The 115,343-nt window shown below is 40.1% G+C and carries 109 protein-coding genes, 4 tRNA genes, 2 pseudogenes, 1 riboswitch and 1 other annotated feature (1 of these 117 running past the window's edge); of the genes and pseudogenes, 69 read left to right on the top strand and 46 right to left on the bottom strand.

Translation table 11 applies throughout. The features are described 5' to 3' along the window. Positions 1-581, bottom strand: the start of a protein-coding gene (gene dnaA, locus NE558_RS03155) for a chromosomal replication initiator protein DnaA (RefSeq protein WP_312059555.1). It extends 751 nt beyond the left edge of the window; only the first 581 of its 1,332 coding nucleotides appear in the window; its start codon is at positions 579-581; the stop codon falls past the left edge of the window. An 886-nt stretch (positions 582-1,467) separates the two neighbouring features. Between dnaA and rpmH the strand changes: the two genes are divergently transcribed. The 10 genes from rpmH (at position 1,468) to noc (ending at position 10,417) form a co-directional block, all read left to right on the top strand. Further along, a complete protein-coding gene (gene rpmH / locus NE558_RS03150; RefSeq protein ID WP_066053539.1) occupies positions 1,468-1,602 on the top strand; it encodes a 50S ribosomal protein L34 in 135 nt (44 codons plus the stop codon). 92 nt (positions 1,603-1,694) lie between these two features. Beyond that, positions 1,695-2,078, top strand: a complete 384-nt coding sequence (gene rnpA, locus NE558_RS03145; protein WP_256148456.1) for a ribonuclease P protein component — start codon at positions 1,695-1,697, stop codon at positions 2,076-2,078. A gap of 5 nt (positions 2,079-2,083) precedes the next feature. Then, positions 2,084-2,296, top strand: a complete 213-nt coding sequence (yidD, locus tag NE558_RS03140) for a membrane protein insertion efficiency factor YidD (RefSeq protein WP_256148455.1) — start codon at positions 2,084-2,086, stop codon at positions 2,294-2,296. A gap of 71 nt (positions 2,297-2,367) precedes the next feature. Further along, positions 2,368-3,429 (top strand): YidC/Oxa1 family membrane protein insertase, encoded by a 1,062-nt coding sequence (locus NE558_RS03135; RefSeq protein WP_256148454.1) that lies wholly within the window; start codon positions 2,368-2,370, stop codon positions 3,427-3,429. Beyond that, the gene (gene jag, locus NE558_RS03130; RefSeq protein WP_066053534.1) at positions 3,422-4,039 is read left to right on the top strand and encodes an RNA-binding cell elongation regulator Jag/EloR; all 618 of its coding nucleotides are present in this window, start codon (positions 3,422-3,424) and stop codon (positions 4,037-4,039) included. The genes NE558_RS03135 and jag overlap by 8 nt, the downstream gene beginning before the upstream one ends. 346 nt (positions 4,040-4,385) lie before the next feature. Continuing rightward, positions 4,386-5,771 (top strand): tRNA uridine-5-carboxymethylaminomethyl(34) synthesis GTPase MnmE, encoded by a 1,386-nt coding sequence (gene mnmE / locus NE558_RS03125; protein WP_256148453.1) that lies wholly within the window; start codon positions 4,386-4,388, stop codon positions 5,769-5,771. Positions 5,772-5,929: 158 nt separating this feature from the next. Further along, positions 5,930-7,825, top strand: a complete 1,896-nt coding sequence (gene mnmG / locus NE558_RS03120) for a tRNA uridine-5-carboxymethylaminomethyl(34) synthesis enzyme MnmG (protein WP_256148452.1) — start codon at positions 5,930-5,932, stop codon at positions 7,823-7,825. A gap of 111 nt (positions 7,826-7,936) precedes the next feature. Beyond that, complete coding sequence (locus NE558_RS03115) at positions 7,937-8,371, top strand: hypothetical protein (protein ID WP_256148451.1); 435 nt, start codon at positions 7,937-7,939, stop codon at positions 8,369-8,371. Between the two features lie 3 nt (positions 8,372-8,374). After that, entirely contained in the window at positions 8,375-9,094 is a 720-nt protein-coding gene (gene rsmG, locus NE558_RS03110) for a 16S rRNA (guanine(527)-N(7))-methyltransferase RsmG (protein ID WP_256148450.1), read from the top strand. 483 nt (positions 9,095-9,577) lie between these two features. Further along, positions 9,578-10,417 (top strand): nucleoid occlusion protein, encoded by an 840-nt coding sequence (gene noc / locus NE558_RS03105; RefSeq protein ID WP_256148449.1) that lies wholly within the window; start codon positions 9,578-9,580, stop codon positions 10,415-10,417. A gap of 397 nt (positions 10,418-10,814) precedes the next feature. Here noc and NE558_RS03100 read toward each other — a convergent pair whose 3' ends face one another. Genes NE558_RS03100 through NE558_RS03090 form a run of 3 tightly spaced genes read right to left on the bottom strand, consistent with a single transcriptional unit; the run spans position 10,815 to position 12,776 of the window. Beyond that, the gene (locus NE558_RS03100; protein WP_256148448.1) at positions 10,815-11,315 is read right to left on the bottom strand and encodes a PaaI family thioesterase; all 501 of its coding nucleotides are present in this window, start codon (positions 11,313-11,315) and stop codon (positions 10,815-10,817) included. A gap of 16 nt (positions 11,316-11,331) precedes the next feature. Then, on the bottom strand, positions 11,332-11,817 hold the full coding sequence (locus tag NE558_RS03095; protein WP_256148447.1) for a PaaI family thioesterase: 486 nt from the start codon (positions 11,815-11,817) through the stop codon (positions 11,332-11,334). A 14-nt stretch (positions 11,818-11,831) separates the two neighbouring features. After that, on the bottom strand, positions 11,832-12,776 hold the full coding sequence (locus tag NE558_RS03090) for an alpha/beta fold hydrolase (RefSeq protein ID WP_256148446.1): 945 nt from the start codon (positions 12,774-12,776) through the stop codon (positions 11,832-11,834). 99 nt (positions 12,777-12,875) lie between these two features. Here NE558_RS03090 and NE558_RS03085 point away from each other — a divergent pair, with 99 nt between their 5' ends. From NE558_RS03085 to NE558_RS03045, 9 genes are all read left to right on the top strand, one after another. After that, positions 12,876-13,082, top strand: a complete 207-nt coding sequence (locus tag NE558_RS03085; RefSeq protein WP_066053514.1) for a hypothetical protein — start codon at positions 12,876-12,878, stop codon at positions 13,080-13,082. A gap of 105 nt (positions 13,083-13,187) precedes the next feature. Further along, a tRNA-Thr gene (locus NE558_RS03080) sits at positions 13,188-13,260 on the top strand. A 9-nt stretch (positions 13,261-13,269) separates the two neighbouring features. Next, positions 13,270-13,350, top strand: a tRNA-Tyr gene (locus NE558_RS03075). Between the two features lie 30 nt (positions 13,351-13,380). Further along, positions 13,381-13,454: transfer RNA gene (locus NE558_RS03070), tRNA-Met, on the top strand. 325 nt (positions 13,455-13,779) lie between these two features. Then, positions 13,780-14,499: a polyphosphate polymerase domain-containing protein gene (locus NE558_RS03065; RefSeq protein WP_256148445.1), complete on the top strand. Its 720-nt coding sequence runs from the start codon at positions 13,780-13,782 to the stop codon at positions 14,497-14,499. Beyond that, the gene (locus NE558_RS03060; RefSeq protein WP_256148444.1) at positions 14,492-15,184 is read left to right on the top strand and encodes a DUF4956 domain-containing protein; all 693 of its coding nucleotides are present in this window, start codon (positions 14,492-14,494) and stop codon (positions 15,182-15,184) included. Before NE558_RS03065 ends, NE558_RS03060 begins: the two co-directional genes overlap by 8 nt. Before the next feature lie 15 nt (positions 15,185-15,199). Continuing rightward, on the top strand, positions 15,200-17,173 hold the full coding sequence (locus NE558_RS03055; RefSeq protein WP_256148443.1) for a carbohydrate-binding domain-containing protein: 1,974 nt from the start codon (positions 15,200-15,202) through the stop codon (positions 17,171-17,173). A 471-nt stretch (positions 17,174-17,644) separates the two neighbouring features. Next, positions 17,645-18,319, top strand: a complete 675-nt coding sequence (locus NE558_RS03050; protein ID WP_256148442.1) for a response regulator transcription factor — start codon at positions 17,645-17,647, stop codon at positions 18,317-18,319. After that, positions 18,316-19,596, top strand: coding sequence for a sensor histidine kinase (locus NE558_RS03045; RefSeq protein ID WP_256148441.1), 1,281 nt, complete (start codon positions 18,316-18,318; stop codon positions 19,594-19,596). Before NE558_RS03050 ends, NE558_RS03045 begins: the two co-directional genes overlap by 4 nt. Positions 19,597-19,863: 267 nt before the next feature. On the opposite strand, the gene NE558_RS03040 is transcribed toward NE558_RS03045, so the two are convergent. Next, a complete protein-coding gene (locus tag NE558_RS03040; RefSeq protein WP_256148440.1) occupies positions 19,864-20,232 on the bottom strand; it encodes a hypothetical protein in 369 nt (122 codons plus the stop codon). A gap of 135 nt (positions 20,233-20,367) precedes the next feature. On the opposite strand from NE558_RS03040, the gene NE558_RS03035 reads away from it, so the two are divergent. Beyond that, positions 20,368-21,030 carry a Crp/Fnr family transcriptional regulator gene (locus NE558_RS03035; RefSeq protein WP_256148439.1) on the top strand — a complete coding sequence of 221 codons (663 nt, stop codon included), beginning with the start codon at positions 20,368-20,370 and terminating at the stop codon, positions 21,028-21,030. A 73-nt stretch (positions 21,031-21,103) separates the two neighbouring features. Here NE558_RS03035 and NE558_RS03030 read toward each other — a convergent pair whose 3' ends face one another. From NE558_RS03030 to NE558_RS03020, 3 genes are read right to left on the bottom strand one after another with little or no spacing between them, the layout of a single operon-like run. Beyond that, entirely contained in the window at positions 21,104-21,676 is a 573-nt protein-coding gene (locus NE558_RS03030) for a 4Fe-4S binding protein (protein ID WP_256148438.1), read from the bottom strand. Next, positions 21,669-21,869, bottom strand: a complete 201-nt coding sequence (locus NE558_RS03025; protein WP_256148437.1) for a 4Fe-4S binding protein — start codon at positions 21,867-21,869, stop codon at positions 21,669-21,671. The genes NE558_RS03030 and NE558_RS03025 overlap by 8 nt, the downstream gene beginning before the upstream one ends. A 1-nt stretch (position 21,870) precedes the next feature. Further along, a complete protein-coding gene (locus tag NE558_RS03020) occupies positions 21,871-22,071 on the bottom strand; it encodes a 4Fe-4S binding protein (RefSeq protein WP_256148436.1) in 201 nt (66 codons plus the stop codon). 148 nt (positions 22,072-22,219) lie between these two features. Between NE558_RS03020 and NE558_RS03015 the strand changes: the two genes are divergently transcribed. Together NE558_RS03015 and NE558_RS03010 are read left to right on the top strand one after the other, a co-directional pair. Continuing rightward, positions 22,220-22,738, top strand: coding sequence for a C-GCAxxG-C-C family protein (locus tag NE558_RS03015; protein WP_256148435.1), 519 nt, complete (start codon positions 22,220-22,222; stop codon positions 22,736-22,738). A gap of 16 nt (positions 22,739-22,754) precedes the next feature. Beyond that, complete coding sequence (locus tag NE558_RS03010; RefSeq protein WP_256148434.1) at positions 22,755-23,795, top strand: stalk domain-containing protein; 1,041 nt, start codon at positions 22,755-22,757, stop codon at positions 23,793-23,795. Between the two features lie 240 nt (positions 23,796-24,035). Here the strand turns inward: NE558_RS03010 and NE558_RS03005 are convergent, their stop codons facing one another. The 5 genes from NE558_RS03005 to NE558_RS02985 form a co-directional block, all read right to left on the bottom strand. After that, positions 24,036-24,758: an MBL fold metallo-hydrolase gene (locus tag NE558_RS03005; protein ID WP_256148433.1), complete on the bottom strand. Its 723-nt coding sequence runs from the start codon at positions 24,756-24,758 to the stop codon at positions 24,036-24,038. A gap of 187 nt (positions 24,759-24,945) precedes the next feature. Further along, entirely contained in the window at positions 24,946-28,074 is a 3,129-nt protein-coding gene (locus NE558_RS03000; protein WP_256148432.1) for an efflux RND transporter permease subunit, read from the bottom strand. 3 nt (positions 28,075-28,077) lie between these two features. Then, positions 28,078-29,208, bottom strand: a complete 1,131-nt coding sequence (locus NE558_RS02995) for an efflux RND transporter periplasmic adaptor subunit (protein WP_256148431.1) — start codon at positions 29,206-29,208, stop codon at positions 28,078-28,080. After that, positions 29,205-29,684, bottom strand: coding sequence for a MarR family winged helix-turn-helix transcriptional regulator (locus NE558_RS02990; RefSeq protein ID WP_256148430.1), 480 nt, complete (start codon positions 29,682-29,684; stop codon positions 29,205-29,207). Before NE558_RS02990 ends, NE558_RS02995 begins: the two co-directional genes overlap by 4 nt. Before the next feature lie 337 nt (positions 29,685-30,021). Beyond that, positions 30,022-31,170, bottom strand: coding sequence for a M20 metallopeptidase family protein (locus tag NE558_RS02985; RefSeq protein ID WP_256148429.1), 1,149 nt, complete (start codon positions 31,168-31,170; stop codon positions 30,022-30,024). A 184-nt stretch (positions 31,171-31,354) separates the two neighbouring features. Here NE558_RS02985 and dapD point away from each other — a divergent pair, with 184 nt between their 5' ends. From dapD to NE558_RS02945, 8 genes are all read left to right on the top strand, one after another. Then, the gene (dapD, locus tag NE558_RS02980) at positions 31,355-32,065 is read left to right on the top strand and encodes a 2,3,4,5-tetrahydropyridine-2,6-dicarboxylate N-acetyltransferase (protein WP_256148428.1); all 711 of its coding nucleotides are present in this window, start codon (positions 31,355-31,357) and stop codon (positions 32,063-32,065) included. A gap of 91 nt (positions 32,066-32,156) precedes the next feature. Continuing rightward, complete coding sequence (locus tag NE558_RS02975) at positions 32,157-32,585, top strand: immunoglobulin-like domain-containing protein (RefSeq protein WP_256148427.1); 429 nt, start codon at positions 32,157-32,159, stop codon at positions 32,583-32,585. 323 nt (positions 32,586-32,908) lie between these two features. Beyond that, entirely contained in the window at positions 32,909-33,148 is a 240-nt protein-coding gene (locus tag NE558_RS02970; RefSeq protein ID WP_256148426.1) for a DUF2508 family protein, read from the top strand. Positions 33,149-33,175: 27 nt separating this feature from the next. Beyond that, the gene (locus tag NE558_RS02965) at positions 33,176-33,418 is read left to right on the top strand and encodes a pro-sigmaK processing inhibitor BofA family protein (RefSeq protein ID WP_066053458.1); all 243 of its coding nucleotides are present in this window, start codon (positions 33,176-33,178) and stop codon (positions 33,416-33,418) included. A gap of 226 nt (positions 33,419-33,644) precedes the next feature. Next, positions 33,645-34,673, top strand: coding sequence for a rhomboid family intramembrane serine protease (locus NE558_RS14550; protein WP_256148425.1), 1,029 nt, complete (start codon positions 33,645-33,647; stop codon positions 34,671-34,673). Between the two features lie 214 nt (positions 34,674-34,887). Further along, positions 34,888-35,469: a uracil-DNA glycosylase gene (locus NE558_RS02955; protein WP_256148424.1), complete on the top strand. Its 582-nt coding sequence runs from the start codon at positions 34,888-34,890 to the stop codon at positions 35,467-35,469. Positions 35,470-35,527: 58 nt separating this feature from the next. Then, complete coding sequence (locus NE558_RS02950; RefSeq protein ID WP_256148423.1) at positions 35,528-36,058, top strand: flavodoxin domain-containing protein; 531 nt, start codon at positions 35,528-35,530, stop codon at positions 36,056-36,058. A gap of 4 nt (positions 36,059-36,062) precedes the next feature. Further along, entirely contained in the window at positions 36,063-36,770 is a 708-nt protein-coding gene (locus tag NE558_RS02945; RefSeq protein ID WP_256148422.1) for an SDR family oxidoreductase, read from the top strand. A 147-nt stretch (positions 36,771-36,917) separates the two neighbouring features. On the opposite strand, the gene NE558_RS02940 is transcribed toward NE558_RS02945, so the two are convergent. After that, positions 36,918-37,277, bottom strand: a complete 360-nt coding sequence (locus NE558_RS02940; protein ID WP_256148421.1) for an arsenate reductase family protein — start codon at positions 37,275-37,277, stop codon at positions 36,918-36,920. Between the two features lie 154 nt (positions 37,278-37,431). Here NE558_RS02940 and proC point away from each other — a divergent pair, with 154 nt between their 5' ends. Together proC and NE558_RS02930 are read left to right on the top strand one after the other, a co-directional pair. Next, positions 37,432-38,244 (top strand): pyrroline-5-carboxylate reductase, encoded by an 813-nt coding sequence (gene proC / locus NE558_RS02935; protein ID WP_256148420.1) that lies wholly within the window; start codon positions 37,432-37,434, stop codon positions 38,242-38,244. Positions 38,245-38,484: 240 nt separating this feature from the next. After that, positions 38,485-38,898 (top strand): cupin domain-containing protein, encoded by a 414-nt coding sequence (locus NE558_RS02930; RefSeq protein ID WP_420314582.1) that lies wholly within the window; start codon positions 38,485-38,487, stop codon positions 38,896-38,898. 124 nt (positions 38,899-39,022) lie between these two features. Here the strand turns inward: NE558_RS02930 and NE558_RS02925 are convergent, their stop codons facing one another. Next, positions 39,023-39,676, bottom strand: a complete 654-nt coding sequence (locus NE558_RS02925; protein ID WP_256148419.1) for an IseA DL-endopeptidase inhibitor family protein — start codon at positions 39,674-39,676, stop codon at positions 39,023-39,025. A 448-nt stretch (positions 39,677-40,124) separates the two neighbouring features. Here NE558_RS02925 and NE558_RS02920 point away from each other — a divergent pair, with 448 nt between their 5' ends. Further along, positions 40,125-41,249 carry a GGDEF domain-containing protein gene (locus NE558_RS02920; protein ID WP_256148418.1) on the top strand — a complete coding sequence of 375 codons (1,125 nt, stop codon included), beginning with the start codon at positions 40,125-40,127 and terminating at the stop codon, positions 41,247-41,249. A gap of 156 nt (positions 41,250-41,405) precedes the next feature. Here the strand turns inward: NE558_RS02920 and nifJ are convergent, their stop codons facing one another. Continuing rightward, on the bottom strand, positions 41,406-44,939 hold the full coding sequence (nifJ, locus tag NE558_RS02915; RefSeq protein ID WP_256148417.1) for a pyruvate:ferredoxin (flavodoxin) oxidoreductase: 3,534 nt from the start codon (positions 44,937-44,939) through the stop codon (positions 41,406-41,408). A gap of 440 nt (positions 44,940-45,379) precedes the next feature. Between nifJ and NE558_RS02910 the strand changes: the two genes are divergently transcribed. From NE558_RS02910 to NE558_RS02875, 8 genes and pseudogenes are all read left to right on the top strand, one after another. Then, positions 45,380-46,333, top strand: a complete 954-nt coding sequence (locus NE558_RS02910; RefSeq protein WP_256148416.1) for a hypothetical protein — start codon at positions 45,380-45,382, stop codon at positions 46,331-46,333. Positions 46,334-46,475: 142 nt separating this feature from the next. After that, on the top strand, positions 46,476-46,952 hold the full coding sequence (gene greA, locus NE558_RS02905) for a transcription elongation factor GreA (RefSeq protein WP_256148415.1): 477 nt from the start codon (positions 46,476-46,478) through the stop codon (positions 46,950-46,952). A gap of 103 nt (positions 46,953-47,055) precedes the next feature. Then, positions 47,056-48,498: pseudogene (gene lysS / locus NE558_RS02900) on the top strand (lysine--tRNA ligase); the annotation flags it as partial. Positions 48,499-49,102: 604 nt separating this feature from the next. Further along, complete coding sequence (cdaA, locus tag NE558_RS02895) at positions 49,103-49,957, top strand: diadenylate cyclase CdaA (RefSeq protein ID WP_256148413.1); 855 nt, start codon at positions 49,103-49,105, stop codon at positions 49,955-49,957. After that, on the top strand, positions 49,954-51,225 hold the full coding sequence (locus NE558_RS02890) for a YbbR-like domain-containing protein (protein ID WP_256148412.1): 1,272 nt from the start codon (positions 49,954-49,956) through the stop codon (positions 51,223-51,225). The genes cdaA and NE558_RS02890 overlap by 4 nt, the downstream gene beginning before the upstream one ends. A gap of 21 nt (positions 51,226-51,246) precedes the next feature. Then, positions 51,247-52,596: a phosphoglucosamine mutase gene (gene glmM / locus NE558_RS02885; RefSeq protein WP_256148411.1), complete on the top strand. Its 1,350-nt coding sequence runs from the start codon at positions 51,247-51,249 to the stop codon at positions 52,594-52,596. A gap of 104 nt (positions 52,597-52,700) precedes the next feature. Beyond that, positions 52,701-52,774: transfer RNA gene (locus NE558_RS02880), tRNA-Arg, on the top strand. A gap of 395 nt (positions 52,775-53,169) precedes the next feature. After that, positions 53,170-53,565, top strand: a complete 396-nt coding sequence (locus NE558_RS02875; protein WP_256148410.1) for a RidA family protein — start codon at positions 53,170-53,172, stop codon at positions 53,563-53,565. A gap of 86 nt (positions 53,566-53,651) precedes the next feature. Here NE558_RS02875 and NE558_RS02870 read toward each other — a convergent pair whose 3' ends face one another. Further along, a complete protein-coding gene (locus NE558_RS02870; RefSeq protein ID WP_256148409.1) occupies positions 53,652-54,632 on the bottom strand; it encodes a YeiH family protein in 981 nt (326 codons plus the stop codon). 121 nt (positions 54,633-54,753) lie between these two features. On the opposite strand from NE558_RS02870, the gene NE558_RS02865 reads away from it, so the two are divergent. The 4 genes from NE558_RS02865 (at position 54,754) to NE558_RS02850 (ending at position 57,969) form a co-directional block, all read left to right on the top strand. Beyond that, a complete protein-coding gene (locus tag NE558_RS02865) occupies positions 54,754-55,629 on the top strand; it encodes a LysR family transcriptional regulator (protein ID WP_256148408.1) in 876 nt (291 codons plus the stop codon). A 205-nt stretch (positions 55,630-55,834) separates the two neighbouring features. Beyond that, on the top strand, positions 55,835-56,449 hold the full coding sequence (locus NE558_RS02860; RefSeq protein ID WP_256148407.1) for a TetR/AcrR family transcriptional regulator: 615 nt from the start codon (positions 55,835-55,837) through the stop codon (positions 56,447-56,449). A 38-nt stretch (positions 56,450-56,487) separates the two neighbouring features. Beyond that, complete coding sequence (locus NE558_RS02855; protein ID WP_256148799.1) at positions 56,488-57,252, top strand: ZIP family metal transporter; 765 nt, start codon at positions 56,488-56,490, stop codon at positions 57,250-57,252. Between the two features lie 30 nt (positions 57,253-57,282). Beyond that, positions 57,283-57,969, top strand: a complete 687-nt coding sequence (locus NE558_RS02850; protein ID WP_256148406.1) for a class I SAM-dependent methyltransferase — start codon at positions 57,283-57,285, stop codon at positions 57,967-57,969. An 87-nt stretch (positions 57,970-58,056) separates the two neighbouring features. On the opposite strand, the gene NE558_RS02845 is transcribed toward NE558_RS02850, so the two are convergent. The 5 genes from NE558_RS02845 to NE558_RS02825 form a co-directional block, all read right to left on the bottom strand. Beyond that, a complete protein-coding gene (locus tag NE558_RS02845) occupies positions 58,057-58,950 on the bottom strand; it encodes a glycine betaine ABC transporter substrate-binding protein (RefSeq protein WP_256148405.1) in 894 nt (297 codons plus the stop codon). 21 nt (positions 58,951-58,971) lie between these two features. After that, positions 58,972-59,571 carry an ABC transporter permease gene (locus tag NE558_RS02840; protein ID WP_256148404.1) on the bottom strand — a complete coding sequence of 200 codons (600 nt, stop codon included), beginning with the start codon at positions 59,569-59,571 and terminating at the stop codon, positions 58,972-58,974. 4 nt (positions 59,572-59,575) lie between these two features. Beyond that, positions 59,576-60,217, bottom strand: a complete 642-nt coding sequence (locus NE558_RS02835; RefSeq protein WP_256148403.1) for an ABC transporter permease — start codon at positions 60,215-60,217, stop codon at positions 59,576-59,578. After that, on the bottom strand, positions 60,214-61,341 hold the full coding sequence (locus NE558_RS02830; RefSeq protein ID WP_256148402.1) for an ABC transporter ATP-binding protein: 1,128 nt from the start codon (positions 61,339-61,341) through the stop codon (positions 60,214-60,216). Before NE558_RS02830 ends, NE558_RS02835 begins: the two co-directional genes overlap by 4 nt. 350 nt (positions 61,342-61,691) lie before the next feature. Further along, entirely contained in the window at positions 61,692-62,330 is a 639-nt protein-coding gene (locus tag NE558_RS02825) for a TrkA C-terminal domain-containing protein (RefSeq protein WP_066053388.1), read from the bottom strand. A 412-nt stretch (positions 62,331-62,742) separates the two neighbouring features. Between NE558_RS02825 and scfA the strand changes: the two genes are divergently transcribed. The 4 genes from scfA (at position 62,743) to NE558_RS02805 (ending at position 66,563) form a co-directional block, all read left to right on the top strand. Beyond that, positions 62,743-62,889: a six-cysteine ranthipeptide SCIFF gene (gene scfA, locus NE558_RS02820; protein WP_066053385.1), complete on the top strand. Its 147-nt coding sequence runs from the start codon at positions 62,743-62,745 to the stop codon at positions 62,887-62,889. Positions 62,890-63,002: 113 nt separating this feature from the next. Beyond that, positions 63,003-64,379 carry a thioether cross-link-forming SCIFF peptide maturase gene (gene scfB / locus NE558_RS02815; RefSeq protein ID WP_256148401.1) on the top strand — a complete coding sequence of 459 codons (1,377 nt, stop codon included), beginning with the start codon at positions 63,003-63,005 and terminating at the stop codon, positions 64,377-64,379. A gap of 5 nt (positions 64,380-64,384) precedes the next feature. Then, complete coding sequence (locus NE558_RS02810) at positions 64,385-65,719, top strand: amino acid decarboxylase (protein WP_256148400.1); 1,335 nt, start codon at positions 64,385-64,387, stop codon at positions 65,717-65,719. A gap of 64 nt (positions 65,720-65,783) precedes the next feature. Further along, the gene (locus NE558_RS02805) at positions 65,784-66,563 is read left to right on the top strand and encodes a sulfite exporter TauE/SafE family protein (protein WP_256148399.1); all 780 of its coding nucleotides are present in this window, start codon (positions 65,784-65,786) and stop codon (positions 66,561-66,563) included. A gap of 45 nt (positions 66,564-66,608) precedes the next feature. Here the strand turns inward: NE558_RS02805 and NE558_RS02800 are convergent, their stop codons facing one another. The 4 genes from NE558_RS02800 to NE558_RS02785 form a co-directional block, all read right to left on the bottom strand. Then, positions 66,609-67,103 carry a GNAT family N-acetyltransferase gene (locus NE558_RS02800; protein WP_256148398.1) on the bottom strand — a complete coding sequence of 165 codons (495 nt, stop codon included), beginning with the start codon at positions 67,101-67,103 and terminating at the stop codon, positions 66,609-66,611. A gap of 104 nt (positions 67,104-67,207) precedes the next feature. Further along, the gene (locus tag NE558_RS02795; RefSeq protein WP_256148397.1) at positions 67,208-68,746 is read right to left on the bottom strand and encodes an ATP-binding protein; all 1,539 of its coding nucleotides are present in this window, start codon (positions 68,744-68,746) and stop codon (positions 67,208-67,210) included. Positions 68,747-68,748: 2 nt separating this feature from the next. Then, positions 68,749-70,131, bottom strand: coding sequence for a VWA-like domain-containing protein (locus NE558_RS02790; protein WP_256148396.1), 1,383 nt, complete (start codon positions 70,129-70,131; stop codon positions 68,749-68,751). A gap of 10 nt (positions 70,132-70,141) precedes the next feature. Beyond that, positions 70,142-71,359 carry a leucine-rich repeat domain-containing protein gene (locus tag NE558_RS02785; RefSeq protein ID WP_256148395.1) on the bottom strand — a complete coding sequence of 406 codons (1,218 nt, stop codon included), beginning with the start codon at positions 71,357-71,359 and terminating at the stop codon, positions 70,142-70,144. A gap of 311 nt (positions 71,360-71,670) precedes the next feature. On the opposite strand from NE558_RS02785, the gene NE558_RS02780 reads away from it, so the two are divergent. After that, the gene (locus NE558_RS02780; protein WP_256148394.1) at positions 71,671-71,904 is read left to right on the top strand and encodes a hypothetical protein; all 234 of its coding nucleotides are present in this window, start codon (positions 71,671-71,673) and stop codon (positions 71,902-71,904) included. A 65-nt stretch (positions 71,905-71,969) separates the two neighbouring features. Here the strand turns inward: NE558_RS02780 and NE558_RS02775 are convergent, their stop codons facing one another. From NE558_RS02775 to NE558_RS02755, 5 genes and pseudogenes are all read right to left on the bottom strand, one after another. Beyond that, positions 71,970-73,046, bottom strand: a complete 1,077-nt coding sequence (locus tag NE558_RS02775) for an ABC transporter substrate-binding protein (protein WP_256148393.1) — start codon at positions 73,044-73,046, stop codon at positions 71,970-71,972. Next, the gene (locus tag NE558_RS02770; protein ID WP_256148392.1) at positions 73,043-73,840 is read right to left on the bottom strand and encodes an ABC transporter permease; all 798 of its coding nucleotides are present in this window, start codon (positions 73,838-73,840) and stop codon (positions 73,043-73,045) included. The genes NE558_RS02775 and NE558_RS02770 overlap by 4 nt, the downstream gene beginning before the upstream one ends. Beyond that, positions 73,841-74,683 carry an ABC transporter permease gene (locus tag NE558_RS02765; protein WP_256148391.1) on the bottom strand — a complete coding sequence of 281 codons (843 nt, stop codon included), beginning with the start codon at positions 74,681-74,683 and terminating at the stop codon, positions 73,841-73,843. A gap of 578 nt (positions 74,684-75,261) precedes the next feature. Next, positions 75,262-76,266 (bottom strand): annotated as a pseudogene (locus NE558_RS14730) (ABC transporter ATP-binding protein); the annotation flags it as partial. Between the two features lie 15 nt (positions 76,267-76,281). Then, positions 76,282-76,815, bottom strand: coding sequence for a helix-turn-helix domain-containing protein (locus NE558_RS02755; RefSeq protein WP_256148389.1), 534 nt, complete (start codon positions 76,813-76,815; stop codon positions 76,282-76,284). A gap of 609 nt (positions 76,816-77,424) precedes the next feature. On the opposite strand from NE558_RS02755, the gene NE558_RS02750 reads away from it, so the two are divergent. The 4 genes from NE558_RS02750 (at position 77,425) to NE558_RS02735 (ending at position 82,754) form a co-directional block, all read left to right on the top strand. Beyond that, on the top strand, positions 77,425-78,609 hold the full coding sequence (locus NE558_RS02750) for a PLP-dependent aminotransferase family protein (RefSeq protein ID WP_256148388.1): 1,185 nt from the start codon (positions 77,425-77,427) through the stop codon (positions 78,607-78,609). Positions 78,610-79,147: 538 nt separating this feature from the next. After that, on the top strand, positions 79,148-80,332 hold the full coding sequence (locus tag NE558_RS02745) for a PLP-dependent aminotransferase family protein (protein ID WP_256148387.1): 1,185 nt from the start codon (positions 79,148-79,150) through the stop codon (positions 80,330-80,332). A 353-nt stretch (positions 80,333-80,685) separates the two neighbouring features. Continuing rightward, on the top strand, positions 80,686-81,759 hold the full coding sequence (gene spoIIP, locus NE558_RS02740; RefSeq protein ID WP_256148386.1) for a stage II sporulation protein P: 1,074 nt from the start codon (positions 80,686-80,688) through the stop codon (positions 81,757-81,759). Between the two features lie 344 nt (positions 81,760-82,103). After that, positions 82,104-82,754, top strand: coding sequence for an HAD hydrolase-like protein (locus NE558_RS02735; RefSeq protein WP_256148385.1), 651 nt, complete (start codon positions 82,104-82,106; stop codon positions 82,752-82,754). A gap of 142 nt (positions 82,755-82,896) precedes the next feature. Here NE558_RS02735 and NE558_RS02730 read toward each other — a convergent pair whose 3' ends face one another. Beyond that, positions 82,897-83,367, bottom strand: a complete 471-nt coding sequence (locus tag NE558_RS02730; protein WP_256148384.1) for an SLOG family protein — start codon at positions 83,365-83,367, stop codon at positions 82,897-82,899. A gap of 99 nt (positions 83,368-83,466) precedes the next feature. Between NE558_RS02730 and NE558_RS02725 the strand changes: the two genes are divergently transcribed. Continuing rightward, a complete protein-coding gene (locus NE558_RS02725; RefSeq protein ID WP_256148383.1) occupies positions 83,467-83,625 on the top strand; it encodes a DUF6364 family protein in 159 nt (52 codons plus the stop codon). Between the two features lie 127 nt (positions 83,626-83,752). Here the strand turns inward: NE558_RS02725 and argH are convergent, their stop codons facing one another. Then, positions 83,753-85,132, bottom strand: coding sequence for an argininosuccinate lyase (gene argH / locus NE558_RS02720; RefSeq protein ID WP_256148382.1), 1,380 nt, complete (start codon positions 85,130-85,132; stop codon positions 83,753-83,755). A gap of 119 nt (positions 85,133-85,251) precedes the next feature. Beyond that, positions 85,252-86,469 (bottom strand): argininosuccinate synthase, encoded by a 1,218-nt coding sequence (locus NE558_RS02715; RefSeq protein WP_256148381.1) that lies wholly within the window; start codon positions 86,467-86,469, stop codon positions 85,252-85,254. Between the two features lie 496 nt (positions 86,470-86,965). Here NE558_RS02715 and NE558_RS02710 point away from each other — a divergent pair, with 496 nt between their 5' ends. Together NE558_RS02710 and wecB are read left to right on the top strand one after the other, a co-directional pair. Continuing rightward, positions 86,966-87,844 carry a fumarylacetoacetate hydrolase family protein gene (locus NE558_RS02710; protein ID WP_256148380.1) on the top strand — a complete coding sequence of 293 codons (879 nt, stop codon included), beginning with the start codon at positions 86,966-86,968 and terminating at the stop codon, positions 87,842-87,844. Between the two features lie 40 nt (positions 87,845-87,884). Next, positions 87,885-89,744: a non-hydrolyzing UDP-N-acetylglucosamine 2-epimerase gene (gene wecB, locus NE558_RS14725; RefSeq protein ID WP_330643374.1), complete on the top strand. Its 1,860-nt coding sequence runs from the start codon at positions 87,885-87,887 to the stop codon at positions 89,742-89,744. A 291-nt stretch (positions 89,745-90,035) separates the two neighbouring features. Here wecB and NE558_RS02700 read toward each other — a convergent pair whose 3' ends face one another. The 4 genes from NE558_RS02700 to serC all read right to left on the bottom strand — a co-directional run bounded on the left by NE558_RS02700 (position 90,036) and on the right by serC (position 93,902). Further along, positions 90,036-90,212, bottom strand: coding sequence for a hypothetical protein (locus NE558_RS02700; RefSeq protein WP_157881692.1), 177 nt, complete (start codon positions 90,210-90,212; stop codon positions 90,036-90,038). A 161-nt stretch (positions 90,213-90,373) separates the two neighbouring features. Beyond that, entirely contained in the window at positions 90,374-91,624 is a 1,251-nt protein-coding gene (locus NE558_RS02695) for a DUF1015 domain-containing protein (protein ID WP_256148379.1), read from the bottom strand. Between the two features lie 12 nt (positions 91,625-91,636). After that, positions 91,637-92,806, bottom strand: coding sequence for a 3-phosphoglycerate dehydrogenase family protein (locus NE558_RS02690; protein WP_256148378.1), 1,170 nt, complete (start codon positions 92,804-92,806; stop codon positions 91,637-91,639). Between the two features lie 10 nt (positions 92,807-92,816). After that, positions 92,817-93,902 (bottom strand): 3-phosphoserine/phosphohydroxythreonine transaminase, encoded by a 1,086-nt coding sequence (gene serC / locus NE558_RS02685; RefSeq protein ID WP_256148377.1) that lies wholly within the window; start codon positions 93,900-93,902, stop codon positions 92,817-92,819. Positions 93,903-94,442: 540 nt separating this feature from the next. Here serC and cwlD point away from each other — a divergent pair. From cwlD to NE558_RS02635, 10 genes are all read left to right on the top strand, one after another. Next, entirely contained in the window at positions 94,443-95,141 is a 699-nt protein-coding gene (gene cwlD, locus NE558_RS02680; RefSeq protein ID WP_256148376.1) for an N-acetylmuramoyl-L-alanine amidase CwlD, read from the top strand. A 154-nt stretch (positions 95,142-95,295) separates the two neighbouring features. Beyond that, the gene (locus tag NE558_RS02675; RefSeq protein ID WP_256148375.1) at positions 95,296-96,678 is read left to right on the top strand and encodes a DEAD/DEAH box helicase; all 1,383 of its coding nucleotides are present in this window, start codon (positions 95,296-95,298) and stop codon (positions 96,676-96,678) included. Between the two features lie 66 nt (positions 96,679-96,744). Continuing rightward, a complete protein-coding gene (locus tag NE558_RS02670) occupies positions 96,745-97,065 on the top strand; it encodes a DUF1292 domain-containing protein (RefSeq protein ID WP_256148374.1) in 321 nt (106 codons plus the stop codon). Positions 97,066-97,204: 139 nt separating this feature from the next. Beyond that, entirely contained in the window at positions 97,205-98,401 is a 1,197-nt protein-coding gene (locus NE558_RS02665) for a glycerophosphodiester phosphodiesterase family protein (RefSeq protein ID WP_256148373.1), read from the top strand. A gap of 53 nt (positions 98,402-98,454) precedes the next feature. Next, positions 98,455-98,561: riboswitch (TPP riboswitch) on the top strand. Between the two features lie 139 nt (positions 98,562-98,700). Then, the gene (thiW, locus tag NE558_RS02660; protein ID WP_256148372.1) at positions 98,701-99,189 is read left to right on the top strand and encodes an energy coupling factor transporter S component ThiW; all 489 of its coding nucleotides are present in this window, start codon (positions 98,701-98,703) and stop codon (positions 99,187-99,189) included. Positions 99,190-99,208: 19 nt separating this feature from the next. Continuing rightward, a complete protein-coding gene (gene thiD, locus NE558_RS02655; RefSeq protein ID WP_256148371.1) occupies positions 99,209-100,024 on the top strand; it encodes a bifunctional hydroxymethylpyrimidine kinase/phosphomethylpyrimidine kinase in 816 nt (271 codons plus the stop codon). A gap of 442 nt (positions 100,025-100,466) precedes the next feature. Next, positions 100,467-101,453, top strand: coding sequence for an LCP family protein (locus NE558_RS02650; protein WP_256148370.1), 987 nt, complete (start codon positions 100,467-100,469; stop codon positions 101,451-101,453). A 236-nt stretch (positions 101,454-101,689) separates the two neighbouring features. Further along, positions 101,690-101,947, top strand: a binding site (T-box leader). A 299-nt stretch (positions 101,948-102,246) separates the two neighbouring features. Next, on the top strand, positions 102,247-103,266 hold the full coding sequence (locus tag NE558_RS02645) for a methionine ABC transporter ATP-binding protein (protein WP_256148369.1): 1,020 nt from the start codon (positions 102,247-102,249) through the stop codon (positions 103,264-103,266). Continuing rightward, the gene (locus NE558_RS02640; RefSeq protein ID WP_066053290.1) at positions 103,259-103,918 is read left to right on the top strand and encodes a methionine ABC transporter permease; all 660 of its coding nucleotides are present in this window, start codon (positions 103,259-103,261) and stop codon (positions 103,916-103,918) included. Before NE558_RS02645 ends, NE558_RS02640 begins: the two co-directional genes overlap by 8 nt. Before the next feature lie 49 nt (positions 103,919-103,967). Next, positions 103,968-104,813, top strand: a complete 846-nt coding sequence (locus NE558_RS02635; RefSeq protein ID WP_256148368.1) for a MetQ/NlpA family ABC transporter substrate-binding protein — start codon at positions 103,968-103,970, stop codon at positions 104,811-104,813. Between the two features lie 109 nt (positions 104,814-104,922). Here the strand turns inward: NE558_RS02635 and NE558_RS02630 are convergent, their stop codons facing one another. The 8 genes from NE558_RS02630 to NE558_RS02595 form a co-directional block, all read right to left on the bottom strand. After that, complete coding sequence (locus NE558_RS02630) at positions 104,923-105,741, bottom strand: VanW family protein (protein WP_256148367.1); 819 nt, start codon at positions 105,739-105,741, stop codon at positions 104,923-104,925. Positions 105,742-105,767: 26 nt separating this feature from the next. Then, positions 105,768-106,202: a dUTP diphosphatase gene (locus tag NE558_RS02625; RefSeq protein ID WP_256148366.1), complete on the bottom strand. Its 435-nt coding sequence runs from the start codon at positions 106,200-106,202 to the stop codon at positions 105,768-105,770. A gap of 13 nt (positions 106,203-106,215) precedes the next feature. Continuing rightward, positions 106,216-106,710 (bottom strand): anaerobic ribonucleoside-triphosphate reductase activating protein, encoded by a 495-nt coding sequence (gene nrdG / locus NE558_RS02620; RefSeq protein ID WP_256148365.1) that lies wholly within the window; start codon positions 106,708-106,710, stop codon positions 106,216-106,218. A 3-nt stretch (positions 106,711-106,713) separates the two neighbouring features. Next, positions 106,714-108,831, bottom strand: a complete 2,118-nt coding sequence (nrdD, locus tag NE558_RS02615) for an anaerobic ribonucleoside-triphosphate reductase (RefSeq protein WP_256148364.1) — start codon at positions 108,829-108,831, stop codon at positions 106,714-106,716. Between the two features lie 119 nt (positions 108,832-108,950). After that, on the bottom strand, positions 108,951-110,450 hold the full coding sequence (gene glpK / locus NE558_RS02610) for a glycerol kinase GlpK (protein WP_256148363.1): 1,500 nt from the start codon (positions 110,448-110,450) through the stop codon (positions 108,951-108,953). Positions 110,451-110,600: 150 nt separating this feature from the next. Continuing rightward, on the bottom strand, positions 110,601-111,209 hold the full coding sequence (locus NE558_RS02605) for an MBL fold metallo-hydrolase (protein ID WP_256148362.1): 609 nt from the start codon (positions 111,207-111,209) through the stop codon (positions 110,601-110,603). Positions 111,210-111,660: 451 nt separating this feature from the next. Next, on the bottom strand, positions 111,661-113,052 hold the full coding sequence (gene gltA, locus NE558_RS02600) for an NADPH-dependent glutamate synthase (protein ID WP_256148361.1): 1,392 nt from the start codon (positions 113,050-113,052) through the stop codon (positions 111,661-111,663). A gap of 17 nt (positions 113,053-113,069) precedes the next feature. After that, a complete protein-coding gene (locus NE558_RS02595; protein WP_256148360.1) occupies positions 113,070-113,924 on the bottom strand; it encodes a sulfide/dihydroorotate dehydrogenase-like FAD/NAD-binding protein in 855 nt (284 codons plus the stop codon). Between the two features lie 207 nt (positions 113,925-114,131). Between NE558_RS02595 and mazG the strand changes: the two genes are divergently transcribed. Beyond that, complete coding sequence (gene mazG, locus NE558_RS02590) at positions 114,132-114,920, top strand: nucleoside triphosphate pyrophosphohydrolase (protein WP_256148359.1); 789 nt, start codon at positions 114,132-114,134, stop codon at positions 114,918-114,920. Positions 114,921-114,965: 45 nt separating this feature from the next. Next, positions 114,966-115,241: an HU family DNA-binding protein gene (locus NE558_RS02585; RefSeq protein WP_066053258.1), complete on the top strand. Its 276-nt coding sequence runs from the start codon at positions 114,966-114,968 to the stop codon at positions 115,239-115,241. Positions 115,242-115,343: the final 102 nt, after the last annotated feature.

Here is a 115,343-nt window from a genome sequence, read left to right as displayed (position 1 = left end):
TCGTTTCTATTGTTTTGAATAGAAAGAATCAATTCGTTGGTAAAGGTTTCACTGGTTACATATAATACTTTTGCTGAGCTGTTGTTATCCAAAATATAATGGGCAATGGAATGCATAAGATGGGTTTTGCCCAAACCGGAATTACCGTACAAAAATAAAGGGTTATAGTTTTTCGCCGGTGCTTCGGCAACCGCCAGAGATGCTGCATGAGCCATGCGGTTGCTGTTACCAACCACAAAGGAGCTGAATACATATTTGGGATTTAGATTTCTTGGAATCTCTGTACCTTGTTTTTGTACTTCTTTTTTCTCCATTAATTTAACAGGTAACTCGTTGCCCATTAAAATGATAATTTCCAAATCCGTTTTTGTAACCTGCTTTATGGTATTTTTCAACAAATCAAAGTAACGTTTTTCCAGCATATCCTTGGCTAAGGGATTATCTACCTGCAAATATAGACAATGATCCTGCAAGCCGTAGGGTACAATGGGACGAAACCATGTCTCAAAACTAACGGCGGAGCTTTCTTCCTCGATAATTTTTAGTGCTTCGTTCCACAATTCATTTATTTGTTCCATTATGTACCTCCTGTTAAAATTTTGTGGATAACAATCTTGTTATTCACAATTAAATGTAGATGGCTGTGAAAGAAAAGCTTCTTAATGAGAGACAAGCCGTAGTTATTCACAGCGAATGCTTTGTACTTGCCCACAAAATAAACAGTATGCAAAATATAGAAAAACACGGGACATCCTGACTTAAATAGTAGCATATTTTTTAAAAGGAATGTTTTTTCAAGAGGTTTTTCACATAAAATCGAGGTTATACACAGGGTTATCAACAGTTTGTGGATAACTTTGATTTTGGTACTGTAAAAGAATTGTGAATTTTGTGGATCATCAATGAAACAATACTTTGCCCATAGTATAACAAAAGTTATCCACAACCGCAATCAAAAATTATGGTTATCCCCAAGGAAACCAAAAAAAATGGATGGAAAAATCTGTCGTTTGCAATCATGTATGATGAAAAAAACTTATATTTTATAAGATTTTTAAGTTATGACACGAAAAAAGAATGAATTTCGGTGAAAATAAATTTAGAAAAAATTGGTTTTCATTGTTCAACATAAAAAATCAAAGTATTTTGGCTGATAATTTTATGAACATAGTTGTAACTTTAATGTTTTGCGTCATAACACAGCGTTTCATAGGTTTGAAATGGTTTTGTTTTTATGTTTTGTAAAAAGTTCTACTATATATAGTGAAACCTAAATAAAAAAAACTATATCTTTGTCCAACCTGAATTTTTTTTGACCATATTGTAAACTTTTACCCCAAAATCCCAGCATTTAAAGGCTTTTCAGGTAAATATTTTTCTTGACGTACCTATCCTTTTTTACTATAATAGTAACAGTGCTCGTAAATAGGGCAGTGAATCCCTGCAATAAAGGAGGTGCGTATAACTATGAAAATGACATTTCAACCCAAAAAGAGACAGAGAAGCAGAGAACATGGCTTCAGAAAAAGAATGTTGACAGCCAACGGTAGAAAAGTGCTTGCAGCAAGAAGAAAAAAAGGTAGAAAAGTATTATCCGCATAATCCTCATACCAAAAAGTATATTAGGCCGCTGAAAGTGGCCTTTTGTTCATATGAGGAATAACTTGGCGGTACCGAATGAAAGAAGGATTATTATGAATTTTACAGAATCTTTGAAAAAAAATTTTCAATTTCGGTATGTATATAATAGAGGCAGATCCATTGCCAACCGCCATTTGGTTATGTATGTAGTCAAAAATGGGGCACAAGGGAACAAATTAGGTATTTCTGTCAGTAAAAAGGTAGGAAAAAGCGTTGTACGTTCCCATGTGACTCGTCTGATTCGGGAAAGCTATCGTAATATGGAAGAAGAAATTCGTCCCGGTTACGATATTGTTGTAATTGCCCGGGTAATTTGTAAGGATGCCACCTATCTTGAGGTGAGTGCTTCCTTGCGGCATTTATTAAAAAAACATCAATTACTCCTTTCTCATCAGGAAAAAAATTGTGAGAAAGAAATTGAAAATGAAGAGAGATGAGAGAAATGGTTAAAAAGTTTTTTTTACTGTTAATCCGATTTTATCAGGTGGGAATTTCTCCTTTGATTGGACCTCATTGCAGATTTACCCCCACCTGCTCTCAGTATGCATTTATCGCGATATCTCGTTATGGTATCTTTAAGGGCACATATCTTGCCGTCAGAAGAATTCTGAAGTGCCATCCCTTCCATGAAGGCGGCTTTGACCCCGTTCCCTAAAAAATCCTATTGTTTGTTGTCTTGTCCTGCGTGGCAGAAAATTCTATTTGTTTGTTAAGGAGGCATAAAGCGTGTTTGGAAGTGAACTATTATCAGGAGTCGTTTTGACGACGTTTACATCTGTAAAGATGCCAGGAAGCATATTGGGGCCCATTGCCAAAGTTTTGGGACAAGTTTACAATATGCTCTTTAATGGGCTCTATGGTATGACAGAAGCAGGCGTATTGGGCTTTGCAATTATTTTATTTACCTTGATCGTGAAAGCAATTCTATTTCCATTGATGGTGAAACAGCAGAAATCTTCATTTAAGATGCAGATGCTTCAGCCTGAGTTGGATAAGATTAGAAATAAATATAAAGGCAAGACAGACCAGATGTCTCAACAAAAAATGGCTATGGAGATGCAGGATTTTCAAAAGAAAAACGGTATCAACCTCATGGGCGGATGCTTACCTTTGTTAATTCAGCTTCCTATTTTGTATGCATTGTTTTATTTGTTCCAAAATGCATATGTTTATGTTGATGTCATTGGCCAAAACTATACTGACATTGCAAATGCAATTTTGCAAATTCCAAAGGACTTGAGAATGGAAGTGTTTGCACCTTATGCTCAGGCTTTTGTTGATCAACACAAAAATGTAGAAATTATTAAAACAAGCGGCTTTGATTTAAGCCGTCTAAATGATGTTGTTATGCTGGTAAATTATTTGGGTGCAGATGCTTGGACAAATATTTTAAATCAGCTTGGTTCCAATGGAAACACGTTGGTTGGACTTTTGGCAACCAAAACCAATATTGAGACCTTTTTGTTTATTCCCCTTGTTAGTGCAGCGGGATTAAAATGGCCCGGTGTGTTAATTCCTGCTTTTGCTGCAATCACTACTTATGCACAATCAAAAATTATGATGGTGATGACACCGTCAGCAAATAATGATCCCAATAATCCGGCAATGGCTATGACAAAGACGATGACTTATGTAATGCCATTTATGATGGGCTTTTTCTGTATTTCTATGCCCGCAGGCCTTGGACTTTACTGGACAATCAGTAACTTAATTGGTATTATTCAGCAGGTAGTATTGCAGAAATATTATAAGAAGAAATTCATGGGGGAGGCTGAGCAGAATGGATGAAATTAGAAAAAGCGGTAAGAGCATTGAAGAAGCGGTTGCTGCTGCCTTAACGGAACTTGGGGCATCTAAGGAAGAGGTATCCATCACTGTTATTGACGAAGGTTCAAAAGGTTTTTTGGGCGTATTTGGCGGAAAAGAAGCAATTGTTTTGGTTCGGAAAAACTTTAATCCTGAACGTGCCGCAGAAAATTTTTTAAGAGAAGTATTTTTATCCATGGGACTGATTGTAAAAATTGAAACCCAAATGAAAGATAAACATCTTTTAATTAATTTAACCGGCGGAGATATGGGAATTCTTATTGGCAAAAGAGGACAAACCTTGGATGCTTTGCAGTATTTGGTGAACCTGGTTGTAAATAAAAGCAGCAGTGCTTATATCAGCGTAATGCTGGATACAGAAAACTATCGCCAAAGAAGAAAAGAGACTTTGGAAACCCTTGCTTTCAACTTAGCAAAGAAAGTAAAGCATACAAAGAAGAATGTAGTGCTTGAACCAATGAACCCTTATGAAAGACGAATTATTCACTCTGCATTGCAAAATGATCGTTATGTAACAACATTCAGCGAAGGGGAAGAGCCTTATCGTAATGTCGTAATTACTTTAAAATAAAAAGCAGTTCAAAACCCGTTGCAGGAGGCTCTTGTTACGGGTTTTTCCTGTATTAAAGGTTAAGAAAGGCAGTGGGTTTCACCATACTCACTTGTTTTTTGAAAAAAGCAAGACCAACAACTTTAGTTGACCATTTAAAATAATATTTCATTAGTAAAAATTTTACTTTAATAATTGGCTTATCATCATCTGCAAAAAAGTATGTTTTGCAAATAAAAGTTTGGGTCAAGCCTTTACAAAGGCTTGCAGGATACGGGACAGCGTCCCGAGACCTTGATTTTGATTTTGACTTTGACCTTAATCATGACCTTGACTTTAGTACTTGAAGAAAATAAGGAGGGATATTGTGAATAGATTTAATCATTTAGACGACATCATTGCTGCAATTTCAACTCCCTTGGGAATTGGCGGGATTGGCATCGTCAGATTAAGCGGACGGGGATGTATCGAGCTGGCGAATCAGTTATTTCAGGGAAAAAAATCCCTTTTGGAAAAGAAAAGCCATACTTTATCCTACGGCAAAATTGTAAGCCACGGTGAAGTCATTGATGAGGCGTTGGTTTCTGTAATGAAAGCCCCTCAGACCTATACAAAAGAGGATATTGTTGAAATCAATTGTCATGGTGGTGCCTTGGTGACCCGAAGAATCCTAGAGGCTGTCTTAAACCAGGGCGCAAGATTGGCGGAGCCTGGGGAGTTCACCAAAAGAGCCTTTTTAAACGGTCGGATGGATCTGACCCAGGCAGAGGCAGTCATAGATATCATTCATTCGCAAACAGACCTATCCCGTCAGGCGGCTGTGAATCAATTGGAAGGTAGGCTGAAAAGGGAAGTTCGTTCCTTGCGAGATGATATTTTAAATATGATTGCCAAGATAGAGGCAGTGATTGACTATCCTGAGCACGATGTGGAAGAGGAAACCTATGGGAATATGGAGCAGGGAACCTTAAAAATATTAGAGCACATGGAAAAATTATTGGAAAATGCCGATCGTGGAAAAATTATTCGTGATGGTTTGGAAACGGTAATTGTAGGTAAGCCAAATGTAGGGAAATCTTCTCTTTTAAATTGGCTGTTGGAGGAAGAACGGGCCATTGTAACGGATATTCCTGGCACCACCAGAGATACAGTTGAAGAATATATCAATATAGATGGTATTCCCGTGAAAATTGTAGATACAGCAGGTATCCGTGAAACAGGGGATTTGGTAGAAAAAATGGGCGTGGAAAAATCAAAAGCCTATGCAGAAAAAGCAGATCTAATATTGATGATGCTGGATAGCTCCAGACCTTTAGAAACGGAAGATAAGGAAATTCTTTCTTTTATACAGGGAAAAAAGACCCTAGTTTTGTTGAATAAAACGGATTTAGAAAGAAAGCTGTCTATGGAAGAACTGGAACAATATATACCCAGGGAGCAGCTGATTTCAGTGTCCATCATAAAAAATCAAGGCTTTGAGGAGTTAATTCATGGTTTAAAGGAATTATTTTTTAGCGGTGAAAGTGTGAAGGCGGAGGATGCCCTTTTTGGAAATACCCGGCATAAAAATGCATTATTTCAAGGAAAAGAGGCCATGGAGCGTTGTTTGGAAACCATTCGTACCCGTATGCCCGAGGATTTTATTTCAATGGATTTGCAGGATGCCAATCGCTTTTTAGGTGAAATCACTGGGGATGTTGCTGATGAAGAAATCATTGACCGCATTTTTACAAAATTTTGTTTGGGAAAATAAGAATTGTTTTTTACAAATTATGTTGAAAGTGGGAGAAATTTTCCCAATAGATTATGCCCAAAGCATTGCTTATTGAAGAAACTTGCCCTAAAATATTAGGTTAAGAGTGATAAATGATAACGAGGGAAATTCCCTTTGGGATATGAAGGAGTTATAAAATGAAGTATGAAGCGGGAACCATTGATATTGCAGTAATTGGTGGTGGTCATGCGGGGTGTGAGGCGGCATTGGCGTCGGCAAGAATGGGTATGAAAACCATTTTATTTGCCATCAGCTTAGACAGTATTGCCATGATGCCCTGTAATCCCTCCATTGGGGGCAGCTCTAAAGGGCATTTGGTAAGAGAAATTGATGCTTTAGGCGGCGAGATGGGAAAAGTAATCGATAAAACCTATATTCAGACAAAAATGCTGAATACAGGAAAGGGACCTGCAGTTTATTCTCTGCGTGCCCAAGCGGATAAGATAAAATATCAAGCTAAAATGAAGCATACTTTGGAAAAAACACCCAATCTTCGGGTATATCAAGGGGAGATTGCAGAAATTTTGATGGAGGATGATAGAGTTTCCGGTGTTGTCACGGCGGCAGGGGCTATTTTCCGTTGCAAAGCTGTTGTTCTATGTATGGGTACTTATATGCAAGGGCGTTGTTTACATGGGGATGTCATTATTCCCAGCGGTCCTAATAATTTGATGCCAGCAACACAGTTAAGCCAAAACCTAAAGGATATGGGTATTCGTTTGTATCGTTTTAAAACAGGGACTCCGGCAAGAATGTTGAGAGGCTCTTTGGATTTTGACAAAATGCAGCCCCAATATGGGGATGAGAATATTACACCTTTTTCTTTTGATAATGTGGCGGAGGATATCAAAAGAGAACAGGCGTTATGCTGGTTGACTTACACCAATGAAAATACCCATCAGATTATTCGGGACAATCTCCATCGGTCTCCGTTATTTGGTGGGGTGATTGAGGGCACTGGTCCCAGATACTGCCCCTCCATTGAGGATAAAGTAGTACGGTTTGCAGATAAAGAGCGTCATCAAATTTTTATTGAACCTGAAGGTGAGACCACAGAGGAAATGTATATTCAAGGAATGTCCTCCTCTTTGCCTGAAGATGTACAAATAGCTATGTACCGCACCATTCCTGGATTGGAGCGATGTGAGATTACCCGTTTTGCTTATGCCATTGAGTATGATTGCATTGATGCAACCCAATTAAAGCTTTCACTGGAATTTAAGGATTATAAGGGGCTGTTTAGCGCCGGACAATTTAACGGTAGTTCCGGTTATGAGGAAGCGGCGGCACAAGGGTTAATCGGCGGAATCAATGCGGCTAGATATATTCAGGAAAAAGAACCTGTCATTTTACAGCGCTCCGACGGATATATTGGTGTTTTAATTGATGATTTAATCAGCAAGGGTAGTAAAGAACCCTACCGCATGATGACAAGCCGTGCAGAATTCCGCCTGTTGTTAAGGCAGGACAATGCGGATCAGAGACTTATGCCCATCGGCCATGAAATTGGTTTGGTTTCTAATGAGCGTTATCTTGCATTGCAGGAAAAAGAGCGTTTGGTTGCTTTGGAGATTGAGCGAGTAAAGAGCCTGACCATTGCACCCCATGCAAAGACTTTGGAAATATTGGAGCAATATGAGAGTACACCCATTAAATCAGGGGTAAAATTATCAGACTTAATCAAAAGACCTGAGTTGGATTATGAAAAGCTAGCCCCTATTGATGAAGCAAGACCCCAGCTTCCTGCTGATGTGCGGGAGCAAGTAAACATTCAAATTAAGTACGAAGGATATATTGGACAGCAATTGAAACAAGTAGATCAGTTTAAGAAGCTGGAGAACCGCAAGCTGCCGGAGAATATGGATTATCAGAGTATCCAAGGTTTACGTATTGAAGCCAAGCAAAAGTTGGATGCAATTCAACCTACTTCTTTAGGACATGCATCCCGTATTACCGGAGTATCGCCAGCGGACATTTCCGTTCTATTGATATATTTGGAGCAGCAGAAGAGAAGTTCAAGAGATGAAAGGTGATACAAAAATTTGGAGATGGTTTCTCCACCCTCAACCATAAAATGAGGTTCATGGGATCACTTTTGAATACGGAATTATTTTGTGCTTTATTATTAGAAAGGAGGGGGTTGAATGAAGGTATTTCTGCCTTGGGAAGGGAAACAAAACGCAAGTCCCCAAATAGACAGAAGGCTGTTTTTACCCAAAAGAAAATTCCCCTTGGAGGATTTATGCTTTAATACAGTGAGTGGGCCGTTTTTCTCATTGCCAAACCCCAGTGGAACCTTACGTTCCTTTTTAATGGCATTGGAAAAAGACAGCCAGGATGAGGCAATGGGGTATCTTTCCGCATCAGCGGCAGCCATTGCAGATTTTGATGGTATCAAAAAGTTTTTTGAAGAACGCAAAAATTTACATTTCTTTTCCGATGATATTTGGAATGAAATAAGAACGGTAGCTCTTACCTGCAAAAACGATGCGGGAATTACCGAGGTGATTTCGGTACAAATGGTTGCAGAGCCCAATCACTTTGGTAAATGGAAAATAAATTATATAGAGAAGGAGTAGCGCATGGATAATAGAATGCTGTTACAATCCTGCTGTGAGCAGATGCATGTTCAAATCTCTGAGCATATGACGGAGCAGTTTATGACTTATATGTCTCTGCTTTTGGAGTGGAACGAAAAAATGAATTTAACGGCGATCACAGAGGAACGTGAGGTTATTTTAAAGCATTTTGCCGATTGCTTGAGCCTTGTGCCTTATTTGAAAATAACAGAATCCACGAAAATAATAGATGTTGGCACGGGAGCAGGATTTCCCGGGTTGCCGGTTAAAATTGCGTGCCCTCAAGTATCTATGACATTGTTGGATTCTTTGCAAAAAAGAATTGGCTTTTTGGAAGAAGCCATAAAGTCTATGGGTCTAGGTGAGATTACCTGTGTCCATTCTCGTGCAGAGGATGGTGGGCAAAATCCCTTGTATCGAGAACAGTTTGATTATTGTGTCTCTCGTGCAGTGGCGAATTTGGCGGTATTGGCTGAATATTGTCTGCCCTTTGTAAAAGTAGGGGGAACTTTGGCGGCGCTAAAAGGTCCTGATGCTTTAGACGAAATTCAGGATGCTAAGGGTGCATTGGAAAAGCTTGGAGGAAAGGTGACAGAGATTATTGATGTTACAATTCCTTATACGGAGTTATCTCACAAACTGATTTTCATTGAAAAGGTTGCATCAACCCCAAAAGCTTACCCAAGAAAAGCAGGGAAGATTTCAAAAAATCCATTAAAATAGAAAAGAGGACAGCTATCTTTGGGATTGCTGTCTTTTTTATTGCATAAATGAGTTGAATAATAGTCAGAAAAAAAGCAAATCAGCATAACCGGGGAAATAAAAATGCAAGAAACTTTATTATTTGAAGTTGCAGAAAAAAGGACTTGAAAATGGTAGAAATAATTCCCTGGAAAATGTTGAAATACCAATATATAGTGCTTGTGTGTCAAAAAAAGCGGTATATGTAGTGTAAAAATTGAAATAAAATGACGAGAAAATGATATAAATTTGAAACTTTTTCACAACCTCTGTCAATATATCTAACCCTTCGAGCTTTTTGTGTCTTATGCCGAGTCATTTTGTCGAGGTCGCAGAGTTTTTGTTATACTCTTTTTCTTTCAAAACGTGCTTCCTATGTTAAAATAAAGATAGAAAAAAAAGAAAAATGCCGTAGATTTGTAATGTTATCTCGGTTTCCATAGAATATAAAAGGAGGAAATACATATGGAGGTTTTGAAATTTCCCGAAATGCGTTTAAAAAAGGAGAAGGCTGTATATCAGCTGCCGATTGAAAAAATTCGCCCCAATCCATATCAGCCAAGAAAGTATTTTAATCTTGGTGCATTGGAAGAACTGGCGGAATCCATTACCGCATATGGAATTCTGCAACCCATTACTGTTCGGAAAATGAGCGGAGGCTTTTATGAATTGGTGGCTGGAGAGCGTCGTCTTAGGGCGGCAGAAATGGCCGGATTGAAAACCGTTCCTGCTTTGTTTGTTCAGGTGACTGATAGTGATAGCGCCGTATTGGCGTTTATTGAAAATATTCAAAGGCAAAACTTAAGCTTTTTGGAAGAGGCTGAGGGCTATCGAAACATGATGGAGGACTATGGGTTGACCCAAGAGGAGCTGGCTACAAAGCTATCCAAGAGTCAATCTGCCATTGCCAATAAGCTGCGTGTTTTAAAATTAGAAGACAGTGTGAAAAAAGAACTGTTGGAACATCAATTTACTGAACGACATGCAAGAGCATTGCTTCGTCTACCCGATGAAGAAAGCCGTTTATTGGTAATGGCTCATATGATTCGGGAAGAAATGAACGTAAAGCGCACAGAGGAATTTGTGGAGCATACGTTGGAAGAAATGCGCAGTAAGCATACAGAAAAGGGGGAGAGACGAGAAAAACGTTATGTAACAGATTTTCGTTTGTTTACCAATACCATTAAGCAGTCCTTAGAGGTAATCCGCCGCAGTGGTATGGATGTTGTATACGAAGATAACCAAAACGAGGAGGAGTGTGAAATCATCATTCGTATTCGTAAGGGTGCAGTGGTATCGGCTTGAACGGGACAAGGTAAGTAGGGGAAGCTTATTTATTTTCAGTAGGGGTTGCTGAAAAAAGATAATACTTATCTAAGATTTTGGATTTGAATGGGGTATGAAAAGAGTTTGGGTTTAAAGGAAGTTCTCAAATTTCCGAAAATCCAAACTTTTTTCGTGTTTAAAATCGGGGAAAGGTTTTTTAAAGGTATGCTTCTGCTACAGATATTGAGGTGTATACTGAAGGGGACCAAAGTTCTGAGGATTACCGCAGTCAAGTGTGGCTTCCTATTGTGAAAAAGCAGTGCAGTAATGAATAGATGAACCTGAAAGCAAGGGAATTTTATCCAAATGCTTTCAGGTTTTTTTCAGCTTGTTTCCATTGATTGTAGAAAAAATAGATGTTTATGCCAAAGTATGATTATATCTTCACCATAGAATCTTTTTCTATAGGAATTTCCAACGTTTTATTCAAAATCATAAAGGTTGTGGAAGCCGTCGCCGCAAGAATATTTTCCCGTTTCAGCCGTGCTTCTCCTGTCATTGCAACAACATTCTTTCCTTGGGAAATGATCCGAGCGTGGTACTCCACAGTATCACTAGGTAAAACAGGCTGAATAAAGGTAGTGGATAAATTTACGGTACAGACCATATTTGGCTGTGAGAAATAATGACATAATAAGCCGAAGGTTATATCAAACCCGCTTACAATCATGCCTCCATGAAGTCCCCCTTCGGGATTTAATTCCCAATCCATTACTTTAAATGCCAAGGTTAGCTCTTTTTTCTCAAAGCTGCAATTTTTAAATGTAGGATTTAACAAGGATAACACACCCTTTTTTTTCAAAAAAGAATCAGGAGCGCTTATTTGTGAAAACCAAGCTTCCATATTTTTTTGACTCAAATTTTGGCTGATTATCATATGTAGCACATCCTTTCTATATGAGTGGGTTATTTTGTGTTTCTCTGAGGGCTTTAAAAACCGAGGTGGCACTGGCCGTAATAGCAGAATCTTTTTTTGACCATGCTTCCCCTGTTATGTTACACAAGGAGCGCCCCTGAAAATCCATTTTTGCCTTGATAAAATAGGTATCTCCTAAGAACATAGGCTTATGATAAGTGGTATTTAAGCTTACAGTGATTACCACTTGTGGTTTTGTGAAGTAATGACAAAGAAGCCCCAGTGCTGTATCAAAGGCAGTGGCGATGATACCCCCATAAATGGCATTTTGAGGGTTTAACTCCCACTCCATAACATCAAAGGAGAGGGTTACACTTTTTTCCTCAAGACTACAGCTTACAAATTTCGGTTCTATTTTTGGTACAACCCCATGGCTTAAAAGCCTAGAGCCGGGGCTGGTTACTTGACGAAACCAGTCCTCCATGGCTTCTTGGGTGTACGTTGGTAATTCAGTTGTATTCATTGTTGTATTCCCCTTTATTTCAAATATTCTCTTACGATTTGTAGGAAGTTTTGGCTGTTTTCCAAATGAGGGAAATTGCCCACTTCTTCAAAAATTACATATTCCCCGTCAGGACGTGCATTTTCAGCCCATTCCATGGTGGAAATGGGGTTGGTTTTATTTTCTTCGCCCCAGAAAATCCAAAATGGTACGGAAAGAGCAGAGAAAGCGGACTTTGTATCTGCACGCCAGAAACCGGTCTTCAGCGTGGCAAAGGTGATTTGCCTGTTTTTACTTTTCCGTGCAGAAGTATAAAACGTCTGCACCAATTCATCTGAAAGTTTTTCTTTAGCGAAAAAAGCTGTTTCTAAGCTTTCTTTTATTTTACTTTTTGTAGTCTCCATAAGAAATTGCTGTGTGCCTGAAACAGGTAATAGCAAGCTATGGAGAGACTTAAGATCCTCGTTTGTGGCAAAGCCGCGTCCAAAGCCCTCGGGAGAAATCAGCATCATTGCCTTTATTTTTTCCGGATAAAGCATAGAGGTAACTAATGCCAAGTCACTACCCCCATTGGATGCCAGAATACAGGCAGGACGACGGATAACCTGTTCCATAAATTCATGGATGATATGGGCATATTGATAAGCTGTCCATGGTTTATCTGGCAAAAAGGAATTGCCAAAGCCGGGTAAATCTAAGGCATAAACGTGATAATGCTCCGACAGAGAAGAAATCACCATATCCCACTCCCTACGGCTTGTCCCCAGCATCATACTGTGAATGAGGAGCAAAGGGCGACCGTGTCCCGTGGAGGAATAAGCAATATCCCCAAGGGATGAGGCATATATTTCAAAAAGGGCATCATCTGCTCTTTTTTGTGCTTGCCAAAAACAGGCTTTTTGCCAAAGAATGAGTCCGCCGAAAAGACCCGCTGTTGCGGCGGAGATGGAAAGTGCTGCTTCTTTTATTTTTTTGTTCATATCAGACCCTCCTTTTCTATTATTATGAACGGAAAAACGTCATTTGAAAAGAGGAATTTTCATAGTATGGTAATAAGTTTTTGAAGGAGGAGCAAAATTATGCAAGCTTTTCTAACTTTGGCAGGACAATTTTTCATAATTTTATGTATTCAGTCCATACTAGAAGTGATGGCGTATTCCAGAAGGCAGAATCATTTGCTAAAGCCTATTTCTTTGGGATGCTATATTGCCTCCCTTGTACTGGTGCTACATTTTATGCAGCAATATATTGGGGATATTATGCGTGCAATTAATTTTATATATTAGTATAAAAGGCGGGAGAGGCACTTTTTGCCGAAAGAAGAAGAAAAAGCTTGACGAAACAAAATTCCTATGATATTATATTATTCGTACTCGATTTAAGGGCATTTTGCCGATGTGGCTCAATTGGCAGAGCAGCTGACTTGTAATCAGCAGGTTATCGGTTCGAGTCCGATCATCGGCTTAATCATATGGGTGGATTCCCGAGCGGCCAAAGGGGGCAGACTGTAAATCTGTTGCGATAGCTTCGAAGGTTCGAATCCTTCTCCGCCCATAGTAACTCAATTTTATAATTTTTTATTGCCGCGGAGTGGAGCAGTCCGGTAGCTCGTCGGGCTCATAACCCGAAGGTCGTCAGTTCAAATCTGGCCTCCGCAATCAAAAAATCCTAGAAACTTTGTTTCTAGGATTTTTTTTGTTTTTTCGTAATAATAAATTACCCACGGAAATGAAATAGTTATCATAACAGCAATATGACCACACACGAAAAAGCCTTAGAAACATTGATTTCTTGGGATTTTTTGTGAATTTATAAGAGGATATTTATTTGCTGTAAATAACTAGGATTAACATTTCTAAGCCCTATATGAAATAAATGTAAATTATTTTTTTAATTTTAAAGTAGGTTTTAGGTTTTCTTTCTATACTTGGTTTTGAAAAAGAGTTACACCTGCAATAAGAAGCAGGTAAGGAGGCTGAGTTTATGGGAACACCCACGACGTTTGAACGAAAGGAAGTTAAATATTTAATTTCCTTTGGACAAAGAGCAAAACTTCAGGAATTAATGGATACTTATATGTCCCCCGATAGTTTTGGAAAATCTACAATTATGAATATCTACTATGATACAGACAATAAACAGCTGATTCGTCATTCTATGGAAAAACCTGTTTATAAGGAGAAACTGAGAGTGCGCAGTTATGGTACTGCCAATCCTGAATCTACAGTTTTTGTGGAACTAAAGAAAAAATACAAAGGGATTGTATATAAAAGGCGGGTTTCAATGAGCCAAGAGGATGCAAAGCTTTGGTTGGAAAAGAATACATCGCCTCCAAAGGATACCCAGATTACACGAGAGATTGATTACTTTACCCAATCTCATCCTCTGAATCCTGCGGTGCTATTATCCTATAAAAGAGAAGCGTTTTTTGGAAAAGAGGATTCGGAATTTCGTATGACCTTTGATGACAACATTCTTTGGAGGGATTATGATATTTGTCTTTGTAAAGGGGCATATGGTGAAGAGCTATTGCCCAAAGGAATGCAGCTTTTAGAAGTAAAGGCTGCCATGGGAATGCCTTTATGGCTAACAAGATTTTTTAGTGAAAACAATATTTATAAAACCAGTTACTCTAAATACGGAAATGCATACACTGCAATGACCCAAAAAGAGCTGGCAGAAAGGGGCAGATACAGTGCTTGATTTTATGACAAATAATATTTTAGCTTCATCCACCACAACAGGAATAACAATGTCGGCGTTTTTGCTTTGTGTTGCTACAGGGTTAGGAATAGGATTTTTATTGGCGCTAACCTACAGAAGAAAGAGCAAAAGCTCCCCGGGATTTTTGGTGACGCTTGCCATGCTCCCCGCAGTTGTTGCCATGATAATTCTTATGGTAAATGGAAATATTGGGGCTGGCGTTGCTGTAGCAGGAACCTTTAGCTTGGTTCGTTTCCGCTCCGTTCCCGGAACCGCCAAGGAAATCTGTGCTATCTTCATTGCCATGGCCGCTGGTCTTGCAGTAGGAATGGGATATTTGATCGTGGCAGTTTTATTTACGCTTATCTTGGCTCTAGCAGAAATGTTCTATAATACTAAAAAAATGCAGAGCTTTTACGGCGCAACGCAGGAGCGTCAGCTTCGTATCACAATTCCGGAGGATTTGGATTATGCAGAGATTTTTGATGATATCTTTGCAAAATACTTAAAGAGCAATGAGCTTGTGGAAGTAAAAACCACTAATATGGGCAGCTTATTCCGTTTGACCTATCGTGTTGTGGTAAAAGACAATGTTTCTGAGAAAAAAATGATGGATGCCATTCGTATTCGTAATGGTAATTTAGAAATTAGTTTTTCCAGAGCATTAAACCAAAATGAATTATAAGGAGGAAGTTATTTTATGAAGCAGAAAAAAAGAACGGTGTTTGCCGCCATAACAGTGGCATGTTTATTATGCAGCTGTAGCCAGACGGCAAATGGTGCCACTACTGACACCACAGCAACAACCACTACAGACGCAACGCTGGTCACAGCTTTAGACCCTGATACGTTATTCAGCACTAGGGATAAAGCAGGGGATTATGATGAAAGTCAGGCTATTTCCATTACCCTCAGTGATACCAAAGCTACAAGTTCAGACAACAGTAAGGTAAGCATAAGTGCTTCCACCGTGACCATTCAGGATGAAGGCGTATATATCTTAAGTGGTAAGCTGACAAATGGTCAGATTATTGTAGATGCTGAAGAAACCGATAAGGTTCAGTTAGTACTCAATGGTATTACGATAAACAACAACACAAGTGCGGCTATTTATGTGCGTCAAAGTGACAAAGTATTTGTAACCTTAGCAAAAGGCACAACCAATACTCTTTCCAACAAAAATGCTTTTGTAGCCATTGATGATAACAATATTGACGGTGTCGTTTTTGCGAAGGATGACATCACTTTTAATGGCAGTGGCACATTAATCATCAATGCGGCTTTTGGCAGCGGCGTTGTTGCCAAAGATGACCTGACCATTACAGGAGGCAGCTATAAGGTAAATGCGGCAGAACACGGCTTTACTGCAAAAGACGGTATTGCTATTGCAGATGGCACCTTCCAAATTACCTCCGGTAAGGATGGCTTCCACAGCGAGAACAAAGATGATACAACTAAGGGCTTTATCTATGTAGGGAAAGGTAGTTATGACATTACCGCCCAGGGAGATGGTTTCGATGGGGCATCTATCCTGCAAATTGAGGATGGCACCTTCCAAATCAAAACAGGCGGCGGTAGTGATGCAACTCTTGCAGAGGATGCAAGCGCAAAGGGTATAAAAACAACGGGAAATCTGTTGCTTTCCGGAGGAAGCTTTACCTTAAATTGTGCTGACGACGCATTCCATAGCAATGCAAACTTGACTGTAAAAGGTGGAAATTACACCATTGCAACGGGGGATGATGGGTTCCATGCTGATTTAGCCGCTGTGGTTGAGGGCGGAACAATACATATTACCAAAAGTTATGAAGGTATAGAAGGTCAGACAGTTCATGTTTCCGCGGGCACCGTCAACATTGTGTCTTCTGATGATGGTATCAATGCGGCAGAGAGCGGTGAAGATTCCGATGAAGCCGTAGTAGGTAGAGAAAAAGGAACGATGGCAAACGGTGAAAGACCCGCCTTTGATGCCACAACTACACCACCTGAAAAGCCCGCTGGGGACGCAACAACCAGTGCAACAACCAAAGCAACAAATGGCACAACAGATGGTACCCCTCCAACAGGCAACCCTCCTACAGGCAACCCTCCTACAGGAACAGAAGGAGCTATGCCGAATCGTATGGGCGGCAGTTTACAAGCAAATGAAAACTGCGACATCACAATTACCGGGGGAACCATAACCATTGATGCTAAAGGCGATGCCATTGATTCTAACGGCAGTATTCATATAAGCGGCGGGGTAATTTATATCACTGGGCCTGAAAATAACGGAAATTCCTGTGTGGACAGTGACGGTGATGCTGTAATTACCGGGGGAACCTTGGTTGCTTGTGGTTCCAGCAGTATGTTCCATGGATTTAGTACGGATTCCACCCAAGGTTGGGCGTTGATTAACTTAACAGAAGCAAAAAGTGGTAAGGTTACATTAACCAGCGGAAGCACAACCCTGATGAGCTATACACCAACAAGAGAGTATACAGCAGTTTTGGTATCCGGCTCCGCTATTAAGAAAGGCTCCACCTATACCTTAACCATGGGGGATGAGACGAAGACCTTTACCATGGAGAGTCTAAGTTACACTTCTGGTACATCCAGTAACGGAAATATGGGTGGCAGAGGGCAAATGAATGGAACGAAACAGAATCAGACCACAACAAAAGCCACTTCATAATTATTAAGTAGTAATGCCCCTCCTCAATAGAAGGATATGCTGATAAAAACACTGCATATGGCTTTTGTTTGAGGAGGGGTCTTTCATTGGGGTATTAAAAGGAAGTGGATGACGGAATAAGATTAGATTATAGGGGAGTTAATGTGATGTTTTGCAAAGTTCTTTGTGGCAAAGAGGAAACAAAAACAAATTTTTTAAATATTTTTAAAAAATAGAGATTTTTTAACTTATATTTAAGTTTTGAATGCTATCATTTATTTGTAAGTATTTAACCCCTATTCAATATTTTACTCTTTTATAAAATATTGAGAAAAAGGCCTATTGCATAAATCAATAGGTCTTTTTCAAAATAAAACTTTATTTTATAAAGTATGGTAAAATAGGATAAGGTTTTGTTCCATACTTTTAGGGGAAAGATAAAATAAATTTTTGAGGTGAAAACCCCAATTGATACATAAGGAGGTGAAAACCATGCGAATTCTTTTGGCTGAAGATGAAAAGGAGCTTTCTAATGCTTTAGTCACAATTTTGCAAAGAAATGGTTTTTCTGTAGATGCTGTTTATAACGGTGAGGATGCCTTAGATTATTTAGAAGCAGATAATTACGATGGTGTTATTTTGGATATCATGATGCCTAAGGTAGATGGATTAACAGTATTAAAGAAATTGCGGGAGAAGAAGAATACCATACCGGTGTTGATGCTTACAGCAAAGTCCCAGGTGGATGATCGGGTTTTAGGACTTGATAGCGGTGCCAATGATTATTTAACCAAGCCCTTTGCTATGAAGGAGCTGATTGCCAGAATACGTGCCATGACCAGAAAAATCGAAGTGGGTGGGGATAACCTTCTCACATTTGGGAATATAACGTTAAATCGCAATACTTTTATCCTTTCAACAGAGACTGTACAGTTACGGCTTATGGGCAAGGAATTTCAAATGATGGAATTGATGATGACAAATCCCAATCAATTAATTTCTGCGGAACGTTTTTTAGAACGTATTTGGGGATATGATACCCAGGCAGAGTTAAGTGTGGTGTGGGTTTATATTTCTTATCTACGTCGCCGTCTAACTGCGGTAGAGGCAGATGTGGGAATAAAATCAGCACGAAATTTAGGATACACCTTGGAGGTAAAGGCATGAGCGAGAAATTAAGACTTCGTTTTATTGGAATCGCATCGTTTAGCGTTTTTATTGTGCTTTTCTCCTTTTTGGTTTCTATAAATGCATGGAACTACAGTAACATGAAGGAGAATGCTGATAAAATTTTGTCTGCTATTACCGATAATAACGGCGTTTTTCCAAGGGTTCATCGGGACAAGCCTAAAAATGAACCAATTCCCGATGATAAATCAGAAATTGAAAGTCCAACCAGAGAAAAAACTCCTCCCATATTAGGAAGGCGCACAGATTTTTCTCCCGAGGATCCTTTTGCAACCCGATATTTCTCGGTTACTCTCAATGGGGATATGGTTCAAACATCCATCAATCTAAATTACATTGCTGCAATTACCCTAGAAGAAGCAGAAGAAATGGTGAATTCTGTAGTAGAAAAGGGCAGTGAGAAAGGATTTTTAGGAACTTATCGCTATCGTGTTTCTGAGATTGATGGAGGAACCTTGATTGTCTTTTTGGATTGCACTAAAGATTTATTTTTCATGAATAATTTTTTGTTAAACAGCCTTTATGTTGGTGGGGCGGGTTTTTTGGCGGTTTGCATATTGATTATTATATTTTCTAAAACTGCTGTACGGCCCGTGGTTGAGAGCTATGAAAAGCAGAAAACCTTTATCACCAATGCAGGACATGAGCTGAAAACGCCATTATCTATTATTGATGCTAACACAGAGGTCATCGAAATGGAAAATGGTGAAAGCCAATGGACGCAAAGCATCAAGCGGCAGGTGGAACGAATGGCTCGTTTAACCAATCAGCTGACTACTCTGGCAAAAATGGAGGAAGGTCAGGCACAAATATCCATGGAAAGCTTGAATTTTTCCAATATCATTACTGAGGTTTGTGACGAAATGGAGGCTTTTGCCCAAGGGCAGGGAAAGACCATTCAGGCTTCTGTTCACCCTGATGTTATGGTAATGGGCAACGAGGATCAGTTGCGCCAATTAATCTACATTCTATTGGATAATGGCGTGAAGCACTCCAAGGAGAGCTCCCCCATCGAGGTGGGGTGGAACAGTAATGGGAAGTTGACAGTGAAAAACAAAGCGTTTTTGGAGCAAACGGGAAATATGAATATTCTTTTGGAGCGGTTTTACCGAACAGATGCTTCACGAAGCCGACAAACGGGGGGATACGGCTTGGGTCTTTCCATTGCAAAGGCAATCGTAGAGCAGCATAAGGGTAAAATTTCTATCGTTGCATCCAACGAGGATACACTGGAGATAACTGTTACCCTAAAATAAAGCAATTTCAAATTAGGATAATATTTGGAAAAGCGGAAGGGAAAAGGGCTTTTTCAAAGAAAAATGGGACAAGAATATTAGTAAATAATGAAATGAAAAACCCGCATAGCTATGCGGGTTTTTTGATTAAGTTAAATTTTATTTTCATAATAAATATCTTATGATAGAAGAAGGTTTTCTTTTGGTTCATAGCATTTTGACAGGCTTTCGTGAAATAGAATGAAAGGGAACCATTGCTTCATCGTTTTTTTCTATAGTCAGTAATGCTTATGCATTTTCAAAAGCATTTAGATCAACGCCGTCCTCACGCATATTTTGCAAAAGCTGGGCATGAAAAAAACAACACCCATAACAAGGATAGAGGAGCATATGGCTGTCCAAAATGAAAAGCTGACTATCTTCAAGGGCAACATAAGGATTTTCTTTCTTGGGTGCAGGGGAAAAGGTTCCTTTTTTCAGCCCTGGTACTGCCCCCTCAATCAAGAAGAGGGCATGATTTTGAGTCATTGTGATTGGTTCACCCTCTTTTACAGAAATAAATTCTGCGCAGAAACAATCCATCATGGTCTGCAATCCATCTTTGGAAATGTTTCTGAAAATAGGTAGGGCTAGTAATGCATCTAATTGTTCATTCATCTTTTGTACCTCCCATGGGATATGGCTGGATTTTAGCATGAAGTAGTGTTTCCGTCAAGGCGTGGCGTTGACAATTTTTAAACAATAACATAAAATCAAAAGTAGATGGTTTTTAAAAGGAAAAGGAGGGGTCCTATGGTTCCCAATCAAATAGAAATGCTTCCTTTTTTTCCACACCTTACGGAGGAAGAAAAGGACTATTTACGCAGAAACATGCGGACTTTGGAATTTCAACTTGGAGATTTGATTTATAGCCCTGCAAAAGGCTCTTTAGGCATGGTGCTGGTGCTAAAGGGTGGTGTACGGGCATATTTAACTTCCGAAGAGGGCAAAAAGGCTACGATTTTCCGCCTGCGTGAGGGGGAGTTTTGTATGCTTACCATGTCCTGCGCCATTTCTCAGATTACCTTTGACGTAGAGGTAGAGGCTTCGGAAGATTGCAGTCTCTTGTTATTGCCCACAGATGTTTTTGCTAAGGTAGAGCAAGAAAATATTTATGTGAAAAACTTTTCCCTTGAGCTGATGATGGAGCGGATGTCCTCTTTGGTGGAAGGGGTACAGCAAATGATGTTTTTGAATTTGGAGCAAAGGCTTGCTTCCTATCTACTTGATGAAAGCAGTCAGCGAAAAAGTGATACGCTACGATTAACTCAAGAGGAAATTGCAGAGAATATAGGCAGTGCCAGAGAGGCTGTCAGTCGTACCCTAAAGAGAATGAAGGAAAAAGAGCTGATTTCTGTGGGGCGTGGTTGTATTCATTTATTAGACAAAAAAGAACTTTATGCTCTGCTTCAATAAAAAAGAGAGTGGGCTTTCTTTAAAGTTTCGGGCACCATAAAAAATGATGCCCAAAAAGAGGGATACTGAAAGATTATTCTTTGTATTTTGCTTTACATATCAGTTGTGTCATGGTACCCATGGGGCAATAGACGCACCAAGTGCGGGGGCGAAACAGTAGCATGGTGATTAAGCCTAATAGCGTAGAGGTCAGCATAACGCCGTAAAAGCCAAAGGCAAATTGCTTCAACCAATCAGCCACAGGGGCGGATGAGGAAGCAAAGCTCCATGGCAGAGAGAAGCTCCAAAGAAGGGTAACTGTTTCTTTCAGGCTTTTTGCATCTGCAAATACCAAATAGGTGGAAAACAGCATTTGAGAAAACATCAGCAGAAAAAAAACTAAGAAGCCGTAGCGAAAGGTTTTGCTGAAGATCCATTTAGGAATTGGCAGATTCTTAGAAAAACGTTTTCCCACGATAGACAATAGTTGACCTCTTCCACAGTAGCGGTTGCAATAACCCTTTTCACCCCCTGATATAGACATTATGAGGGGAACCAGAAAACAAATTAAACCAAGCCATGCAAAAAGTATATTAAAAAACCCCAGAATCAGATAAAAGACTGAAGCAACCCAAAGGTAGTCGTACCAGTTTTTTTTCTTAGCCAACCATATCAACCTCCTTTAAAGAGATGATATCGGCAGGACAAGCTTTTACGCAAAGACCACAGCCAATACAAAGCTCCTGATTTACATTGGCATAGATGCCACGGTATACGGCAATGGCGTTTTTGGGACAGGCTTTTTCACAACAGCCGCAAGACACACAGTTTTTTGTGGATACAACTGCAATTCGTTTCATATCAGCCCTCCTTTACCATGAAAAGGGCCTTTTTGGGACACACCATGGCACATTTTCCACAACCAATGCAAAGGGCTTCATGAATAACGGGAGCAGAATAGGGACTATCTTGGGTTAAAGCTCCCACGGGACATGCCCGTAAAGAGGGACATCTATGATTTTGGGGGCATCTATCTAAATTAATTTTTGCAATTTTTTTCATATAAATTATCCTTTCAATTTCAAATTAAATTGTTTTTTATGGTTTTGGTAAAGTACTGATTTATGGTATGATAGTACCACAAGACTTAGATTTGATTCCGTAACTTTGTTACGAAGAAGAATAAAATAAAATTTGGAGGTTTTTTGTGATGGATGAGGAAAAAGTCGAATTAACATTGGTAGAACAGGCAGAGCAAAACAGCAGCAATTATTTTCGGCAAGGCTTAAACTGTACGGAATGCATAATGTGTACTTTTTTTGATATGGACAAGATAGATTTGCCAAAAGAGACCATTGCCTTAGCAACGGCTTTTGGTTCGGGCATGGGCAACACGAAAAATACTTGTGGCGCAATCACAGGCGCAGTGATGGCGTTAAGCGGTGTGCTTGGTAGAAAAAACCCCTTTGAAAAGGAAACTGTTGGGGAGAGAATTGCTGAGTTAAAGGATATTTATGTTTTGATTGGCGAGATGGTTCGTGAAATTGAAGATCATTACGGAACCTTGATTTGTAAGGAGCTTTCCGCACCTATGGGTGAGTTTGAAGGAAAGGCTAGAAAGAAGAACTGTATGCAGATTATTGGCTATTGCGGTGGATTAGCCATGAAATATGCATTAATGGCGGAAGAATTGACAAAGGAAAAAGAAGCTTCTGAAAAAGAAAGCTAATAAGAGGTGTGAAACCATGAAAAAAACAATATTGGCAAGTTTAGCCGCTGCCTTGTTATGGACAGCCACTGTGTTTGCATATCCAGCAATACAAGTATATGTGGATGGACAGGGAATAACTTTTGACCAACCCCCTGTTATCGTTGAGGATCGTACGTTGGTACCTATGCGGGCAATTTTTCAAGCCTTGGGCAGTGAGGTTGCTTGGTCTGAGTCAGACCAAACCATTACTTCTATGAAAAATGGAGATACTGTTAAGTTAAAAATCGGCGATTCAGGTCTTTATAAAAATGGACAACTGAAATATACAATGGCAGTACCCGCTCGTATTATGAACGGGCGAACCTTAGTGCCTTTGCGTACCGTTGCTGAGGCATTTGATGCACAAGTAGGATGGGATCCTCAAGGGTATGTGGTGACGGTGATTTCTTCTCAAGCCGAAGCAGAGAATAGTAATACCACTACAGTAAAGGCGGATGATGGAACTGTTGTTTTATCCTTCCGTATGGATATTCCAAAAAGCAAAGGAAGTTATGCAAGCCAAATGGAAAAAACGTTGAATGAAGAGGCCAAAGCTTTAGCCAAGGCTTATGTGGATACATATGGGAAAAAAGCCAAAACCGAGTATGACACTGCAAAAGCTAATGGTACATCCTTCTCCCCTTATTACTATGTAGGTTCTTATGAAATAACAAGGGAAGACAGTAAATTTGTATCCTTCTATGGGACAAGTACCCAATATACAGGTGAATTGCAGGGCCAAAGAAGCTGTACCTCCCATACGTTTTCAGCGACAAATGGAAAGGAGCTTGCCCTTTCTGATATGATAGGGGATAGTGAAAAGGAACTTCAAGGATTTTGGATGACCTCCTTTGGTGCCCTCATTGATGAGAAACCAACTAATTTCTATTCTAATGCTAAGGCGCGTTTGGAAAAGAATTTGGACATAGTAGGATTTTATGTTACCAAAGATGGCCTAGGATTTTATTTACCGCCCGAAACCATTGCACCAAACGAATCAGGAATCATCTCTTTTACCATAAAATATGATTTATAATTTATTTCTTTCATTTTGAGGGATTGGAAATAAATTTGTTTTTCCCCTCAGGAAAGTTGGAGTGGGAAAATAGATGGCTCTTACAATTTCTTGAAGCGTCCATTTTGGTCAGCTGAGTAGAGACCAGAGATTCCATAAAGTTTATTGAAACCCAAGCAGAAAAATAAAATTTATTTTTCTGCTTTTTTATATGGCTGAAAATAAAAACACACCCATTTTTTGGGTGCGTTTAATAACGTTTTATAATTTTTTCCATTCTGCCCGCAATTCTGCCAAAAGCGCTTCCTTTGTCTGAGGGGGATGATGCCCCTTAATGGCATGGCGAAAATCAATTCTCTCCAGTTCATCAATGTAGGCGGTAAGTAATACCTTATCATAGACCCATTCTTCACCTTTGGGAACAGAACAATAGGAGTCACCCAGAAAGATCACTTCATCTTGAGGAATCAGGAAAATTACGGAGTCCCTGCAATGGGGGGAAACGATTTCTCGCAGAATACAGGTAACATCGCCTAAATCAATGGTCATGGAGCCATTAAAGCTGATTTCAGCTGTTTTTACCTTGATATCACTGCGGTGGGAATATTCTTTACGAATATGTATATCCGAAAAATCCGAATCTTCTCCTGTTTCCAGCCGTTTTTCCATAGAGGCATCATCCCATGTCCAATGGGACATTTTTTCTAATTCCTTATTGGTTTTCCCTCCCGCAATGGTAACAGCATCTGTCGCCCAAAGGGCAAAGGTATGATCCCAATGGGCATGGGTCACAGAAAGATAACGAGGAGAGGGCAGTTGATTTTCCTGCAGTTTTTCCATGAAAAGTTGATAATGGGCAGCGGAGTTTCCCGCATCCATCATAAATCCACCCTTTTTTCCTTTGATATAACCTAAGGCGGGACGATCCGTTTCAGGGTCATGTTCCATATAATAAATATGTTCTGATATTTTTGAAAGCTTCATAAGGTTTCCTTTCTCGTGTAATTCAAACAGGTTTACAGCTTTTAAAAAAGTAAATACCTTTTTTCATCAGGCAATAGAAAAAAGCCCGCTTGCATCCCTAAGGATATGCATTGCAAAACGGGCTTTTTACCCTTCTTTCAGTATAGTGCCTTTTCGGTGAGAAAAGCAATACCGAATGAGAATAATTTTATGTAGTTATATTTTTGGCAGGTTTATGTGCTTTCAAGGCTTTCTTTTCTTTTCTTGCTGTTTTTCTAGTTTTCTTGTTCTCTTTGCGTTCATTCATCCAAAGGTAAAGAACCGGGATAAATACCAAGGTAACAACGGTGGAGAAGGCAAGACCAAAAATAACACCAATGGAAAGACTCTGCATCATTTCACTACCCTCTGCTTTGCTCAAAGCCATAGGGAGCATACCCAAAATTGTGGTTAAGGTGGTCATCAAAATTGGACGCAAACGTCTTGGTCCTGCGGTTACTAAGGCGTCGTAGCAGCTAAGGCCTCGATCCATCAGCTGATTCGCATAGTCTACCAATACGATACCATTATTTACAACCATGCCGACCAGCATGACAAAGCCCATTAGGGCAGGCATGGTAACGGTATGGCCTGTTATGAAAAGACCAAGGATACCGCCGGTAATTGCCAAAGGCATGGAGAACATAACGATAAACGGATAACGCAGAGATTCAAACTGTGAAGCCATTATCATATAAACCAAAAGCACTGCGATGATCATACAAATCATCAAGCTTCTGAAGGCATCCATCATCATTTCCATATTTCCTGAGTAAGCATAGGTATAGCCTTCGGGGAAATCGTATTGTGATAAAGCCTGATCAATCAGTTTCTGTGCCTCACTTCCGCTTAAGTTGGGAGTGTTTGCACTGATAGAAATATAATTTTTTTGGTTCTCACGGGTAATGGAGGTTGCACTTTCGCCAATTTCTATGTTTGCAACGGCGGAAAGAGGAATCTGTGTGCCCGTAGCTGACGTAACTGTCAAGTTATTTAAGTCTGTTAAGTAGTTTAATTCATCGGTGTTATAACGAAGAACAACATCTAATTCAGAGCCATCTACCTTATATTGAGTTGCAGTTGTTCCGGAGATTGCAGTACTTAAAGTACTGGCAATACTGCCGGCTGTTACACCATAATGGGAAGCCTTGCTTCGATCAATTTTTACCAAAGCTTCTGGAATTGTACTTCCAGTTGAGCCTTCCACATCGGTAAAGCCATCAATATTGCTGATTAGGTCAACAACGTCATCTTCCACATCCATTAAGGTTTTATTGTCATATCCATATACGTTAAAGGTTACGTCACTGCTACTCGTACCTCCCATGGATGATTGGGAAGCGGATACTGTCAGCTCTATACCGGGGATGTCTCCCAATAATGTTTTAATTTCCTCGCACACCTCAGCGGTAGAGCGAGAACGTTCACTCTTTGGTATTAAGTTCATATAAACAGTTGCTGCAGCACTGTTATTGGACATAGAATCGGAACCAATAATGGCATATACCGTCTCATTTTCTGGAATGGTCTGTAAGCGGTATAGTGCTTCTAATACAACTTCATCAGTGGTCTCCAACTCAGTGCCGTTTGGCAGAGATATTTTAACACTGGCTGTGCCTTCATCAGATTCCTGCATAAAGTCCATACCTGTCATAGGAACGGTAATCAGGCTGGCAAGAAACACTGCCAATACTGTAAGCACTGTGGTTTTGCGGTGAGATAGTGCCCAGCGAATTACTCGTTCATACCATTGTGAAAGACGCTCCAATGCATTTTCCCACTTGGAAAGAGCAGAAGAAAATTTCTTGTATTTGCGGAATTTCGTCTTTTTGTCTTTTTGCAAAAGCAAAGCAGAAGCCATAGGAACAAAGGTAATTGCCACTACAAGTGATGATGCAAGGGAAAAGGTAATCGCAAAGGACAGATTTTGTAGAAGCTGCCCCACGGAACCTTTTACAAAGGCAATAGGCAGGAAAACTGCCACAGTGGTTAATGTAGAGGCAGTGATTGCCATGGTAACCTCTTTTGCTCCCTCTTCTGAAGCTTCCTTAGGGCTATATCCCCGCTCATAATACTGATAGATGTTGTCAAGAACAACAACGGAGTTATCTACCAGCATACCGATACCAATGGCCACACCGCCCATAGAAATAAGATTTAAGGACATACCTGCCAGATACATCAGCGCAAAGGTGGCCAATATAGAGGTAGGGATAGATACTGCAATAATTCCAGAGGTAACGGGGTTTTTCAGGAACGCCAGTAATACAAAAAATGCAATCAAAGCACTTAAAAAGGCTGTTTCTGTAATGTTTGAAATGGAATCCTTAATATAATCTGAGGTATCCATAACAATGGTCATATGTAACTCTGGATATTGGGCAGTAATTGCATCCAATTCTTTTTGAATCTTTTCGCTTGTTTTAACTAAGTTTGCAGTTGACTGCTTATTGACGGAAATCATGATTCCCCGTTCCCCATCAAGATAAGCAATATTCTTCTGGTCTTTGTCTACTTCCACAACATTGGCCACGTCGCTCAAGTGAATAATAGCTCCTGTTGGTGTACCTATGGGCAAATCTTTGATTTCCTCCACGGAGCTAAACTGTCCGATGGTACGCACAGGCACATTCAATTCTCCTTGTGTAAGGGAACCGGAGGGCAAGTTCATATTTTCTGCCGCCAATATTTGAGAGAGTGTGTTTACATTTAAGCCGTAACCCACGAGCTTGGTGGGATCAACGGTTATGCGTACCTCTTTTTCAACACCGCCGGTTAGATCAATGGAAGCCACGCCTTCGATACGTTCCAGACGAGGAAGAATATCATCTTCCAAAAGGTTATTCAATGCGTTTAAGTCTAAATTATTTGCTGTAACACCCAAATAAATGGGGATAGCATTCATATCAATTTTAAAAATTACAGGTTCTTCTGCGTTTGAGGGCAAGCTGCTTTTTGCTCGATCTAGCACCTCTCTTAAATCTATGGCCGCCATATCAATATCTGTACCATCCACAAACTGTACCATAACAAGGGCGGCATTGCTGTTTGATATGGAAGTAATGGTATCTACATTATTTACTGTGCCCAAAGCGTCTTCCAAGGGCTTTGAAACAAGATTTTCAATTTCTTCCGGTCCGGCACCCACATAGGTGGTGCTGACCAATACAACGGGGATATCTACGTTAGGCATTAATGCCAAGTTTAGGCCGCTGTATGCAACAATGCCGGCAATGAACACCATCAAGGTTATCATTATGGTGGTAATAGGCTTACGAATGCAAAGTCTGGATAACATAATTTATTCCTCCTTTGCCGTGTCTTCTGTGGTACCCTTTGCTGTATCTTCTGTGGTACCCTTAGCAGGAGTAGCAGGGCTTGCAATTTCAACCTGTTCTCCATCGGAAATATAAGTTTGACCGCGGGTAACAACCTGTGTGCCAACGGGCAGATCAGAGGTGATTTCTAAGGTTTCACCTGTTTGAATGCCAATGGTTACAGGTGTTTTCTTTGCTATATTGTTTTCAACAACATAAACATAGGTTTTCCCATCTTTGGTAATCACTGCGTTGGCGGGCAATACCAATACATCTTCAGCCTTTTCCTTTGTAAAGATAACATCTGCCAGCATGCCTGATTTAATGATGCCATCCTTGTTATTTAGTTCAACTTTAACAGTATATGTACCGGATTGGCTGGAAGCGGGGCTGATAGTAGTAATTTTTCCTTTCAAAGGAGTAGCGGACGCGGCGGACATATTTACTTGCACTTCATCGCCTAGCTTAATGTTGTTTACAGCCTGCTCGGAAACGCCAACCTCAACCTTGATTGTGGAAAGATCCATAATCACATAAGCAGGGATAGAAGGGCTTGCATAGCTGCCTCTTTCTATGTTTCTGCTAACAATAACGCCGCTCATAGGAGAAGTTACGGTACAATCTCCAATTTGTTTTTTCAAAATATCCATGTTTACTTCAAGGGCTTCAATATTTGCTTTGGCGGATTCGTACCCAAGCTTCATCTGGTCAATTTCTGCCTCAGCAATAATGCCTTGTTCAAAAAGGACTTTATTGTTATTATAGGTTTTTTCTGTGTTTGCCAGGCTTAGCTTCGCTGCATTATAGTTCACCTCTGCACTGCGTAATTGGTCATTTAATGTTGCAGAGTCAACGCTAAAAAGAACTTGATTCTCTTTTACAGTGTCACCAACCTCAAAGTGAAATCCCATGACCTTTCCGGGGATGGTGGGGACAACGGATATTTCCTTGGAAGCGGCGGCTTTGCCAGAATAAGAGAAGCTGCTTGTAATTGCATCCTTACCAACAGTTGTGACCTCAACGCTTCGCAATGTTGGTTTTTCTTCGGGTGCTTCCTTAGCACAGCCGGTCAAAAGCACAGCGCAAAGACTAAAAAGTATTAGCTTTTGGTTCATTTTATGGTTCCTCCTGATAAAATTAGTTGGTTAACGGCATGTAGGTGATGATATAAAGCTTGCTTCTTTTCCTCTGCAAAAGAGTCAAAGTAGCTACTGGTAATTCCCATAAGGGAATTTTCCGTTGCCTTTAAAGTTGATTGCCCCTTCTGGGTTATACGCAGATAAATTTTGCGACCATCATCATCCTTACTGGGGGGGTGCTTTTGGATAAATCCTTTTTCTTCCATTTTTGCAATGCTCAAAGAGGCACTACTTTTACTAAGGCAGAGAGAATTTGATATTTTTGAAACAGTATCTAAGCCTAAATCACGAATACAAAGCAAGAAATGAAATTGCTGCATGGTCAGCTTCCCTTCTTCCCCCTTACCATTTATACTGAATACCTGCTCCAAGTGAAGTCTACTCCAAAAGGACATATTTAATCTAAGATCAAAAAAAAGCTCGGCAATTTTTTGACCACTTACTTCGGACATAAATCCTTCCCCCTCTTTTCTATTTTGCATGAAATTAATTTTATGATAAAACTAATTTGGTGTCAATTGGATTTTCATTAAGAAATTTTAAAGATTTTGCCAGTTATGGCTTATTGTGCTTAAAGAACTGATTTTGGACATTTTCGGGTTATTTGAAGAAAGCATGATAATGGAAGAGAGGACAATAATTTTATAGATTCTTAATAATATGGAAAATGAAACACCATTGATTAAAATGTGAATGAAATGGGGAATTGTTTCATAAAAAGAGGATACCCCTTGAAGACTTTGGCTCATCACGGAGTATCCTTTACTCACAATAAAAATATTTGTAAAATTAATACATGCCCAGCTTTTCTAATAGGGAGATATATGTTTCCACGCCATGGCACAAAATTTTTTCATCAAAATCAAATTCTGCACTATGAAGAGGATGGACAAAGCCTTTTTCCGGATTTCCTGCACCTAAAAAGAAAAACAAACCGGGAACTGCCTGCTGAAAAAAGGAAAAATCCTCTGCAAGCATATAGGGCTGTGTGGTTATATAGCTGTCGCCGCAGGCCGCTTCTAAGGCACTAACCAAAGCAGCATCGTTATGAACCACACGATACATATGACGGAATTCAACTGTTCCTTCACAACCATAGCCTTTGGCAATAAAACTTACGGCTTCCTCTACCCTTGAAACCATTTTTTCATAAACTTCATCAGAAAAGGCACGCATGGTTCCTTCTATACGGACTTCCTTGGCCACAATATTACAGGCTTCACCACCCTGTATGGAGCCAAAGGAAAGAACGCCACTGTCTAAAGGAGAGATATTACGGGATAAAATGGTATGTATACCGCAAATCACCGCCCCTGCTGCCAGAAGGGCATCAGCACCAAGATGGGGTTGTGCACCGTGGGAGCTTTTTCCATGGATACGCACGGTGACTTCTCCGTTTCGTGCCATCATGCCACCCACTTTGCAGGCAACCTTGCCTTGGGGAACATCGGGGAAAATGTGGCATCCGATAATCTTGGAAATGTTATATTTTTCAATGATTCCTGCTTCCACCATCAGCCTTGCACCACCGGGGCCTTCTTCCGCAGGCTGAAAAATCAGAATCACATCACCCTTAGGACGCACTTTTTTTGACATGAGATATTTGGCAAAGCCCAGCAAAATGGTCATGTGACCGTCGTGCCCGCAGGCATGCATCAGCCCCTGATGACAAGAGGCATAGGAACGGGGAGGCTCTTCTACAGTTAGCCCATCCATATCTGCACGAAAAGCCATGGGTTTTTCCAAACCTTGCCCCTTGATGATACCAATGACCCCTGTTTCTAAGCAGCGAGTAACCTCATCTACGCCTATTTCTTTCAGCATATTCTCTATATAAGCAGCGGTTTTGTGCTCCGAAAGTCCTAGTTCTGGAATTCGGTGCAAATCTCGACGTATTTGTCTAAGCCCTTCCTCCATCTTTGAAATATCTTCACGCAAAAAAAGCCCTCCTTTTTTTCACAATTTTTTTCTATTGTAACATAAAAACTGTGAAAGAGCCTTGGAAAATATTTTTTTTTCATTTATAATACCATACAAGGGTCAAAAAGTCGTGGGGATCCATGCTTGGATATCCGTAAGTTTGGTGGGGTTGACCTATATAATTATGAATGGAGGAGCAAAAATGAATTATGATATGACAAATCCTTATGAGATTGCAAAGTATATTAAGGATGCCAAAAAGGTTACACCTGTGAAAGTTTATGTGCAGGGTGACTTGAAGGGTGTAGAAAAAGAAAATGTAAAAATTTTCGGCGAAGGTAACTTCTGGATTATGATTGGTGACTATGCTTTGATCAAAGAGGTTTTAGAAGAAAAGGCTGAAAAGATTCAGGAAACTCATGTGGAATATGATAGAAGAAATTCCGCAGTTCCTATGCTGGATATTACAAATCTGGAAGCACGTATCGAGCCTGGCTGCTTTATTCGTGACCGTGTAAAAATCGGCAAAAATGCTGTTGTAATGATGGGCGCCGTTATTAATATTGGCGCAGAAATCGGTGATGGCACAATGATTGATATGAATGCTATTTTAGGGGCAAGAGCTACTGTTGGAAAGAATGCCCACGTTGGTGCCGGTGCCGTTTTGGCGGGTGTTTTAGAGCCACCTAGTGCAACACCTGTTGTTGTTGGTGATGGTGCACTGATTGGTGCCAATGCCGTTGTTTTGGAGGGTGTTCAAGTTGGTGCTAATGCTGTTGTTGCGGCAGGCGCAGTGGTAATTGAGGATGTTCCTGCTGGTGCGGTGGTTGCTGGTTCTCCTGCTAAGGTAATTAAAATGAAGGATGAAAAAACAGAAGGAAAAACACAGATTTTGGATGATTTGAGAAAGTAATGACTCCAAATCTGACTATTAAATGAAATCAATTAGGGCAATATAAGATTAATTCTTTTCAATTATAGAAACAGGAAGGAAAGTAGAAGAAATGAAAAAGTGTTTAGTTTTTTTGATTTCAGTATTTATGTTTCTTTTCACAGGATGTGGCAGTGGTAATAGTGTAGGCACTGCTTACACAGAAGTGAATACACAGGAGGGAATTACTCTTTCCCTAAAAGAGGATACACTCAAAAGTTCCTTAGGTACATTTATCCTTACCAATGATACGAAGGAAACCGTAAGCTATGGTGCCAAGGAATATCACTTTGAGCAGATGAAGGATGGGCAGTGGCAGGAATTTGCGGGGACTGCCCAGGCAAATTGGAGTGAAGGAGAGACGGCTTTGGAAAGTGGAGCTTCCACGGAGTTAAGCTATAACTGGAAGACCTTCTGTGGCAGCACTACAAAGGGTGAACAATACCGTTTGATTATTTTTGTAAATAAAAGCCCTGTTGCTGTGGAATTCACCGGTGCTTAATAAAAGGTATTAAGGGATAAGTCCAAGATTCCCAAAAGCAAAATTTTGGTTTTGAAAATTCCCGTTTGTTCTTAAAATTCATATCTGCTTTCAAAATGATAAATTTATTTTGGTATGTATAGTTCAATCAAAATCTCCGTCCAATGGGCGGAGGTTTTTTTGTGTATTGTTTTGGGTTAGAGAAAACTTATAGAAATGCTGAAATTCCACTAAAAATAGAAAAAAATATAAAACATGCCTTACTTTTTTGGAAAACCCCTTGCAAAAGGAATAAAACATGTTTTTTTTGCTTATATTTAGGGTAATAGGAAGGAGGCAAGCGGATGAATATAAGCAAGCAAAAGGTGGGAAGTGTGCTTACTGAAGGGGATGAAATACTACTTGCCATTCAGGACATTCAGGCCAGATTGGTCTGTGCAAGACAAGGATTTGAATCTGCAACAGATGAGGCTTTGGTTGACAGTTATATTTTTGAAATTACCGCTTTGCAAAAAAAGTATGATTATTTTATAAAAACAGCAAAGGAAATGGGGTTGACTGGGCCTTTTCTTAAAATAGGCTGAAAGGTACAGAAGGGGGAGAAAAGCACTATGACAGAGGTATTGTCGGTAATGATAATTAGCTGTCTAATTATTTTGATATTGACGGCGGTGGCAAAACCATTAAGAATTGTGTTGCGATTTATACTTTCAGCGGCTGTTGGCGGCTGTTGCCTATGGCTTTGTAATCGCTTTGGGCTTCCGGTGGGTGTTAATCCAGCAACACTTTTTACGGTGGGATTATTGGGGGCACCGGGTTTTTTAGGGTTAATTGTCTTAAGTTTTTTCTTGTAAAAGAAATGTAATTGTTTGACAATTACAACGGAATGTGATATATTTTTGTGTGGATAATGTTGTGGATATTATTGTGGATAATCGGGGCTTCCCTGTGTACAAAACTTGGTTATCTGCAAGTCCGCAAATAAAAAATCCTTAAATGATAAGATTTAACCCCATTTCTTATCCGGAGAAACTCACTGCGATGCAGTGAGTTTTTTCATAAAAAAAGTAGGTGAAAATTGTGGATAACTTAATGAAATTTATAGAAAAATTTAATGAACAATTATTGTCCCAAAGCTTTTTTGAAGGAAGAACTGCAAACGGAGAAAAGGTACCAGGGATTTATCTGCGTATAGAAAACCCTGTTTTATATATTGTAGGAGTATTTGAAAAAGATAATCAGGAAAAAATTATAGATATTCTAAGTACATACACAAAGGAAATGTCTCAAGACCTTGAAGAGATGCGCTGTACCCATATTATCAGCCTTGGTATATATGTGTCAGAGGAGGAAGGTGTATCCCCTGCCCCTGTTTATTTTGATGAACGGATTCATGCAGTGAATTGGCGCTATTCCATAGAAAAGAAAAAAGTTTTTGCAAATGCTGGGGAACCAGACCGTCTTTTTGGTATTGAAAAACTGTTGCTACGTGCAGCGGAGGGAAAGGTACCAGAAGCACCCCCAAAACCAGAGATGAAAAACGGATTGCCATGGGTGTGTATTTCTATATTTCTGCTTTGCGCAGTGCTGTTAATTGATACCACCTTATCTGGAAGAGGTGGAAGTATCATTCGTGCCTATGGACTCAGCAGAAGCGGTATTTTGCAAGGAGAATACTACCGGTTCATTACGTCTATGTTTTTACACAGTGGCATCATGCATTTGTTGTCCAATAGTCTCTTTTTATATTATTTTGGTTTTAAAGCTGAGTATCTTTTGGGGAGAAAACGCTTTCTCATTTTATATTTGGTTTCCGGTTTCTGTGGTGGTCTTTTTAGCATTTTATTTCACGATGTGTTGGCAATTGGTGCATCAGGAGCGATTTATGGTCTCATGGGGGCTATGTTTGTACTGACAAAATTATACGGCCCTAGATATACGGGAATGAATTATGCCACTATGCTGTTATTGGTAGTCACATCCATAGGCTTTGGTTTTTTGGATATGGGCATAGATAATTTTGCCCATATTGGTGGCTTTATTGGTGGAAGTCTGGTATTCTTAATCTATCGAAAGCTGGATAGAAAACAGAAGGAGATATCCACATGATTTCTGTGGACAATGTGGAGGTTATCCACTTTTAAAATATGCAACACTAGATGAATAATAATCGTTCCTTATTTTACAACGAATTTCCCATGTTAAATTGTCGAATGGAGAAAATTAACACTATATATTGGGGTATACATAAAAAGTTATCAACAAAAAAGCTGTGGATAAGGTCATGAAATTGTGGATAACTCTGTTTGGAGAGGAAATGTAGATGAATCAGCAAAAAGATTTTCAAGAAAAATTGCAAAAAAATTTTCAGTTTTCTGCTTTTGGTGAGAAAAAACTGGTTTTTGGTGAAGGAGCTCACATGCCTGTTTTGATGATGATTGGAGAAGCACCGGGCGGGGACGAGGAAAAACAGGGCAAGCCCTTTGTGGGTAAAGCGGGAAAAAATCTATCTTCCTTTTTAGAAGTAATTGGTTTAAAGCGAGAGGAGATTTATATTTCCAACGTAGTAAAACTGCGCCCTACAAAAAACAGCCCCAAAACTGGGAAGGCGGTAAACCGTCCACCATCCAGAGATGAGATTGCGTTTTTTTTGCCTTATTTGATGGAAGAAATTCAGTTGATTGCGCCGAAAATGATTGTTACATTGGGTAATGTACCTCTAAAGGCAGTTTCTGGGGATAATAACATGACCATTGGGGATGTTCACGGTAAGCCTTACAAACTTACAGAGGATAGAATCTTATTTCCTTTGTATCATCCGGCGGCAATTATTTATAATAGGGCTTTATCTCAGGTATATCAGGAGGATTTGGTCACATTAAAGAATTTTTTGGGGATATTATAAGAATAGAAATGGCTCTATGGGGTGAATTCAAAAACGTAATATAAGGAGGAAGATATGAATGGCAAAAACAGCAGTGATATTTTGTTCTGAATATGGCAGTACAAAAAAATATGCAGAATATATTGCGGAAAAGTTACAGGCTGATCTTCTTAGCACAACACAAGCGAAGGATTTATCCCCCTATGATACCGTTGTATACGGCGGAGGCATTTATGCAGGCTCTCTTAATGGAAATGAGTGGTTAAAGAAGAACCAAGAGATGTTATGTAATAAAAGATTGGTCATCTTTACTTGTAGCTTTTCTGATCCAGAAATAGCTAGAAATACAAAATATATCAGAGAAGGTTTAAATAAGTGCCTTTCCCCAACACTCATGAATCATGCAAAAATCTTTTGTTTTCATGGAGCATTGGATTATCAACATTTGAAATTTGCCCACAAAGGAATGATGAAAGTTCTTTTTCAAATTTTAAAGCATAAGAAAGAGCGTAGTCTTGAGGAAGAGGCAATGCTTCAAACCCAGGTTACCCCTGCGGATTTTGTGGATACCTCTCAAGCGGACAGGTTAATATTATATATAAAGGATTGAATGTATGGAATTTGAAGGAAAAGTTGCAGTAATTACTGGAGGCGTTCATGGCATAGGGAAAGCTATTGCTCAGGCGTTTAGCAGAGAGGGAGCCACTGTTTGTATCATTGACAGGGAGGAAAACCCTTATTTTATAGGAGATATTGGAGATCGGGAAACGTTGGAGGCTTTTGCAAAAAAAGTAATTGATCAGCATGGAAAGGTTGATTTTTTAATTAACAATGCCATGATCTCCATGGGAGGCATCAATGCCTGTGGATACGGTGCTTTTGATTATGCTTTGCGCATTGGCGTGGTAGCACCCTATTATCTAACAAAGCTTTTTCTTTCGTATTTTACTCCTCAAGCGGCAATTGTAAATATTTCTTCCACAAGAGACCGCATGAGTCAGCCAAATACAGAAAGCTATACTGCGGCAAAAGGGGCGCTTTCATCCATGACCCATGCTTTGGCCATCAGCCTTGGCGGTAGGGTAAGGGTGAATTCTATTTCACCCGGTTGGATTGACACGGCATATACCACCTATGACGGAGGGGATGCAGAACAGCACCCTGTGAAGCGGGTAGGAAATCCCTCGGATATTGCTGAGATGGCACTGTTTTTATGCAGTCAAAAGGCAGGGTTTATTACAGGGGAAAACATTTGCATTGATGGTGGAATGTCTCACCAAATGGTTTATCATAATGACTATGGTTGGAGCTTAGATAAATAATGGAGTATCCGTTTTGCTGTATTTGCATAACGGATGCTTTTTCATTTCAGGGATATTTTGTTTATTAAATGAAAAAAGCTTATTTCCAAACTAGCGGGAAATAAGCCCTTTTAAGTATTTATCTTCAAATACATGCTTTCCTAGCAATCAGTTTTTCTTTAATTTTTCCCATTCCTTTTCCTGAAAACCTACCAAAACAAAATCTTCCCCAATCACCAGAGGGCGTTTTACCAGCATTCCGTTTGTGCTTAAAAGTTGAAGCTGCTCCTCCTCGCTCATTTGGGGTAGTTTATCCTTTAATTGCAGTTCCTTGTATAAAAGGCCGCTGGTATTGAAAAATCTCTTTAAGGGTAGGCCGCTTAACTTCCACCAAAATTCCAACTCCTCTGCGGAGGGGTTTTGCTCAACCATATGGCGCTGGAAATATTCTATTTGTGCCGAATCCAACCATTTTTTTGCTTTGTTACTGGTACTGCATTTTGGGTAATGTAAAAAAACGAGACTCATCTCGCACCTCCTTTTTCAATAGTATAATACGTTCCCGTCCATTGGGCAAGATGAGATGGGATTGCATTTTCATAGGAACGGCTGTAAAATGAGTAAAAGTTGTATACATTTTGGGAATTTAAACCTTAACATAGGCAGATAGGAGGAATGAAACATGAATTTTGGTTTTATTGGAGCAGGGAATATGGTGGGTGCAATTGTGAAGGGCATGACTTTGGGTGCCGGGGCATACGAGGGAAAGAATATATTTTTGAGTAGCAAAAGCGTAGCCTCAGCAAAAACATTGGCGAAGGAATGTGGTGCAATTGCCTGCCAATCTTCAAAAGAGGTGATTGCTAACAGCGACGTAGTGCTTCTTGGAGTTAAACCAAATGTATTATCCTCCCTTTTGCCGGAACTAGAATGGGATTTCAAGGAAAAAAATCCCTTGATTGTTTCGATTGCTGCAGGAAAAACCTTAGAATATTTAGCAGGCTTCTTTCCCCAGGGAACACCCATTGTAAGAGTAATGCCAAATATTAATGCAAAAATCGGCGCCTCAACCACAGGACTTTGTGTAAATTCATTTGTAAGCCCTGAGCAGAAGCAGCTGGTGAAAGAGATTTTTGAAACAATAGGTACCGTTGCAGAAATTGAAGAAAGTCAATTTTCTATTTTCAGCGTAATCGGTGGAGCATCGGTAGCCTTTGCATACCTATACATGGATGCCTTGGCTCATGCTGCCCTTAAGGCAGGGATGCCCAAAAAACAAGCTTTACAGCTAACGGCAGAAACGGTATTAGGCAGTGCCAAAATGGTGTTGGAAAGTGGGGAAGCACCATGGCCGTTGATTGATCAGGTGTGCTCACCAGGAGGGACTACCATAGAGGGGGTTACTGCACTGCAAGGGGGAGGCTTTGAATCTATATTGGTAAAGGCCTTTGATGCAGTTCTGGCAAAAGATAAGGCAATTGGCGAGAAAAAATAAAGGATAGAGAATAGATGTTTATGTAATTTCCTGTATTGATTTTATTCGTGATATTATCTAAAGGAAGTATGAAAAATAAAGGATTTCTTTCAAGGTACAGCCATATTTTGTAATATGGTTTCTAATTTCCCGTTCTATAACATAAAAATATATAGGATAAAACGAAAAAGGGGAATTGAAATGTATCCAAATAATATGCAAAATAATATGAGAAATAACATGAGAAAGCCCATGAACCGAATGCCTGATATTACTGATTGTGGCCCTCAGCCTTTTGTGGTCAATATTGATAAAGTAACCAAACAGAATCAGAATTATCGTACTGCACTATGGACGGGAAACCATTTACAGCTAACACTAATGAGTATTCCTTCCGGTGGAGATATTGGGTTGGAAATGCATCCCGATGTGGATCAATTTATTCGTGTTGAGGACGGAACAGGCATTGTTCAGATGGGGAGCAGTAAGGATAAATTGGATTATCAACGTAATTTAGATAATGAGTATGCAATTTTCGTTCCTGCGGGAACCTGGCATAATGTTATTAATAACGGTAATAAACCATTAAAGTTATATACAATTTATGCGCCGCCTCATCACCCCAAGGGAACAGTTCAAGCTACAAAGCAAGATGCCCAGAAAAGTCATGATTAAAGATGTAGATGGTAAGTCCATAGACTTCTAAACACAAACCGCGAATTACTTGATTGGTAAATCGCGGTTTTTTTGTGTTACAATTAAACACAATACAGTTCAAACGAAAATATTTTCACAAATTTTAGAAGAAGCATGAAAATTGATCAAACTTCCAAGCATCCTTCTCTTTTACCAAAACAAAGGTATACTCCTCAGTGGTAAAGTCATTGATATTTTTTGGTGTTGTAAAAAAGGGGTCACCCTCATAGGCTTCTTGGGCTTTTGTATAATAAGCAGTGGCAGTGAAGGTAACTTCATTTTCCGTTTGCTGAATGGAATGGAATACATGCCCTGCATAAAGGATATTTGAACCTCTCCCTGCATCCAATAAATATAAAGCCCCGTCTTCACCCTTTATAAACCTTGATTGATCAGGGGTCAAAATGGTGTTATTTATAAAATCCTCTGTAAAATATTTTGACAGATGCTCGATAAAGGCATCGTAGGAATCAAAGGCCGGTTCATCCACTTTATAATAAGTCAAATCTCCCTTCGTAAATGGTTGATTTACATCACAATGGAAGTTACCAAACACGATTTTTGTGTACATTTCGTCTGCACCCTGATATAGCGTTTTAAAAGTATCTTCCAAGGGAGGTAATCCATCTTGGGAAGAACTGTTGGTCTCCAAAGATTGGGGAGTGCTTGGAGAAGCCGAAGTAGCTCCTTTACAGCTTGATAAAATCAAAGGAAAAAGTAGGACAAAAATCATTAGAATGCTATGTTTTGCTTTCATAAAAGGACACCTTTCTTTTTAGTCTATTGCTTTTGATTAGTATAACATGGTTTTTTATTATAATTAAGCGTTTAGGAAGATTGACAAAAACAATTAAGAAAAAAGTTGATTTCGGCGTAAAAGAGGAATGATGATGATATTAATTCTTTATTGTAACCGTGGTGGATTAAAGATATTTTTCTACCGTTCATGAAAAGAGGACATTTTTGAGTAGTAAATGCCAAAGTGGTTTTTAAAGTTAAAACAATGATTGTTTCTTTGATCTTGTATGATATGCTCCTGTAATTTATCTTAATTTGCTTTTGGGTTGGTCTTTTGGTAATGTATAAAAGAAAGGTAAAGCTATAATTGCAGATCTAATTTTCTTACATAAAAGAGTAATGACTCAGTGCCAATAGAAAAGGATTAGGGAAAGCCTTTCATTTTAAATAGAAACCGGTGAATGGGAATGGCTGAAATTTTATATTTGCAAGTGAATATTGTGGGAATGATAATTATATATATAATGATTAGAAATCAGCAGACGATTGAAAATGGAACGGATAGGCAAAAGGCGTTTCGTTATTTGAATTATTCTGTTTTATTTGTGTTAATTTTGGATTCTGTTATGTGGTGCATTGATGGAAAAAAATTTTTGTTCTCTAAGGAAATTTACTGGTGCTTAGCCAGTATTTATTATTTTTTTCATTGCTTAGCTGGGCTTATGTGGTATGTGTACATATCTAAATTTTTTTACCAATGGAAAAAGCAAAATAAATGGTTACTATTATTTATGCATATCCCAATGATTTTAAATACCATCCTTATACTATTGAATGTTAAATATCCTCTATATTTTACCATTGGAGAAGATGCTGTTTATGCTAGAGAACGATTTTTTATGCTATCGTTCCTTGTAGTGATACCCTATATTGTGGTACCCTTTCTGCAATGCCTGAGGGTCTATCGAACCTCTGATAACATTTTGGAGCGGAAAGACTGCGCCTTGATTCTCAAAATACAGATATTGCCGGTGATAGGCGTCATCATCCAAGTTTTAATATATGGGATTTCTCTGATATGGATTTGTCAAGTACTAGCATTACTCTGCTTTTTTATTAATTTTCAAAATAAAATTATCTCCATGGATCCTTTGACCCAGCTGAATAACCGGTATCAGTTTAATGTATGCCTACAGAGCATTGATAAGGGCTTGACGAAGGGAGAAATGAATTCCATTATTTTTATTGATATAGACAAATTTAAAGGGATTAATGATCGATTTGGTCATGTATTTGGAGACAGAATCCTCATTCAGGTATCCGATATTTTAGTGAGTGCATGTAAAGGTAATGAGACAATAGTTGGTCGCTTTGGCGGGGATGAGTTCTATATATTTTGTAAACAATTAGCAAAGGATAAGATTATCGGGCGGATAAACCGTTATGTTCAGGATTATAATGGGGGGGATGTGGAAGGAGCGGAATTATCTTTGAGTATCGGTTCATCGGATTTTAATGGAAAGGAACGAAAGACACTAGAGGATATCTTGGAGCTTGCAGATAAAGCCATGTACAAAAATAAGATAAAATAGCGCCTTGCTTACGCTGTTCTGGAAAAGGCCAGCTACAGCCTTTAAAAAAGGGAGCCAAATATTGGCTCCCTGGAAGCCCCCACTGCATTGGGGGCTTATTTTTATGATAAAAATTGTAAGGTGAAATACACTTCTCTTCTCTTTTTTTGTTGCAGATTAATCTTGTTCTGCCATCTTCTTATAGGTCTGGTATTTTTCTTTTGCTTGTTCAGCAGCTTCTTTGAGGAGAACTTTTGCTGTTTCTGGGAAGGTACGAACCAAAGAGGAATAACGAACCTCACCCATAATAAAGTCATTATAATCCATGGTTGGCTCTTTGGAATCTAAAATGAACGGATTTTTACCTTCCTTTTTCAACTCAGGATTATAGCGATACAGGAACCAATAGCCTGCATCTACTGCCATTTTGCTTTCAACTTGGGCATTTGCCATACCCTTTGTAATGCCGTGGTTAATACATGGAGCATAGGCAATTATCAGGGATGGCCCTTTATATGCTTCTGCCTCTTTCATTGCTTTAATCAGCTGTGCAGGGTTAGCACCCATAGCAACCTGAGCAACGTAGATATAACCATAGCTCATTGCCAACAGGCCTAAATCCTTCTTCACTGTGGGCTTACCACCAGCGGCAAATTGAGCAACTGCACCAATAGGGGTCGCCTTGGAGGACTGACCGCCTGTATTGGAGTATACCTCGGTATCTACCACCAATACGTTTACGTCTGCCCCAGAAGCCAATACGTGGTCTAAACCACCATAACCAATGTCGTATGCCCAACCATCACCACCGTACATCCACATGGATTTCTTCGCAAGATGCTCTTTGTTATCCAAGAGGAACGCCTTTAACTCTGTACCTTCAGCAGGAACGGCTGCTTTTTCCAAAGCGATAATTAATGCTTGAGTATCCTCTTTGCTTCTGTGACCATCTTCATAGTGCTCAAACCAAACCTTTGCGGCGGTCTGTAAAGCTTCGTCCTTACAAAGCTCTAATAATTCTTTCAACTGCATTGCACAGCGTTCTCTTTGCTGTTCAACAGCCAAAACCATACCTAAGGAGAACTGGGCATTGTTTTCAAACAGAGAGTTGCTCCATGCAGGGCCCCAGCCGTCCTTATTTGTTGTATAAGGCACACAGGGGGCAGCAGCACCCCAAGCTTGGGTACAGCCAGTTGCATTGGCAAGATACATTCTGTCGCCATAGAGCTGTGTCATAAGCTTTGCATAAGGGGTTTCCCCACAGCCGGCACAAGCACCGGAGAACTCCAGTAAAGGCTGTTCAAACTGACTGCCTTTTACAGTATATTTATCCAGAGGATTTTCTTTATAGGAAAGAGACAAGGAATAATCCCAATTTGTCATTTCACCCAACTGAGAATCCAAAGGTTTCATGGTCAATGCTTTTTCCTTTGCGGGACATGCCACAACACACGCACCACAGCCCTGACAATCCAGAGGATCTACCTGAATGCGGTATTGATAGTTTGCTATCTCTCCAGCGCCGTTGGCCTTTTTTGTTTCATAGCCATAGGGTGCATTTTTTGCTTCTTCCTCAGTTAAAAGGAAGGGACGGATACAAGCGTGAGGGCAAACATAGGAGCACTGATTACACTGAATACAGTTGCTGATATTCCATTCAGGTACATCTATGGCAACACCACGCTTTTCGTAAGCGGAGGTTCCCAAAGGTGCGGTGCCGTCTTCTCTGCCTAAGAATACGGATACAGGCAGTGTATCTCCCTTTTGTGCATTCATAGGAATCAAAAGCTTCTCAATATATTCTGGTAGAATACGTTTCAAATCTTCCTTGTTCACTTCTGTTGCATTTTTCCAGCTTTCAGGCACATCTATTTTCACTAATCCGCTTAGGCCTGCATCTACAGCGGCGTAGTTCATATTTACAATTTTCTCGCCTTTTTTACCATAGGATTTCTCAATTGCGGCTTTCATATAGCCAAGAGCATCCTCCGCAGGAATAATGTTTGCCAGCTTAAAGAAAGCGGACTGCAACACGCTGTTTGTTCTGTTGCCCAGACCGATTTCACGACAAATTTCTACGGCATCAATGGTATAGAAAGAGATATTGTTATTCGCAATATATTTCTTTACATCAGTGGGCAGGTGTGCATCCAGTTCTTCCGGTTTCCAACCACAATTTAAAAGGAAGGTGCCGCCGGGTTTGATTTCGGAAACAATATCATACTTGCTTATGTATGACTGCTGATGGCAGGCAACAAAGTCTGCCTTAAATACCAAATAGCTGGAGCGAATAGGCACATTACCAAAACGCAAGTGGCTTTTTGTAATGCCGCCTGATTTTTTAGTGTCATATTCAAAGTATGCCTGCGCATATTTATCGGTATGGTCACCAATGATTTTAATGGAGTTTTTGTTAGCACCAACGGTACCATCGGAGCCAAGTCCCCAGAATTTACAAGCAATGGTGGAAGCATCCGTTACCTCAGGTTCTGCACCTACGGTGAGGGAGGTCATGCTGACATCATCGTTAATACCCACAGTAAAATGATTTTTGTGTGCGCCCTTCATGTTGTCAAATACAGAGACAATTTGAGCGGGGGTTACATCCTTTGAGGAAAGACCATATCTTCCTGCAAGGACTAAGGGCATTTTGCCTTTTTCCATCAAAGCGGAACAAACATCTTCGTAAAGAGGTTCCCCCAAAGCACCGGGTTCTTTGGTTCTATCCATAACAGTAATGATTTTTGCGCTTTCAGGCAGAGCCGCCATAAAATGCTCCATAGAGAAGGGGCGGTACAGATGAATCTGCAAGAAACCAACTTTTTCGCCTTTTTCGTTGAGATGCTCTACAACCTCTTGAATGGCACCGGAAACAGAGCCCATGGCAATAATCACATGCTCTGCATCAGCCGCACCAAAATAGTTAAACAGCTTATAGTTTCTGCCTGTGATTTCATTGATTTGGTTCATGTATGCTTCCACAATGGCAGGAAGGTTCTTATAAAAAGGAGAACATGCTTCTCTGTTTTGGAAGAAAACGTCGGGATTCTGTACGATAGAGCGCTGTACTGGACGTTCAGGATTCAATGCGTTTTTACGGAACTTGCGAAGGGCATCCTGATCCATCAGCTTTCCGATTTTTTCATAATCCATAACTTCAATTTTTTGCAGCTCATGGGAGGTGCGGAAGCCATCAAAGAAATGAATAAAGGGAACACTGCCTTTAATTGCTGCCAAGTGGGCAACACCGCCCAAATCCATAACTTCCTGAACGGAAGCGGAGGAGAGCATAGCACAGCCGATTTGACGACAGCTCATAACGTCGGAATGGTCGCCGAAAATGGAGAAGGCGTGGGTACCAACGGTTCTTGAGCTTACGTGAAATACGCCGGGCTTTAACTGCCCTGCAATACGATACATCGGTGGAATCATTAATAAAAGCCCTTGAGAGGCAGTATAAGTTGTTGTCAGCGTGCCTGCTTCCAATGCACCATGCATTGCGCCTGCCGCACCTGCTTCAGATTCCATTTCAACCAAGCGAACGGTTTGGCCGAAAAGATTCTTTTTGCCATTAGCCGCCCAAGTATCAACATGCTCAGCCATAGGGGAGGAAGGTGTAATGGGATAGATGGTTGCAACTTCTGTAAAAGCGTAAGAAATATACGCAGCAGCTTCGTTACCATCCATTGTTTTCATGATTTTTGCGCTCATGAGTAGGCTCCTTTCATATACAGTATACAAAATACAGTTAAAGATTTGCCTGCAACCAGCTTGGCCGGTACAGGTTAGAAAAACTTTGCTAAGCTGATGATAATGAATATAAATATCATTGTCAATATTTCACCAATATTATTTATTGGAAAACCGGTTAAATCCTTATTAAAAGCATTTTTTTGTTTATTTTTACTATATAGTAATTGTATTGAATTAAAAACATATATAATTATATTAAAATAGAAAATTATTTATGATTTTATATTCTAAAAATTAGTAGGGAAAAGGAACTAAAAATTGTACAAAAATATATACAATTTCTATTTTCCAGAAAGAAGGAGTTGGTAGCAGTGAAGGATAGGGTATTCAAAAAAACACAAATTGGTGAAATTGTATGACAAGAAATACATAAACAAGGCAAAGAAGGGGGATATCATATGAAAATCGCAGCAGTTCGTTTTTTAGAGAAAGAAGAGCGGGTAACACTACCTTGTTGGACGAATCTTTTAACGGAGAATTTACGAAATAAATACATTCTTTCAAAAAAACCCTTTACCATTGAAGAAAAAGAGGGCATATTACAAGGAATTTTATCTGTTTCAGATGGTCAGGGGCTGTCTGTACCTTGGAGAAACAAAGCAGAAGAATTGGCAAAAACTTTAGCGGCAGAGGGCGCAGGAATTATTATAACACCCAGTGAAGGGGAATTTCCTCAGAAGATTCTACCTATTGCCAAAGGGCGAATTTTGGCGGCATTGTTTGCCTTTGACGGTGCGGCGGAAGCTTTGCGGCGGCAGGGTAAAAATCCCGAAGAAGCTCATTTTCTAATTTCCGGTGCGGATTCGGAAATGTTACCCTTGGTGTTGGCAGGAATGGGAGATTATGTGAATCATCTTTCTTTTTTTGCAGATACTATGGGGGAGCTGGAGGAAATACAGGAGGAGCTGTTTGAAGAAAAGGGCTTGCGTACCGAAGTGTTTTCTTCCCCCAAAAACCCATTGTTTTCCGAAGCGGATGCTATTATTGTTTGCGGCATGGAGCAAACGGGTTATGAACACATTATAAAAAGATATGCAGTTTTTATTGATGCCGTAGGCAATCGACCCGTTTTGCGCAAGCTTTTGCAAAGGCGTTGGGATTCAGCGGCGGCAGAGGGGTTTTACTTTACCTATGCAGGACAGCAGGTGGAGGGAAGATGGGCTGAGGCATGGGCGTTTACACAGAACATGGATTTTCAAGGATTTTGGTTGGATCAATATCCCCCTGAAAAAGCAAAAGAGGTTTTTCGAGCATTAAAAGAGAGTGATTTTTCTGTTTGCGGGTTTTCAGCCTTGGGTAAGCGGGTGAAGATTGGCAAAATCAAAGAGGATTTGGACAATTTGGGGGATTAACATTGACACTCTTCTTTAAGTATTATATAATTTATCAATGAATTTTGAGGGTCAAGGCCCTCTTTTTTCCTTGTTTGTGCGATTTTGACAAGGAAAAGCAAAAAAAGCGGAGAGTTCCGGGAAAAAGGAGATGACAACGACCATGGCGGAAAAAAAGGTTGTTTTGACTTATGATGGTTTGAAAAAGCTGGAGGAAGAGCTGGAAAATTTGAAAACTGTCAAAAGAAAAGAAGTGGCAGAAAAGATTAAAGAAGCAAGAGGACAGGGAGACTTGTCTGAAAATGCGGAGTATGATGCTGCAAAGGAAGAACAGGCTGAAATTGAAGCAAGAATTGTTGTTCTTGAAAAAATGTTGCGTAATGCAGAGGTCATTGACGATGAAGAAGTATCCAACGAGGTGGTAAGCCTTGGTTCAACGATAGAGCTTCACGATATAGAATTTGATGAGATTATGACCTATACCATTGTTGGTTCCGCGGAAGCAGACCCTATGAATGGACGCATTTCCAATGAGTCTCCCGTAGGTATGGCTCTTTTAGGTCATTCCACCGGTGAAAGAATCAGCATTGAAACACCCGATGGTGAGGCTGTTTTTGAAATAGTATCGATTAAAAGATAAAAATTATGAGGTTGGCAGAATACAAAGGCCAAAAGGGAATGGAGGAAGAAACGTGGCAGAGCAAAACGAAAACGTACAGGAGAAGGAATTAACCCAGCAGGAGCTGAGTGAGCAGATTCTCATCCGTCGTGATAAACTGGCACAATTACAGGCAGAGGGGAAGGATCCTTTTGCAATTGTAAAATTTGATGTAACCCATCACAGCAACGAAATCAGAGATACCTTTGAGGAGTTGGAAAACAAGGATGTGGCAATTGCAGGCCGCTTGATGAGCAAACGTATTATGGGGAAGGCATCCTTTTGCAATATTCAGGATCGTAACGGCAACATGCAGTCCTATGTGAGCCGTAACGATATTGGAGATGAGGAATATGCCGCTTTTAAAAAGTTTGACATTGGCGACATTGTGGGCATTAAAGGCTTTGTTTTCCGTACAAAGACAGGGGAAATATCTGTGCATGCTAAGGAGGTTACTCTTCTTTCCAAAAGCTTGCAGGTTCTGCCTGAGAAATTCCATGGCTTAAAGGATCAAGAAATGCGTTATCGCCAAAGATATATGGACTTGATTGTAAATCCTGAGGTAAGGGATACTTTTATTAAGCGTTCTAAAATTATTAGCGAAATCAGAAGATTTTTAGATGGAAAGGGCTTTTTGGAAGTGGAAACCCCTGTATTGCAGACCATTGCAGGTGGTGCATCAGCAAGACCTTTCATCACACATCATAATACATTGGATATTGATATGTATTGCCGTATTGCCCTTGAACTGCCCTTAAAGCGACTGATTGTAGGCGGTTTTGAAAGAGTTTATGAAATCGGCCGTGTATTCCGTAATGAAGGAATTTCTGTAAGACATAATCCTGAATTTACATTGATGGAGTTGTATCAGGCGTATACAGACTATAATGGCATGATGGATATTACTGAGCAAATGTTCCGCACCGTTGCACAAAATGTTTTGGGTGGAACAAAGGTTCAGTATGGTGGTCATGAATTGGATCTGGGTCAGCCTTTTGCAAGAAAAACTATGGTTTCTTTGGTTAAGGAATATACCGGTGTAGATTTTGATGTTGTAAAGGATACCGAGGAAGCAAAGACATTGGCGAAAGAACGCCATATTGCTTTTGAAGATCGTCATGTAAAAGGGGATATTCTGTTACTGTTCTTCGAAGAATTTGTGGAAAAGAATCTGGTTCAGCCTACTTTTGTTATTGATTATCCCGTTGAGGTATCTCCTTTGACAAAGAGAAAGCCTGAGAACCCTGATTATACTGACCGTTTTGAATTATTCATCGTAGGTCGTGAATATGCAAATGCATATTCCGAGTTGAATGACCCTATTGACCAGCGTGGACGTTTTGAATATCAAGAAATGCTGCGTGAAGCAGGGGACGATGAAGCCAATATGATTGATGAGGATTTCTTAACTGCATTGGAATATGGTATGCCTCCTACCGGTGGTTTGGGTGTAGGTATTGACCGTTTCGTTATGCTGTTGACAGAAGCAGTTTCTATTAGGGACGTTATTTTATTCCCTACCATGAGACCCCTTGATAAATAAATGAAATGAAAGAGCGCGGACATCATTAACTTAAGATTTCCGTGCTTTTTTTGTACCTTTTCCTTGGGAAACTTGATAATCCAGGCTAGAAGTAATCGGTATTCCGTGAGTTACCAGGCGCATCTCCTTATTTGGTGTGGAGAAATCATATTATTGGGGTATATGAGATTTTAAGAAGAACCTAATTTGAAGTGCAAAATACGCAACAAGAATTTTTTTCCTATGATGTCTTTTTCATAGACTTTGTTACACATTTCCTAAGGATTTATGCTATAATAAATACAATGCAATAAAACACAGTAAATCTTTTTACTATGGCTTTTTAATGAAGGAAATAGGAGATTAAAAAACTTGGAATAGTTTAGACTATTATAATCTATTTTTTATATGAAAAGGGGTAAGAAGATATACCGCTTTTCAAGGTTATCTATGCAAGCTTAAAGGATAAAAGAAATAGATCTTTTTTCCAAGTGTATTTTTTGGTATCAGGAACTTGGACAAGTATTTTTCTCTTTTTTTTAAGAATTTATGGCACGTTAATATGATATAATGGAAATAGTGTCATATTTCCAAGGGGTAGGGTGTGTATATGGAGGCATTAAAAGGTTTATTTGACAATTTAGGGGTAACAGGCTTTGTTCGGCCATCCATTGGATTTTCGGATATTTTAGATATTCTGATTGTTGCCTATATTATTTATAAAATTATATTTTGGATTAAAGAAACAAGGGCATGGGTGTTGTTTAAGGGAATATTGGTCATTCTTGCCTTGGCAGCCATCGCTGCCATTTTACAGCTGCACACAATTATTTGGATATTGTCAAATACCATTTCTGTTGGTATTATTGCAGTGATTGTTGTGTTTCAGCCAGAGCTTAGAAAAGCTTTGGAACAGCTGGGAAAAGGGCGGTTTTTTTCGTATTTCATTCGTACTGATGAGGAAGACAGTCAAAAGGCCACTACCAGAACAGTGGATGAAATCATCAAGGCTGCAGACAAAATGGGGGCGGTAAAGACCGGTGCCTTAATTTTGATAGAGCAGGAGGTGCCTTTGGGGGATTTGGAGAGGACTGGAATTCCCATTGATGCATTAATTTCCAGCCAGTTATTAATCAATATTTTTGAACATAACACGCCGTTGCATGACGGTGCCGTAATTATACGCAGAAATCGGGTTGCAGCGGCAACCTGCTTTTTGCCTTTAACCGACAGCAATGAAATCAGCATGGAATTGGGCACAAGACATCGGGCGGCTATAGGTGCCAGTGAGGTTTCAGACGCTTATGTTATTGTTGTTTCTGAGGAAACAGGGTCTATTTCTGTGGCTAGAGGTGGTGTTCTTTACCGGGATTTAACTGCAGATCAATTAAGAACAATGCTTTCACAAACCAAGAAAGTTGGCAAGAAGAAACTCACTTTTTGGAAAGGAAGGCAGGATAAATGAAAAAATTTCAAGAAGCACTGATGAAAGACTTGGGATGGAAGCTGCTTTCCATAGGCATCGCCACTATCATGTGGTTTATGGTAATTAATATCAATCAGCCTGTTGACACAAGGACCTATTCCAAGTATATTACATTAGACAATATGGAGGTCTTGACGGACCGAGGCCTGACGGCAAGAAATGCGGAAGATATCGCCGCAACAAAGGTGAATATTAAAATCAAGGCACAACGTACCTCTTTGGATCGCTTAAACCAGTCTAACGATTGGCTTCAAGTTTCTGTGGACTTTTCTGGACTGCAAAATGCTATGGCGGGAGATACGGTTTCTTTGCCTGTGAAGGTAGAAATGCTTGGGGGATATAGTGGATATACCATTGTGAGTAAGGCCCCTGCAAATATTCAAGTGAGCATCGAAAGGTTAGCAAGTAAGGAGCTTCCTATTGAAATCACGTTAAATGGAGAGCTATCCAAGAATGCTTTGTACTCTGCCCCTGTTTTGAGTGCAGATACTGTTTGGGTGAAGGGCCCTGCATCGGCAGTGGAGCGGGTTACAGCAGTACGAGGTGTAATTAATGCCCAGGATGTTCAAGGGGACGTGCAACTGAATGCTAAGCTGGTTCCTTATGATTCCCATGGAACCCAAGTGAAGGGTGTGAAGCTAGGCACATCTGATGTTACTGTGATTTATGGTGCGCTGGGTTTAAAATCTATTCCCATTAAGGTGAATATTTCCGGTACCCCTGGGGATGGTTTTGAATTGGGTGAAACAACCTGCACCCCTCAAACAATAGAAGTGGTTGCAAACCCTGAAATTTTAAAAGATTTTATTTATCTTCAATTGCCTGATATTGATATTTCAGGAAGTAGTAGCACCCAGCGAAAGAGCTTTGCTGTGGCGGATTATCTTCCTGAGGGGATAGCCATTAAAGATGGAAGCAGCCCAACCATACAGGTAAATGTGCAAGTATTGGCTGCAAACAGCCGTGAGATTGTGGTTCGTTCAAATCAGCTTACCGTACTAAAAGGTGAAAGTGGAATGAGTTATGAAATCAGCGGCAGTGCCAAAGTTGTGATAACAGGTGAGGAAACATTGATTAATAATATAGACGAGAGTACCCTTACGGGTACTGTGGATGTAAGTGGTCTTTCTGTGGGGCACCACAAGGTGCCGATTACCTTGAATTTAGCGGACGGCATCGCGGCTGGGTATGCATATATTGATGTTGCAATTTCCCAAGAAGGGGACGCATCCGATAGTGAATCATGATTTTTTTTGGAGGAAATATAAATGGGTAGATTATTTGGTACTGATGGTGTTAGAGGCGTTGCCAATACGGAATTGACCGGGGAGATGGCATATCAGCTTGGTCGGGCTGGGGCATATGTTTTAACGAAGGAAAAGAAGCATGCGCCTCGTATTTTGGTGGCAATGGATACACGAATCAGTGGTGATATGCTGGAGTCTGCTTTGGTTGCAGGGATTTGCTCTGTTGGTGCCCATGCGGTGCTTGCGGGAGTAATTCCCACTCCTGCAGTGGCATATTTGGTGCGTCACTATCGTTTGGACGCCGGGGTAATGATTTCTGCATCCCATAATCCTGTTGAATATAATGGTATTAAGTTTTTTAGTGATCAGGGTTATAAATTGAGTGATGAACTGGAAGATGAAATAGAGGATATCGTTTTAAGCCGTATGGAGGTTTTGCCCTGTCCTACAGGGAGTGGAATTGGAACTAGAGGCTATGCAGAAGAAGCCCTGGATGATTATATTACATTCCTTAGAGATAGTACGAAAGAGCGTTTTCAAGGGATAAAGGTGGCACTGGATTGTGCCAATGGTGCTGCTTATAAAGCGGCACCGATTACAATGCTTGAGTTGGGTGCCCAGCTTTGCATCATACATAATGAACCCGATGGAACGAATATTAATGATAAGTGCGGTTCTACCCATATGGAGGATTTAGTGGCATTGGTGAAGGAAAATGGCGCTGATATTGGGTTTGCCTTTGATGGAGACGCAGACCGTTGCTTAGCAGTGGACGAAAATGGTGAACTGATTGACGGAGATAAAATTCTGGCCATATGTGGATGTGATATGAAGGCAAGGGGTGAATTGAAAAAAGACACCATTGTTGGAACGGTCATGTCTAACCTCGGGCTGACAATGATGGGACGAGAAAACGAAATATCTGTTTTACAAACTAATGTTGGTGACAGGTATGTTCTGGAAAGTATGCTGGCTGAGGGGTATAACTTAGGAGGAGAGCAATCAGGACATATTATTTTTCTGGATTACAACTCAACGGGAGATGGCGTTTTAACTGCAATTCAGCTTTTATCCGTTATGAATCGCAGTGGAAAAAAGGCATCCCAGTTGGCAAAAACCATGGAGGTAATGCCTCAGGTATTGGTGAATGCCCGGGTAAACAATGCCCGGAAGAATGAGTATATGGAGGTTCCTGAAATTAAAGCTGCTATCGAGGCATTGCAGGAGAAATTTTCTTCTGATGGAAGAGTTCTGATTCGCACTTCCGGTACGGAGCCTTTGGTAAGAGTAATGATTGAAGGCAAGGACAAAGAAGTGATGGAAAAGGAAGCCATGAAGTTAGCGGCTTTTATTGAGGAGAAGCTTCAGTAAAAAAATTCCCCTGCTATGGCATAAAACTACTTGACTGTGGCAGGGGATACGAATAAAATAGAAAAGGACTGCTTAGAGAGTTTCTGCTGTCTATTTTATTATTTGTCTCAGTAGCTCAGTTGGATAGAGCGTCCCCCTCCTAAGGGGAAGGCCGCAGGTTCGACTCCTGTCTGGGACATTATAATGGGTTGAAAATTCAAGATTTCTTGAGTTTTCAGCCCTTTTTTTGGCTTTAAGGCTTTGTTACTCAATGAGGAAGGACATCATAGCACGAAGAAAGACGACATATATTTCAGCGCTTTTACTCTTAATAGATTTTTTGCAATGGATGAAAAGGTATTTTCGAACTATTTTTTCTTTATATTTGATTACTTGACTGTAGGCGTGGTTATCCATATAATACTTTGAAAGGGGGTAAGGCAATGAGATTGGTTTTTTTTAGAAGTAGTCTTATAAAAAACGAGCATTCCATCTCTATTTTTGATAAATGAATTTCTAGCAGAGGATAACTGTATATCTTAACGGTATATAGTGTTAGAAATTATTTATCCAATAGAGAAAGGATGTTTTAAAATGAAAAATAATGTAGTTACCAGATTATCACCATCAGGAGTGAGCAAAGAGGTAGGAAACTATACCCATATAACAAAAATAAAGCCTAATGCAACTTTTTATACGTTTTCAGGTCAAATTGGAGCAGATTTAGGCGGTGATATTCCTGCTGATTTTAATCAACAAGTAGAAAATACATTTATAAATATATCAAACTTACTGAAAAGTGTGGATTTGGAACCAGACAATGTGATTAAGGTAAATATATGGTCAATAGAAGAAATAGACTGGGCGTATTTCGATAAAATATATTGTGAATTCTTTGGAGAAATTTCGCCTTCTATGACAATTGCCTATGTGAATGCCTTAGGTTTGGATTCAATAAAAATAGAAATAGAGATATGGGCTGCAGGATAAACGATACGGTTCTAGTATGTCTATTTATATGAATAAGAAAAGAGCGGGGAGAATGTTTCCCTGCTCTTTTTTACTTTATTTATGATTTAGATATGAAAAAGATATTGAACAGCCAGTGAAACAACAGAGACGGAAAGCCAACATAAGAAACCCAGCAATATAGGTTTCGCACCATTTTTCACCAATTTAATAATATTTGTGTTCAATCCAATTGCAGCCATGGCCATGACAATCATAAACTTTCCGGCTTGTGCAAGAAAATGAGTTGCATTGCTTGGAATAGGCAGGAAGGTATTTAATATGGATGCGCCAAGAAAACCAAGTACAAACCATGGAAATATTTTAGCGATGCTGTAATTTGCATTTTCTCCTGCATTCCTTTTTGAAGTAATAACCGCCAGAACAAGGGTAATGGGAACAATGGCCAGGGTTCTTGTCAGTTTCACAATGACGGATAGATTTCCTGCGGTATCACTAAAAGCATAGCCTGCAGCAACCACCGAAGAGGTATCATTCACTGCGGTTCCTGCCCAGAGGCCAAAGGTGTGGTCAGTCATTCCAAACAGGTGTCCTAAAGCAGGAAACAGGAACGCAGCAATTACATTAAAGAGAAAGATTGTAGAAATAGAACGGGCGATTTCTTCATCGTTGGCATGAATAACGGGTGCTGTTGCAGCAATGGCAGAGCCGCCGCAAATGGCAGAGCCAACACCAATCAGCGTTTTTGTATTTCCATCCAGCTTAAGAAGCTTCCCTGCAAACAATGCGGTTAAAAACGCTGCGGATAGGGTAAATACCATAAGCAAGAGTGTTTGCTTTCCAACACTAAAAATATTAAATAAGTTCATTTCAAATCCTAAAAGTATAATAGCGTATTGCAGAATTTTTTTTGAGGTAAATTGAATACCTTCGTTCAAATGGGTTGGTCTATTCCAAAAAGCCAGAATCATACCGAACAATATCCCTAAGACAGGACTGCCTATGATAGGAAATGCCTTACCAATCAGCCACGCAGGAATGGCAATGCACCCTGCAAGAAGGATTCCCCCAATTTTTCTTTTAACCATATTTGTTCTTCTCCTTTATTTGGTTTTATACTTGTTTGTATTATACCTCTTGCACAATAATAATTAAAATATTATTATAAGATAATATTGATAAGTAAAAGCTTATGTATGGGAGGTTTCTATGACATTAAGGCATTTCAAAATTTTTATAGAGGTATGTGAGACCATGAATATGACTCAAGCGGCGGAGCGTTTGTATATCTCTCAGTCGGCAGTGAGTCAAGCTATATCAGATCTGGAAGCATTTTACGGAACAAAGCTATTTGAACGGCTTTCTAAAAGAATTTATCTTACGGATGCAGGAGAAAAGTTGCTAAGCTATGCTAGGCATATCACTAAAATGACTGAAGAAGCAGAAGCCAGTATAAAATCTTTGTCAGAAAGTGGTGTCATTCGTATTGGAGCTAGTGTTACGGTGGGCTCAGCCATATTACCCAAATTGGTGAAATCCTTTCAAAATGTCAGCCCATCTACAAGTTTTGAGGTGATTGAGGATAACACAACGGTGATTGAATCCCTTATTCTAAACAATGAGGTGGATTTGGGGTTAGTAGAGGGGGAAATTCTTTCGCCGGATATTACCATAAAACCATTTCTTCAAGATGAGCTTATTTTAATCTGCGGGAAGGAGCATCCCTTTTCACAAAAAGCAATGGTATTACCCTCCGAGCTGGAGAAGGAAAATTTCATCATCCGTGAAAAGGGCAGTGGCACCAGAAAGCTGTTTGAAATAAAAATGGCGGCGAACAATGTCAGTTGGTCTGCATCGTGGGTTTGCAATAATTCAGAAACCATTAAAAATGCAGTAGAAAATAATTTGGGCATTTCTGTTATTTCCCAGAAAAGTGTTTTAAAGGAGCTTGAAAACAAGACCCTTTTTTCTTCTAAGATTGAAGGAATAGAGTTTATTCGTCAATTCAAAATTGCCTATCATAAGAAAAAGTATATCACACAAAAAATGAATCAATTTATGGAACATTTAATCAATCTATATTGAAGATTCTTATGAAGGTTGGAGACGATGGGCTAATTTTTAGCTTTGTTTATGGCAGTATAGCTAAAAAATAAAAGGATAATGTTTTTGGGGGCTGATTAACCCCCATTTCATTTTCTTTTTAACGTATCTTGACAAAAAATTAAATACGGCATACTATAATAATAGAAAAAAAGATAACGGTGTTATGTTGTAAAGGAGGTATCCTTTGAAAAATGATAAAGAAACAAAAGAACAGTTAATTCAGTGGGGCAGAAAAGAGTTTATGGAAAAAGGTTTCGCCCATGCCTCTCTACGCAATATTTGCAAAAATGCAGGGGTTACCACAGGTGCCTTATATTTTTTCTTTAAAAATAAGGACGATTTATTTGCTTCCATCGTGGAAGAGCCTTTGAGAGAGCTAAATCAGATTTTGGATGAGCATTTTGACAAAGAGCTAAATCAGGAGGATTATCAAAATCAGGGGAAAGCGGATTTGGAGGACTTGGTTTGTGCCAAGGAAATGCTCCATTGTATTTATCAAAATTATGATGTATTTCATCTACTGTTAACAAAATCCAGAGGCTCCAAGTTCGAGCATACCGAGGAGCAATTTGTAGAAATGACGGAAAAAAAATACCGTCTTATGGCTGATCGGATTTGTTTACAAAAAAATGTACCAAAACCTGCAGATTATATGCTCCACTGGTTTGCCCATACCCAAGTGAATTTGTTTGTACATCTGGTTTCCCATGAAAAATCAGAGGAAAATGCAGGGCGGAATTTGGAAGCTATGGTTGCATGCATGGTGGCTTGCTGGAATCAGTTACTGCAGGATAAGTAAAAAGATAGATAGGTAGGTGATATTTGTTGAAAGAGTTTATGATTTTACTGATTCCCTTTGTGGGCACCTCATTAGGTGCCGCAATGGTATTTTTTATGAGGGATGAAATGAATGAAAAGGTAAAAAAATTGCTTTTAGGCTTTGCGGCAGGCGTTATGATTGCCGCCTCTGTTTGGTCATTATTGATTCCTGCCATTGATTTGGCAGGAGAGCAAAAGGGCCCTTCATGGTTGCCTGCTTTGATTGGGTTTTTGTTAGGTGTTGGGTTTTTATTAGTATTAGATACGATAATACCGCACTTACATTTGGACAGTGATAAGCCGGAAGGGGTGCCCAGCAAGCTTTCAAAAACATCAATGCTAGTCCTTGCCGTAACCCTACACAACTTTCCCGAGGGTATGGCCGTTGGTGTAACTTTTGCAGGAGCTATGTTGGGAGGCAGTAATATCACCATGATGTCTGCCTTTGCTTTGGCATTAGGCATTGCTATTCAGAATTTCCCCGAAGGTGCCATTATTTCTATGCCTTTGCGCAATGAAGGTGCCAGCAAGAAAAAGGCTTTTTTATATGGTGTGGGTTCCGGTGTTGTGGAGCCAGTGGGTGCGGTGATAACCATCTTGTTGGCAAAGCAGGTAATGCCTATATTGCCATATTTTCTCTCCTTTGCAGCAGGGGCTATGATATATGTGGTGATTGAGGAATTGATACCCGAATCACAAGCGGGGGAGCATTCCAACATAGGCACAATTGGTGCGGCATTAGGTTTTGCGCTGATGATGGTATTGGATGTGGCGTTGGGCTGATGGAAAAGGAGCCAAAAGGGGGAATGGCACTTGCAAAGAAGTGATGAAATAAAAAAAGCTTATAGAACCATTGGAGGAGAGCATACCTTTTATGATGGAATGATTACCTGCTCTACTTTTTGGGGGAAAGCTGTATGCAAGATGATATGGGGGATGAACCAAGAAGAAAATAATCAGTATTTGCAATTGGCTCTGCAGGGAATTCCCTCAGACTTCTCAGGTAAGATGCTGGAAGTGCCTGTAGGAACAGGGATATTGACTATGCCTATGTATGCAAATCTACAGGAGGCCGAAATCACCTGCGTGGACTATTCTGAGGAAATGATGGCACGGGCACAACGCAGAGGAGATGCTATGCATCTTCACCATGTTACCTTTTGTCAAGGGGATGTGGGGGAGTTGGATTTTGCTGATGAAACCTTTGATTTGGTACTATCGCTCAATGGATTTCACGCTTTTCCTGATAAAGAGGGAGCATTCAGGGAGATTTTTCGTGTTTTGAAGCCCCATGGAATTTTTTGCGGTTGTTTTTATGTACAGGGAGAAAGGAAACGTACAGATTGGTTTATTCAAAGGGTTTATGTGCCAAAGGGATTTTTCACCCCACCCTTTGAGACGAAGCAAAGCTTAGAATTCAGATTGCGGGAAATGTATGACCAAGTACAATTGAATTGTGTGGGGGCCATGGCCTGTTTTACTTGTATAAAAGGAAAATAAAAAGTGCCCGTTGGAGTGATTCGAAAATCACAGCAACGGGCGTTTTACTGAATAAAGAGTCTTTATATTTATAGATAAAACAAATTTTTAGTCTAGTAATCCTTTGCTTTTCAAGAAATCTGTGGCAACCTGTTCCACTTTTTTCTGTTCTACATTAACTTGATAATTCAACTCTGTCATTTCCTCATCGCTTATTTGCCCCGCCAATAGGTTTAGCACGTCCTTAAGTTCAGGATGTTCTTTCAAGGTATCATTACGCACAAGGGGAGCTGCATAATAAGGGGGGAAGAAGTTTAAATCATCCTTCAACACTTTTAAGTCATACTTTTTGATTTCTGCATCGGTGGTAAAGGCATCGGTGGCATCCATATCATTATTGCCGATGGCTTGATATTTTAAGGATACATTCATCATCTTGGGGTCGCCCTTAAAGGTAACACCATACAAATCGCAGAAGCCTTCAAACCCATCCTGTCGATTAAAGAATTCATTTTCACCGCCGAAAATCAAATTTTCCGATACACCCTTTAGATCAGAGGTTTTTTCCAAATGATATTTATCAGCAACAGCCTTAGTGACAGCAATGGCATAGGTATTATTAAAGCCATAAGGTTCCATCCAAGTAATATCAAATTGTTTATTAAATTCCTCTTTTACCACGCTATAGGCTTCCTCAGGATTGGTGATGACATCCATTTTTAAGTGGGCAGTCAGACCGGTGCCTGTATATTCGGAATAAATATCAATATCGCCCTTTTTCAGTGCTTCAAAATTGATAAAGGTGCCACCCATATTCAGCTTCCGTTCCACTTTCAATTCTGTTTTGTTTTCAATCAGCTGAGAAAGAATTTCACCAAGAATGATATTCTCGCTAAAATCCTTAGAACCGATGACAACAGTATCCTTACTGCCACAGCCGGTCAAAGCCATGGAAAAAACAGCCGTAGCGGCAATTCCCAAAGATAGTATTTTCTTTTTCATATGTTATCCTCCTTTTGAATATTATTTTGCTCGTTTCACGAGTTTTTGCTCAAATTTAGACATGATAAAGTCAAATAAAACTGCCATAACCACTACGGGAATGGTACCCTTCATAATTGCGGCGAAATTCATGGTTTGGATTCCACGATAAATAGGATAACCAAGACCACCTGAGCCGATTAGAACCCCGATTACTGCAATGGATAATGCAGTTACAGTGGCAATTTTGATTCCTGAAAAAATCAGGGGAAAGGAAAGAGGCAGTTCCACCTTAATCATACGTTGCAGTTTCGACATACCCATACCCCTTGCCGCATCCTTTAAGTGAAGAGGAACTCCTGTCAGTCCAAGGTAAGTATTACGAACAATGGGAAGAAGGGAATACAGAATGAGTCCGATCACTAAGGTTACGTTGCCAAGGCCGAAGAAAATCATCAAGATGGCTAGAAGTGCCAATGAGGGAATGGTCTGTAAGGAATCAACAACCCAGAGGATTACTTTATCCAAATAGGGTACCCAATAGGAAATAATACCAAGGAATATCCCGATAATTGTAGAAAATCCGATGGCAATGAGAACAAGAACCATATGCTGCATTGTCAGGGAAAATAAATCAGTCATTTTTTCACCTCCCAAGTCTTAGGCCACGGGGCGTCATTGCACGTTGGAGGAATCCAATCAATGCATTTGCCACAAGAGCCATCATTGCAGCGGGGATTGCCCCTGCAAGAATATATTTTGTTTCATAGGTTGAAAGTCCCGTCCAAATCATATCTCCCAGACCACCTGCGCCAATCATTCCTGCCAGAGTTGCCCAGCTGATAATATAAACTGTGGATAGGCGTAGGCCACCGATGATTGCCGGCATGGCAAGAGGCAGTTCCACTTTAAATAGAGTCTGCATACCGCTCATGCCGATACCCCTGGCGGCTTCAATGCAATGTCCATCCACTTCTAAAATACCCGTATAAGTATTACTTAAAATTGGGAGTATGGCATAAAGAGAAAGGGCGGCAATTGCCGGAGGCTTACCGATGCCCATTAAAATCAGCATGATACCCAATAGCACCAGCCCTGGTATTGTTTGAATCACACCAGCAGCGGATAAAACATATTTAGCTCCAGCTTTATGACGGGTGAGGAAAATTCCCATAGGTACTGCCACAATGACGCCGATGCCAACGGATATGAGTACAAGCTCAATATGGGTAAACACTGCTTTGAGAATTTCATTGGAATGCTTAGTAAAAAACTCCATATAACTCATTGCGTCATCTCCCCCCAAAGAGCTTCGCCCATGGCCTTTGCCATACTGGTTTTTGTAATTAGGCCCGCAACCGTATTATTATCATTCAACACGATAACATAACCAGTGGGTGAAGCAATTAATAGCTCAAAGGCTTCCTGGGCATTGGAATTGCGGTTTACCGTCATAGCCTCAACGGTAATCAGTTCTGCAATTTCCTTACCAGCCTTACCCTGTGCTTTGATTTTATCTACAGAGACGGTTCCCAAATAGGTATCGTCATCCTCCACCACAATCAGGGAGGATACATCTCTTCGGCTCATCAGCTCAATACATTCCAAGGTTTTTTTCGTTTTTGATACAGTCAGAACTTTTGAGCGCATAAAGTCGGAAGCTACCATATTGTTGGCGGTGTTTCCGTTATTCATATGCTTACCAAGGAAGCTTTTTATAATGGGGTCAGCAGGGTTTTGCAGCATCTCCTCAGGGGAGGCCACTTGTAAAACTTTACCCTCATTCATAAAAACAATGGTATCTGCAAGGCGAATCGCCTCATCCATATCATGGGTTACAAAAACAATGGTTTTACCCAATTTTTTCTGTATTTTTTTAACTTCTTCCTGCAAAGAATCCCTTGTTACAGGGTCAAGTGCACCAAAGGGCTCATCCATTAGTACAATTGGAGGGGATGCCGCTAAGGCACGCAAAACACCAATACGTTGCTGCTGACCACCGGAAAGCTCCGAAGGATATTTTTTGGCATTTTCTTCATAAGGCATATTTACCAAATCTAATAAACGATGTACGATTTCGTCTATTTCTTCTTTTTTGTAATTCAGAAGCTTTGGAACAACGGCAATATTTTGTTCCACAGTCATATTGGGAAAAAGACCAATTTGCTGAATGACATAGCCGATGGTACGACGCAGTTGTACGGGGTCAACCTTGGTAATATCCTTACCATCAATCAAGATTTCACCGGAATCCGGTTCAATCAGACGATTGATCGTTTTCAGTGTAGTTGTTTTACCACATCCACTGGGGCCGATGAGAATGACAAATTCACCGGCTTTTATATCTAGAGTAAGATTATCTAAAATAATTTTCTTACCATAGCGCTTACTTACGTTACGAAATTGAATCATAAAGTTTGAATCTCCTTTCTTTTTTTGTCGAAAGTAACAACTCTATTATACAGATTAAGTTGTCAGTTGTCAAGAAATCCAGTTTTCCTCAAAAAAATCCCCGTCTTTCAGGAAAAGATCAGGGTTTCAGGTGGTAACGACATAATTTTTATAAAAAGTTTATTATTGGAAAATAAGCCGAAGGGCTTTTATGAATGAGTAAGTTCCAATCAATTTGATTCCTGTTTATTTAGATTAATGTATAATAAAGGCCAAAGGAGAGGCTTCTAATGTTATCCAATACTTCCTTTTGAAGATAAAAAAAGACCTCCGTCATTTTTCAATGGGGGGAGGTCTGTATTGTTGATTTTTTATTCTGAAATTTGCTGAGCTTTTGTAATATAATTGCTGACAGACTCGATGGTAGAGATATCTCCAACAAAGATAATTGTGTCTCCTTCAAGCAAAACAGCATAAGGCCCGGGGGACAAAATGACTTTATCCGTACGGCGAATGGCAATGATAGTTGCTCTGGTTTTATGCCAAAACATAAGCTCCATCAGGCTTTTACCAATGAGGGGTGAATCCCCGGGAACATCAATCTCATAATTTTGAAAGGGATTGCTCTTGGAGAATTTATCATTGGTACGCACCAAATGAGAAACCATTTCTCGAATCTGCTCGTTTAAATTCAATTGTTGATCCAGTAGCCTTCTAAGATTACGCTCAATGAGGCGGGTATCGTTTTGTTCACTGAAGCGCTGGGCAAAATCCTTCGCCTTTTCGACGGATAGAACGACAACGCCACTGTTTTTTCGTACCTCAACAATGCCCACATCTTCCAACAGCTTTAAAGCTCTGCGGATGGTTTCAGGGGAAACGCCATATTCTGATGACATGACGGAGCGACCATAAATTTTTGTGTTTTCCTTCAGTTCTTCTCTTGAGATACGCAAGGCGATATCAAGGGCAATCTGCGAGTAAACGGGTGGGCTGATTTTTTCTTTCATTTTTTACACCACTTTATTTTATAATATTTTTACTATGTAAACTAGAAAAAATCTTTAACAGGGTATCATTGAAACCATGATTTTTGTCAAGGATTTTTTCTACTACCCAAATACTAAAATGCATTCTAACACATTTCCTATGGAAAGTCCAGTTCCATAAAATCCCCAGAATAAAAGCCTTGGAGGGGCTTTTGTCTTATTAAGATGAACCCCCAAAAAGGTAGTGAATTTGATTGAAAAGAATGAAATGGGATTAGCCGAACCCCCTGATTTCCTAAGGATACGCCTTGACAATTGAGGGTACTTGTTATATACTTTTTCAGTATATAAGCGATTTTCAGCGGAAGAGTTTTTCTCTTACAGGCAATAGAAAACGCATAGAATTTTCATAAATTAGAATGGAGATGAAACCGTGGAGAGAATTAAGACAATTAAAACTCGTGACCTGAAAAAGAGCGTAGCTTTTGGTGGTTGTGGCGAATGCCAGACATCCTGCCAGTCTGCTTGCAAAACCTCCTGTGGCGTAGCAAATCAGCCCTGCGAGAACAAACAGAAGTAAGCTCAAAAGGATTGACAACGAATCCGCCGCCTGCTTTCAGTAGGGCGGCATTTTTCGTATTTGGGTATTTCTGCAAAGGGTGTTACCCTTTGTTTTAGAAAGGATTGAATAGATTGGTACATCAATATAAATTAAATGATTATAACATTGTTCTGGATACCTGCAGTGGTTCAGTTCATACAGTTGATGAGGTGGCATATGACATCATTGCACTGTTTGAAACAAGGGAAAAAGATGAAATTGTCCAGACAATATTAGAAAAATATAAAGATAGACCCGACGTCACAGAGGAAGAAATTTTACTGTGCATTGAGGACATTCAAACTCTAGTGGATGGAGACAGATTGTTCACCAAGGATGAATATGAAAGCCTTGCTTATGATTTCAAAAACAATAGTAGTGTAATAAAAGCACTTTGCCTTCATGTTGCCCATACTTGCAATTTAAATTGCAGCTATTGTTTTGCCAGACAGGGACAATACCAAGGGGAACGTGCTTTAATGACCTTTGAAGTTGGTAAACAAGCTTTAGATTTTCTCATTGCCCATTCAGGAAACAGAGTAAATTTGGAAGTGGATTTTTTTGGCGGTGAACCTTTGATGGTTTGGGATACCATTAAGCAATTGGTTGCTTATGCAAGGGAGCAGGAACCTATCCATAATAAAAAATTCCGTTTTACATTGACCACAAACGGTATGCTCATCGATGATGATGTGATTGAATTCTCCAATCGGGAAATGCACAACGTGGTATTATCCTTAGATGGCAGAAAAGAAGTCCATGACCATTTGCGTAAAACCGTTGGAGGAGAGGGCAGTTACGAAATGATTCTTCCAAAGTTCAAACGTTTTGTTGAAAAAAGAGGTGGACAAGGCTACTACATGCGAGGAACCTTTACTCACAACAATGTGGATTTTACCAACGATATTTTCCATATGGCAGATATGGGCTTTAAAGAATTGAGCATGGAGCCTGTGGTTTGTGATCCTTCCGATCCTTATGCTTTAACGGAGGAGGATTTGCCAAAGCTGTTTGAACAATATGAGATTTTGGCAAAGGAAATGGTTCGACGGAAAAAAGCAGGAAATGGTTTTGAGTTCTACCATTACATCTTGGATTTGGAAAACGGCCCTTGTGTCTATAAGAGAATTACCGGCTGTGGCTCAGGCACGGAATATATGGCGGTTACCCCTTGGGGAGAATTGTTCCCCTGTCATCAATTTGTTGGGGATGACAAGTACAGCTTAGGAAACGTCTGGGATGGTGTGAAAAATACACAGGTTCAGGATGAGTTCCGCCATTGTAATGCCTATGCAAGAGAGGATTGCAGAGCGTGTTGGGCAAAAATGTACTGTTCCGGGGGTTGTGCTGCCAATGCTTACCACGCAACAGGCAGTATTCAGGGGATTTATGAATATGGCTGTAGACTTTTCAAAAAGCGCATTGAATGTGCCATTATGATGAAAGTTGCAGAAAGCAGTGAGGAATAATTGTCATGGATACACCAATTTATGATTTTGTGAAGGAATATTTAGAGAAAGGGACTGTCCGCCTGCATATGCCGGGGCATAAGGGCAGCCCCCTTTTGGGTTGCGAGCCATTAGATATCACAGAAATCAAAGGGGCTGACGATTTATATCATGCCCAAGGGATTATTCGGCAAAGTGAGAACAATGCCACCCGTTTATTTGGCACAAAAAGAACTTTTTATGCGACAGGGGGTTCCTCCCAATGCATTGGTGCTATGGTTTATTTGGCTATGCTCCATGGAAAAAAGGGACAGCCTATTTTAGCGGGCAGAAATGCCCATAAGGCATTTTTACATACCTGTGCTTTATTGGATTTGAAAGTGAATTGGATATATCCTAAGGAGGAAGCGTCTCTTTGCAGTTGTCCCATTCTACCCCAACAATTGGAGAGCATTCTGAAATCTATGGAGGTTCTGCCTTTTGCAGTATACATTACTTCTCCGGATTATTTGGGAGGAATGGCAGATATAACGGGGCTTTCTGATGTTTGCAGAAAATATGGGGTTCCTCTATTGGTGGATAATGCCCATGGGGCTTATTTGCGCTTTTTACCTGAATCTTTGCATCCTATGGATTTGGGTGCTGATATGTGCTGTGATTCTGCCCATAAAACCTTACCAGTTTTAACAGGAGGGGCGTATTTACATATCGGAAGAGAGGCTTTGCCCTTTGAGAAAGATGGAAAAAATGCTTTGGCTTTATTTGGTTCCACAAGCCCCTCTTACCTCACGCTACAATCCTTAGATTTATGTAATGGTGTTTTGGCAGAAGGGTATGGGAAAGGAGTCAACGCTGTTTGTGAGAAAGTGAAACAGCTTGCCATGCAATTAATGGAGAAAGGCTATCTTTTGCAGAATTATGAACCACTAAAGCTTGTGCTGGAAGGGGCAAAGATGGGCATAACAGGATATGATTTGGCTGAATTTCTCCGAGAAGATGGAATTGAGCCGGAGTTTGCCGATGCAGACCACCTGGTTATGATGTTCTCCACTAAAAATGGGGAAGAAGATTATGAAAAAATTGAGAGTGCTTTTCCCCCTATGATTGCTAAAATTGATGAGGAAAGAAGGACTGCTCTGCCTTTCAAAGGAGAACAGGTAATGTCCATTCGTGAGGCCATGTTTGCAAGGCGATGTACCATAAGGGTAGAGCAAGCCTTGGGACGGATTTGTGCATCACCGGCTGTTTCCTGTCCCCCGGCGATACCCATTGCTATAAGCGGTGAGAGAATTACAGAAGAAATGATACGGCTGTTTTTCCTTTATGGTATAGAGGAGATTGACGTGGTGGTTGAAATGTAAGAAGTGGTGAAGATGGAAAACACTGACTTCTTTTCAATTGAGAGAGAATAAGAGGCGAAATGAAATGGGTGGAGACTTTGTTATATCTATTCCAAATTTTTTGATGTTAATGGGAGCTAGTTTTTTGGCAGGATTTTTAGATTCCATAGCCGGCGGTGGAGGCCTCATATCTTTACCTGCCTATACGTTGACAGGAATCCCAATGCATTTTGTATATGGATGCAACAAGTTTTCTGCTGCCTTCGGAACCACCATTGCTACGTTACGATATTGGAAGCATAAGATGCTGGATATTCAAGTGGGGATATTGGCGGCAATAGGAGCTTTTGCAGCATCTGCTTTGGCGGCGAAGGTGGTGCTTTATTTTAGTGACAACACCTTAAAAGCCTTAATGCTGATTTTTTTGCCTATTGTTGGAATCGTTACGTTATTAAACAAAAATATGGGGGAGGAGAATCATTCTGATTCTTATTCTAAGAAAAAGAAAGTTATTTTAGCGTTGTTAATTGGTGGGCTCATTGGATTCTATGACGGTTTGATTGGCCCTGGCACAGGGACGTTTGCGCTGATGGCTTTCTGTTTTATAATGAAATATGATTTGCGTACTGCTTCGGGGAATGCTAAATGTTTAAATTTGGCTTCCAATTATGCGGCTTTGGCAGTATTTCTTTTGGAAGGAACCGTTTATTTCAAAATTGCAATTCCTGCGGCTATATTTGGGATTGCAGGGAATTACCTTGGAGCGGGTTTTGCAATAAAAAAAGGCGCAAAGGCCATTCAATATATGTTAATGGTGGTTATTGTGTTATTATTCATCAAAATGGGTGTGGACTTTTTATTATGATACAAAGGGACGTCAAGCAATTTGCGTGCAGGCGTCCCTTTTATTTTATATTGATTTTTGCATCAGAACGATACTAAAGTTACGTCCCAATTTTTCTCCCACATTTTGAAACTCCCCTATCTGGGAAAACCCATTTTTTATATGAAACTGAATACTGGGTTCGTTCTCAGAGGAGATTTCTGCAATAAGGTGATGTACACCAAGGGTTTTTCCTTCTTGCTCCAATAAGGAAAGACATTTTGCCCCAACCCCTTTTGCGATATAGTCCTGGGTAATAAAATAAGAAACATCTGCAGTTTTCTGAAAGGTGGAGAAGGGATGAAAAGGAGACAGAGAACAAAAGCCTACGGTTTTGTTTGCATCTGCATCAACCACAGCATAGGCGCACAAATCCTCCGATCTTTTTATCAGCATTGGGTAAAACTGTTCTGGCAGGGGCGTTGGTGGAAAAGCGCTGGTACCAGTGGTAACGTAATAATTAAAAATTTCCATGACCGATTTTTGGTGCTCCATTCCAAGCTTTTCAAAAACAATATTCATTATGTACACCTCCTAATATGGATGGTATACCAATTTATGGGATGTTTCAATAGATAAATCAAAAAATGGGGAAAATTGTGCAAAACAATCTCCCCCTTACTTGCTTAAAACAAAAGAGCCCCCTCAGCCTTTGCGGATGCAATATCCTTCAAAATACTTTTTTGCTTTTCATCGAACAGCAATTCTTTATTGTATTGATAGTATTTTTCACTGCCATTTTCACTGATGAATTTTACACTATAAAAGTTAGTGGTCAGTTCTGTAATGAAAATAACCATTTCTTGCCCTGCACCAAAGGCTTCTTCTAAAAAGAGGAAAGCATTTTCCAATTCTTTTGCGCCTGTCTCAATAAGCTGTTCCCTATGGGTGACATCCTTGGAAAAGGAAGCTTTGATTTCTTCAAAAACAGCATCTTTTTCTTGAACGCCAAGACCCTTTATTTCTTTTTCCAATGCCAAGAGTCGTTCTATGGTTATGCGGCGGCTTTTTTTGGTGCTTTGATCCAAAAGATCGGCCTTCTGCTCCTTGACAAAGAGATTTTCCTTCTCCTCAATCAAGCCTTCAAACAGCTTATCCCAAGGTGTATCCTTGCAATAAGGGTTTTGGAAGCGTTCTTTCAGTTCCACAAGGGTTTGATGTAATTCTGTGGTAGCTAAATCCCCTTCATATGCCAGCCTAAAATCATCGGAAAGGCGACTCAGTAACAGTCCCAGAACGCTGAGCTTTTCGTCAAAGGGGGCGGAGGAGAGCTTTGTTGCTGATTGCTTTGTAAAGGTACCGTTTAGGATATCCTCCACATGATAATCTGTTTTGTATTTATGATATAGATCCAAATAATTGGCAAAATCTCTGGCTATTTTTTGATGCTGCAGATATTGTAAAATCATGCCTGCATCCGCAGTGATGCCCATTGTTTCATAAACTTTTAAAATGGTGGATAAATCTTCCCAGCCTCTGGGGGTTACAAACCGTTTGCCATCTACGGTGTTTTCCATGGCATAAAAATGATTTTTCTTAATTTCCAGATAGGAAAGAATCGCCCCGTGAACGGAATGCTTATAGGCATATTCCTTCCAAACTTGAAAATCAGGTTCCACCTCGATTTTTTTCACACGGTCAAGGGTAACAACGTCAAATTCCCGAACGCTTTTGTTATATTCAGGGGGATTTCCCGCGGCGGCAATGAGCCAGCCATCAGGCACCCTATGGGCACCGAAGGTTTTTGCCTGTAAAAATTGGAGCATGGCAGGGGCTAGGGTTTCCGAAGCGCAGTTGATTTCATCAATAAAAAGAATGCCTTCTGAAAGCCCTGTTTCTTCCATTTTGTTATAGACAGAAGCAATGATTTCACTCATGGTATACTCCGTTACGGCATATTCCTTGCCGCCATATTCTTTATGGCTGATAAAGGGCAGGCCGATGGCACTTTGGCGAGTATGGTGGGTGATGCTATAGGATACTAAGGCAACGCCACATTCCCTAGCCACTTGCTCCATAATGGCGGTTTTGCCGATTCCGGGAGGACCCATAAGCAGAACGGGACGTTGACGCACCCGGGGAATCAGGTATTCACCAAACTCATTTTTCAATAAATAAGCCTGAATGGCTTTTTGAATTTCTTCCTTTGCTTGTTTTATATTCATATTCATTTCTCCTTTTCGTAAATGGAAAGGTCATCGGGCCCTAGGACAACTTTCATTGCCCAAGGGGGTACATTTAGGTCTAAATATTCCTCGTGGAAAAAGATAAAGGCAGTTTCGTAGGGGGGTCTGCCATTGGGAAAGGTTCCGTAGCCATCGGTAAAATAAATCAATCCCTTTAGGTTTTGGAATGCCTTCTCGTCAATGAGCTTATTTACATATTCAAACACAGGGCGGAAGTCTGTGCCACCACTGCCTAGGATGCGAAAACGATCCATATATTGCTCTAATTCTTCCGTGGAAGTGATGATGGTATCCTGTTGTACCTTTGCATCACATTGGACAATGTGAATATTTGTTTTATGAAAAAAAGATTCATTGTTTTTAAGAATTGCGTAGGTTTCTTCCAAGAAACGACGAATGGTTTCCCCTTCGCAGGATTCAGAGGTGTCAATGGCAATAACCAATTCCTCTATTTTTTTTACTTCTTTATACTCCAAGGATTCAATGAGGGGCATATTTCCATAAAGGGACAGACCGTATGTGTAAAAGATATAGTCATAGGCGTCGTCGTCCACCCTCATGTCCTCTTTTAGGGTTACAAATTTTTCGAGAAACCGACGATACTCATATTTCTCTCGATTCTCAATTTTCAGAAGCTGCAACAAATCCCCTGCATTTTCTCCCATCTCTTTTGAGAAGGTCTCCAAATTGGTTTCCATTTTTTCTCCGATTTGCTGCCATTTTTCTTCAAGCTGTTTTTGTTTTTCTTGATTCTGTTCTTGTTCCGTTTGATCTTGATTATCAGAATTTTCGTCATTTTGGTTATCATTATTCTGATTCTCTTCTTTTTTATGCTCCCAAAAAACATGATCGTCCACCCAGAATTCAAGCTGTAGTTTGCCGAACTCCTTATCGGTCAGCTTCTGGTCTGAAAGCTTGCGGTAAATACCTTCTGCAGAAAGGACTTTCAACTCCTTTTTTAGGGACTCATACATTTCGTTTCGACGGTCGGAAACCACCAAGCGGGTGGCCTTTAGAGGCAAAGAATCAATAATGGATTCTACGGCAATATCGCAGGAAACGCCCCAAAGAGCTTCGTCTCTTTCTCCTGTATGAAAAGGATGGCGGAAGATACAATGCAAAAGCATATGCAGATAAAGGCGGTTTACCAGTATGGGGTCCGATTGATACCGCTCCACTAAATAGCGGGGGTTAAACAGCACCTTTTCTCCATCTGTCCCGACGTAAAGGGAAGATAGGTTCATTTCATAGCGAAGCCCACTTAAGGCAATATCCAGAAACCGCAAGGATAAGTACAATTCATTGCGGGATGCATTTAAAATTGTGTTACCGATTTGTATCAGACGTTGATGATTTTCGTTCATAAGCCCTCCTTTACAAATCAAAGCTTTTTTTCTTTATGGGATTGCCATTTTTATGTTGGTAATCCATAAGAAAGCTAAGAATTTCTGTTTTTCTTTTTTTCTGTGCCATTTCTATCATTTTTGGCAAAGCCTCATTGGTGTAAAGCCCCCATTGGGCGAATTGTCGCATCACCACCAGATCATTGTTTTGGATATAATAATCCGCCGCAAACAGCAAATGCTCCCGCACATAGGAGAGATAGGTTTCTCTACGTTCTGCCACTAGTCGATAGGGATAGGAAAGACGATACACCGCCAAAAGAAGTACCAAAACTGCCGCATCTTCCCTTCGAGTAAGATAAAACAATTCGTCGTATCTGCGAAAATCAATATCAGAATTGCGAATGCATTGGCGAAACAAGTGACCTGTGCCGTAATTTACCTGATGAAACTGTCGTGCTGGTGTGTCTTCTATATATTCATATTGAAAATCGGGGATAAGCAGTTTTGCTCTGGCATCGGGAAAGTCAATGGTAAGCAACAGCTCATGGTTTAAAACAGCAATTAAGTCGGAAATATGTTTGCATTGTCCAAAATAAATATCATACAGGCTGTCACAATTCAAAAACAAGCCTGTTTCCAGATGCTCTGTATTTTTCGGTATATTGATTTTGTAAAGGGATCTGCAATTATAAAACGCATAGCGTTCGATGGCAGTTACCATTTCGGGGATAGTAAGAGCCTTGAGGCCATGACAATCGAAGAAAGCATAACTACCGATTTTTTGTATACTTTGGGGCAGTGTCAAAGCTTCTAAGGCAGAACAGCCGGAAAAGGTATACGGGGCGATTTCCTCCAACCCTTCAGGCAAAACTATAGAGCCCAAGGCATTACAGCCTGAGAAGGCATAAGCACCAATACGGCGGATGGTATCAGGAAGGACGATACGCAGGATGGCATCTCCTTCATCCTCTTTTGGTATAGTGGTGCGTTTAGTTGCAGATAAGCAAAGAGATATTTCTGCTAAGCTTTCTTCCTCTGCCATAGGTTGCTCCGTTTCTATGGCAAAAGCGAAATCTTCAATGGCCACCACGGGCATATCATCTATGGTTTGTGGTATATGCAGTTGGCTTGCCCTGCCCTTGATACCCAAGATGGTAATGCCCTCAGCAGAGGCTTTATAATATAATATAACCTTTTTTGTTGGTTTCATGGTTTTATCCTTTTCAAAATGTAATCTAAAATCCATTATACTGCCTTGTTTGGACAGTGTCAAAATAATCACATAGAGATATACATTATAAAAAAGTCGAATCCTGCAATAGGCGATGGAATATAGAGAAAAAGCCCAAGTAATAAAAGAGAGATATTTTGTTGCTTACGGAAGTCTGTTAAGATTGGGTTTGATTAAAGCTTAAGAACAATGAAATATGTTTAATATTTACATATAAGTAAAATTATATTATTATCTATAATATAACTAGTTTGTCTGCATTAAATTTTACCTTTGGTATCAAGCTTTTTTATGTTTTGTTTCATGCTAACAAGGGGGAATATAAATTGAATAAAAAATTTTTAGGTTCTATTTTTATTTTAGTTGGCTTATGCAAACTGTCTTTAGAAATATATGGTTTAAAAGCTCTTCAGCTTTTGGATAAGGCATCAAGAACCAGTTTCCATACAAGCCCATGGAGCTATTTTTCTGAATCTCCAGCAGTAGTATCTTTTCTGATTACCCTTGTCATCCTGATTACAGGTTTGGTTTTAATTGTTCCTAAGGAATGGTGGAGATAAAAATATTGATTTGATTACAAAAAGCCCGATTGCTATTCCAGCAATTCGGGCTTTTATAATTTGATTTAGTGAGAAGCTTTTACTTTAATCCAAAGTTCTGCCAGCTTCTGTTTTAAGACAGGGTTATCTTTAAACACTTCGTCCTTAGCATAATCTGTTCTAGGCAGATATGCTTCATTATCTGCATAAATTCCACCAGAGCCAGACATTTCATCCAACACCTCTTGGTTAGAGGAAGGGTAGCCTACCGTTTCGGAGTTACCGTAGGAAGCGTCATGGGTCAAAACATAGTTAATGAATTCATGAGCCAAGAGGGGATTTTCTGCGTTGGCAGGAATAACCATGGAGTCACTCCAAAGATTTGTGCCCTCTTTTGGCAGGAAAAAGCTCATATCTTCGTTTTCATTCAAAATAGTTGCGGCGTCACCACTATAAACAACGGCAATATCTTTATTTCCATTAATCATGCCATCGATCACTTCATCGGTAACATAAGCAGGATCCATGGTATCGTTCATTTGCAGGAGCCAGTTATAGGCTTCCTGAATTTCATTTTCATTTTCTGTGTTCATGGAGTAGCCCAGTGCTTTCAACGCCATCATAAAGGAATCTCTCTCGGAGTCATAGACATAGATACGTCCTTTATAGGTGGTATCTTGAAGGATATTATAGCCTAGTTTTTCCACATCTGCAGCTTTTACATTATTATGGTTATAAACAATGCCTACGTTGCCCCAGAAATAAGGCACGGAGTATGAATTATCTTGGTCATAGGGCAGATGCTTTACGCCTTCAGCTAAATTTGAGATATTTGGAATCTTGGTTAAATCCAGCTTTTGCAGCATGTTTTCCTTAATCAAACGTTCAATCATATAGTCAGAGGGCACAAGAACATCATAAGCGTCACCTGCCTGCAATTTTGTATACATCATTTCGTTGGAGTCAAAGTATTCCACAATTACCTTTACGCCATATTCTTTCTCGAAGTCAGAAATCAGGTTTGCACCCATATATTCCCCCCAATTATAGAGCTTTAAGGTGGAGGAACCATATTTTTCTACAGCGTCAGAAGCAGAAGAACCGCCGCCACAGCCAGACAGTAACAATGCCCCACTAACAGCCAATGCAATCATTTTTTTCATGTCAGTTTACTTCCTTTCTTTTCTTTTACGATAGGGATAATATTTACAATGAATAACGCCAAAGTAATCAACAGAATAACCAAGGTGCTTAAGGCGTTGATGGACGGATTCACACGTTTGCTCATGGTATAAACCAAAATAGAAATATTGTTCACACCATTGCCTGTTACAAAGTAGGAGATGATGAAATCATCAAAGGACATAGTAAAGGCAATGAGGGCCCCGGAGATAATGCCCGGCCTAATTTGTGGAACAATGACCTTCCACAAAGCTTGCATGGGGGTTGCGCCAAGGTCTAGTGCGGCATCCGCCAAATTTGGATCAAGAGAACGAAGCTTTGGCGTTACGCTGAGAATTACATAAGGAATGCAGAACATGATATGAGCAAGAAGCAGTGTCAAAAAGCCTTTTCTTACCCCTAGAGCGCTGAAAAACATTAATAATCCGATACCTGTTACAATTTCCGGATTCAGAATAGGTAAGTTATTAACTTGTTCTACAATACCTTTCATAATTTTCTTGGATTTTGATAAGCCAATTGCCGTTAGTGTACCCAAAATTGTGGAAATAATGGTAGCTAAAAGGGCAATGATGACTGTATAAGCCACAGACTGCATCATAGTGGAATCGGCAAACATTTTCTCATACCACCGCAGAGAGAAGCCCTCAAATTTTGTTAGGGAGCGGGAGCTATTGAAGGAAAACAGAATAATATACAAAATAGGCACATAGAAGAAAACTGCTGTTAAGCCCAACAATATTTTAGAAAATAAACGTCTTTTTTTCTTTTCCATTTAGCTATCCTCCCTTCCGTTAGCGGCAGGGTCTTTATCAACTTTTTTTGTAATATACATGGAAAACATGATAATGACTGCCATTGCTAGGGAAATGGCACTACCAAAGTTCCAGTCTCCCGAAGTTAAAAATTCTGTTTCTATAACATTACCAATTAAAACATACTGTCCGCCACCCAAAAGCTTTGGAATGAAGAAGCTGGATACCGCAGGCAAGAACACCAACGTGATGCCGCTGATTACCCCGGGAATGGAAAGGGGTAAAGTTACTCTTAGGAAGGATTGCACGGAATTTGCACCAAGGTCGCTGGCAGCTTCCAGATAACTTTTATCCATTTTTGTTAATCCAGTATATATTTGCAGAATCATAAAAGGGATGAAGTTATAGACCATACCCAAAACAACGGCAAAGCTTGTGTGTATCATATGGACAGGGCCAATACCCAAAAAGCCCAGCATTCGATTGATGATTCCTTCATCCTGCAAAATGCCCATCCATGCGTAAGTACGCACAAGCATATTAATCCATGTGGGCAGGGTAATCAAAAGAATCCAAAACAGCTTGCTTTTTTCACTGCGGTTAGCAATGACATAGGCAATGGGATAGCCAAACAAAATACAAATTACCGTTGTAATAATCGCAATATATAAGGAGCGCTTCAATACACTCATGAAAACCGTATCACTGAAAAAACGAGCAAAGTTTTCCAATGAAAAACGAATGGTAGCCACGTCATTTCCTTTATCGGTAAAGGCATAAAGGAGAATCAACAGCATGGGAACCACAATCATTGCTCCCATCCAAACAATATAGGGCAGTGCCATATTTCGAAATTGTTTCACCGAACACCCTCCCTTCAGTTTTGCTTTGTCATAATATGAATGTCCTCAGGCTGAAAAATCAGCCCTACCTCGTTGCCAATTTCATAGCGGTCTGTGGTATCCACCTTATACTCATAGCCTTCTGTAGCAAAGGTAACCTCATAAACCCCCGGTGTTAGGGTTTCTGGGTCAAAATCATACTTTACGTTTGTAATTTCAACGGAGGTACCATCTTCCAGACTCCAAGCGGAGGCATTTGCCCAAGTTTTTAGATCTGTTTCCAAGGCAATGGATTCATGGATTTCATCGGCTTTTTTAAAGAAATTAACTGCGAAAATTTCCTCCTGATATTCTTTGTTGGCAATACGGTTTTCATCCTTGACAATCATATTTACCGTTACAGAGGTGCCTGCTGCGGTGGAGAAAGTTACAGGATAACTGCCGTTTTCTTTTTTAATAGAGTAACTGATTTCTTTAATGGAGATATATTCATCTGTTTCGGGATTCCACGCCTGGGCATCGGCACGGGCGACAATGGTACCCTCGTCCAGCTCTTCAACGTCATCCATATCTAAATAAAAATCGTTGGCGGAGATTTTTTCGTTGGCACTTTCGTTATAAACAGGGCGGTCATCGGAAACCATCATTTTTACGGTAATAGAGGTACCCACCTTTGTTTCTACAATGGTTTCATAATGTACACCTTTAAACAATACGGATTTTACAATGCCTTTCAGCTTGCCTTCTGCCCTTGGGACAATATCCAAATCTTCGGGACGGATGACAACATCTACTTTTTCACCTGTAGCAAAGCCAAAATCTACGCATTTGAATTTCTTATCCTCAAACATCACAAGGTAGTCCTCTAACATAACCCCGTCGATGATGTTACTTTCACCAATAAAATTAGCAACATATTGATTCACCGGCTCATTATAAATATCTGTGGGGGAACCGATTTGCTGAATTTCTCCATCCTTCATAACCACAATTTTGTCGGACATGGTAAGGGCTTCTTCTTGATCATGGGTAACATAAATAAAGGTAATGCCTACTTCCTGCTGAATTTTCTTTAATTCTTGCTGCATTTCTTTTCTAAGCTTCAAATCCAGCGCTCCCAAGGGTTCATCCAAAAGCAGAACATTTGGCTCATTTACCAAAGCACGGGCAATAGCAACACGCTGCTGCTGACCACCGCTCATTTCCGTAACATTACGGTCTGCATATTCTTCAAGGTTCACCAGCTTAAGCATACGTTTTACCTTTTGCTCTATAATATCCTTAGGCTCTTTTTTAATTTTCAGGCCAAAGGCAATGTTGTTATAAACATTCATATGGGGAAACAAGGCGTATTTTTGGAATACGGTGTTGATTTCTCTTTTATATGGAGGCACTTTTGTGATTTCTTCCCCATCAAAAAGTACTTCTCCTTCATTTTGCGTTAGAAATCCACCCAAAATGCGCAGCAGCGTTGTTTTGCCACAACCACTGGGGCCAAGGAGTGTAACGAACTCATTTTCATAGATATCCAAATTGATACCCTTTAAAACCAATTTGCCATCAAAATCTTTGACAATATTTTTGAACTGAATAAGCTTTTTCATGTCTGCCTCCTAACATCAGAATAAAGGCGGTGTTGAAATCCACAGAACTTTCGCCTTCGTTTTTTTGTCGTTTCTTAAAAAGTGGCTTGTTTTGCCAGAAAGGTAGAAGGTTTCTCCTTTGTGTACAATAAAGCTTTCTTCACCACACTCAAGGGTAATGCTGCCCTCAAGGACATAACCGAATTCCTCTCCACTGTGGGGGTCCATTTGAAAGGATTCTCCCCCTTGCGGTAATTCCAAGAGAATGGGTTCCATTTCGTTTTTTTGCGTATTGGGTACAATCCAGTGGATGGTATAATGCCCTCTTTCATCTACAAAAAAATCTTTTTTATGAAAGACCAATTTCTCCTTTTTTTCCTCTTTAAAGAATTCAGCTAAAGTGGTGCCTAGAGCTTCAACAATATCATTTAAAGTTGCAATGGAAGGAGACGTCAAATTTCTTTCCATCTGGGACAGGAAACCCTTTGTCAACTCGCTGCGGCTTGCCAACTCTTCTAAAGTCAGGCCTTTTTGCACACGAAGCTGTTTGATTTTATGTCCGATATCCATGCTGAACAACTCCTATCATATTTAGCACTACTAAACTTTTCTATTATTTTTACTAAACCTCAATTATTATACAGCATATTGTTGGGATTGCAATACAAATGAAACAAAAAATTCGATATATAAAACTTTTTGACAAAATGTATTAAAATCTATATTTTTTTATGGTTTTTTTTAGTTTCTTCGCTGATAGCATAAAGAAAAACTGTTTTTGCAATTTGCCTATAACACCAAAGGTTTACTATTACCAAACTTAGAGGGTGACTACTATAAACAAGACGAAGAAAACACAAAAAGAATGGGGCAATTGAGCATAAGCCTGAGTGATATTATAAAAAAATGATGAAATTTTTCTTGTTTTCATGACCTGTCATTGTTGTTTTGCCTATGGTGGATAAAGCCTATAAACTGTAGGGTTTATTTTGTCATAAAATCCCCATGATTTTGTTCAAGAATGTGCCTGAATATCACTAGTGTCACTGTATTTAATGCTGTACATTTTTTTTGGAATTACATTGACACCAAGGCGTTTTTATGGCTTAATAGTTACATGTCTTTATTTTAGTACATACGATGATCGTTAAAAAAACAAATGAAAGGGGAATGAAGTTTATGGTACGTTTTGCAAAAAGATTAGACCTTTTGGATAGTTCGGATATTGGAGATCTTTTAAGACTCATTGCCAGACCCGATATTATTTCTTTTGCAGGCGGGTTGCCCGCACCTGAGTTGTTTCCAGTGGAAGCGTTAAAACAGGCCGGTATTGCGGTCATGGAGGAAATGGGTACAATTGCTTGTCAGTATTCCTCTACCGAAGGCTTGCCCCAGCTAAGAGAGAAAATTGTGGAAAGAATGGCAGTGAAAAACAATATTCATGCTACGCCTGAACAGGTTCTGATTACCAGTGGTTCTCAGCAAGGGCTTGATTTTGCAGCAAGAGTTTTTGTTGATAAGGGCGATGTTATTTTGGTGGAAAGCCCTTCTTACTTAGGGGCCATCAACGCATTTAAGGCTTGTGAGCCAACGTTTATTGAAGTGCCTACCGATGATGGCGGTATGGTTATGGAAGAATTGGAAAAGGTACTTGCTACCACAGAAAATGTGAAGATGATTTACGTAATTCCTGATTTCCAGAATCCCACAGGACGTACTTGGTCCTTGGAGAGAAGAACAAAATTCATGGAGATTGTAAATAAATATGAGGTTCCTGTCATCGAGGATAATCCTTATGGTGAGCTGCGCTTTGAAAATGATACTATGCCGGCTTTGAAATCTTTAGATACAAAGGGGCTTGTGGTATATCTGGGTACACTGTCTAAAATTATGGTTCCCGGGTTCCGTTTGGGCTGGGTTTGTGCTGCGGACGAGATCCTTTCCAAATTTAATACCATGAAACAGGGCGCTGATTTGCAGACTTCCACGTTGACACAGCTTCAAGCCAATAAATATATGGACATGAATAATTTGGATGAGCATGTAAATAAGATTCGTGAAGTATATAAGCACAGACGTGATGTAATGATGAAGGCCATGAAGGATTACTTCCCCAAAGAGGCTAAGTTTACATATCCCGACGGTGGTTTGTTTACATGGGTTGAGCTTCCTGATTATATTGATACAAAGGAAATGGCTTTGCAGTGTTTGGAAAAGAAAGTTGCTTATGTTCCGGGCGGAAGTTTTTTCCCCAATGGTGGTAAGAATAATTGCTTCCGCATGAATTACTCCTGCATGTCGGATGAGAAAATTATAGAAGGCGTGAAAGCTTTGGCCGAAGTAATTCAAGGGAACCTGAAATAAAGCTTTTACTGTATGTATGTTATGATATAAAATGACCCCCGCTAAGTCATCCAAAGGTGGATGTGCTACGGGGGTTTTTATGAATTATTGGAAGCATGATTTATAAAAATTCTGGGTTGGGTTACTAATTTTTATTGGATAAAACAGACCAAAATGGGGCATGGTATATTTTGGAATGAAATAGAGTTTATTGGTAAAAAAGCTCAAAAAATAAATGTACAAAAATACGTACAAAAACAATCTTTCATCCACCTGTGTTTTTTGGTTGAATTGTTTTTGAATAGAAACAATTAAGGTTTTGAATGGATTGTACTGTAATAAATTGTTTTGTTTTTTATACAAAAAAAATTAAGCGTAAGAATTTGTTTTAAGTCATTTTTAAGGAAGACTTTTCGTGAAATTGCATTGACTTTGTTAATTATTTGTGTTTTAATTAGTTTGAAAAGCATATTTTTAATTAAATTGTCTATGTACAAGAAAAAATACTTTACTTGTAGGACATCAAATTATTTTTCAGATTTTAAGGAGGAAAAGACCAATGGTACGTTTTGCAGACAGAATGAATCTTTTAACAGGCTCCGAAATCAGAGAGTTACTTAAGCTCACTGCACAGCCTGATATTATTTCTTTTGCAGGTGGTTTGCCTGCACCCGAATTATTTCCTGTAGAGGGAATGAAGGAAGCATCCATAAAGACTTTAGATGAAATGGGACGGGCTGCATTGCAGTATTCTACCACTGAGGGCTTTGTACCTTTGAGAGAAAAAATTGTAGCTAGAATGAAAGCAAAAAACAATATCGACACAGATGTTGATCATGTTTTGGTTACCAGCGGTTCTCAGCAGGGCTTGGATTTTTCCGCTCGTGTTTTCTTAAATAAAGATGACGTTGTTTTATTGGAAAGCCCTTCTTACTTAGGTGCAGTAAATGCGTTTAAGGCTTGCGAACCTAAATTTATTGAAGTTCCTACCGACAACAACGGTATGATTATGGAAGAATTGGAAAAAATTCTTGCAAAAACAGAAAATGTAAAAATGATTTATGTTATTCCTGATTTCCAGAATCCATCCGGTAGAACATGGACATTGGAAAGACGCCATAAATTTATGGAAATCATCACAAAATATGAAATTCCTGTTATTGAGGATAACCCTTATGGTGAATTGCGTTTTGAAAACGAAAACATGCCTTCTTTGAAATCTTTGGATACAAAGGGTCTTGTTATTTTCTTAGGAACTTTCTCTAAGATTTTGGCTCCTGGCTACAGATTGGGCTGGGTTTGCGCAGAAGAAAAAATCTTAGCAAAATATAACTTTATGAAGCAGGCTGCTGACCTTCAGGCATCCACTGTTGCCCAAATGGAAACAAATACATTCTTGGAAATGTACAGTTTGGATGAACACGTGAATAAGATCAAAGAAGTGTATGGCAAAAGACGTGATTGCATGTTAAAGGCTATGGATGCGCACTTCCCTAAGGAATGCACATGGACACATCCCGATGGTGGTTTATTTACATGGGTTGTATTGCCTGAATACATCAATGCAAAGGAAATGGCAACACAGTGCTTGGAAAAGAAGGTTGCTTATGTTCCCGGTGGTAGCTTCTTCCCCAATGGCGGACACGAAAACACATTCCGTATGAATTATTCTTGTATGCCTGAAGAAAAAATTGAAGAAGGCATCAAGCGTATTGGAGAAGTTATCAAAGCAAACTTGAGATAATCTTGTTCCTACGAACATACAAACCATAACTCTATATGCATAAAGCCCTCGTAGCTACCTCTGCGGGGGTTTTATGTCATTTGAGATTGTAAAGAGCTTTTGTTAAAATAACAAAGGCTTTTTTTGATGGGTTTACGGAATTTTGAATCCCAGTTTTGTATGTTCATTAAAAAAGAGGATAGATTCCTTTGCTAACGTGGAGAGGGTTATTCCCCTTATAAGGTTAGGGAAAGGGGATTTTGAATATTTCACTTGATATGTGCCCTGGGGAAAAAGTGAATTGCTTCACTGCATATTATAGTTCTATGCCTCTTTTTATGGGCATAAACTTTGTATGAAGGGAGGCGGTGCCGGTGGAACAAAAAGGTGCCGGAAGACAACTGGGTCTAAGCCTTTTTGGACTTTTCGTCTTTCTGCTGTTTTTGCCGTTTTTTTTACAAATGGGCGGCGGACGATGGCTTTTGGCGGAAGTACTACCGGGACAAGTATCCCATGGGGAACTGTCTACGCAAGGCCTTACGACTGGGCAGAAAGTTGCTGAGGATGGTCATGATGATGTTGCCGTCTGGGGTGTAAAAGATGTGGAGTTTCAGCAGAAGGGCGAAATTCCTAGCAATCAAAACAGCGTACATATAACGGCAGATGTCCTGAATAAAATGAAGGACTTTTCTTATTTAAAAAGCACTTTTTATACTGTGGATAGCAGAACATCTCTGCTAGAGGGAGATATTAATGTAGACGAAGCCCTTTCCATGGATTTTTCAATAAAGCCAACGATGAAGGAACCTAAAATTTTGATATTTCATACCCATACCAATGAGGATTTTGCGGACAGTGATATGTCCAAGGGACTTCAAGAGGGGATTTGCGGTGTTGGGGAGGAGTTAAAGCGTATATTGGAAGAGGACTACGGAGTCAGTGTACTCCATGATATGACTGTATATGATTCTGTGAATGGTTCTCTGAAAAGGGAGGGTGCTTATGAGCGCAGCGGCCCCGCCGTAGAGGAAATATTAAAGAAATATCCGTCTATTGAGGTTTGTATTGATCTGCATAGAGATGGTATTGATGAGAGCTTAAGACTGGTCACAGATATTAATGGTAAATCCACAGCACAAGTGATGTTTGTTAACGGCATTTGCCGATTAAATAAGGATGGGCACGCAGAACCTGTTTCGTGGCTGGAAAATAAGTACATCAAGCAAAATCTAGCTTTTAGTTTACAAATGAAAACATTGGCGGGGCAGGAATATCCAGGCTTTATCCGAAGGATTTATTTGAACCCATATCGCTTTATTTTACACTATATGCCCCGTTCTGCCTTGGTTGAAGTGGGGGCTCAGACCAACACAAAACAAGAAGCAATGAATGCCATGAAGCCATTAGCAAAAATCTTGGCAGATGTATTATTAAAGGATACACAGTAAAGTGAAATATTTGGGGGGAGGGGTGCCAATAAAGTTGGCACCCTTTTTAAATTTCAGGTCTGAATCTCTTAGGGTAATTTAGTGGCATCAGGATGATATGTTTATAACTGGCGAACAGGTACCAAAGAATGTAATTTATAAGAAAAGGATTAGTCATGGGAAAAAAGGTTTTTCTTTTGTTCTGAAAATAGGTTTTCCACATCTTTATCCCTTAAAGAAAACTTTAGGGGTTTTTTATTTGCAGTCAGAGGATATTTGGGGTAAAATATACAAAACTTTAAGGCTTAGTAAGAAGAATGAGGTAGCGTGAATAGGATTTACAATGAAAAAGAAGGAGAAGAAGAATGGAAAAATTACAGCAAAGCATCATCATATTTGACTTAGATGGTACATTAACGGATTCTGCCGAAGGGGTTATTCGCTCTGCACAGCATATGCAGGAGAAAATGGGCATTCCAAAATGGGCAGACGAAGATTTGAAATTTATTGTTGGGCCTCCATTAATAAAAACCTTTATAGAGGATTTTCAGATGAATCAGGAGGACGCCCAAAGGGCATTGGGATATTTTAGGGAACGCTATGCCACAGTGGGCCTATTTGAAAATAAAGTGTATGATGGCATTCCTGAAATGTTAGAGGAATTAAAGAAAAAAGGAAAGTGTTTGGTTGTTGCTACATCCAAAAAAGAAGAAACAGCGGTGCGGATATTGAAGCACTTTGAGATAGATGGATATTTTGACGTCATTGGCGGTGATAATCGAGAGGTGGGGCGTGACACAAAGGCCAAGGTGATTGAATATGTTTTGGAAACTCTGGGTGCAAAAAAAGAAGATGCGATTATGGTAGGGGATCGTAAGTTTGACGTGGAGGGTGCCCATTTGGTAGGCATTCCTTGCATTGCGGTGGAGTTTGGTTATGGAGGCAGGGCTGAATTTGAAGCTTGTGGAGCTGATTATATTGCAAAGACTCCGAAGGCAGTGGGGGAGTTGTTTTAGGATCATGGTTTTTAGAACAGTCGTAGAATTTTCAAGTCTACGACTGTTTTTAATAGATAGATATTTGTGCTTATGTTAAGGAACGGTGGGTAACAAAGCTACAGAGAAGAACCAATTGAAATAAAATATTAATTGCAGGTGGTTATTCTGCAATGTTTACAATTTTTAATCCTCTCTCTTCTGCAAATTGTATTAATTGAATTGTTTCGCTCTTTTTAGATTGTAATGCACAAATGCAATAAGAAGATTGTTCAATTATGTAACGATTCTGCTCATTTAAGAGTGAATGGCTAGTATTTTCTGTAATATAGATGATATTGTCTGCCTCACTTAACAATTCTTTTAAAAATTTTCTTTCTTCCGTATTCCATAAACTGTCCTGATTTTTACATGGGAGCAAAAAGATCAGTCGGATTTTCTTACCTAGTTCCTTTTTTGCGATAATAAAAGAAGCAGCTATTTGGTCAAACCCTAAAGTGCCTCCGCAAATGAAGGTACTGACTCCATTAGAGATACAATGACCAATCTCTCGGTCAAGGTCTAACAAAATTCTTTGAATGTTTTTTACTGGTAAATTTCTATTTCCAATAAAACAGCAAGTATGTCTAGGCATGATTTATCACCTCCTATATAAGCATACTTTATACTACTTTATATTATAAGTCAATGAAAAAGGGGATATAATGCTATTATTCTAATAGAGGTGATTTAGATGAAGCCACTGAAAGAGAAGGTTAGCATGACTTTAGATAGTGACATTATTGAAAGGATAAAGGAACTGGCTGAAAAAGATGACCGTTCTTTCTCTCAATATGTTAATCTTGTGCTTAGAAGGCATCTGGAAAAACATGAAGAGACATCGAAATCTTAATAGTTGTTGCTTAGTATATATTGAAATTTTTTACTTGAAATGATTTCCTATGTATCAAAAAACGCCCGACCCTTATGGTCGAGCGTTTTTTCATACATTCATATGTTAAAAACAGTGTATTTTAATTTTAAACCAAAGCGTTGAGATAAGCCTTATTTGCTTCAATTGCCTTAGTGGTAACTGCTTTTGCAGGTCCGCCGATAACATTTCTTGCCTCTACACACTGCTTTACGGAGATTGCGGCATATACGCTTTCATTAAATACTGGAGAAATTGCTTGATATTCGTTCAAGCTCAAATCGTCCAAATTTGTGTTATTCTGGATGCAATATAAAACCAATTTTCCAATAATCTCGTGGGCATCACGGAAGGGAACACCTTGCTTCACCAGCCAATCCGCAGCATCGGTAGCATTGGTAAAGCCGCCTTTAGCTGCCTCCAGCATATTCTGTTCCCGAACGGTAACGGTAGCAAGCATATTTGTAAATACGGGGACGCACATTTTTATGGTATCAATAGCACCGAATAAGGCTTCTTTATCCTCCTGCATATCTTTGTTATATGCTAAGGGTAAGCCCTTCATGGTGGTCAAAAGACCCATCAAATGTCCATAGACTCTACCGGTTTTTCCGCGAATCAATTCTGCCATATCGGGATTTTTTTTCTGGGGCATAATGCTTGAGCCTGTGGAATAAGCATCATCCAGTTCAATAAAGCGGAATTCGTGACTGCTCCAAAGAATAATTTCCTCGCAAAAACGGCTTAAATGCATCATCAAAATAGATAAATCAGATACCAACTCAACACAGAAATCACGGTCGGAAACACCATCCATGCTATTTTGGGTGATTGCGCTAAAACCCAACTGATTGGCTACGAATTCTCGATCTAAGGGGTAGGTGGTTGTTGCCAATGCACCACTGCCCAAAGGCAGTACATCGGTACGCTTGAAGCAATCTGTCAAGCGATCATAATCACGTTTGAACATTTCGATATATGCCAAGAGATGGTGTGCCAAAGTTACAGGCTGTGCTCTTTGTAAATGAGTATAGCCGGGCATGATGGTTTCCGTATTTTTTTCGGCTAAGGTATTTAAAACCTCCATCAGCTCCTTCACCAAGGTTTGGATTGTTAGGATTTCTTTTTTTGTATACATACGGGTATCCAAAGCCACCTGATCGTTACGGCTTCTTCCTGTATGCAAGCGTTTACCTACATCTCCGATACGGCTAATGAGAATGGATTCCAAATTCATATGGATATCCTCTGCCTTTTCGTCGAATGCAATTTCCCCTTTTTCAATGTCTGCTAGGATTTCTCCCAACGTTTTGATAATCAAATCCGCATCACCTTGGGGGATAATACCCTGCTTGCCCAGCATCGCCGCATGAGCCATACTGCCTGTAATATCCTCTTGATACATACGGCTGTCAAAGGAAATGGAGGAATGGAAATGGTCGGTAAAGCTATCAGTGGATTTTGTGAAGCGGCCGCCCCAAAGTTTCATAAATACGCATCCTTTCTTATTCATCCATAAAAACCAAAGAGCCTTGTCCCAAACCCAGTGAGCTTTTTGTGTTTCAAAGCATTTGGGTATGGGGCAAAGCCCCAAAAAGGTTTTTTGATTTATTTATTCTGGTTGTTTTGCAGCATCATAGCACGAACCTTCATGGACAAACCAAACAAGTTGATAAAGCCATCAGCATCTTTATGATTATACAGCTCTCCTGTTGTAAAGCTTGCGATAGATTCATTATACAAGCTGTAAGGGGAGGTTGCTCCTGCGGAGATGATATTGCCTTTATACAGCTTCATTTTTACAGAACCGGTAACGGTTTCGTTGGTATGGTCGAAATAAGCGCAAAGTGCTTCTCTCAAAGGAGTGAACCATTCGCCGCTGTAAACCAATTCTGTCAGCTTATTGCTTGCAACTTCGTTAAAAGACAAAGTTTTCTTATCTAAGCAAAGGTATTCCAATTCACGGTGTGAATAGTAAAGGATTGCACCGCCTGGTGTTTCATAAACACCACGGGATTTCATGCCAACCACGCGATTTTCACAGATATCAATGATACCGATGCCATTTTTCCCTCCAATTTCGTTGAGCTTTGTCAATAAAGCAATGGGGGACAATTTTTCGCCATTTACAGCAACGGGAATGCCTGCTTCAAAATCAACAGTTACATATTCTGGTACATCAGGTGCATTTTCAGGAGAAACCCCCATCTGCAGAAGATGCTCATAGTTAGGCTCGTTTGCAGGGTCTTCCAATTCCAAGCCTTCGTGGCTTAGGTGCCAGATGTTACGGTCACGGCTATAGGAATCATCCTTTTTCACTGGGAAAGGAATGCCTCTTGCTTCTAAGTAAGCCATTTCGTCTTCGCGGCTTTCCATACCCCATGTATCTAAACGCCAAGGAGCAATAATTTTTAATTCCGGTGCCAAAGCTTTAATGGTCAATTCAAAACGAACTTGATCATTACCTTTGCCAGTTGCACCGTGGCAAATTGCCGTAGCGCCTTCTTTTTTTGCGATTTCAACCAACTTTTTCGCAATAATGGGTCTAGCCATGGAAGTGCCCAACAGATATTTACCTTCATAAACAGCGTTTGCTTTAATACAAGGGTAAATAGCATCTGTAATGAATTCTTCTGTCAAATCTTCTATATAAAGCTTGCTGGCACCGGTGCGCAGTGCTTTTTCTTCCAAGCCATCTGTTTCCTTACCCTGACCTACGTCACCGCAAACAGCAATAACTTCTGCATCATAGTTTTCTTTTAACCAAGGGATGATAACGGAAGTATCAAGACCGCCGGAATACGCCAATACAATTTTTTCTTTCATGATAGGTTTATCCTCCTTATATTGAAAAACTGGATTCCAATGAATAATATAAATGAATTATACATAATAAGGGGATGAAATGCAATAGAAATCAACAAAAATAAAAAGAAATGAATTTTTTTGTATATTAATATTAAAATACTTATTGACCAAAGGCAACTTTTGTCCACTTTTAACGTAGAATTGAAATGATATTGTTGATTTAAGGGTTAGAACAAAATTAATTTAAGAAAACTTCATTTTTCGAGAGAATAAATAAGGGATGGCATGAAAGGTTTTCTTATAAATTATTAAAATAAATTTTAAGGAGTAAAAGATTTTTCAATAAATAAAATCGGTATATTTATGCAAAAAATGAATGCACAAAATGGCGAATATCGTTGTATACTTGATGAAATCTCCGGATTGCTCTTTGCTTCGTACATTTTTTATGATATGATATAAACTAGAAAAATATTGATTACGAAAGAAGACCGAATAAAGGAGGGTGTTGGATATGAAAGTTTTAACATTTAAGCGTGGCGGCAGAGTTGAGGTCGGTGTACTGAAAAATGACGGTTTGGAAGTTGTGCCTGTGAATTACTTGGGCTGTACTGCACATAATATGAATGAATTTTTAGATTTGATGACACCGGAAAAAGAGAAAAAGTTAGATAAAAACAAGGAACTGATGCGTGGTATCCCCATGCGAGAGGTGAAGGTGATTTCCCCCATTCCCGTGCCAAAACAGGATTTAATTTGTTTGGGGATCAATTATTATGCCCATGCAGAAGAGGCAGCCAAATTTCATGGCGAAGCCTTTGGCGGAGAAAGACCGGTTCCTATTTTCTTTTCCAAGCGTGTAAACCTTGCGGTTGCTGATGAAGAAATGATTGACGGACATTGGGATATAGTGGATGGCCTGGATTATGAGGTAGAGCTTGGGGTTATTATTGGCAAGGAAACAAAAAATGTTTCTGTGGCAGATGCCTTCGACCATATTTTTGGCTATACCATTATCAATGATTTTAGTGCTAGAAATTTACAGACAGCCCATAAACAGTGGTATTTTGGTAAAAGCCTGGATGATTTTACAGCCATCGGACCATGGATTGTTACGAAAAATGAGTTTTCAAACCCACCAGCTTTGGGGATTCGTTGCTATGTAAATGATGAATTAAGACAGGATAGTAATACATCTTTCATGATTACGGGAATTGCAGAGGTAATCAGCATGCTTTCTCAGGGGATGACCCTAAGAGCAGGCACGATTATTGCTATGGGTACACCGGCAGGAGTAGGTATGGGCTTCGATCCTCCTAGATTCCTGCAAAAGGGTGATGCGGTGAGATGTGAGATTGATGGGATCGGTAAAATCACCAATTTTATTAAGTAAATTTGGTGTAAATCAGATATAAAGGAGCGCGGCTCATAGAATGAATAAGTTGAAAGTAATGAGTGTTTTCGGCACAAGGCCCGAAGCAATTAAAATGGCACCCCTTGTGAAGGAATTGGAAAAAAACGAAGAAATCCAAAGCGTTGTTTGCGTAACAGCACAGCATAGAGAAATGCTGGATCAGGTTCTTGAGATATTTGATTTGCATCCCGCCTATGATTTGGATATCATGCAGACACGGCAGACCTTAGCTGGAATTACCACCCGTGCCTTATCTGGGCTGGAGGAGGTTATTGCCAAGGAAAAACCAGATATTGTTTTGGTTCATGGAGATACCTCAACCACTTTTGCCGGAGCTTTGGCTGCATATTATAATCAAACAAAAGTTGGGCATGTGGAAGCGGGACTGCGCACCTATGATAAATACCAGCCTTTTCCCGAGGAAATGAACCGTCGGTTGACAGGGGCATTGACGGATTTGCACTTTGCACCCACACCACTGGCGAAGGAGCATCTCTTAAAAGAAAATATCAATGATGATGGTATTTTTATTACAGGAAATACAGTGATTGATGCTTTGGCTCATACCATTGAAGAGGAATATACCTTTTCAGTGGAGGAATTGAACCACATTGATTTTCAGAATAAGCGAGTTTTAGCCATGACTGCCCACAGAAGAGAAAACCTTGGGGAGCCATTGGAAAATATTTGCCGTAGTGTAAAGCGGTTGGTTGAAGAGTATCCTGATGTGGAGGTTGTTTATGCTGTGCATAAAAACCCCGCAGTCATGGAGCCTGTGAATAAAATCCTTGGGGAAACGGAAAGAATACACTTGACGGAGCCTTTGGATTTAAAAGATATGCATAACCTGATGTGTCGTTCTTATTTGGTGTTGACCGACAGCGGTGGCTTGCAAGAAGAGGTTCCTTCAATGGGCAAGCCTGTTTTGGTGCTTCGCAATGTAACCGAGCGCCCAGAGGGTGTAGAGGCCGGCACACTACAGCTTGTTGGTACCGATGAGGATACCATTTACTCTGCTGCAAAGGAGCTTTTGGATAACAAGGCCGCATATGAGAAGATGGCTCAAGCCAAAAATCCTTTTGGGGATGGGCAGGCTTCCAGACGTATTGTGGAGAGTATTTTATTCGCCTTTGGCAGAACAGGGAAAAGACCCGATGAATATAATATTTGCATCAATCCCAAGGATGAGGAGGAACAGGCGATGAAGGAAGAGCGTATGGCAATTTTGGGCATGCTGGAGAGAGGCATTATCAACGCAGACGAGGCAGAACGTTTATTGATTATTCTTCAGAGCAGCAATGGCTTTGATAAGGATGGTATTGGCAAATCGGTAGAAGATGTTTTTGGCAAGGCGGGAGAGGCTTTGAATTCCGTTGCCAAGGCAGTTGGCGAAAAAGCAGAAAAAATTCAGCCAGCTATGAAAGATATGGCCAATAAAGTTTCTGAGAAAGCAGAAGATATTGAACCTGCTGTTAGAAGTGCAGCATTCCGTATGACGGAAATGATGGATGGTTTTATGGCAGATGTGAAAAATTACCGCGATAAAATGAAAGAAAAAAAGGAAAGAGATCAAGCTGAGGACTGGGACGAAGAAGATGAAATGGAAACTGCTGAACCCACTGAAGAGGAAGAGGCATATGCAAAAAATGTAGAATCTGTTCTGAATTCATTGCAGATGCAGCTCAGCCAGATTGATGATGCGGAGAATTTTTTGAAATCAACCTTTGGGGATGCTGATATGGGCTCTTGGGAGGATGACGAAGAAGAGACAGAGGCTTCCAAGAAAGAAGAATCAAAGGTGGAAAACCAAGAGACAGAAGCACCTAAGGAAGAGGATCCTGAGGATAATAAGGAAGCAAAGCCTGAGGGCGATAACTAATATAGAATTCTAAAACGAAGAGAATCAAACAAAAAGATATACTTTGTTTAGTGATACAGAAAAGCACTCATTTAGTCAATGAGTGCTTTTTTCGTTTTGTTCTTTGAAAATCGTAATATGTAAAAGTGCAATAGCCCATATATATGAGTTATCGTTTTCAATGAAAAAATAAAAAGAGATATAAAAAGTATAAAGCCCGTATTGCAATATTTCGCAAATCGGGCTTTTTCTAATCTCATTTTTCACCCTGCAACAACCAGTGAATGATTTTAGGTTTATTGGATTCTATGATCATCTTTCAACTAAATCATCCATCATATCGTCAATAACTTCTTCAGCTTTGACTGCCATTTTTCTACCTTTTTTCATAACCTTGCGGTAAGCTTTTTGATCTTGCACCATGTAAGCAATACCTGCCATTGTTGCCATACCGCCAATGAAAAGACCTGTTGTAAATTTATTCATCATTTATATCCCTCCTTTTGACTTAGTATGCGAAGAACAAAAATTTTTATGATAAAAGCATAATAAATATGAAGTAGAAATGATTGGAAATAAAAAAATAAAAAATGCCCCTTTGCAAGAAATCAGCAACGGAGCATTTATTATGAAATAAAACATGAAAGATTTTATTCTCCTAAATCATGAAGGAAAAGGCCGCTTCTTAACTTTGGTTCAAACCATGTGGACTTAGGTGGCATAATCAAATCTGCATCTGCCACATTCATCAATTCTTCCATAGAGGTGGGGTAAAGGGAAAAGGCAACCTTCATTTCACCACTGTCAACACGTTTTTCCAGCTCGGTTAAGCCACGAATGCCTCCCACAAAATCAATACGTTTATCTGTACGTGGGTCTCCAATGGCAAGGAGGGGTTCCAAAACCTCTTTTTGCAAAATGGACACATCCAAGCTCAAAACAGGATCATTAGAAATCAAATTATTGTTGGTAACCAAAGAAAACCATTTACCATCCAAGTACATACCAAATTGGTGAGGCTTTTCAGGATGCAATTGACCTTCAACAGAGTAAGGTGTGACTACGAACTTCTCCGTTAAAAGAGCCAGAAATTCTTCGGAAGAGTGGCCGTTTAAGTCTTTTACAACACGGTTATAATCCATAATTTTCAGCTCATCTGCTGGGAAAAGTACAGAGAGGTAATAATTAAATTCCTCGTCTCCCGTATACAATTCCTTTTCTGCTCTTCTTTTTAGCCCAACCTTTACCGCTGATGCATTTCTATGATGACCATCAGCAATGTAAAAATGCTCAAGCTTGCGGAAGGAATCCACTAAAATTCCGATTTCTGTATCGCTATCTATTACCCAAACACTATGACCAATGCCATCTTCTGACACAAAGTCATAAACAGGGGGATTAGCAGCCTTCCAGCCATCCATAATGGTCTTAGCTATTTCGTTTCTTTTATATGCCAAAAAGATAGGACCTGTATTTGCGTTTAGGGTATCCACGTGGCGAATTCTATCGGCCTCTTTATCCGCGCGGGTAAGTTCATGCTTTTTGATGGTACCATTTAGGTACTCATCAATAGAAGTGCATGCAACCAGACCTGTTTGGCTTCTGCCATTCATAGTCAACTGATAGATATATAAATTAGGAAGCAAATCTTGCATAAAAACGCCTTGTGCAATCATACTTTCCAAATTTTCTTTTGCCTTTGCATAAACGGCATCACTATAAACATCGATACCTTGGGGTAAATCTACCTCTGCTTTATCAATATGCAAAAAAGAATAAGGTTTTCCATTCACCATTTCTCTTGCTTCTTCACTATTCATAACGTCATAGGGCAGAGCTGCCACATCCTGGGCATAGTCTGCCTCGGGACGTATTCCCATAAAGGGTCTGATGGTAGCCATAATGTTTCCTCCTTATTTCAATAAGCGTACTTTGATTACGCTGTTAATGGCATATAAATCTCTAATCAATTCATCTTCATTTTCGGGAAGACTGTCACAAACGATAATGTTATATGCCAACTCTCCTTTAGAGTTATTTACCAATTTATCAATATTAATACTGTATTTTGTAAAGACAGCACCTAGCTGCCCAATCATATTGACAATATTTCTATGGGAAACAGCGATACGGGGTTTTCCATTATAAGGTACGGTGCAGTTGGGGAAATTAACGGAATTTTTCACATTTCCGTAGTATAAATAATCCCGCAGTTCTTCGGCTACCATGATGGCACAATTTTCCTCAGATTCAGGGGTGGAAGCACCGAGGTGAGGAGTGACAATGATATTTTCGTTCCCTAGGAGTTCCTTCTCAGGGAAGTCAGTGATATAACGGGAAATAATACCCTGATCTAAAGCTGCTTTCAGAGCTTCATTATCAACCAAACCTCCCCTTGCAAAGTTTAACAAACGTGCGCCCCTTTTGGTTTTGGAGAACAATATTTCGTTATAGGTGTGCTTTGTTTTATCGTTCAAAGGAATATGTAGCGTAATATAGTCGCTTTTTGCCACAACATCCTCGATGGAGTCTGCTTTTTCCACAGAGGGGGAAAGATGCCAAGCGGATTCGAGAGAAAGGTATGGGTCATAGCCAACCACATCCATGCCCAAGTCCAGAGCGGCATTTGCAACCAAAACACCGATGGCGCCTAAGCCGATAACCCCAAGGGTCTTGCCCAAAATTTCAGGACCTGTGAAGTTTTTCTTACCTGCTTCGATATCCTTTTCCAAGGCATCACTTTCGCAAATGGTCTGTACCCATGCCGAGCCATCAACAATACGGCGGGAGGATATGAACAAGCCTGTTAGAACCAGTTCCTTTACAGCATTGGCATTACCGCCAGGTGCATTGAAAACGGGGATACCTCTTCTTGAACACTGATCCACAGGAACATTATTTGTTCCCGCACCTGCACGGGCAACTGCCAGTAAATTGTCGTTTATGGGCATGCTATGCATATCAAAGCTGCGCAAAATAATTCCATCGGGATTTTCTGCGGTGTTATCTATATGAAAGTGCTTCTCCGACAGCTTTCCCAAGCCTGTGGGAGCAATATTATTTAATGTACGTATTGTAAACATGATACTCTCCTTATTTGTTTTCCATTTCAAATTTTTTCATAAATGCCACCAGTTTTTCCAAGCCTTCCACAGGCATTGCGTTATACATGCTTGCCCGCATACCACCAACGGTACGGTGCCCCTTGAGGTTCACAAAGCCAAGGGCATCTGCTTCCTTAATGAATTTTGCGTTTAATTCATCTGTTGGCAAAATAAAAGGGGCATTCATCAAAGAACGATCCTTTGGAACAACGGTGCCTTTGAACAGGGAAGATGCATCCAAAAAGTCATAAAGCAAGGAGGCTTTATGCTCGTTTATTTTCTGAATGGCTGCTACGCCCCCTTGGCGCTTCACCCAGTCAAAAACAAGCCCCATAAAATAAATGCCATATGTGGGTGGCGTATTATACAAGGAATCATTTTCCGCATGAATATCATAGCGGAGCATGGTAGGTGTAAAATCCATGGCGTTACCTAACAAATCCTCACGAATAATGACTACGGTAACCCCAGCAGGGCCTAGATTTTTTTGTGCACCTGCATAAAGCAAGCCGAATTTTGTAATGTCAATTTCCTCTGACAAAATGGAGGAGGACATATCACCCACTAAAGTTACATTTCCCGTATTGGGCAGTTCTGTCCAACGGGTGCCGTAAACGGTATTATTCAAAGTTATGTAAAAATAATCTGCATCGGGGTCGAATTTGGAAGAATCCAACTGGGGAATGCGGTCAAAGGTGGTTTGAGCAGAGGACGCCACAACATTTACCTGTCCGTATTTTTTTCCTTCTTCCGCAGCTTTTTTTGCCCATTGCCCAGTAATGACGTAATCTGCTTTTTTATTTTTATTCATCAGGTTTAGAGGAACCATTGCAAACTGCGTGGAGCCGCCACCCTGAAGAAACAGAATTTTATAGTTATCGGGAATATGCATCAATTCTTTTAAATCAGCTTTGGCTTTTGCCAAGATAGACTCAAACATTTTAGATCGATGGCTCATCTCCATAACTGACATGCCAGAGGAAGGATAACAAACAAGTTCACGTTGTGCTTGTTCTAATACTTCTACGGGTAGCATGGATGGTCCTGCTGAGAAATTGAATACTCTTTTTTCCATAAATAAGCCTCCTAAAATAATTTGTTATGGGACATTTGCCGTCTTGTCTCTATGGTGCGGGCAAATGTGCAAATTTAGTCTTAGAAGAATTATAACACCTTAACGGGAACCGTCAACATAAAAGAGGGAATTTCTTTGGATGCAAAGCTTTTTTGGAGAAACGGGCAAAAAGCAAGATGGGTTTTGTGAAATCTTTGGCAAAATGCACAGAGAAATGTAAAAAAAATCATTTGAAAATGGTTGGAAAACATAATATAACACAATAGCACGTTTTTGTACAAAATGCAATATACTTCAAAGAAATTTACCAAAATAGCGGAATCATAGGGTTTTTACTCTTGTATTCAAGAGAAACGGAATATAGCAGTTTACTAGGATTACCAATAAATGCTTTGTTGAAAGATTTCCAGATTGGATTCTAACTGCTTAAAATCAGACTGCTTTGTTATTATCTGCAGAGATAATATAAAGTTTTTGGAAAGATTGGAAGAAAGTTTTGCGTTGTTCCTTCATAATGTTATTAAGAAAGGGGGCGGACAAATGAAGGGAATAATTTCCGTCAAAGAAGGTATTAAAATTGGCTGTTTGTGTGCTGTGATTGGAATATGCGTTTGTGTAGCTGCTGTGGGTAGTAATAAGAAGGTTGCGGTGATGCTTCCTGTAGACCAAAAGATCATCATTCTGGATGCAGGGCACGGTGGCTGGGATCCCGGGAAAACAGGTTCCTTGGGAAAAGATGAAAAAAATATTAATTTGGCGGTTATGGAGAAACTACAACAATATTTGGAGCAGGGTGGAGCTACGGTTTTTATTACAAGAGCAACAGATGAGGCATTGGGAAGTAAAAAAAAGGCTGATATGGCAGAACGTAAAAAAATTGCCAATGAAAGCAGCGGTGATATTTTGGTAAGTATTCATCAAAATGCTTTTCCATCTACTGGGGCAAAGGGCGCCCAAGTTTTTTATCACAAATCCAGTGAAGATGGAAAAAATTTGGCAGAATTGATTCAGGAGCGGTTAAAAGCAAATGTAGATAGTGAAAACCAGCGATTAGCCAAGCAAAACAGTGATTATTACATATTACGTACCACTGAGATTCCATCAGTCATTGTGGAGTGTGGGTTTCTTTCCAACCCTTCAGAGGAGCAGCTTTTGAACGACGAGGCGTATCAAACAAAGCTGGCATGGGCAATTTATTTAGGTATTATTGATTATTTTTCACAAAAGGATAGCGTTTGATGATTTTGTTTACAGGTTGATGAAAACAGGCTATAATTGGTATCAAAGGCTTATAAGCTTGGAAAATTACGCATTGGTGAAATAACTGTCAGTATATATGGATACCGAATGATGGTGAATTACCCTTGTTTTTAAAATAAGGAAGGAATAGAACATGGAAAATGGATTCGAGAAATTGGGCTTATCCTCTGTTTTGGTGGAAGCATTGGCAAAACAAGGAATAGAAACACCCACAGAGATACAGAAGCACATGATACCCTATATTCTATCGGGCAAGGATGTGATTGGTCGTTCCGAAACGGGTTCGGGAAAAACGTTAGCATATCTTTTGCCTATTTTTCAGCGCTTGGATTTGGGGGTAAGAGGTGCCCAAGCAATTATTTTAACCCCAACCCATGAGCTGGCGGCTCAGGTATTTCATCAGGCTGAACTTTTGGAGGAAAACAGTGGACTGGATATTGGCTGTATGCTTATCATTGGTTCCGCAGGACCTCAGCGTCAGTTGGAAAGATTAAAGGAAAAACCACGCATTCTCATTGGTTCCACCGGGCGAATTTTAGATTTTATTAAGCGTAAAAAAGTTCCTGCCCATTTGGTGAAAACCATTATTTTGGATGAAGGTGACCGTCTTTTGGAGGATGGGAACTTTGATGATGTGGCAAACGTAGTGAAATCCACGCTAAAGGAGAGGCAGATTGTTTTGCTTTCTGCCTCTGTTGACGAGGAGACAAGGGAGCGTAGCAAAAAGCTGATGAAGGAAGATGGTCTGTTTGTTGAGGCTAAAACAGGCAGTTTGGTTCCCCAAGGCATTGCCCATTATTATATTTTGGCTACTCAAAGGGACAAGTTTTTACAACTTCGAAAAATTTTAGCAGGAGAAAAACCACAAAGAGCTATTGTTTTTATAAACAATCCTGAAAATATTGAAGTTACGGTGGATAAGCTTTGTTTTCATGGCATTAAAGCTGCAGGAATTTACGGCAAAGCCGCGAAGCTGGATAGAAAAAACGCTTTAGAGGATTTTCGCAATGGCAGGGCAAATGTATTGGTGGCTTCGGATATTGGGGCGAGAGGCTTAGATATTGAAGGGGTGACACACATTATCAATATGGATGTGCCTGAGGAGCCCAGTCATTATCTACACAGAGCAGGGCGTTGTGGCAGAAAAGGGACAGAAGGCACTGCTATTACCTTGGTTACACCCTACGAAAGACGTTGGGTGCATAAATATGAAAAGGTGTGGGGGCTTCGGTTTGTGCAAAAAGAAATGGCCTTTGGAAAATTGGTAGATAGTACCATGACCAAAAAAGATTTAGATAAACCACAAAAAACAAAAAAATTAAATGATGAGGATTTTGGCGAAAAATCTGAGGCTTGGGCAGACAAGCCAAAAAAGGAGACGAAAGTCACGCATAAGCTTGCACTGAAAGGGAAGGATAAAAAGGAGCCTCAAAAAGAGGAATTAGGTTTTTTCGCAAAAAAAGCAAAAAAACAGGCAGAAAAAGCTAAAAATAAACTTCAAAATCAAAAAAAATAATTGTTCTAACGCCTTTTATAGGGTATGATAGATAGGAAAAAAGATTTATTTGAGGAGGTACGAATTATGAGTGACAATTGCGGATGCGGATGTGGATGCGATCACGAACATGACCACGAACACGAAGAAATGGGATTGGAAACAATGTTTTTAACATTGGATGATGATACTGAATTGGAATGCGGCATTCTGGGTGTATTTGAGGTTGAAGGTGTGGCGGACAAGCAGTTTATTGCCTTAATGCCTTTGGAAGATGAAACCGTATTGCTGTATGAATACAAAGAAGTTGGCGAAGAAATCGAGTTGGAAGTTATCGAAGAAGATGAACTTTTTGACAAAGTTTCTGCTGCATTCAATGATTTGTTTGAGGACGAAGACGAAGAATAAAATTAGGATACAATCCTCAGTAGGGGTGTCGGCTTTGCCGGCACCCTAGGCTTTACCTGAAATTTAGAACAATGGGAAAGGTTTTTTATTTTTTAAGAAAAATAAGAAAAGCTCATTGTCTTAACTAGGAGGTAACAATATGTTAGCAAAAAAAATAATGCCTATTATGCTGGCAGCAGTAATGAGTTCGGCTATGTCTCTTACTGTGTTTGGAGCTTGGCAGGATGGAAATCCTTTAGTTGCCCATGCTTTGGGTGAATCTCGTGGGAAAATCGAGACAAATGCAAAGGAAGCATTTTTGGAGTCATGGGGAAGTGGTTTTCGTGCCATGGAAGTGGATTTTACCTACACCTCTGATGGAGTTTTGGTTGCTCGGCATGATTTTGAAGCTGATGGCTCTTATTACCGCTTGGAACAGGATGCAAAGACACCCTTAGTGATGGATCGAAATACGTTTCAAAGTACTAAAATTTGCTTTGACCAGACACCGCTGACCGCTGTGGATGTATTAAGCTTAATGGTGGAATATCCTGATGTTTATTTGATTACAGACACAAAGGATACAGATAAGGCTACGGTGGAAAGGCAATTTAAAGATTTAAAGCAGATTGCTGAGGCCATGGAACAGCCACAAATTTTGAATCGGATTATTCCTCAAATTTATAACGAAGAAATGTATGATTGGGTGAAGGAGATTTATCCTTTCCAAGAGTGGATATATACACTTTATTTAAATTATTATCCTGATTATCCAAAGATTGCAGAATTTTGCGAAGCAAAAGGCATTGGGACAGTTACTATAGAGAATGCTCGTGTTACAAAAGAAGTGGTTGATACCCTTCACGCAAAAGGAATCAAGGTTTATGCCCATACTATTAACCGTTATAAACAGTTTGAAGATTTGTTGGCGTTGGGGATAGATGGAATTTATACCGACCGCATTAAGCCTTATGAATTAAAATGGGTTGGACTTTCTGACAGCAGAAAGTTGGAGAAAAAAGTTGTCGCCTTGGGTAGTGAAGAAGTTACTTTAGATACCATTAATATTTTTAATGAGGACTATGTTCCTTTACGTCAGCTTGCTGGACTTGGTAAGAAATTTGATGTGCAATTGGACAGTCAAAATGCGAAATTGATTTTAACCTCAGGAAAATCTTTTTCATCTTTAGGAAATGAACTATTGATGAATCAAAGTGGAAATTTAAAAATGGAAAAAACAAAGTTCCGTTTGATATATAATAATAATGAAACAAAAATTCATCCTATTTTAGTGGATGGTGAGGTATATTTGCCTTTAACTGCAATGACACAGCTTTTGGGCTTAGGTGCACAATAGGATGCCCTTGACAAGGGGTGTAAAACGTGCTACTTTGTAATGGAAACGAATCATATTTTTGCTGGGGGTGCCGTGTTCGGCTGAGAATCAAGCAAACAGCTTGTTACCCTTTCTACCTGATCTGGATTATACCAGCGTAGGGAAGCGTTATACTTCAAAATCAGGCGCAGCAAACGAGAAATCGTGGCTGCGCTTTTTTATGAAAAATACCTTGTTTTGTTGGGTGCGCTTTCGGGATAGGAAAGTCTTGCATCGGGATAGAGGCCCTTAGCCACATTTTAAAAAGGAGAGAATCTATCATGAAAACAAGAAAGCTTACAATTTCAGCAATGTTTATCGCCATTGGTGTACTGGCAGGAAATTTGATTTACATACCTGTGGGTGCTTCTAAGTGCTTCCCCATTCAACATACCTTGAACATTTTGGCGGCGGTGCTCTTAGGCCCTGTTTATGGTGTGGTGAATGCTTTTTGTATTTCCTTGCTCAGAAATTTTATGGGAACAGGGTCTTTACTGGCTTTCCCAGGCAGTATGGTTGGAGCACTATTGGCAGGATACATATTTAAATTTACCAAAAACAATTATTTAACGGCAGTGGCAGAAGTATTTGGAACGGGGGTTTTAGGCGGTCTTTTGGCAGTACCGATTGCTATTTTTGCCATGGGCAAAGCAGTAGGTGCTTTGGCTTACGTTCCTGCCTTTTTATTAAGCTCTTTCGGGGGCAGCATTGTGGCAGTTTTACTATTGCAATCTGCATATTTTGTAAAGACAGTCTCAAAAACATCTTAATCTTTTGGAGGTTGATAGAATGAAGCACGTTTTAACAATAGCAGGCTCGGATACTTGTGGAGGCGCAGGCATACAGGCAGACTTGAAAACTTTTTCCGCCCTAGGAACCTATGGCATGAGTGTCATCACGGCGGTGACGGTACAAAATACGCAAGGGGTTTTTGGCTGTCAAGACATAACCCCTGAGATTATTCGGGGACAAATAGATGCCATTTATTCTGATATTGCAGTAAGTGCTGTAAAAATAGGCATGGTATCTCAAATTGAGACCATTCATGCCATCGCCGATAAGCTAATGGAGCACCAAGCAAAAAATATAGTGGTTGACCCTGTTATGATTTCAAAAAGCGGCTTTGATTTGATGCAACCCGAAGCAAAGGATATATTGATTCAGCGTTTGATTCCTCTGGCCTATGTAGTGACTCCAAACCTTCCTGAGGCAGAGGTGATCACAGGCTTGAAAATTGACGATTTATCCTCGATGGAAGCTGCGGCCAGAGAGATATTTGCAATGGGAGCACAAAATGTATTGATTAAAGGCGGTCACCTAGAGGGAACCGCTACGGATTTGTTGTTTGACGGGGAGAAGATAACTTTGCTGCATTCTGACCGTATTGAAACGAAAAATACCCATGGTACTGGTTGTACTTTATCCTCTGCCATTGCGGCAAATTTGGCAAAAGGCAAAAGTGTAGAGGAAGCTGTGAGTATTGCTAAGGATTATATCACTGTGGCAATTGCCCATAGTTTGGAGATTGGGAAAGGGGTTGGTCCCACAAACCATTTTTATGAGTTATATCATAAAGCGGGAATTTGGGATGAAGTGAAGGATTGAGAAAGTAGATAAAAAGAGTAGCTTTTGCATTACCATTATTTTTTAACAGTGCTAGCACTATCAAAATTATCATGGCTACGTCTGTGATTAGAGTTACTGGTATAGCTATGGAAATGTTTTTATGCTCCAAAAATCTGGTGACAAGTAGTATTGCAATGGTTATAAGGAGTAATACTGATTTTATTCTTTCTCTGGTCATAGGAATACCTCGCTAAAATAATCGTTCGTATCTAGATTATAACATAAGAGTTGTCTTTGACAATTCAAATCACTACACATTTTCTCTTTAGAGAAACGGGGGCGTGGCTGAACAAAAGCCACGCCTTAGTGTTATTTCTTACCAACAGTCTTATTAATAGATTTTTCATTGTTTTTTTCCCCATAGAGGAATATAATGAAAAACGACTCTGACGATTTTTGTAGAAAGGACGTTTTTTCCCTTATGGATAAGAAATTATGGAGATTGTATTTTAAAACATTATTGTTTACCTTGATGGGACTATGTGGGGTATTAGCAATATTGTACGGAATTTTTATGTATATGGTTGGTGGATTAAACCGTCAAAGCGTTGATGAAGGTTCTCTTTCGGTAAATGAAAACTTAAGTGTATATGGGAATCAGGGAATTATGAATATTGCTTTTTATGGCATTGATTCTCAGGATGAAGGGAACAAAGGGCGTTCCGATGCCATTTTGATTGCCTCTGTGAATGGCAAGACGGGCAAAATCAAGCTGATTTCTATTGCAAGAGATACATATGTTGATGTGCCTGATCATGGGAAGACAAAAATAAACCACGCCTATGCTTATGGTGGCCCTGAATTGGCAATTCAAACAATTAATGAGAATTTCCATTTAGATATTAAGGATTATGTTTCCGTTAATTTTGATTCTTTGGCAGATGTAATCGATGAATTGGGCGGTGTTGATTTGGAGGTCAGCGAGGCTGAACGCAAGCAAATAAACAATTATCTGTTAAAAGGTGAAAAATTGCAAGAATCTGGACAAGTGCATTTGACAGGCCCTCAGGCGGTAAGCTATTCTCGAATCAGAAAAATTGATGGAGATGTGATGAGAGGGGAACGTCAGCGAAAGGTTTTGGAGTGCCTATTTAAAAAAGCATTGGAAATCAATCCTTTAGCGTATCCTTCATATGTAAGAAAGTTTGCTCCTATGGTGGAAACCTCTTTAAGCAATGATGAAATTTTAAAAATTGCTTCTGTTGGAATGAAGAGTGGTGTTTCTTTGGAACAGGCAGGTTTGCCGAATGAGAATATCAAAGCCGGTGGCCAAACCATTAAAGGGGTATGGTACTATGTATATGATATTGAGCAGGCGGCAGATATGATTGAAGATTTTATATATCACGATATTCCTTTTGACCAATATGGGAAGGATATGGCTGAAGAAACAGACGCAACAGAGTGAAAATTGTGAATTATTTATGAACATGTTGCAGAAAAATCTTGAAAACAAGTGACAAAAAACGATATTTAATTTTTAAAGCCAGTTTGATCTTTCAAAAGTTCAATAAACATATAAAAATAGTAGGTATTTTTTGTGCAAAGTGATAGATGGTATTTGGCTGAGAGATTTTATCAGGAAAAAATGGAATTGACAAACCATGAGAAATTAGTATAATGAAGAATAACTTAACATTATTGAAAAAGGCTGCGAAAAGAAGAGTACATTGTGGATGATTTTACAGAGAACCTCCTATAAAGCTGAGAAGGAGGAAATTCAGAAATGGTGGAAGATGGTCTTGGAGCTGCGCACCGAGAGGTTTATCCTTTAGGCTGCGACGGGAGCGCCCGTGATAGCGACGGAGTATCGGCACAATATGTCTGTACTTGCAGAGACGATAGCTGTGAGGCTATGGTGAATTAGGGTGGTAACACGAAGCGAATGCTCTCGTCCCTGAGGCAGAAATGTCCTAGGGAGAGAGCTTTTTTATTGGAAAAATATTGTTTCTGCAAGATTTGATGCGGTAAAAGTAATTTTCGGTAAGAATAAGGTAAAGAGCTTTTCTAATTGGATATAGGGCGTTTAAGGCTTTTGGATTTCAAAAATGAATGTATATTATCCTCATTTAAAGAAAGCTGAAAAGTACGTAGTTTTTTTAAGGGTGTGAAGATTATTCTACTCTGAGTAAATATAACCTACCGGGGGTTGTATGATAGAAATTTTCTTATGGCATGCAAAAAGAAAAGGTGGTAAAGGTATGGAAAAGAAGGAGATTATGATTCGCTTAGAGGGCGTGTCAAAAAGCTTTCCTCAAAAAAGAGGTTCTTTAGAGGTATTAAAGAATGTTAATTTGGAGATTGCAAAGGGAGAAGTTTTCGGAATTATTGGTATGAGTGGTGCGGGGAAAAGTACATTGGTACGTTGTATCAATTTATTAGAACGCCCCACCAGTGGACGGGTTTACTTAGATGGACAGGAGCTTACTTGTCTGGCGGAGAAGGATTTAAGACAACAGAGACATTCCATGGGAATGATTTTTCAGCAGTTTCATTTGTTAATGCAAAGAACTGCTCTGGAAAATGTTTGTTTCCCTTTAGAAATATCAGGCGTATCCAAGGAAAAGGCAAAGGCAAGAGCAGTAGAATTATTGGAGCTGGTTGGCTTGGGTGAGCGTTTAGGCGCATATCCTTCTCAGCTTTCCGGTGGGCAAAAGCAAAGAGTTGCCATAGCCAGAGCATTGGCAACAGAGCCAAAAGTGCTTTTATGTGATGAAGCAACCAGTGCCCTTGATCCTAACACGACGGCAGGGGTTTTACGTCTTTTGAAAGATATAAATGAAAGATTAGGTATTACCATTGTGGTGATTACCCACGAAATGAGTGTAATACAAGAAATCTGTAACCGTGTTGCCATTATTGATGATGGTCAGATTGCCGAAATGGGCGGTGTTGAGGAAATCTTCCGTGCTCCCAAAACAAAAGCAGGTAGAGAATTGGTATATCACGAAGGTAAAAATAGAGAAGCCATTGAAGGCCCTATTGCAAATTGTTATCGGGTGGTTTTCCGTGGGGGCATTTCCGGTGAGCCTATTTTAGGAAATATGATGCTGGAATGCAACGCTGTTGCTAATATACTTTCAGGCAATACCCGTATGTTAGATGGCAGGGTGTATGGACAAATGATGATTCAGCTTCCTGATGATAAAGTAACCAGAGAAAAAATGCTGACATATTTAAAGGAAAGAGATGTGGAGATAGAGGAGGTTCAGTATGTTTAAAGAGGGAATGATGGCCTTAGTTGGCTCTGCATTTTGGGAAAGTATTTATATGACATTGGTATCCACCTTTTTTGCTTACTTAGTAGGGCTTCCTATGGGATTGGTTTTGGTTATGACAGATAAGGAAGGGGTTCGCCCCATGCCTATTGTGCATCAAATTTTAGGAGCTATCATCAACGTTGTGCGTTCCGTACCTTTTCTGATTTTGATGCTAACCATTATGCCTTTTACAAAAACGGTAGTGGGCACCACCATTGGACCCAAAGCTGCCATTGTTGGCCTTTTGGTTGCGGCGGCACCTTTTATAGCCAGATTAGTGGAATCTTCCTTAAAGGAAGTGGAGCGTGGAGTTATTGAAGCGGCACAGTCCATGGGGGCTTCACCGTTACAGATTTTGGTGAAGGTGCTCATTCCTGAGGCAAAACCTTCTTTATTGGTGGGTAGTGCCATTGCTGTAACAACGATTCTGGGTTATTCTGCTATGGCAGGCTTTATCGGCGGCGGTGGTTTGGGCGCAGTGGCAATTAACTATGGCTATCATCGAGGACAGACCGATATTATGTATGTAATGGTAGTGTTGCTTGTTGTAATTGTGCAGATTTTGCAGGAAGTGGGCATGCAGGTTGCAAAAAGAACAGACAAACGTTTGTAAACCAATGAAGGTTTCAATATAGAAAAAAGAAAATAGGAGGGAATTTACTATGAAGAAATTTTTTGCATTATTACTAACAGGTGCTTTGGCACTTGGAGCTGCTGGCTGCGGCAGTAAAACAGATAAAGCAGCAGATGCTGAAAAGCCTGAAACAACAGGAGCGGAGGCAGTAACATTAAAAATCGGTGCTTCTCCCACTCCTCATGCGGAAATTTTAGAGGCTGCAAAGGAAGAATTAGCTGCAAAGGGAATCAATTTGGAAATTGTGGAATTTACCGATTACGTACAGCCTAACTTGGCATTGGACACAGGTGATTTGGATGCAAATTACTTCCAGCATGCACCTTATTTGGATTCTTTTAATGAAGAACACGGCACAAAGCTTGTAAGTTTGGGTGCAGTGCATTATGAACCAATGGGTATTTACAGCAAAAGCATCAAGGATTTAGCTGAATTGCCTGATGGTGCAAAGGTTGGTATCCCTGCGGATGGCACCAACGGCGGACGTGCGTTGTTATTGCTGGAGGCAAATGGCTTGATCAAACTGGATCCCGATGCCGGTACATCTGCAACAAAGCTTGATATTAAGGAAAATCCCAAGAATATTGAGATCGTTGAAATGGAAGCGGCTCAGCTGCCTTTATCTATTGGCGATTTAAGCATCGCAGTTATCAATGGTAACTATGCAATGCAGAACGGCTTGAAAACTGAAGATGCTTTAGCAATTGAAGCAGCAGATTCTTTGGCGGCAACAACTTATGCAAACATTATTGCAGTAAGAGCTGGGGATGAAACAAGACCAGAACTTATTACTTTGCTTGAGGTATTGAACAGCCAGACAATTTCTGACTATATTAAAAATACTTATAGTGGCGCAGTTGCTCCTACAGCGTAAAATCTGATATTTCAAAAAAGAGCCCGCTGGATCCTTTCTGAGGGTGAATAGAATCATAAAAAGACTTTCCATTTCAAAAGAGGTGGAAAGTCTTTTTTTAGTAGCATGGTTATTGAAGGATCTTTAGACCAGTGGTATCATAGGTTACTTTTGCATGGTTTTTCTGCAAAATGGTTCGTTCAATACAAACATTGAAGTATGTATCAATTTTTTCAAGAATAACTTCACCATTGCGATATATACCGTCCTCTTCTTTAGAAAAGAATTCATTCACGGTATATATTTTATATTGATAGGGTTGAGATTGATCTGACCTAATTTCACCGCAGAGATTTTCTTCTGTTTGATAGATTACTATTTGATATGTAGCAGTTGTATTATTTTGAAATTGATAATCAAAATAATTGTAAACGATGGAGGTGCCCAGACCAAAGGGCACTTTTCGTTTAAAGTCTGGGAATAAATCCAGTTGGTCATGCTGATGTCGTTCTATAACGGTAAGAGGAGTGTGTAGTACCATCCAGTGAATTAGATTTGTAAACTGGCACAGTCCTCCCCCCACATCCTGAGAGGGGCTTCCCATTTTAATGGCCAATCCGGTTTTATAGCCTTTTGCCAAGGTGGTATTGCCCACTAGATTCCAGAAAGAAAAAATTTCTCCGGGATGAATTAACACGCCATTGACTAATGGTACTGCCAAGGAAAGATTAAAAACTTTATTTTCTTGAAGTACCATATCCACAGTACCTAGCTTTCGTCGCATAAGAGAACTATGGGAAAATATTTGATAGGGCAACGGAAAGGGAGATTTTGCTTTTGCAAATTTCTCTTTGCTTGTGAAATTTCTTATATGGCGTGATAGAATACATTTTTGCCTTGAAATTTCGTATGTCAAAGGACACAGTTCGCAAAACAACTTTCGTCCCACAATGTATGCACCCCCTTTTTTATTGGTTATTGCTTTCCTGTGGAGCCGATACCGCCTCTGTTCTCATTTCCAAGATTTTCAGTTTCCTCGAAGGAGATTTTTGGCTGATGCTCGAAAATACGGAACTGGCAGATACGGTCGTTTAACTCAATGATTGTATCTCGCATAGCATAGGCAGGAAAGAACCATTGGTCATTGTTGCCGCAATAGCTTTCATCCACAATGCCGCAATGGTTTGTCTGGATAACTCCGAAATTTTTGAAGGTGGAGCTTCGGGGAACAATATGTGCCTCGAAACCCTTAGGCAGTTCCATAGCAATGCCAAGGGGAATCAAACGGAATTCTCCCTGCTTTAATTCAACTCTTTCGGCAGCTCTTAGGTCAATCCAGTCGGATTTTCCGTCTATATAGCGTAGCTTTTCGATTTTGTCACTAAGATATTTAATTCTAATGGTTTCCATAAAATTTCCTTTCTTACTTTGGGTGATAAAGATAAATAGAACTATTTTTCACTGATTTTTGCACATCTATAATCCGCTGATTAGAGCTTCCTTTCCAATGAAGCTTAGGATCTTTTAAATCCAAAATGAATCGACCATCAACCAATACATCAATATATTCCATGATTGGCAGAGCACTGATTTCCTCCCACCGATAACCAGTATACAGCCATATGGTTTTATGGGGAAAGCGTTCTTTGATTTGCTTAGCTAAGGCGGTTACCCCTTGACGGTTACCCATAAAAAGAGGGTCACCGCCGCTGAAGGTAACGCCATTGGTATAATCATGATTGAGCGCATCAAAAAGCTCTAGTTTCGCCTTTTCGTCGAAAGGGATTCCTCCGTTAGGATCCCATGTAATGGTGTTATGGCAGCCTTTACAGCCATGGTCACAGCCGGAAAGCCAAAGTACAACACGAAGGCCCTCGCCATTTAGCATATCATCCTTCGTAATATTATGATAACGCATATGTTACATACTCTTCCTTTCTGCAATCTCTGCCATTTTTGCCTCGTTCAGACGGGTATCCCCTTTCACTCTGGAATAAGAGAGGTAACCATTCATACGGTCAATCTTTGTTAGGTTATGGCTACCGCATTTAGGGCACACATCCATCTCCAATTCCTGATGACCGCAATCGTCGCAATAAGCAAGAGAAAGGTTTACTCCTTCATAAAAGCCCATTTTCATAGCACGACGGATAAGGGTACGGATGGCATTCAAATTATAATCAATAGGATATTTCACATACTGAATTTTTCCACCATTGAATAGATTCCAAAAACGATTTTCTAAATTTTGTTTTTCAATGGGGGTTATATCCTCTGTTACATGGCAGTGAAAGCTGTTGCTTACATATGGTCTATCAGATACATGCTCAATGACGCCATATTTTTTACGGAACTGAGTTACCTGCAAGCCGCAAAGGCTTTCGGCAGGGGTACCGTAAATGGCATAGAGATTACCATCCTCTTCCTTGAACTGTGTAATTTTCTGGTTAATATGTTCCAGTGTTTCCAGGGCAAACTGACCATCCTCCACCAAGGATTTGCCATTATGCAGCTCTTGCAGTTCATTCAAAGCAGTGATACCAAAGGAAGCCGTAGCAGCTTTTAAAAGAGGCTTAATTTTATCATGGAGTCCCAAGTGTCCGCCATAAAAACCACCCTCACAATAGGCCAAGGGATTGGTGGAAGCACGCATTTCTCCCAAATATGCATACGTACGCACATGGAGGTTACGAATGAGCTCTAAATAATAGTCTAAAACCTCATAAAAAGGCTTGCTTTCCTGCTTTGCTTTGGCATAAATCATAGGCAGATGCAGGCTGACAGCGCCGATATTAAATCGCCCTACATAAACAGGTAAATCATTTTCGTCGGCAGGCTTCATGCCCCCGCGCTCAAACCATGGGGACAAAAAGGCACGGCAACCCATAGGGCTGATGATTCTACCATATTTTTTGTAGATATCTGCCACATAGCCATCTCCTGTTAGACTCAGCCAATCGGGATACATGCTCTTAGAGGAGCATAATATGCCGGCTTCAAAAACATCCTCTGAAGCTTTGCCCTCTCCATGGAGGTTTTCATCATAGAGAAAAACAAGCTTAGGGAAGAGTACTGGTTTTTTGCAATTTTTCTTGCCCTGACCCTTTCTGCGTACATTCAGCATAGTAATAGATGCTAATTTTGCAAATTTACCTGTGCCAGTACCAAAGGTCATAGTAATGAAGGGATAGTCTCCACGGCTGGATGCAACGGTATTGAATTTATATTCCCAGCCCTGAAAGCCTTGCTCAAAATCATTCAAAATATCAGCCATGGCTTCTCGGTCTGCTACCTTTGGGGTTAGTCCCATTTCCATATAGCGGCGATAAAACTTTTCATAGCTTTTTTCTGCATAAGGCTCTAAAAGGAGGTCAACAGAGGGAACAGTGAAGCCACCATATTGTTGGCTTGCGGCGGAGAGAACAATGTCGCCGATTACGTCAAAAGCTACGTTCAGGGTTTTTGGCTCGTTATACCAAAGATTACCCATTTCAAAGCCGCCCTCCAGAACTGCCTGCACATCAAAAAGGCAGCAATTCATGGTATCTCTGCGGGCAGACATATCATGAACATAAAGATAGCCGTCACGGCATGCCTGTAATTCCTCCGTGGTCATAAAGAATTTTTGATACAATTCCTTATTCAGCTGATTGAAAACCAGACTACGCTTTGTGGAGACCAAGGCACTATCTGTATTGCTATTTTCCTTATCCCCAATATACATAATGGATTGGCTTTTTTTATAGACCTCGTCCAACATTTTTACGAAGTCTTGCTTATAATTGCGATAGTCACGATAGCTTTTAGCAACCTCAGGCTTAACTTGTTCCAAGGCCGATTCCACAATATTATGCATCTCTGCAATGGGGATGCCTTCTTTTCCTAGGGAAAGTGCTTTTTCCTCAACATAATTGCATAAAAAGTCTAGCTCTTTTTGGGTGAACTTCACCAAGGCACGATAAGCAGATTTGTTAACGGCAACCACAACTTTTTGGATATTCCAAGGTTCGTGGGTATTATCTTTTTTGATTACATACATAAGCGACTTCCTCCTTTTATAGTCAATCATTGTATAGAAAGGGTAATATCCCCTACAGATTCAGTGACTATAAATGTAGCATATATTGTGTTATTTTTCAATATAAAATTGATAATACACTATATGTTGTTTTGTGATTTAATGCTTAGGGCTTGATTTACAGCCTTTTTCCAGCCATAATTTTTTTCATCTGCAACCTCCTTGGATAGCTTGGGGGAGAATACGCAAGACACCTGCCAATTTCGTCTGATCTCTGTTAGATTTTTCCAATAGCCTACAGCAAGCCCAGCCAAATATGCAGCCCCTAGAGCTGTGGTCTCCAGTGTGGAAGGGCGCAAAACAGGTGCGCCTGTGATATCAGATTGAAATTGCAATAAAAAGGCATTGGCGGCGGCTCCGCCATCAACCCGAAGTTCTGCTAAGGGCAGCTCTGCATCCTGCTCCATAGCGTGGAGTACATCATAGGTTTGGTAAGCCATAGATTCTACGGCGGCTCGCACAATGTGGGCACGGTTTGCACCTCTTGTTAAGCCTGTAAGAATTCCTCTGGCATAGGGATCCCAATAAGGCGCCCCTAGACCTGTAAATGCTGGCACCAAATAAACACCGCAAGTATCCTCAACAGAATAGCAAAGCTCCTCCGTTTCCGCCGCTGAGGAAATCAATTTCAGTTCATCTCGCAGCCATTGAATTGCGGCACCTGCAACAAAAACGGAACCTTCCAGAGCATAGGTGATTTTATTGTCCAAGCCCCAAGCAATGGTCGTGAGCAGGCCATTTTTGGATTGCACAGGAGTTTCTCCTGTATTCATGAGCAAAAAGCAGCCTGTTCCATAGGTGTTTTTCGCCGCACCAGGGGAATAACAGGCTTGTCCGAACAGTGCCGCTTGCTGATCTCCCGCAACACCTGCAATGGGGATGGGACAGCCCAGATGAGTCGGCAAAGTATGACCTAAAATGCCTGAGGAGGGGACTACCTTGGGCAAAATGCTTTCTGGAATTTCCAATAATTCTAATATTTCTTTATCCCAGCAAAGGGAATGGATGTTAAACAGCATGGTTCTGGAAGCATTGGAATAATCGGTGACGTGAACTTGACCCCCTGTCAGGTTCCAAATCAGCCATGTATCCACGGTTCCAAAAAGTAGATTGCCTTTTTGAGCAAGTTCCTTTGCATTAGGTACGTTTTCCAGAATCCATTTGATTTTTGTCGCAGAAAAATAGGCGTCAATGGGTAAGCCTGTTTTTTCACGGAAGAAGCTTTCAAACCCATTTTCCTTTAATGAATCGCAAAAAGGGGCGGTGCGGCGACACTGCCAAACGATGCCGTTGCAAAGGGGACGACCATTTCTTCTATCCCAAAGAATGGTGGTCTCTCTTTGGTTTGTAATGCCGATGGCACCAATTTCTTCAGCGGGAACCCCTGATTTTTCTAATACTTCTCTGGCGGTTTCCAATTGTGTCTGCCAGATTTTCATAGGGTTATGCTCCACCCAGCCCTGGTGGGGATAATATTGGGTAAATTCCTTTTGTGCAGTATAAACTGCTTTTCCTTGCTGATTGAATAAAATAGAACGAGAGCTGGTTGTGCCCTGATCCAGAGAAAGGATATATTTCATAGGAAAAACCTCCTTTTTGTTAGCCTGACATCATAGAATTTCATGCCAATGGCCTTTTATGCCCATTTGGTTGAATCTGAACATAAGAATTATGGGGCAATATTTTAGAAAAACCCCGTTCCCCGAAGAAAGGGCACAGGGTTATTTTATTTACATAAAAGGATTAGAGCATCTTTCAATTTCCATGGTGGTAGATGGGCCGTGTCCTGGGTAAACGGTATAATCACCAGGGAGATCTCGAAGCAGTTTTAAAGAACGCAAAATGGTTGACCAATCCCCAGTGGCTAAATCTGTTCTACCGCAGGAGCCTTGGAACAGTGTATCCCCTGAAAAAATATTATCGCCTAAGATATAGCAAAGGCTTCCTTCTGTATGGCCTGGGGTAAAAAGAACATCAAATTTCATATCTCCCACAATGATACTGTCTCCATCAGAAACCAATTCATCGGGAAGGACAGTGATTGCACCGCCGCCATAGATGGAGCAGTTGGCAGCAGGGTCGGTTAAAATGCGAAATTCATCCTTTCCAGCTACAACTTTACATCCATATTTTTCCTTTACCGCCTCAACAGCACCGATATGGTCAAAATGGCCATGGGTTAGCAGGATATGGGTGGGTTTCAAATTAAATTCAGAGATATAAAAATACAATGGTCTTGGGTCTCCATCACAGTCAATGATGACTGCATTTCCTGCATCATCGGAAACCACATAGCAGTTTGTCCCAATAGAGCCCATTGCTAGGGTTTTAATTTTCATGGGATAGCCTCCTTATCAATAGATTTAATCGTTCCGTATACATCTTTTTAGATTATAGCAGAATCCCTAGCTTTCGCCAAGAAAAAAAACAGGATTCGGGCAAAACCTTGGAAGACCTTTCAGACCGTGGGCTTTGCCCACACCCACTTGCTTTTTGGAAAAAGCAAGACCAAAAACTCTAGTGGAACCCTCATGAATGGAGGTTCAGGGTAGAGAAAAGAGTGATGAGGTGTTTTATAATAAAATGCACAAAAAGGAATGTACTCATCCGATGAACACGATGATATTTATCAAAATCCTCAACCTCATTTATGCGGTTTCTAAAGGGTCAAGGGTGATAACCTTTGTGAGTGTTTGAGGGCAAAGCTCTCAAGGTCTTGCCTTTCATAGAATCTAAAAAGAGTGCCGCAAATTTTGCAGCACCCTTGTAGCTTATGTATTAAGGTAGAATTTATTTGTTTTTCAAATATTCATCAATGGAGGCAGCTGCTTTTTTACCTGCGCCCATGGCAAGAATAACAGTTGCGGCGCCGGTAACTGCATCACCGCCGGCATAAACGCCTTCTCTTGTTGTTTGATTGGTTTCCTCATTAACAACAAGACAGCCTCTGCGGTTAGAGTCCAGACCTTTGGTTGTGCTTCTGATAAGAGGGTTTGGAGAGGTACCGATGGACATAACTACGGTATCAACATCAATGATATAATTGGAGCCTTCCATAGGAACGGGACTTCTTCTACCACTGGCATCAGGTTCACCCAACTCCATTTTCAGGCATTCAATGCCACGAACTTGCCCATTTCCGTTATCTAGAATCTGTACGGGGTTACGCAGAAGATGGAATTCGATACCTTCTTCCTTGGCATGATGCACTTCTTCCAAACGTGCGGGCATTTCTGCTTCGGAACGACGATATACAATATAAACATTTTCCGCACCAAGGCGTTTTGCACATCTTGCGGCATCCATAGCAACGTTACCGCCGCCTACTACAGCAACGGATTTGCTGTTACGGATGGGAGTATCATATTCTGCCTGATAAGCCTTCATTAGGTTGATTCTGGTTAAGTATTCATTTGCGGAATATACGCCAACCAAAGCCTCCCCAGGGATGCTCATAAAGGAAGGAAGTCCTGCGCCAGTGCCGATAAACACTGCTTCAAAGCCCATATCTTCAATGATTTCATCAATGGATAGCACCTTGCCGATTACCATATTAGTCATGAACTTTACGCCCAAAGCCGCCAAAGTATCGATTTCTTTTTGTACAATACCCTTGGGTAGACGGAATTCAGGAATGCCGTAAACCAAAACACCACCTGCTTTATGGAAGGCTTCAAACACGGTTACGTCGTAGCCTGCTTTTGCCAAATCACCAGCACAGGCAAGGCTTGAGGGGCCAGAACCAACAACGGCAACTTTTTTGCCATTGGAAACGGGCTTCTGAGGAGTTTCTGTGGCATTTGCCATATACCAATCGGCAACAAAGCGCTCTAAGCGACCAATGGCAACAGCTTCGCCCTTGATACCCCGAACACATTTTGCTTCACATTGGCTTTCTTGGGGACAAACACGACCGCAGACAGCTGGCAGGGCGTTGGTTGAGGTAATCACTTTATAAGCCGCCATAAAATCACCTTTGGCAACCTCTGCAATAAACTCAGGAATACGAACGTTTACGGGACATCCTTCGATACAGGGTTTATGCTTACAGTTTAAGCAACGAGTTGCTTCTTCCATTGCCATTTCACCGGTATAACCCAATGAAACTTCTTCAAAATTTTTATTTCTAATATCAGGTGCCTGTTCAGGCATTTTAATCTTTTCCAAACTCATATTAGCCATGACGCATACATCCCCCTTTAATGAATAACTTCCTTGGCCAGTTTGTCCATACGACAGACATGATCCTTAGAAATTTCCCCTTCTCTTTGTTTATAAATAGAGTTACGGTTCATCAGCTCATCAAAATCTACCAAGTGACCGTCAAAATCAGGCCCATCAACACAGGCAAATTTAATTTCGCCACCAACGGTAACACGACAGCCGCCACACATGCCTGTACCATCAATCATAATAGGATTTAAGCTTACGATGGTATGAATACCATAAGGCTTTGTGGTCAGGCTGACAAATTTCATCATGGGGATAGGTCCAATGGCGATTACGGTATCATATTGATTACCTGCCTCAATCAAAGCCTTCAATTTATCGGTAACAAAGCCTTTTTCAGCTTTTGATCCATCATCGGTCATCAGATAGTAGTTTGTTGAAACGGCTTTCATTTCATCTTCCAGAATAACAATATCTTTATTACGGAAGCCTACAATAACATCTACCTCTACACCCATGGCATGAAGGGCTTTTGCTTGGGGGTAAGCAATGGCACAGCCAACGCCGCCGCCAACCACTGCAACTTTCTTCATTCCTTCATATTCCGTTGCTGTGCCCAAAGGCCCAACGAAATCTAAAATGGTATCGCCAATTTCCTTAGCGGCTAAGAGGTTGGTGGAAAAACCAACTTTTTGGAATATAATTGTAACGGTGCCTTTTTCCCTATCGTAATCGGCAATGGTCAAGGGAACCCGTTCACTGTATTCATCTACACGGAAAATAATAAACTGACCCGCTTGTGCTTTTTTTGCAACAAAAGGGGCTTCGATTTCCAAAAGAGTTACCGCACTGTTTAGCTCTCTTTTATCTACAATTCGAAACATGGGCAAACTTCCTTTCTCTTTTTTGATTTTTTTTGCCGCTTTAATTTAGCGGCATTTTTTGATAGAATTATCATAACACAAAAACAGTAGGGACAAAAGGATAAAAACGCTGTTTTTCTAAGTTACTGAAAGGAAAAAGTTTATTGCTTTTTTAGACTGCAAAAAACAAATTTTGGGCATATAAAAGGATAATGGGAGGCACTTTTAATGGATAAAAGATATGGTTTAGAGGATTTACAGGCAATTATAGAAAAGTTACGCGGGGACGGTGGGTGTCCGTGGGACAGAGTACAGACCCATGAAACACTCAGAGAGGCAATGATAGAGGAGGCATATGAAGCGGTAGATGCCATTGAGAGAAAGGATCAGGAAAATCTAAAGGAAGAGCTTGGGGATGTGTTGATGCAGGTTGTGTTTCATGCGGAGCTTGCCAAAGAGGCGGGAAGCTTTGCACTGGAGGATGTGATTGAGGGGATTTGCAAAAAAATGATTTATCGCCATCCACATGTCTTTGGAAATGCCAAGGCGGACACTGCCGATGAGGTTTTGGTGAACTGGGAGATGCTGAAAAAGGAAGAAAAACAGATTAAAACCCAAACCGAAGCTATGAAGCAAATTCCTATGGTTTTACCCGCCCTTATTCATGCAAAAAAAGTTCAAAAAAAAGCGGCAGATGTTGGGTTTGATTTTACTGAAATTGGAGATGCTATGGATAAGGTAAGGGAGGAGATAGCTGAGCTGACAGAGGCCATTGAGCAAGGTTTGGGGACGGATGAAGAAGAATTTGGGGATTTTTTGTTTGCAGTGGTGAATATTTCCCGTTTTTTAAAAATAAATCCAGAGATTGCCTTGACAAAAGCCAGTAAAAAGTTTATAAATAGATTTGAGTATGTTGAGAATTCAGCGCTTTCAGAGGGAAAGAAGCTTTCTGAAATGACTCTGAAAGAAATGGATCATCTTTGGGATGAGGCAAAAACGAAGTCTTTATCTGATTAAAAGAATCCAATAAAATTAATGAATTGTATTGAGGAGGAATTTATAATGAACAAATCTGATTTGGTAGCTGCTATCGCTGAGAAGGCAGAAATGAGCAAAAAAGATGCTGAAAAGGCTCTGAAAGCTTTTGAAGATGTAGTAACAGAAGAACTCGCGATGAATGGCAAGGTTCAGCTGGTAGGATTTGGTACATTTGATGTAGCAGAAAGAGCGGCTCGCGAAGGCAGAAACCCTCAGACAGGTATGGCAATGCCCATTCCCGCTTCCAAAGCACCCAGATTTAAAGCTGGTAAGGCTCTGAAGGATGCAATCAATAAATAATTTTTGTATGCTGATAACACGCCTTTCGTAAGAAGGGCGTTTTATTTTTGTTCGCTTTAGCTTGACAAAACCACCGGCTATGCCGGTGGTAGGAAAGGTTTG

The sequence above is a fragment of the Anaerotignum propionicum genome (assembly GCF_024461735.1).
In the GTDB taxonomy this organism is placed as follows: domain Bacteria; phylum Bacillota; class Clostridia; order Lachnospirales; family Anaerotignaceae; genus Chakrabartyella.
The sequence above is the reverse complement of the archived record's forward strand: the minus strand, read 5'-3'. Positions and strand labels throughout refer to the sequence as shown.

Bases quoted from the DNA above. Each gene is read 5' to 3' on its own strand.
- rpmH (WP_066053539.1), top strand. From the start codon at position 1,468: ATGAAAATGACATTTCAACCCAAAAAGAGACAGAGAAGCAGAGAACAT.
- rnpA (WP_256148456.1), top strand. From the start codon at position 1,695: ATGAATTTTACAGAATCTTTGAAAAAAAATTTTCAATTTCGGTATGTA.
- yidD (WP_256148455.1), top strand. From the start codon at position 2,084: ATGGTTAAAAAGTTTTTTTTACTGTTAATCCGATTTTATCAGGTGGGA.
- jag (WP_066053534.1), top strand. From the start codon at position 3,422: ATGGATGAAATTAGAAAAAGCGGTAAGAGCATTGAAGAAGCGGTTGCT.
- mnmG (WP_256148452.1), top strand. From the start codon at position 5,930: ATGAAGTATGAAGCGGGAACCATTGATATTGCAGTAATTGGTGGTGGT.
- NE558_RS03115 (WP_256148451.1), top strand. From the start codon at position 7,937: ATGAAGGTATTTCTGCCTTGGGAAGGGAAACAAAACGCAAGTCCCCAA.
- rsmG (WP_256148450.1), top strand. From the start codon at position 8,375: ATGGATAATAGAATGCTGTTACAATCCTGCTGTGAGCAGATGCATGTT.
- noc (WP_256148449.1), top strand. From the start codon at position 9,578: ATGGAGGTTTTGAAATTTCCCGAAATGCGTTTAAAAAAGGAGAAGGCT.
- NE558_RS03100 (WP_256148448.1), bottom strand. From the start codon at position 11,315: ATGATAATCAGCCAAAATTTGAGTCAAAAAAATATGGAAGCTTGGTTT.
- NE558_RS03095 (WP_256148447.1), bottom strand. From the start codon at position 11,817: ATGAATACAACTGAATTACCAACGTACACCCAAGAAGCCATGGAGGAC.
- NE558_RS03090 (WP_256148446.1), bottom strand. From the start codon at position 12,776: ATGAACAAAAAAATAAAAGAAGCAGCACTTTCCATCTCCGCCGCAACA.
- NE558_RS03085 (WP_066053514.1), top strand. From the start codon at position 12,876: ATGCAAGCTTTTCTAACTTTGGCAGGACAATTTTTCATAATTTTATGT.
- NE558_RS03065 (WP_256148445.1), top strand. From the start codon at position 13,780: ATGGGAACACCCACGACGTTTGAACGAAAGGAAGTTAAATATTTAATT.
- NE558_RS03055 (WP_256148443.1), top strand. From the start codon at position 15,200: ATGAAGCAGAAAAAAAGAACGGTGTTTGCCGCCATAACAGTGGCATGT.
- NE558_RS03050 (WP_256148442.1), top strand. From the start codon at position 17,645: ATGCGAATTCTTTTGGCTGAAGATGAAAAGGAGCTTTCTAATGCTTTA.
- NE558_RS03045 (WP_256148441.1), top strand. From the start codon at position 18,316: ATGAGCGAGAAATTAAGACTTCGTTTTATTGGAATCGCATCGTTTAGC.
- NE558_RS03040 (WP_256148440.1), bottom strand. From the start codon at position 20,232: ATGAATGAACAATTAGATGCATTACTAGCCCTACCTATTTTCAGAAAC.
- NE558_RS03035 (WP_256148439.1), top strand. From the start codon at position 20,368: ATGGTTCCCAATCAAATAGAAATGCTTCCTTTTTTTCCACACCTTACG.
- NE558_RS03025 (WP_256148437.1), bottom strand. From the start codon at position 21,869: ATGAAACGAATTGCAGTTGTATCCACAAAAAACTGTGTGTCTTGCGGC.
- NE558_RS03020 (WP_256148436.1), bottom strand. From the start codon at position 22,071: ATGAAAAAAATTGCAAAAATTAATTTAGATAGATGCCCCCAAAATCAT.
- NE558_RS03015 (WP_256148435.1), top strand. From the start codon at position 22,220: ATGGATGAGGAAAAAGTCGAATTAACATTGGTAGAACAGGCAGAGCAA.
- NE558_RS03010 (WP_256148434.1), top strand. From the start codon at position 22,755: ATGAAAAAAACAATATTGGCAAGTTTAGCCGCTGCCTTGTTATGGACA.
- NE558_RS03005 (WP_256148433.1), bottom strand. From the start codon at position 24,758: ATGAAGCTTTCAAAAATATCAGAACATATTTATTATATGGAACATGAC.
- NE558_RS03000 (WP_256148432.1), bottom strand. From the start codon at position 28,074: ATGTTATCCAGACTTTGCATTCGTAAGCCTATTACCACCATAATGATA.
- NE558_RS02995 (WP_256148431.1), bottom strand. From the start codon at position 29,208: ATGAACCAAAAGCTAATACTTTTTAGTCTTTGCGCTGTGCTTTTGACC.
- NE558_RS02990 (WP_256148430.1), bottom strand. From the start codon at position 29,684: ATGTCCGAAGTAAGTGGTCAAAAAATTGCCGAGCTTTTTTTTGATCTT.
- dapD (WP_256148428.1), top strand. From the start codon at position 31,355: ATGAATTATGATATGACAAATCCTTATGAGATTGCAAAGTATATTAAG.
- NE558_RS02975 (WP_256148427.1), top strand. From the start codon at position 32,157: ATGAAAAAGTGTTTAGTTTTTTTGATTTCAGTATTTATGTTTCTTTTC.
- NE558_RS02970 (WP_256148426.1), top strand. From the start codon at position 32,909: ATGAATATAAGCAAGCAAAAGGTGGGAAGTGTGCTTACTGAAGGGGAT.
- NE558_RS02965 (WP_066053458.1), top strand. From the start codon at position 33,176: ATGACAGAGGTATTGTCGGTAATGATAATTAGCTGTCTAATTATTTTG.
- NE558_RS02955 (WP_256148424.1), top strand. From the start codon at position 34,888: ATGAATCAGCAAAAAGATTTTCAAGAAAAATTGCAAAAAAATTTTCAG.
- NE558_RS02950 (WP_256148423.1), top strand. From the start codon at position 35,528: ATGGCAAAAACAGCAGTGATATTTTGTTCTGAATATGGCAGTACAAAA.
- NE558_RS02945 (WP_256148422.1), top strand. From the start codon at position 36,063: ATGGAATTTGAAGGAAAAGTTGCAGTAATTACTGGAGGCGTTCATGGC.
- NE558_RS02940 (WP_256148421.1), bottom strand. From the start codon at position 37,277: ATGAGTCTCGTTTTTTTACATTACCCAAAATGCAGTACCAGTAACAAA.
- proC (WP_256148420.1), top strand. From the start codon at position 37,432: ATGAATTTTGGTTTTATTGGAGCAGGGAATATGGTGGGTGCAATTGTG.
- NE558_RS02930 (WP_420314582.1), top strand. From the start codon at position 38,485: ATGCCTGATATTACTGATTGTGGCCCTCAGCCTTTTGTGGTCAATATT.
- NE558_RS02925 (WP_256148419.1), bottom strand. From the start codon at position 39,676: ATGAAAGCAAAACATAGCATTCTAATGATTTTTGTCCTACTTTTTCCT.
- NE558_RS02920 (WP_256148418.1), top strand. From the start codon at position 40,125: ATGGCTGAAATTTTATATTTGCAAGTGAATATTGTGGGAATGATAATT.
- nifJ (WP_256148417.1), bottom strand. From the start codon at position 44,939: ATGAGCGCAAAAATCATGAAAACAATGGATGGTAACGAAGCTGCTGCG.
- NE558_RS02910 (WP_256148416.1), top strand. From the start codon at position 45,380: ATGAAAATCGCAGCAGTTCGTTTTTTAGAGAAAGAAGAGCGGGTAACA.
- greA (WP_256148415.1), top strand. From the start codon at position 46,476: ATGGCGGAAAAAAAGGTTGTTTTGACTTATGATGGTTTGAAAAAGCTG.
- cdaA (WP_256148413.1), top strand. From the start codon at position 49,103: ATGGAGGCATTAAAAGGTTTATTTGACAATTTAGGGGTAACAGGCTTT.
- NE558_RS02890 (WP_256148412.1), top strand. From the start codon at position 49,954: ATGAAAAAATTTCAAGAAGCACTGATGAAAGACTTGGGATGGAAGCTG.
- glmM (WP_256148411.1), top strand. From the start codon at position 51,247: ATGGGTAGATTATTTGGTACTGATGGTGTTAGAGGCGTTGCCAATACG.
- NE558_RS02875 (WP_256148410.1), top strand. From the start codon at position 53,170: ATGAAAAATAATGTAGTTACCAGATTATCACCATCAGGAGTGAGCAAA.
- NE558_RS02870 (WP_256148409.1), bottom strand. From the start codon at position 54,632: ATGGTTAAAAGAAAAATTGGGGGAATCCTTCTTGCAGGGTGCATTGCC.
- NE558_RS02865 (WP_256148408.1), top strand. From the start codon at position 54,754: ATGACATTAAGGCATTTCAAAATTTTTATAGAGGTATGTGAGACCATG.
- NE558_RS02855 (WP_256148799.1), top strand. From the start codon at position 56,488: ATGATTTTACTGATTCCCTTTGTGGGCACCTCATTAGGTGCCGCAATG.
- NE558_RS02845 (WP_256148405.1), bottom strand. From the start codon at position 58,950: ATGAAAAAGAAAATACTATCTTTGGGAATTGCCGCTACGGCTGTTTTT.
- NE558_RS02840 (WP_256148404.1), bottom strand. From the start codon at position 59,571: ATGACTGATTTATTTTCCCTGACAATGCAGCATATGGTTCTTGTTCTC.
- NE558_RS02835 (WP_256148403.1), bottom strand. From the start codon at position 60,217: ATGAGTTATATGGAGTTTTTTACTAAGCATTCCAATGAAATTCTCAAA.
- NE558_RS02830 (WP_256148402.1), bottom strand. From the start codon at position 61,341: ATGATTCAATTTCGTAACGTAAGTAAGCGCTATGGTAAGAAAATTATT.
- NE558_RS02825 (WP_066053388.1), bottom strand. From the start codon at position 62,330: ATGAAAGAAAAAATCAGCCCACCCGTTTACTCGCAGATTGCCCTTGAT.
- NE558_RS02810 (WP_256148400.1), top strand. From the start codon at position 64,385: ATGGATACACCAATTTATGATTTTGTGAAGGAATATTTAGAGAAAGGG.
- NE558_RS02805 (WP_256148399.1), top strand. From the start codon at position 65,784: ATGGGTGGAGACTTTGTTATATCTATTCCAAATTTTTTGATGTTAATG.
- NE558_RS02800 (WP_256148398.1), bottom strand. From the start codon at position 67,103: ATGAATATTGTTTTTGAAAAGCTTGGAATGGAGCACCAAAAATCGGTC.
- NE558_RS02795 (WP_256148397.1), bottom strand. From the start codon at position 68,746: ATGAATATAAAACAAGCAAAGGAAGAAATTCAAAAAGCCATTCAGGCT.
- NE558_RS02790 (WP_256148396.1), bottom strand. From the start codon at position 70,131: ATGAACGAAAATCATCAACGTCTGATACAAATCGGTAACACAATTTTA.
- NE558_RS02785 (WP_256148395.1), bottom strand. From the start codon at position 71,359: ATGGATTTTAGATTACATTTTGAAAAGGATAAAACCATGAAACCAACA.
- NE558_RS02775 (WP_256148393.1), bottom strand. From the start codon at position 73,046: ATGAAAAAAATGATTGCATTGGCTGTTAGTGGGGCATTGTTACTGTCT.
- NE558_RS02770 (WP_256148392.1), bottom strand. From the start codon at position 73,840: ATGGAAAAGAAAAAAAGACGTTTATTTTCTAAAATATTGTTGGGCTTA.
- NE558_RS02755 (WP_256148389.1), bottom strand. From the start codon at position 76,815: ATGGATATCGGACATAAAATCAAACAGCTTCGTGTGCAAAAAGGCCTG.
- NE558_RS02750 (WP_256148388.1), top strand. From the start codon at position 77,425: ATGGTACGTTTTGCAAAAAGATTAGACCTTTTGGATAGTTCGGATATT.
- NE558_RS02745 (WP_256148387.1), top strand. From the start codon at position 79,148: ATGGTACGTTTTGCAGACAGAATGAATCTTTTAACAGGCTCCGAAATC.
- NE558_RS02735 (WP_256148385.1), top strand. From the start codon at position 82,104: ATGGAAAAATTACAGCAAAGCATCATCATATTTGACTTAGATGGTACA.
- NE558_RS02730 (WP_256148384.1), bottom strand. From the start codon at position 83,367: ATGCCTAGACATACTTGCTGTTTTATTGGAAATAGAAATTTACCAGTA.
- NE558_RS02725 (WP_256148383.1), top strand. From the start codon at position 83,467: ATGAAGCCACTGAAAGAGAAGGTTAGCATGACTTTAGATAGTGACATT.
- argH (WP_256148382.1), bottom strand. From the start codon at position 85,132: ATGAAACTTTGGGGCGGCCGCTTCACAAAATCCACTGATAGCTTTACC.
- NE558_RS02715 (WP_256148381.1), bottom strand. From the start codon at position 86,469: ATGAAAGAAAAAATTGTATTGGCGTATTCCGGCGGTCTTGATACTTCC.
- NE558_RS02710 (WP_256148380.1), top strand. From the start codon at position 86,966: ATGAAAGTTTTAACATTTAAGCGTGGCGGCAGAGTTGAGGTCGGTGTA.
- wecB (WP_330643374.1), top strand. From the start codon at position 87,885: ATGAATAAGTTGAAAGTAATGAGTGTTTTCGGCACAAGGCCCGAAGCA.
- NE558_RS02700 (WP_157881692.1), bottom strand. From the start codon at position 90,212: ATGATGAATAAATTTACAACAGGTCTTTTCATTGGCGGTATGGCAACA.
- NE558_RS02695 (WP_256148379.1), bottom strand. From the start codon at position 91,624: ATGGCTACCATCAGACCCTTTATGGGAATACGTCCCGAGGCAGACTAT.
- NE558_RS02690 (WP_256148378.1), bottom strand. From the start codon at position 92,806: ATGTTTACAATACGTACATTAAATAATATTGCTCCCACAGGCTTGGGA.
- serC (WP_256148377.1), bottom strand. From the start codon at position 93,902: ATGGAAAAAAGAGTATTCAATTTCTCAGCAGGACCATCCATGCTACCC.
- cwlD (WP_256148376.1), top strand. From the start codon at position 94,443: ATGAAGGGAATAATTTCCGTCAAAGAAGGTATTAAAATTGGCTGTTTG.
- NE558_RS02675 (WP_256148375.1), top strand. From the start codon at position 95,296: ATGGAAAATGGATTCGAGAAATTGGGCTTATCCTCTGTTTTGGTGGAA.
- NE558_RS02670 (WP_256148374.1), top strand. From the start codon at position 96,745: ATGAGTGACAATTGCGGATGCGGATGTGGATGCGATCACGAACATGAC.
- NE558_RS02665 (WP_256148373.1), top strand. From the start codon at position 97,205: ATGTTAGCAAAAAAAATAATGCCTATTATGCTGGCAGCAGTAATGAGT.
- thiW (WP_256148372.1), top strand. From the start codon at position 98,701: ATGAAAACAAGAAAGCTTACAATTTCAGCAATGTTTATCGCCATTGGT.
- thiD (WP_256148371.1), top strand. From the start codon at position 99,209: ATGAAGCACGTTTTAACAATAGCAGGCTCGGATACTTGTGGAGGCGCA.
- NE558_RS02650 (WP_256148370.1), top strand. From the start codon at position 100,467: ATGGATAAGAAATTATGGAGATTGTATTTTAAAACATTATTGTTTACC.
- NE558_RS02645 (WP_256148369.1), top strand. From the start codon at position 102,247: ATGGAAAAGAAGGAGATTATGATTCGCTTAGAGGGCGTGTCAAAAAGC.
- NE558_RS02640 (WP_066053290.1), top strand. From the start codon at position 103,259: ATGTTTAAAGAGGGAATGATGGCCTTAGTTGGCTCTGCATTTTGGGAA.
- NE558_RS02635 (WP_256148368.1), top strand. From the start codon at position 103,968: ATGAAGAAATTTTTTGCATTATTACTAACAGGTGCTTTGGCACTTGGA.
- NE558_RS02625 (WP_256148366.1), bottom strand. From the start codon at position 106,202: ATGGAAACCATTAGAATTAAATATCTTAGTGACAAAATCGAAAAGCTA.
- nrdG (WP_256148365.1), bottom strand. From the start codon at position 106,710: ATGCGTTATCATAATATTACGAAGGATGATATGCTAAATGGCGAGGGC.
- nrdD (WP_256148364.1), bottom strand. From the start codon at position 108,831: ATGTATGTAATCAAAAAAGATAATACCCACGAACCTTGGAATATCCAA.
- glpK (WP_256148363.1), bottom strand. From the start codon at position 110,450: ATGAAATATATCCTTTCTCTGGATCAGGGCACAACCAGCTCTCGTTCT.
- NE558_RS02605 (WP_256148362.1), bottom strand. From the start codon at position 111,209: ATGAAAATTAAAACCCTAGCAATGGGCTCTATTGGGACAAACTGCTAT.
- gltA (WP_256148361.1), bottom strand. From the start codon at position 113,052: ATGGCTAATATGAGTTTGGAAAAGATTAAAATGCCTGAACAGGCACCT.
- NE558_RS02595 (WP_256148360.1), bottom strand. From the start codon at position 113,924: ATGTTTCGAATTGTAGATAAAAGAGAGCTAAACAGTGCGGTAACTCTT.
- mazG (WP_256148359.1), top strand. From the start codon at position 114,132: ATGGATAAAAGATATGGTTTAGAGGATTTACAGGCAATTATAGAAAAG.
- NE558_RS02585 (WP_066053258.1), top strand. From the start codon at position 114,966: ATGAACAAATCTGATTTGGTAGCTGCTATCGCTGAGAAGGCAGAAATG.